Source organism: Streptomyces sp. NPDC037401 (assembly GCF_055602345.1).
In genome coordinates this window covers 1-80,892 of record NZ_JBVJWO010000002.1, presented here as the reverse complement: position 1 = coordinate 80,892, position 80,892 = coordinate 1, and the positions used below count along the sequence as shown (strand labels likewise).

General features: G+C 72.3%; 66 protein-coding genes and 2 pseudogenes. 43 read left to right on the top strand and 25 right to left on the bottom strand.

The window, feature by feature from the left end; all coding sequences use genetic code 11:
• Positions 1-49 precede the first annotated feature (49 nt).
• The 6 genes from ACZ7H1_RS01875 to ACZ7H1_RS01850 all read right to left on the bottom strand — a co-directional run bounded on the left by ACZ7H1_RS01875 (position 50) and on the right by ACZ7H1_RS01850 (position 6,158).
• Entirely contained in the window at positions 50-976 is a 927-nt protein-coding gene (locus ACZ7H1_RS01875; protein ID WP_470782863.1) for a DMT family protein, read from the bottom strand.
• Positions 977-1,078: 102 nt separating this feature from the next.
• Positions 1,079-2,179 carry an LOG family protein gene (locus ACZ7H1_RS01870; RefSeq protein ID WP_470782862.1) on the bottom strand — a complete coding sequence of 367 codons (1,101 nt, stop codon included), beginning with the start codon at positions 2,177-2,179 and terminating at the stop codon, positions 1,079-1,081.
• Between the two features lie 34 nt (positions 2,180-2,213).
• Positions 2,214-3,284 (bottom strand): hypothetical protein, encoded by a 1,071-nt coding sequence (locus ACZ7H1_RS01865; protein ID WP_470782861.1) that lies wholly within the window; start codon positions 3,282-3,284, stop codon positions 2,214-2,216.
• A complete protein-coding gene (locus ACZ7H1_RS01860) occupies positions 3,266-4,003 on the bottom strand; it encodes an ABC transporter ATP-binding protein (protein WP_470782859.1) in 738 nt (245 codons plus the stop codon). The genes ACZ7H1_RS01865 and ACZ7H1_RS01860 overlap by 19 nt, the downstream gene beginning before the upstream one ends.
• 287 nt (positions 4,004-4,290) lie before the next feature.
• Positions 4,291-5,670, bottom strand: a complete 1,380-nt coding sequence (locus ACZ7H1_RS01855) for an aspartate aminotransferase family protein (protein ID WP_470782857.1) — start codon at positions 5,668-5,670, stop codon at positions 4,291-4,293.
• A complete protein-coding gene (locus ACZ7H1_RS01850) occupies positions 5,655-6,158 on the bottom strand; it encodes an Lrp/AsnC family transcriptional regulator (protein WP_226739912.1) in 504 nt (167 codons plus the stop codon). The genes ACZ7H1_RS01855 and ACZ7H1_RS01850 overlap by 16 nt, the downstream gene beginning before the upstream one ends.
• A gap of 170 nt (positions 6,159-6,328) precedes the next feature.
• On the opposite strand from ACZ7H1_RS01850, the gene ACZ7H1_RS01845 reads away from it, so the two are divergent.
• The gene (locus tag ACZ7H1_RS01845) at positions 6,329-7,768 is read left to right on the top strand and encodes a gamma-aminobutyraldehyde dehydrogenase (protein ID WP_470782855.1); all 1,440 of its coding nucleotides are present in this window, start codon (positions 6,329-6,331) and stop codon (positions 7,766-7,768) included.
• A gap of 122 nt (positions 7,769-7,890) precedes the next feature.
• On the top strand, positions 7,891-9,054 hold the full coding sequence (locus ACZ7H1_RS01840; RefSeq protein WP_470783157.1) for an ABC transporter substrate-binding protein: 1,164 nt from the start codon (positions 7,891-7,893) through the stop codon (positions 9,052-9,054).
• A gap of 107 nt (positions 9,055-9,161) precedes the next feature.
• Here the strand turns inward: ACZ7H1_RS01840 and ACZ7H1_RS01835 are convergent, their stop codons facing one another.
• The 5 genes from ACZ7H1_RS01835 to ACZ7H1_RS01815 form a co-directional block, all read right to left on the bottom strand.
• On the bottom strand, positions 9,162-10,343 hold the full coding sequence (locus ACZ7H1_RS01835; protein WP_470782853.1) for a serine hydrolase domain-containing protein: 1,182 nt from the start codon (positions 10,341-10,343) through the stop codon (positions 9,162-9,164).
• Between the two features lie 153 nt (positions 10,344-10,496).
• A complete protein-coding gene (locus ACZ7H1_RS01830; protein ID WP_470782852.1) occupies positions 10,497-11,204 on the bottom strand; it encodes a response regulator transcription factor in 708 nt (235 codons plus the stop codon).
• Positions 11,201-12,394, bottom strand: coding sequence for an ATP-binding protein (locus ACZ7H1_RS01825; protein ID WP_470782850.1), 1,194 nt, complete (start codon positions 12,392-12,394; stop codon positions 11,201-11,203). Before ACZ7H1_RS01825 ends, ACZ7H1_RS01830 begins: the two co-directional genes overlap by 4 nt.
• A complete protein-coding gene (locus ACZ7H1_RS01820; protein ID WP_470782849.1) occupies positions 12,391-13,086 on the bottom strand; it encodes a glycerophosphodiester phosphodiesterase in 696 nt (231 codons plus the stop codon). The genes ACZ7H1_RS01825 and ACZ7H1_RS01820 overlap by 4 nt, the downstream gene beginning before the upstream one ends.
• A 20-nt stretch (positions 13,087-13,106) precedes the next feature.
• The gene (locus tag ACZ7H1_RS01815; protein WP_470782847.1) at positions 13,107-14,132 is read right to left on the bottom strand and encodes an adenosine deaminase; all 1,026 of its coding nucleotides are present in this window, start codon (positions 14,130-14,132) and stop codon (positions 13,107-13,109) included.
• Positions 14,133-14,226: 94 nt separating this feature from the next.
• Here ACZ7H1_RS01815 and ACZ7H1_RS01810 point away from each other — a divergent pair, with 94 nt between their 5' ends.
• Positions 14,227-14,976, top strand: a complete 750-nt coding sequence (locus ACZ7H1_RS01810; RefSeq protein ID WP_470782845.1) for a DUF4190 domain-containing protein — start codon at positions 14,227-14,229, stop codon at positions 14,974-14,976.
• A 24-nt stretch (positions 14,977-15,000) separates the two neighbouring features.
• Here the strand turns inward: ACZ7H1_RS01810 and ACZ7H1_RS01805 are convergent, their stop codons facing one another.
• Entirely contained in the window at positions 15,001-15,561 is a 561-nt protein-coding gene (locus ACZ7H1_RS01805) for an NADAR family protein (RefSeq protein WP_470782843.1), read from the bottom strand.
• A 174-nt stretch (positions 15,562-15,735) separates the two neighbouring features.
• Between ACZ7H1_RS01805 and ACZ7H1_RS01800 the strand changes: the two genes are divergently transcribed.
• From ACZ7H1_RS01800 to ACZ7H1_RS01760, 9 genes and pseudogenes are all read left to right on the top strand, one after another.
• Entirely contained in the window at positions 15,736-17,250 is a 1,515-nt protein-coding gene (locus ACZ7H1_RS01800; RefSeq protein ID WP_470782841.1) for a gamma-aminobutyraldehyde dehydrogenase, read from the top strand.
• Between the two features lie 49 nt (positions 17,251-17,299).
• Entirely contained in the window at positions 17,300-18,550 is a 1,251-nt protein-coding gene (locus ACZ7H1_RS01795) for a polyamine ABC transporter substrate-binding protein (RefSeq protein ID WP_470782839.1), read from the top strand.
• A gap of 47 nt (positions 18,551-18,597) precedes the next feature.
• Positions 18,598-19,755, top strand: a complete 1,158-nt coding sequence (locus tag ACZ7H1_RS01790) for an ABC transporter ATP-binding protein (protein ID WP_470782838.1) — start codon at positions 18,598-18,600, stop codon at positions 19,753-19,755.
• A gap of 91 nt (positions 19,756-19,846) precedes the next feature.
• Entirely contained in the window at positions 19,847-20,776 is a 930-nt protein-coding gene (locus ACZ7H1_RS01785) for an ABC transporter permease (protein ID WP_470782836.1), read from the top strand.
• The gene (locus ACZ7H1_RS01780; RefSeq protein ID WP_470782835.1) at positions 20,776-21,582 is read left to right on the top strand and encodes an ABC transporter permease; all 807 of its coding nucleotides are present in this window, start codon (positions 20,776-20,778) and stop codon (positions 21,580-21,582) included. Before ACZ7H1_RS01785 ends, ACZ7H1_RS01780 begins: the two co-directional genes overlap by 1 nt.
• A 43-nt stretch (positions 21,583-21,625) precedes the next feature.
• On the top strand, positions 21,626-23,041 hold the full coding sequence (locus tag ACZ7H1_RS01775) for an NAD(P)/FAD-dependent oxidoreductase (RefSeq protein ID WP_470782833.1): 1,416 nt from the start codon (positions 21,626-21,628) through the stop codon (positions 23,039-23,041).
• Positions 23,042-23,232: 191 nt separating this feature from the next.
• Positions 23,233-23,688, top strand: coding sequence for a bifunctional DNA primase/polymerase (locus tag ACZ7H1_RS01770; RefSeq protein ID WP_470782832.1), 456 nt, complete (start codon positions 23,233-23,235; stop codon positions 23,686-23,688).
• 331 nt (positions 23,689-24,019) lie between these two features.
• Positions 24,020-24,289: pseudogene (locus ACZ7H1_RS01765) on the top strand (chitinase); the annotation flags it as partial.
• Positions 24,289-24,513 (top strand): annotated as a pseudogene (locus ACZ7H1_RS01760) (chitinase); the annotation flags it as partial. The pseudogenes ACZ7H1_RS01765 and ACZ7H1_RS01760, both read left to right, overlap by 1 nt.
• Here ACZ7H1_RS01760 and ACZ7H1_RS01755 read toward each other — a convergent pair.
• Both ACZ7H1_RS01755 and gabT read right to left on the bottom strand, forming a co-directional pair.
• Positions 24,452-25,261 carry a phosphatase PAP2 family protein gene (locus tag ACZ7H1_RS01755; protein ID WP_470782830.1) on the bottom strand — a complete coding sequence of 270 codons (810 nt, stop codon included), beginning with the start codon at positions 25,259-25,261 and terminating at the stop codon, positions 24,452-24,454. The pseudogene ACZ7H1_RS01760 and the gene ACZ7H1_RS01755 sit on opposite strands and share 62 nt — an antisense overlap.
• A gap of 144 nt (positions 25,262-25,405) precedes the next feature.
• A complete protein-coding gene (gene gabT / locus ACZ7H1_RS01750) occupies positions 25,406-26,740 on the bottom strand; it encodes a 4-aminobutyrate--2-oxoglutarate transaminase (protein WP_470782828.1) in 1,335 nt (444 codons plus the stop codon).
• Between the two features lie 225 nt (positions 26,741-26,965).
• On the opposite strand from gabT, the gene ACZ7H1_RS01745 reads away from it, so the two are divergent.
• The 9 genes from ACZ7H1_RS01745 to ACZ7H1_RS01705 all read left to right on the top strand — a co-directional run bounded on the left by ACZ7H1_RS01745 (position 26,966) and on the right by ACZ7H1_RS01705 (position 40,567).
• Complete coding sequence (locus ACZ7H1_RS01745; RefSeq protein ID WP_470782827.1) at positions 26,966-29,329, top strand: ATP/GTP-binding protein; 2,364 nt, start codon at positions 26,966-26,968, stop codon at positions 29,327-29,329.
• Positions 29,330-29,417: 88 nt separating this feature from the next.
• Positions 29,418-30,980 carry a PucR family transcriptional regulator gene (locus ACZ7H1_RS01740; RefSeq protein WP_470782825.1) on the top strand — a complete coding sequence of 521 codons (1,563 nt, stop codon included), beginning with the start codon at positions 29,418-29,420 and terminating at the stop codon, positions 30,978-30,980.
• A 157-nt stretch (positions 30,981-31,137) separates the two neighbouring features.
• Entirely contained in the window at positions 31,138-32,583 is a 1,446-nt protein-coding gene (locus ACZ7H1_RS01735; protein WP_470782823.1) for an aldehyde dehydrogenase family protein, read from the top strand.
• Positions 32,584-32,796: 213 nt separating this feature from the next.
• Positions 32,797-34,746 (top strand): acyl-CoA dehydrogenase family protein, encoded by a 1,950-nt coding sequence (locus tag ACZ7H1_RS01730; RefSeq protein ID WP_470782821.1) that lies wholly within the window; start codon positions 32,797-32,799, stop codon positions 34,744-34,746.
• Between the two features lie 297 nt (positions 34,747-35,043).
• Positions 35,044-36,294: a 1-deoxy-D-xylulose-5-phosphate reductoisomerase gene (gene dxr / locus ACZ7H1_RS01725; protein WP_470782819.1), complete on the top strand. Its 1,251-nt coding sequence runs from the start codon at positions 35,044-35,046 to the stop codon at positions 36,292-36,294.
• Positions 36,291-37,592 (top strand): M50 family metallopeptidase, encoded by a 1,302-nt coding sequence (locus ACZ7H1_RS01720; RefSeq protein ID WP_470782817.1) that lies wholly within the window; start codon positions 36,291-36,293, stop codon positions 37,590-37,592. Before dxr ends, ACZ7H1_RS01720 begins: the two co-directional genes overlap by 4 nt.
• 176 nt (positions 37,593-37,768) lie before the next feature.
• A complete protein-coding gene (ispG, locus tag ACZ7H1_RS01715) occupies positions 37,769-38,926 on the top strand; it encodes a flavodoxin-dependent (E)-4-hydroxy-3-methylbut-2-enyl-diphosphate synthase (RefSeq protein ID WP_470782815.1) in 1,158 nt (385 codons plus the stop codon).
• Between the two features lie 144 nt (positions 38,927-39,070).
• The gene (locus ACZ7H1_RS01710; RefSeq protein WP_470782814.1) at positions 39,071-39,913 is read left to right on the top strand and encodes a GNAT family N-acetyltransferase; all 843 of its coding nucleotides are present in this window, start codon (positions 39,071-39,073) and stop codon (positions 39,911-39,913) included.
• An 81-nt stretch (positions 39,914-39,994) separates the two neighbouring features.
• Positions 39,995-40,567, top strand: a complete 573-nt coding sequence (locus ACZ7H1_RS01705; protein ID WP_470782813.1) for a GNAT family N-acetyltransferase — start codon at positions 39,995-39,997, stop codon at positions 40,565-40,567.
• Here the strand turns inward: ACZ7H1_RS01705 and ACZ7H1_RS01700 are convergent.
• From ACZ7H1_RS01700 to ACZ7H1_RS01685, 4 genes are read right to left on the bottom strand one after another with little or no spacing between them, the layout of a single operon-like run.
• On the bottom strand, positions 40,530-41,426 hold the full coding sequence (locus ACZ7H1_RS01700; RefSeq protein WP_470782812.1) for a slipin family protein: 897 nt from the start codon (positions 41,424-41,426) through the stop codon (positions 40,530-40,532). The two genes, ACZ7H1_RS01705 and ACZ7H1_RS01700, sit on opposite strands and share 38 nt — an antisense overlap.
• A 41-nt stretch (positions 41,427-41,467) precedes the next feature.
• Positions 41,468-42,379, bottom strand: coding sequence for an aminoglycoside phosphotransferase family protein (locus ACZ7H1_RS01695; protein WP_470782811.1), 912 nt, complete (start codon positions 42,377-42,379; stop codon positions 41,468-41,470).
• 16 nt (positions 42,380-42,395) lie between these two features.
• On the bottom strand, positions 42,396-42,854 hold the full coding sequence (locus ACZ7H1_RS01690; protein ID WP_470782810.1) for a ferritin-like domain-containing protein: 459 nt from the start codon (positions 42,852-42,854) through the stop codon (positions 42,396-42,398).
• Positions 42,851-43,375, bottom strand: coding sequence for a hypothetical protein (locus ACZ7H1_RS01685; RefSeq protein WP_470782808.1), 525 nt, complete (start codon positions 43,373-43,375; stop codon positions 42,851-42,853). The genes ACZ7H1_RS01690 and ACZ7H1_RS01685 overlap by 4 nt, the downstream gene beginning before the upstream one ends.
• 163 nt (positions 43,376-43,538) lie before the next feature.
• On the opposite strand from ACZ7H1_RS01685, the gene rimP reads away from it, so the two are divergent.
• The 9 genes from rimP to ACZ7H1_RS01640 all read left to right on the top strand — a co-directional run bounded on the left by rimP (position 43,539) and on the right by ACZ7H1_RS01640 (position 55,229).
• The gene (gene rimP, locus ACZ7H1_RS01680; protein ID WP_470782807.1) at positions 43,539-44,057 is read left to right on the top strand and encodes a ribosome maturation factor RimP; all 519 of its coding nucleotides are present in this window, start codon (positions 43,539-43,541) and stop codon (positions 44,055-44,057) included.
• Between the two features lie 2 nt (positions 44,058-44,059).
• Positions 44,060-45,046, top strand: a complete 987-nt coding sequence (nusA, locus tag ACZ7H1_RS01675) for a transcription termination factor NusA (protein WP_470782806.1) — start codon at positions 44,060-44,062, stop codon at positions 45,044-45,046.
• A 106-nt stretch (positions 45,047-45,152) separates the two neighbouring features.
• On the top strand, positions 45,153-45,428 hold the full coding sequence (locus tag ACZ7H1_RS01670; protein ID WP_470782805.1) for a YlxR family protein: 276 nt from the start codon (positions 45,153-45,155) through the stop codon (positions 45,426-45,428).
• Between the two features lie 149 nt (positions 45,429-45,577).
• A complete protein-coding gene (gene infB, locus ACZ7H1_RS01665) occupies positions 45,578-48,697 on the top strand; it encodes a translation initiation factor IF-2 (RefSeq protein ID WP_470782804.1) in 3,120 nt (1,039 codons plus the stop codon).
• A gap of 151 nt (positions 48,698-48,848) precedes the next feature.
• Positions 48,849-49,142, top strand: a complete 294-nt coding sequence (locus ACZ7H1_RS01660; RefSeq protein WP_030030358.1) for a DUF503 domain-containing protein — start codon at positions 48,849-48,851, stop codon at positions 49,140-49,142.
• A gap of 26 nt (positions 49,143-49,168) precedes the next feature.
• Positions 49,169-49,609: a 30S ribosome-binding factor RbfA gene (rbfA, locus tag ACZ7H1_RS01655; protein ID WP_470782802.1), complete on the top strand. Its 441-nt coding sequence runs from the start codon at positions 49,169-49,171 to the stop codon at positions 49,607-49,609.
• Positions 49,606-50,511, top strand: a complete 906-nt coding sequence (gene truB / locus ACZ7H1_RS01650; protein ID WP_470782801.1) for a tRNA pseudouridine(55) synthase TruB — start codon at positions 49,606-49,608, stop codon at positions 50,509-50,511. Before rbfA ends, truB begins: the two co-directional genes overlap by 4 nt.
• Before the next feature lie 299 nt (positions 50,512-50,810).
• Entirely contained in the window at positions 50,811-54,209 is a 3,399-nt protein-coding gene (locus ACZ7H1_RS01645) for a trypsin-like peptidase domain-containing protein (protein ID WP_470782799.1), read from the top strand.
• Positions 54,210-54,272: 63 nt separating this feature from the next.
• The gene (locus tag ACZ7H1_RS01640) at positions 54,273-55,229 is read left to right on the top strand and encodes a bifunctional riboflavin kinase/FAD synthetase (protein WP_470782798.1); all 957 of its coding nucleotides are present in this window, start codon (positions 54,273-54,275) and stop codon (positions 55,227-55,229) included.
• Between the two features lie 76 nt (positions 55,230-55,305).
• Here the strand turns inward: ACZ7H1_RS01640 and ACZ7H1_RS01635 are convergent, their stop codons facing one another.
• The 3 genes from ACZ7H1_RS01635 to eccE all read right to left on the bottom strand — a co-directional run bounded on the left by ACZ7H1_RS01635 (position 55,306) and on the right by eccE (position 60,070).
• Positions 55,306-57,963 carry an SCO5717 family growth-regulating ATPase gene (locus tag ACZ7H1_RS01635; protein WP_470782796.1) on the bottom strand — a complete coding sequence of 886 codons (2,658 nt, stop codon included), beginning with the start codon at positions 57,961-57,963 and terminating at the stop codon, positions 55,306-55,308.
• 125 nt (positions 57,964-58,088) lie between these two features.
• Positions 58,089-58,799 carry a hypothetical protein gene (locus tag ACZ7H1_RS01630; protein WP_470782795.1) on the bottom strand — a complete coding sequence of 237 codons (711 nt, stop codon included), beginning with the start codon at positions 58,797-58,799 and terminating at the stop codon, positions 58,089-58,091.
• The gene (gene eccE, locus ACZ7H1_RS01625; protein WP_470782793.1) at positions 58,799-60,070 is read right to left on the bottom strand and encodes a type VII secretion protein EccE; all 1,272 of its coding nucleotides are present in this window, start codon (positions 60,068-60,070) and stop codon (positions 58,799-58,801) included. The genes ACZ7H1_RS01630 and eccE overlap by 1 nt, the downstream gene beginning before the upstream one ends.
• A gap of 279 nt (positions 60,071-60,349) precedes the next feature.
• Here eccE and eccB point away from each other — a divergent pair, with 279 nt between their 5' ends.
• The 4 genes from eccB to ACZ7H1_RS01605 all read left to right on the top strand — a co-directional run bounded on the left by eccB (position 60,350) and on the right by ACZ7H1_RS01605 (position 63,956).
• On the top strand, positions 60,350-61,894 hold the full coding sequence (gene eccB / locus ACZ7H1_RS01620) for a type VII secretion protein EccB (RefSeq protein WP_470782792.1): 1,545 nt from the start codon (positions 60,350-60,352) through the stop codon (positions 61,892-61,894).
• 14 nt (positions 61,895-61,908) lie between these two features.
• On the top strand, positions 61,909-63,165 hold the full coding sequence (gene mycP, locus ACZ7H1_RS01615; protein ID WP_470782790.1) for a type VII secretion-associated serine protease mycosin: 1,257 nt from the start codon (positions 61,909-61,911) through the stop codon (positions 63,163-63,165).
• A gap of 92 nt (positions 63,166-63,257) precedes the next feature.
• Positions 63,258-63,623: a WXG100 family type VII secretion target gene (locus ACZ7H1_RS01610; RefSeq protein ID WP_470782788.1), complete on the top strand. Its 366-nt coding sequence runs from the start codon at positions 63,258-63,260 to the stop codon at positions 63,621-63,623.
• A 42-nt stretch (positions 63,624-63,665) separates the two neighbouring features.
• Entirely contained in the window at positions 63,666-63,956 is a 291-nt protein-coding gene (locus tag ACZ7H1_RS01605) for a WXG100 family type VII secretion target (RefSeq protein WP_470782787.1), read from the top strand.
• An 88-nt stretch (positions 63,957-64,044) separates the two neighbouring features.
• On the opposite strand, the gene ACZ7H1_RS01600 is transcribed toward ACZ7H1_RS01605, so the two are convergent.
• Together ACZ7H1_RS01600 and eccCa are read right to left on the bottom strand one after the other, a co-directional pair.
• A complete protein-coding gene (locus ACZ7H1_RS01600) occupies positions 64,045-64,278 on the bottom strand; it encodes a DUF397 domain-containing protein (protein ID WP_470782785.1) in 234 nt (77 codons plus the stop codon).
• Positions 64,279-64,355: 77 nt separating this feature from the next.
• Positions 64,356-68,342 carry a type VII secretion protein EccCa gene (gene eccCa / locus ACZ7H1_RS01595; RefSeq protein WP_470782783.1) on the bottom strand — a complete coding sequence of 1,329 codons (3,987 nt, stop codon included), beginning with the start codon at positions 68,340-68,342 and terminating at the stop codon, positions 64,356-64,358.
• A 179-nt stretch (positions 68,343-68,521) separates the two neighbouring features.
• On the opposite strand from eccCa, the gene eccD reads away from it, so the two are divergent.
• The 6 genes from eccD to ACZ7H1_RS01565 all read left to right on the top strand — a co-directional run bounded on the left by eccD (position 68,522) and on the right by ACZ7H1_RS01565 (position 75,623).
• The gene (gene eccD / locus ACZ7H1_RS01590; RefSeq protein ID WP_470782781.1) at positions 68,522-70,018 is read left to right on the top strand and encodes a type VII secretion integral membrane protein EccD; all 1,497 of its coding nucleotides are present in this window, start codon (positions 68,522-68,524) and stop codon (positions 70,016-70,018) included.
• Between the two features lie 177 nt (positions 70,019-70,195).
• Positions 70,196-70,483, top strand: a complete 288-nt coding sequence (gene rpsO, locus ACZ7H1_RS01585) for a 30S ribosomal protein S15 (protein ID WP_470782779.1) — start codon at positions 70,196-70,198, stop codon at positions 70,481-70,483.
• Between the two features lie 280 nt (positions 70,484-70,763).
• Positions 70,764-72,989, top strand: coding sequence for a polyribonucleotide nucleotidyltransferase (locus ACZ7H1_RS01580; protein WP_470783155.1), 2,226 nt, complete (start codon positions 70,764-70,766; stop codon positions 72,987-72,989).
• Positions 72,986-74,365, top strand: a complete 1,380-nt coding sequence (locus ACZ7H1_RS01575; protein ID WP_470782778.1) for a M16 family metallopeptidase — start codon at positions 72,986-72,988, stop codon at positions 74,363-74,365. Before ACZ7H1_RS01580 ends, ACZ7H1_RS01575 begins: the two co-directional genes overlap by 4 nt.
• Before the next feature lie 28 nt (positions 74,366-74,393).
• Complete coding sequence (gene dapB, locus ACZ7H1_RS01570; protein WP_470782776.1) at positions 74,394-75,146, top strand: 4-hydroxy-tetrahydrodipicolinate reductase; 753 nt, start codon at positions 74,394-74,396, stop codon at positions 75,144-75,146.
• Between the two features lie 18 nt (positions 75,147-75,164).
• Complete coding sequence (locus ACZ7H1_RS01565) at positions 75,165-75,623, top strand: hypothetical protein (protein ID WP_470782775.1); 459 nt, start codon at positions 75,165-75,167, stop codon at positions 75,621-75,623.
• Positions 75,624-75,682: 59 nt separating this feature from the next.
• Here ACZ7H1_RS01565 and ACZ7H1_RS01560 read toward each other — a convergent pair whose 3' ends face one another.
• Together ACZ7H1_RS01560 and ACZ7H1_RS01555 are read right to left on the bottom strand one after the other, a co-directional pair.
• Positions 75,683-76,243, bottom strand: a complete 561-nt coding sequence (locus tag ACZ7H1_RS01560) for a PH domain-containing protein (RefSeq protein WP_470782773.1) — start codon at positions 76,241-76,243, stop codon at positions 75,683-75,685.
• 96 nt (positions 76,244-76,339) lie between these two features.
• Positions 76,340-76,579, bottom strand: a complete 240-nt coding sequence (locus ACZ7H1_RS01555) for a hypothetical protein (RefSeq protein WP_470782771.1) — start codon at positions 76,577-76,579, stop codon at positions 76,340-76,342.
• A gap of 194 nt (positions 76,580-76,773) precedes the next feature.
• On the opposite strand from ACZ7H1_RS01555, the gene thyX reads away from it, so the two are divergent.
• The 3 genes from thyX to ACZ7H1_RS01540 all read left to right on the top strand — a co-directional run bounded on the left by thyX (position 76,774) and on the right by ACZ7H1_RS01540 (position 80,437).
• Positions 76,774-77,532: an FAD-dependent thymidylate synthase gene (thyX, locus tag ACZ7H1_RS01550; RefSeq protein ID WP_470782770.1), complete on the top strand. Its 759-nt coding sequence runs from the start codon at positions 76,774-76,776 to the stop codon at positions 77,530-77,532.
• 183 nt (positions 77,533-77,715) lie between these two features.
• Complete coding sequence (gene dapA, locus ACZ7H1_RS01545) at positions 77,716-78,615, top strand: 4-hydroxy-tetrahydrodipicolinate synthase (RefSeq protein WP_470782768.1); 900 nt, start codon at positions 77,716-77,718, stop codon at positions 78,613-78,615.
• Positions 78,616-78,751: 136 nt separating this feature from the next.
• On the top strand, positions 78,752-80,437 hold the full coding sequence (locus ACZ7H1_RS01540; RefSeq protein ID WP_470782767.1) for a ribonuclease J: 1,686 nt from the start codon (positions 78,752-78,754) through the stop codon (positions 80,435-80,437).
• Positions 80,438-80,892 lie beyond the last annotated feature (455 nt).

The window sequence follows — 80,892 nt, the reverse complement described above, 5'->3', positions numbered from 1 at the left end:
GGGCGCTGGATCACGGGCCCGTGATCCACCGCCCGCCCCGGCGGTCTCCCTAGACCGGGGCTCCGGCCGGTTCGGCGGACGGGGCGGGGGCCGTGCCGGCCGGGTCGGGGTCCGCCTCGTGCTTGCCGAACCACGCGACGGCCACCGCGCCCGCCACGGCCAGCACGAAGCCGAGGACGGCGAGCCAGGCGTAGCCGGGCCGGGAGGCGTCGCCCAGGGCCAGGACGCCGATGGCGCCGGGCAGGACCGTCTCGCCGACGACCAGCGCGGCCGTGGCGCCGTTCACCGAGCCGATCTGCAGGGCCACGGTGTGCAGGTACATGCCGCCGACGCCCGCCAGCACGATCGCGTACAGCGCCGGGTCGGTGAGCAGGGCGACCGGGTCGAAGGGGTCGATGCCGTTCAGGATCCGTACGCCCACGCCCAGCGCGCCGAAGCCGAGGCCCGAGAGCAGACCGGCGAGGATCGCGGCCCGGGAGCCGAGCAGCCGGACCGCGAGGGTGCCGCCCGCCATCAGCAGGACCGTGATGCCGAGCAGCCACCAGTGCGTGGCCATCGGGGCGTGGTTCTCGCCCTCGTGGCCGGCGGCCGTGGCGAGGAGGACCAGGGCCAGGCAGACCGTCGCGATGGAGGTCCACTCGCGGCGGGACAGCCGGATGCCGAGCATCTTCACGCTGAGCACGGCGGTGATGACGAGGTTGGCGCTGATCACCGTCTGGGAGAGGAACAGCGGCAGCATCCGGGCTGCCAGCGCGCCGAGACCGAAGCCCACGAAGTCGAGGATCGTGCCGACGATGAACTCCCAGGTCATCGCCGCCTTCGCGGTCGAGGACAGGCTGGGCCCCCCGTGCTGGGTCCGCTGGTCGGCGTTCGCGGCCTCGCGGCGGGCGGACTTGCGGGACCCGACGGCTTGCAGGACGGATCCCGTTCCGTAGCAGATCGATGCCGCGATGGCGGTCAGCAGGCCTATGAGCACCCGAGGGCTCCGTTCACGTCTGGCAGGTTTTGCGGTACCACTGCCAGACGTGAGAAGCGCGCCGGAAGTTGCCTCGGACGGCCGAAAACGCCGCGCCGGAGGTCAGGAAAGTGCGGCGAGCGCCGCCGGGACCTCGTCGACCGAGTCGACCAGCGCGATCCGGGACGCCATCGGGCGGCCGACGGCCAGGGCCTGGAGCAGCGGCCAGGCGGGCAGCTTCTCCGTCCAGTGGGCCCGGTTCACCAGCACCATCGGCGCGGGCTCGCCGCGGGACTCGTAGTAGTTCGGGGTGGCGTTGTCGAAGATCTCCTGCACGGTGCCCGCGGCGCCCGGCAGGAAGACGACACCGGCGTTGGAGCGGGCCAGCAGGCCGTCCTCGCGGGTCGCGTTGGCGAAGTACTTCGCGATGTGGCCGACGAAGGCGTTGGGCGGCTCGTGGCCGTAGAACCACGTCGGGATGCCCACCGAGTCCCCGCCGCCCGGCCACTGCTCCCGGACCGCGAACGCCGCCTCCGCCCAATCGGTGACCGACGGGGCGAAGGACGGCGCCTTGGCCAGCCGCTCCAGGGCCTCCGGCAGTGCCGCGTCCTCGAAGGGGGCGAGATACGCGCCGAGGTTCGCGGCCTCCATCGCGCCGGGGCCGCCGCCCGTGGCCACGGTGAGCCCCCCGCGAGCCAGCGCCCGGCCGAGCCGGGCCGCCCCCGCGTACTCGTCGCCGCCGCGGGCCATCGAGTGCCCGCCCATCACGCCCACGACCCGGACGCCGGCGAGCAGCTCGTCCAGGGCGTCCGAGATCGCGTCGTCGTGGATCGACCGCAGCATCGAGGAGAAGACGTCGCCGTCCGACGCCGTCTCCTGGAGCCATGCGTACGCGAGCGCGTCGGGGGTGGTCTCGTAACCGGCGGACAGCCCGTCGAACAGCTCCTCCGGCGTGTAGAGGAGGCCGCGATACGGGTTGAACGGCAGGTCCGGCACCGGCGGGAAGACCAGCGCCCCGTCCGCCCGCACCTTCTCGGCCGCGTCCGGCTGCATCGGGCAGCCGAGGAACACGGCTGCCGACGTGTCCGCCTGCAGCAGGGCGAAGGTCCGCTCCAGCAGGTTGACCGACTGGATGCGGTAGCCGCTCAGCGAGCCGCGTGCCACCACCTGGTCGAACTCGGCGAGGGTCTCGATCTCGATGTCTGCACTGTGTCGGTTGGCCACCCGGCCACCCTACGGCGGCCCGTTCCGCCGCCGCCTAGCGGGTGAGGGCCATGGCCGTGAGCCGGGCGACTGCCCAGGTCAGCGGGGCGCAGAGCAGCACCACGGCGGCGACCCGCACCGTCGCCGCCGTCCGCAGCACCGCGCCGGGGGTGCCCAGGTCGAGCAGGGCCCGGCGGGTGTCCGCGCGGGCCTGGCGGGCCTCCACGGCGGTGACGAGCACGGTGGCCGCCGCGCACACGGCGGCCAGTGCGGCGGCGGGCCAGGTCAGCGGGCCCAGCGGTACGTCGAGGCTGTCGCGCACCGCCGGGGCGGCGAGACCGGCCGCAGCGACGGCGCAGAGCACGCCCAGCGGCGGGCCGATCCGGGAGGCCTCCTCCTGGAGCGTCCGCCCGGCGAGCAGCCGGACCGCGCCCGGCCTTGCCAGCTGCACCAGGGCCCCGCAGCCGTACGCCACCGCGGGCCCGGCCAGTGCCAGCCCGACTGCCGAGAGCGCCCAGCCGGCCAGGGCGCCGCCCGTGCTGCTGCGGCCGGCGTACGCGAGGACCGCCAGTCCGGTGGCGAGCAGGGCCAGGCCCCACGGCAGCAGCTGCTGCGGGGCGCGGGCGGTGTGCGGTCGCAGGGTGAGGGCCGCCGCCGTGGCGCCGGCGAGCGGTGCCAGGGCCAGCAGCGTGAGCGCGGCCGGTACGGGGAAGGGCTGCTCGGCGTGCAGCAGCCGTGGCGCGGCCCCGTCGAACGGCAGCCCGCCGATGTCGCCGCGCAGGTGGAGGAAGACCAGCAGGGCAACGGCGCTGCCCAGGGCGCAGGCGACGGCCGTGGAGATCGCGGCGACGACGGAGAGCCGTACGGGCCCCAGGCCCATCGCGGAGAGCCCCTCGCGGGTCCGGGTGGCCGGGTCGGTGCGGGCGACGGCGGCCGCGAAGTGCACGGTCAGCGCCAGCGGCACCAGGCACCACAGCAGCCGGGGTGCGGAGCCCTCGGGCCGGGCCACGGCCCCGGCCAGGATGGAGAGCAGCAGGAATCCCGTGCCGGCGGAGGCGGCCGCCACGAACAGCCGGCGCAGCTGGACCAGCGGCCGGGAGCCGCGGGCTAGGCGGAGAGCGAGCACTCGGCGCGGCCCTCCGCGTCGGAGGGGAAGGCGGTACCGGCGGCCCCCGCGAGACGTCCGTCGATCAGTGCCACCCTGCGGTCGGCCTGGGCGGCGGTCTCCTCGTCGTGGGTGGCGAGGACGACGGTGATCTCGTGGGAGCGGGCCGCGGTGGTGAGGGTGCGCAGCAGCTGGGCGCGGTCGGCGCGGTGCAGCGGGGCGGCAGGTTCGTCGGCGAAGACCACGGCGGGCAGGGCCACCAGGGCCCGGGCGAGGGCGACGCGCTGGGCCTCCGCCCGGTTGAGGGCGGCCGGGCGGCGCCGGGCGAACGATCCGATGTCGAGGCGGTCCAGCCATTCGGTCGCGGCCCGTTTGGCACTGCGGTGTGGGGCACCGGACAGCAGCAGCGGCAGCGCGGCGTTCTCCCACACGTTGAGCTCGGGGATCAGCTGCGGTTCGGGGCCGATCCAGCCGAAGCGGTCGCGGCGCAGCCGCTCGCGGAGGAGGGCGCCCATGGTGTGCACGGGGACGCTGTTGAACCACACCTCGCCCTCGTCGGGCAGCACCTGTCCGGACAGACAGCGCAGCAGCGTGGTCTTGCCGCTGCCGCGGGGCCCGGTGACGGCGAGGATCTCGCCGGCGCGGACGCCGACGGACACCGCTGTCAGGGCGGGGGATCCGCTGTGGGAGTAGTGGAGGGAGCGTGCCCAGAGCACGTCGTTGTCCGGCGGGGCCACCATGGCGTACACCTCGGTTCACATCGACTGCGGACCGGACTCGCTGCCCGGCTCCCCCGTCCGGGGGAACGAAGCCGAAGCCGATCGGTCACTGGGCACCGTAAGGAGACGGAGGCACGGAGGGCGGACAGCACACGGCCCGGATGCGCCCGTTCTCACTCGAACGGGCGCATCCGGGCCGTGTGGCACGACGGCGGTGAGGGGGCCGTCATGGGCTCACCGGGACCCGCAACGTCCCGGGAGAGCCTGGCTCCTCGGGCCGGACAGAGGCCTGAGGAGTCGGGTGTGGGTCAGAGCTTGGTCCACGCCTCGGTGAGCACCGAGCGCAGGATGCCTTCGATCTCGTCGAAGGTGCCCTGGTCGGCGATCAGCGGCGGGGCCAGCTGGATGACCGGGTCGCCACGGTCGTCGGCGCGGCAGTACAGGCCGTTCTCGAAGAGAGCCTTGGAGAGGAAGCCGTAGAGCACGCGCTCGGTCTCCTCGTCCGTGAAGGACTCCTTCGTGGTCTTGTCCTTCACGAGCTCGATGCCGTAGAAGAAGCCGTTGCCGCGGACGTCGCCGACGATCGGAAGGTCGTGCAGCTTCTTCAGGGTGTCGAAGAAGTTGCCCTCCTGGTCCAGCACGTGCTGGTTCAGGCCTTCCTTGTCGAAGATGTCGAGGTTGGCGATGGCCACGGCGGAGGACACGGGGTGTCCGCCGAAGGTGTAGCCGTGCAGGAAGGTGTTGTCGCCCTTGTAGAACGGCTCGGCGATGCGGTCCGAGACGATGCAGGCACCGATCGGGGAGTAGCCCGAGGTCATGCCCTTGGCGCAGGTGATCATGTCGGGCACGTAGCCGAACTTGTCACAGGCGAACATCGTGCCGAGGCGGCCGAAGGCGCAGATCGTCTCGTCGGAGACGAGCAGCACGTCGTACTGGTCGCAGATCTCGCGGACGCGCTGGAAGTAGCCGGGCGGCGGCGGGAAGCAGCCGCCGGCGTTCTGCACCGGCTCCAGGAAGACGGCCGCGACGGTGTCGGGGCCCTCGAAGAGGATCTGCTGCTCGATCTGGTCGGCGGCCCAGCGGCCGAAGGCCTCGGGGTCGTCGCCGTGGATCGGGGCGCGGTAGATGTTGGTGTTCGGCACCTTGTGCGCGCCGGGGACCAGCGGCTCGAAGGGGGCCTTCAGCGCCGGCAGGCCGGTGATGGACAGCGCGCCCTGCGGGGTGCCGTGGTAGGCGACCGCACGCGAGATGACCTTGTACTTGGTGTGCTTGCCCTGCAGCTTGAAGTACTGCTTGGCGAGCTTCCACGCGGTCTCCACCGCCTCGCCGCCGCCGGTGGTGAAGAAGACCTTGTTCAGGTCGCCGGGGGCGTAGTGGGCCAGCCGCTCGGCCAGCTCGACGGCCTTCGGGTGGGCGTACGACCACACGGGGAAGAAGGCCAGCTCCTGCGCCTGCTTGTAGGCGACCTCGGCCAGCTCCTTGCGGCCGTGGCCGGCGTTGACCACGAACAGTCCGGCGAGACCGTCGAGGTAGCGCTTGCCCTTGTCGTCGTAGATGTAAGTGCCCTCGCCACGCACGATGGTGGGGACGGGGGAGTTCTCGTACGAGGACATGCGGGTGAAGTGCATCCACAGGTGGTCGTACGCGGTCTTGGACAGGTCCTGGGTCACGGCTATCGGGTTCCCCACATGTAGGTCTGCTTCTTCAGCTTCAGGTACACGAAGCTTTCGGTGGAACGCACGCCGGGGAGCGTGCGGATCCTTTTGTTGATGGTCTCCAGCAGGTGGTCGTCGTCCTCGCAGACGATCTCCACCATCAGGTCGAACGAGCCCGCGGTCATCACCACGTATTCGCACTCGGCCATGGCGGTCAGCGCATCGGCCACCGGGTCGAGGTCGCCCTCGACGTTGATGCCCACCATCGCCTGGCGCCGCAGCCCCACGGTGAGCGGGTCGGTGACGGCGACGATCTGCATGACGCCCTGGTCGAGCAGCTTCTGGACGCGCTGCCGTACCGCTGCCTCCGACAGGCCGACGGCCTTGCCGATTGCTGCGTACGGACGACGGCCGTCCTCCTGCAGTTGCTCGATGATCGCCAGGGACACAGCATCGACCGAAGGGGACGGTTGTCTGTTCCTGGCATCTGTGCTTCGACTGACCACGACCTCACTGTGCACGAGGACTCGACAGTTCCGCAACCCGGAATCGATGAAATCCGTTGCTCAAGGGATCGGATCCCACTGATTTCGTAGTTCATAGGGTCTGGCTCTGTCGAAAGCGTCACCTAAGGGACTAGGCTGGGGGAACTGTCTCAATCGTTGGACATCTGATCAGGAGAGTGGCTGTAGTGACCACCGAACTGCGTCGTCTGCGCAACTACATCGGCGGAGAGTTCAGGGATGCCGCCGACGGGCGGACCACCGAGGTGGTCAACCCCGCCACCGGCGAGGTCTTCGCGACCGCCCCGCTGTCGGGCCAGGCCGACGTCGACGCCGCCATGGCCGCCGCCGCTGCCGCCTTCCCGGGATGGCGCGACACCACGCCGGCCGAGCGCCAGAAGGCCCTGCTGAAGATCGCCGACGCGTTCGAGGCGCGCGCCGACGAGCTCGTCGCCGCCGAGTCCGAGAACACCGGCAAGCCCCTCGGCCTCACGGCCAGCGAGGAGCTGCCGCCGATGGTGGACCAGATCCGCTTCTTCGCGGGTGCCGCCCGCATGCTCGAGGGCCGCTCGGCCGGCGAGTACATGGAGGGCATGACCTCGATCATCCGCCGTGAGCCGGTCGGCGTCTGTGCCCAGGTCGCGCCGTGGAACTACCCGATGATGATGGCCGTGTGGAAGTTCGCCCCGGCGATCGCCGCGGGCAACACCGTGGTGCTCAAGCCCTCGGACACCACCCCGGCCTCCACCGTCCTGATGGCCGAGATCATCGACTCGGTCCTCCCCAAGGGCGTCTTCAACGTCATCTGCGGCGACCGTGAGACCGGCAAGGCCATGGTCGAGCACTCCGTACCGGCGATGGCCTCCATCACCGGCTCGGTGCGCGCCGGCATGCAGGTCGCCGAGAGCGCCTCCAAGGACGTCAAGCGCGTCCACCTGGAGCTCGGCGGCAAGGCCCCCGTCGTCGTCTTCGAGGACGCCGACATCCCGAAGGCCGTCGAGGACATCGCCGTCGCCGGCTACTTCAACGCCGGTCAGGACTGCACCGCCGCGACCCGCGTGCTCGTGCACCAGTCCATCCACGACGAGTTCGTCTCCGCCCTGGCGAAGGCCGCGGCCGACACCAAGACCGGCCAGCCGGACGACGAGGACGTGCTCTACGGCCCGCTGAACAACCCGAACCAGCTCAAGCAGGTCGCGGGCTTCATCGAGCGCCTCCCCGCCCACGCCAAGGTCGAGGCGGGTGGCCACCAGGTCGGCGAGAAGGGCTACTTCTACGCCCCGACCGTCGTCTCCGGCCTCAAGCAGGACGACGAGATCATCCAGAACGAGGTCTTCGGCCCGGTCATCACCGTCCAGTCCTTCACGGACGAGGCCCAGGCCCTGGAGTACGCGAACGGCGTCGAGTACGCCCTCGCCTCCTCCGTGTGGACCAAGGACCACGCCCGCGCGATGCGCATGTCCAAGAGCCTCGACTTCGGCTGCGTGTGGATCAACACCCACATCCCGCTGGTCGCCGAGATGCCCCACGGCGGCTACAAGAAGTCCGGCTACGGCAAGGACCTCTCCGCCTACGGCTTCGAGGACTACACGCGCATCAAGCACGTCATGACCTCGCTCGGCGGCTGACCGCGCGCCGCTTGATCAGAACCGATCCCTGAGGGGGCGGGCAGTAGACAGACTGTCTATTGTCCGCCCCTTCTCGTTGGACCGAGTCTTGGCCCATGCCCGAACGCATCGCTCCTCGTACGATCTCCCGCCGCGCGACGCTGCGCGGCCTCGGCGCGGCCGGACTGCTGACGGCCCTCACCGGCTGCGGGGTTCCCGCCGCCTACGTCGAGGAGGGCAGGCGCGGTGCGGACGACCGGTCCGCACGGGACAAGAGCGTGTCGTTCGCCAACTGGCCGCTGTACATCGACACCGACGACGAGGACGAGACCCGCCGCCCCACCCTGGAGGCCTTCTCCGAGCGCACCGGGGTCCGGGTCCGGTACACCGAGGAGATCAACGACAACGACGAGTTCTTCGGCAAGGTCAGCCCGTCGCTGATGAACCGCCAGGACACGGGCCGCGACCTGATCGTGGTGAGCGACTGGATGGCCGCCCGCTTCGTCCGCCTGGGCTGGGCGCAGAAGATGGACCGCGCCGCCCAGCCGAACGTCGCCAAGTACCTGGACCCGCAGCTGCGTTCGCCCGCCTTCGACGAGGGCCGGGCGCACAGCGTGCCCTGGCAGTGCGGCATCACCGGCATCGCGTACAACCGCCGGAAGCTGGGCCGCGAGCTGAAGTCCACGGCGGACCTGTGGCGTTCCGACCTGGCCGGCAAGGTCACCCTGCTGTCCGGCCTCGACGAATCCTTCTCCCTTCTGATGCAGGGCGACGGCGTCGACGTCACCCGGTGGACCGAGGCCGATTTCCACCGCGTGTGCGACCGGGTGGAGGATCTGGTCCGCCGCAAGCACATCCGCCGATTCACCGGCAACGACTACATCAAGGACCTCTCCACCGGCGACGTGCTGGCCTGCCAGGCCTACTCCGGCGACGTCGTCCAGCTCCAGGCCGACAACCCGGACATCGAGTTCGTGGTGCCGGAGGAGGGGGCCGAACTGTGGGCCGAGAGCCTCCTCGTGCCCAACCTCGCCCAGCACAAGACCAACGCGGAAGCGCTGATCGACCACTACTACGACCCTCAGGTCGCAGCCGAGCTGGCCGCCTGGGTCAACTACGTCTGTCCGGTCCCCGCCGCCCGCGACGTCCTCGCGGACTCCGACGACGAGGAGACGGCCGCCCTGGCCGAGGACCCGCTCATCTTCCCGGACGGCGAGATGCGCAAGCGCCTCGCCATCGCGCGGGACGTCTCCGCCTCCGAACGCCGGACGTTCGCCAAGCGGTGGAACGCGATCGTCGGCCTCTGACGCCCCACCGGACACCCCGCCGCGCGGGGACCGGAGCCTCGACCGGGGCCGATGACTCGTACCCCTTCCTGCTCCACGGCACCGACTGGAAGCGGTGGAGTCGGCTGCTACTGCCTGAACGCGGCCATCGCGATCGCCAGGGCGACCGGATTCGTGCCCTCGCCCTTCGCGTCCGTGGAGTTGACGGAGTACACGAGGGTCCGGGACAGGTCGCGGGTCGCGCCTATGCCGGTGTTGTAGCCGTGCCGCCCGCCCGTCTTGCCCCAGGCCACCGTGCCGCCGGGCAGCACGATACGGGCCAGCCCCGCCGTCAGCTGGGCGTCCTTGCCCGAGACGGAGTCCTTCACCCGCGGCACGGTGAACATCTCCTCCAGCTGCGGCGCCGGCACAACCCGCCCGCTGAACAGGGCCACGGTGAAGCGCTCCAGGTCGGCGGTGGTCGAGATGATGTCGCCGGCCGCCCAGCGGCTCGTGGACTCCCACACCGTCACATCCCGCAGCTCCGTGGAGCCGTCGGGCCGCAACACCGCCTGGTACCCGCGGTTGTGCGGACCGTGGATCCGTACGTCCGCGCCCGGGAAGGAGGTGTGGCGCAGCCCCAGCGGCCGCAGGATCCGGTCCTCCACCGCCTGCTCGTACGCCTTCCCCGTCAGCTTCTCGATCAGTACGCCCAGCACGGTGTAGTTGATGTTCAGATAGTGCTGCCTGGCGCCCGGCCGGAACTCCGGCCCCTTCGCGACGGCGGCCGCGATCTGCTCGCGCGGGTCCGTCACGTCGAACCGGTGCTCCCACTGCTCCTCGAAGGAATCCCCCGGTCCGTCGGCCGCCCGGATCCCGCTCGTGTGGTTCAGCAGCCGCCGGACCGGCACCGGCTCGAAGGTGTCCGGCAGCAGCCCCGGCAGGTACTGCTGCACCGGCCGGTCCAGATCGACTCGGCCCTCCGCTGCCAGCTGGAGCACGACCGCGGCCGTGAACGCCTTGGTCACCGATCCCGCCCGGAACCGGCCCTGCTCCAGCACCTTGCGCCCGCTGCGGACGTCCGCCACCCCGGCGCCGCCCTGCCAGCGGCCGCCCGTGCCCCCCACCCGGACCAGCGCAGCCGTGGCCTCCGCCGCCGGCAGGCCGGCGATCGCCGCCCGCAACGCCGCAGCATCCGGCGCCAGCGGCGCCGCAGCCGCGCTCACGGGCACCGGATGCACCGGATCCGCGACCGCCGAGGCGGCGGCAGGTCCCGCCGCGATGCCCAGGACCAGCGTGGCGGCGATCATCGTGCGCATACGTGCGTTCATGTCGTGCTCTCCCCCTGAGGTCTCCACCGGAAGCTCCGACGTCCCCCGGTGACCTCAATGCTGCTGGTCAGACCCCATGCAGCGGATCACCCGCGAGAGCCAATCCCACCGGTACGACAACTCACCGGCGCGGGGGACCCGACACGCCGCCCCTCACTCTCCGGAGGGAGCCCCGGGCCCGCCCGCCGCCCCCGCCGCTACCAGCCCGGACTCGTACGCGCAGATCACCGCCTGGATCCGGTCCCGCAGCCCCAGCTTCGCCAGCACATGGCCCACGTGCGTCTTGACCGTGTGCTCGCTCACCACCAGCGCCGCCGCGATCTCGGCGTTCGACAGCCCCCGCGCGAGGTGCAGCAGCGTCTCCCGCTCCCGGGCCGTCAGCACGTCCAGCCGCTCCGCCGAGAGCGCCGCCGCCGCAGCGCCCGCCGCCGGCCGCGCGGTCGCCGCCGTGTACTCCTCGATCAGCCGCCGCGCCACCGAAGGCGCGAGCAGCGACTCCCCGGCCGCCACCACCCGCACCGCGTGCACCAGGTCGTCCCGCCGCACGTCCTTGAGCAGGAACCCGCTTGCCCCCGCGTGCAGGGCCTCGTAGACGTACTCGTCCGAGTCGAACGTCGTCAGCATGACCGTCCGGCAGGCGCTCTCCGCGCAGATCGTGCGGCAGGCCTCGATCCCGTCGAGCCCCGGCATCCGGATGTCCAGCAGCGCCACGTCCGGCGCGTGCCGGCGCACCGCCTCGACCGCCGCCGCACCGTCCCCCGCCTCCGCGACCACCTCGATGTCCTCCTGGACGTCCAGGATCATCGCGAAGCCGCTGCGCACCAGTTCCTGGTCGTCGGCCACCACCACACGGATCGTCAACTCCCCACCTCCCGCGGGGAGACTACAAGCCGGACCAGCACCTCGAAGCCGCGTCCGCCGGGGCCCGGTCCGGCCGTCGCCGTCCCGCCGTGGGCGGCCGCCCGCTCGCGGATCCCGATCAGCCCGTGTCCGCCCGTTCCGCCCCCGCGGGGCCCCCGCCCGTCGTCCGTGACGCGGACGGTGAGGACCTCGGGGCCGTACTCGAGCAGCACGGCCGCCGAACCGGCCCGCGCGTGCTTGACGACGTTGGTCAGTGCCTCCTGCACCACCCGGTAGACCGTGGTGCCGGTGGCCGCGGGCAGTGCCCGCACCGCACCCGTCTCCCGGTACGACACCTCCGGCCCGCCCAGCCGTACGCGCTCCAGCAGGGCCGCCAGCGAGCCGATCCCGGGCTGCGGCGCCCGCGGGGCCGACGTCTCCTCCTCGCGCAGCACCCCCAGCATCCGGCGCAGCTGCACCATGGCGTCGCGGCCCGTCTCCGATATGGCCTCGAACGCCGCCTCGGCCCGCTCGGGCGCCCGCCGCACCGCGACCGGGCCCGCCTCCGCCTGCACGATCATGATGCTGACCGCGTGGGACAGGATGTCGTGCATCTCGCGGGCGATCCGGGCCCGTTCGCGGGCGGCGGCCTGTTCGGCCTCGATCCGGTTGGCCCGCTCCAGCTGCGCGGCCCTGTCCTCGATCGCCGCGAGATAGGCCTGCCGCGTGTGCTGGAGCCGGCCGAGGGTGTAGGCGGCGCCGAACACGAAGAGCGAGAAGAGCAGTTCCATGGCCGTACGCGAGTTGAGGGCGACGGACACCACGATCACGGCGGTCGCGATCGCGCACAGCGCGAAGCGCGCCCGCGCCGAGCACATCAGGGCGACGGTGTAGAATGCCACCAGGCCCGCGTACGGCAGCGGCTGCCCCGGCCCGTCGATCACGAAGCGGTAGAACCCGCTCGCCGCGATCACCCCGAACGACACCAGCACCGGGGCCCGGCGCCGCCAGACCAGGGGCACCGAGGACAGGGTCGTCAGCCCGTACGCCAGCCAGGTGGCCTTCGAGGCGTCCGGGTCGCGGGGCACCACGAACGGGATCGTGACGGCCACCTGCACCAGCAGCGCCAGCCCGATGTCCGCGACCCGCGGATCGGCGCGCCGCAGCCGTCCGGGCAGCTCCCGCAGGCTGCGTATCGCGGCCGGCGTCACCGCCCGCCCGCCGCCGCGGCCCGTACGGCCACCAGCGCGTCGACGCGGTTGGTGGTGACGGCGTCCACTCCGGCCGCGATCAGCCTGCGCATCGTGCGCTTCGTGTCGGCCGTCCACGCCGACACCAGCAGCCCGTCCGCGTGCAGGGCGGCGGTCAGCTCCCGGCTCACCAGCCCGAAACGGTAGTTGAGCCAGCGCGGGGCCACGGCGTCGACCAGCACCCGCCGCGGCGGGCAGAGCGTGGTCCAGGTCAGCGCGATCTCCGCCCCCGGATCCGCGGCCCGCACGGCCAGCATGGTGTCGGCGCCCGCGCAGTAGTAGGTGCGGTCGCGCGCACCGCACTCGCGGACCGTGCCGACGACCGTGCGCACGGCCTCCGCGCTCGCGCCGGGAAGGTCGATCATGACCCGCCCGGCCCCGGTCGCGATCAGCGCCTCGCGCAGGGTGGGCACCCCGCCGCCGGTCAGCTCCCGCAGCTGGGCCGCGGTCATCGCGTCCAGCCGCACGTCGTTGCCCCAGAGCCGCTGCAGGGTGTCGTCGTGGAGCAGCACGGGCACCCCGTCGCGGGTGAGCCGTACGTCGATCTCGACCGCGTCCGCGCCGCGCGCGAGCGCCGACCGCAGCGAGGCGAGGGTGTTCTCGCGGGCGACGTACGGATCTCCGCGGTGGCCTACGGCCGTCAGGGTGCGCATGCGCCCATTCTGGCCGTCCGTCAGCGGGCCAGCCAGGCGCCCGTGTACGTGTCGATCTCCGCGGCGAGCTTCGCCTTGCCGGCCGGGTCGAGGAAAGAGGCCTCGACGGCGTTCTTCGCGAGCTGCGCGAGCCCGAGCTCGTCGAGTTCGAGCAGCCGGGCGGCCACGGCGTACTCGTTGTTGAGGTCGGAGCCGAACATCGGCGGGTCGTCGCTGTTGATGGTGACGAGCACGCCGGCCCGCACCATCTCCTTGACCGGGTGGGCGTCGAGGTCGGTCACGGCGCGCGTGGCGATGTTCGAGGTCGGGCAGACCTCCAGCGCGATCCGGTGCTCGGCGAGGTGGGCGAGCAGTCCGGGGTCCTGGGTGGCGCTGGTCCCGTGGCCGATGCGCTCGGCGCCCAGCTCGTGGATGGCGTCCCAGATGGTCTGCGGACCGGTCGTCTCGCCGGAGTGCGGCACGCTGTGCAGGCCGGCCGCGCGGGCCCGGTCGAAGTACGGCTTGAACTGCGGGCGGGGCACGCCGATCTCGGGTCCGCCGAGTCCGAAGGAGACGAGGCCCTCAGGGCGCAGGTCCACGGCGAGGCGGGCGGTCTCGGCCGCGGCCTCCAGGCCGGCCTCGCCGGGGATGTCGAAGCACCAGCGCAGCACGACGCCGAGTTCGGCCTCGGCGGCCTTGCGGGCGTCCTCGATGGCCTCCATGAAGGCCTTCTCCTCGATGCCGCGGCGCGTCGACGAGAAGGGGGTGATGGTCAGTTCGGCGTACCGGATGTTCTGCCGGGCCATGTCGCGGGCGACCTCGAAGGTCAGCAGACGGACGTCCTCGGGGGTGCGGACCAGGTCGACGACGGACAGGTAGACGTCGATGAAGTGGGCGAAGTCGGTGAACGTGAAGTAGTCGGCGAGCGCCTCGGGGTCCGTCGGGACCTTGGAGTCCGGGTGGCGGGCGGCCAGTTCGGCGACGATGCGCGGGGAGGCCGAACCGACGTGGTGGACGTGGAGTTCCGCCTTGGGCAGCCCGGCGATGAAGGGGTGCAGGTCGGTCATGGAGGCCTCCGGGTGACGGGTAGGGGCTGGTCCGATCATCGTAGGCAGCCCGGGGCAGCCCGTAGCATGGCGGCACGAGAGGGGGCCTGAACACATGTCCGACCAGCAGCCGGGGCCCGCAGGGGGAGCGCCGCACGATCCGTGGGCGCCGCCGGAGCGGTCGAAGGTCCACCTGGGCAAGGAGCCGGGCGCTCCTGCCGCGCCGTCCCGCCCCGCGCCCGCGTACCCGGCCGCGCCGTCCGTGCACGACCAGCCGACGATGGCCGCCGTGCCGGAGGCGGCCCACGGCCTCCCCGCCCCGTCGCAGCACGTGCAGGCGGCGCCGCAGCCGTACGCGCCCCCGGCACCCCAGCCGTACGCGCCCCCGGCGCAGCCGCATCCCGCGTACGCCTACCCGCAGGCCGCTCCCGCGGCGCCCGGGCCGTACGGCTACACCGCCCAGCCGTCGTACACGGGCTACGTGGAGTACCCGGGCGGGCCCGGCCTGCCGGCCTACCCGCAGCCGGGCTGGGGCATGCCCGCGCCGGACAACGCACTGTGCACGGCGGCCCTGGTGCTCGGCATCCTGTCGGTGTGCGTCTTCTGCACCAGCATCTTCGCCGTGGTGATGGGCGTCGCGGCGGTCGTCTGCGGCGTGCTCGGCCGCCGCAAGGTCGCCCGCGGCCAGGCCACGGAGGGCGGCAAGGCACTGGCCGGGATCATCCTCGGCGCGCTCGGCGCCGTGCTGGGCGCCACGTTGTTCGTCTTCATGGTGGCCGTCTGGACGACCCAGCCGCAGGCGCCGGAGGACGGCTCACCGCGCACTCCCGCCCCCGCGACGGAGCAGGTCGTCCACCGCCCCTGACCGGGGGCCCGCCGCCCCGGACCGCTACTCCTGGACCGCTCCCGACCGAAGCCGGTCGCGGGCCTCCATCAGGGCGAAGCCCAGCAGGTTCAGCCCGCGCCACTCGGCGGGGTTCCCGGCGCGGGCGTCGTCCGCCGCGAGCCCGATGCCCCAGACGCGGTCCATCGGCGAGGCCTCGACCAGCACCCGGTCGGCCGTACCCAGCAGGTACGAGGTCAGCGCGGGCGACGAGGCGAATTTGTGGACGCTGCCCGCGACCACGATGCCGAAGCGCTCGCGCGTCCACACCGCGTCGTCGAAGCCGCGGACCAGGCGGCCCGCCTTCTTCGCCTCCGCCGGGCTGCGGGCCGCCAGCGCCGCGGCCTCCGCCGCCGGATCCCCGAACAGCCGGGCCTTCTCCGCCATCATCCAGTGCTCGGCCGTTGCATACGTGACGTCACCGACGGTGAACGGAGCCGGCCACCACTGGCTCAGACAGCTGGGGCCGAGCGAGCCGTCCGCACGCGGCCGGTGGCCCCAGAAGGGCAGGTACTTCACCCGCCCACCGCTGTTGACCTGCTCGATCAGTTTGTCGATCTTTTCCATGCACGCGAGTCTGGCAGTCGCCACTGACACTTCGTACGGGATTTTCGGTCCGACGCGACACATGGTCGACCGATTCCGTCGCGTAATCAAAAGGCAACAACGGAATCACTTGGCGGAGTGGAACAGCTCTGTCAGGATCGGCACTCAATTCGAGCTGGAGCTACGGAGAGCGTGATGGGCAACCGCTTCCAGGTTAAAGACCGCTTCGCAGACGGCGCACAGTACATCGGCGGGCGCCTGCGGCCCGGTACCTCTGGACAGTCACACACCGTCGTCAATCCGGCCACCGGTGAGGAAGTGCTCACCTACGAGCTCGCCTCCACCGCGGACGTGGACGCGGCCGTGGCCGCCGCCAAGGCCGCCTTCCCCTCATGGTCGGGCGCGACGCCCGGAGAGCGCTCGGACGCCCTCCACCGGCTCGCCGCCGTCCTCGCCGAGCAGGCCGCGGACTTCGCGTACGCAGAGTCGCTGCAGTGCGGCAAGCCGCTGAAGCTGAGCACGGAGTTCGACGTCCCCGGGACCATCGACAACACCGCGTTCTTCGCGGGCGCCGCCCGGCACCTCCAGGGGCAGGCCGCGGGCGAGTACTCCGGCGACCACACGTCGTACGTACGCCGGGAGGCCATCGGCGTCGTCGGCTCCATCGCGCCCTGGAACTACCCGCTCCAGATGGCCGCCTGGAAGATCCTCCCGGCGGTCGCGGCAGGCAACACCATCGTCCTCAAGCCCGCCGAGCTGACCCCGCTGACCTCCCTGATGTTCGCCCAGGCGGCCCAGGAGGCGGGGATCCCCGACGGCGTGATCAACATCGTCACCGGCGCGGGCCGGGAGGCAGGCGAGCACCTCGTCGGCCACCCCGACGTCGTCATGACCTCCTTCACCGGCTCCACCGCCGTCGGCAAGCGGGTCGCCGAGATCGCCACCGCCACCGTCAAGCGCCTCCACCTGGAGCTCGGCGGCAAGGCCCCCTTCGTCGTCTTCGACGACGCGGACGTCGAGGCCGCCGCCCACGGCGCGGTCGCCGGCTCCCTCATCAACACCGGCCAGGACTGCACGGCCGCCACCCGCGCCTACGTCCAGCGGCCGGTCTACGAGGCCTTCGTCGCCCGCGTCGCCGCCCTGATGGAGACCGTGCGGGTCGGCGACCCCTTCGCCCCCGGCACCGACCTCGGCCCGCTCGTCTCCCACGCCCAGCGCGACCGCGTCGCCGCCTTCGTGGCGCGCGCCCGCGGCTACGCCACCGTCGTCACCGGCGGCGAGGCGCCCGGGGACGAGCTCGCCGACGGCGCGTACTACCGGCCGACGCTGATCGCGGACGCCGCCCAGGACAGCGAGGTCGTCCAGTCCGAGATCTTCGGCCCGGTGCTGGTCGTGCTGCCCTTCGACACCGACGACGAGGGCATCGCGCTCGCCAACGACACGCCGTACGGCCTCGCCGCCTCCGCATGGACCCGCGACGTCTACCGCTCCGGCCGCGCCACCCGCGAGATCAAGGCCGGCTGCGTGTGGGTCAACGACCACATCCCGATCATCAGCGAGATGCCGCACGGCGGCTACAAGGCCAGCGGCTTCGGAAAGGACATGAGCCTCTACTCCTTCGAGGAGTACACGCAGGTCAAGCACGTGATGTTCGACAACACCGCGGTGGCGGCCAAGGACTGGCACCGCACGATCTTCGGGGACCGATAGCAGCCGCCGTCCGACCACACGGCACACCCACCCGAAAGGGCAACAGCGCATGGAGCAGTACGAGCCCGACCGCCTCTCGGCGGCGCAACTCGCCGCGATGCAGCGCAGCCTGACCAGCGGCCGCGGCGCCCTCACCCGCCGTTCGCTGCTGCGCGCCTCCGGAGTCGGAGCGCTCACGGTCGGCGGTCTGGCAGGCCTCACCGCCTGCGGGATCCCGCCCGCCAAGCGCGAGGGCGACGGAGCGGCGGCGTCCGACGACCACTCGGCCAAGGAGAAGACGATCAACTTCTCCAACTGGACCGAGTACATGGACATCAGCGAGGACGAGAAGAGCCGCCCGACGCTGGCGGAGTTCACCAAACGCACCGGGATCAAGGTCAAGTACACCGAGGACATCAACGACAACGTCGAGTTCTTCGGCAAGATCCGCCCCCAGCTCGCCGCTGGCCAGGACACCGGCCGCGACCTGATCGTGGTCACCGACTGGCTGGCCGCGCGCATGATCCGGCTCGGCTGGGCGCAGAAGCTCGACCCCTCTCACCTGCCGCACGCGTTCGCGAACCTGTCCCCGCAGTTCCGCAGCCCCGACTGGGACCCGGGCCGGGCCTACTCGTACCCGTGGACGGGCATCTCCACCGTCATCGCGTACAACTCCAAGGCCACCGGCGGCAAGAAGGTCGACTCGGTCACGCAGCTCCTCGACGACCCGTCCCTCAAGGGCCGGGTGGGCTTCCTGACCGAGATGCGCGACACCGTCGGCATGACCCTGCTCGACCAGGGCAAGGACCCCGCGAAGTTCACGGACGCCGACTACGACGCCGCCATCGGGCGCCTCCAGAAGGGCGTCGACAAGAAGCAGATCCGCCGCTTCACCGGCAACGACTACACCTCGGACCTCGACAAGGGCGACCTCGCCGCCTGTCTCGCCTGGGCCGGTGACGTCATCCAGCTCCAGGCCGACAACCCGAACATCAAGTTCGCGATCCCCGCCGCCGGCTACATCACCTCCAGCGACAACCTGCTGGTCCCGGCGAAGGCACGGCACAAGGCGAACGCCGAGAAGCTCATCGACTACTACTACGAGCTCCCGGTGGCCGCGCAGCTGGCCGCGTACATCAACTACGTCTGTCCCGTCGAAGGGGTCAAGGACGAACTCGCGAAGATCGACCCCGAGCTCGCGGCCAACACCCTGATCCTCCCGGACAAGGCCATGGCCGCGAAGTCACGCGCCTTCCGTTCCCTCAGCAGCGAGGAAGAGACGGCGTACGAAGAGAAGTTCGCCAAGCTCATCGGCGCCTGACCGGCGTACCCGCACCCCTTCCGACACCACCACCGGGACCGCGACCCATGACTGAAAAGACCGCGGGCGGCGACGTCCGCCTCACCGGGATCAGCAAGCACTACGGCTCCTTCACCGCCGTGCACCCGCTCGATCTCACCATCCCGCAGGGCTCCTTCTTCGCCCTCCTCGGCGCTTCCGGCTGCGGCAAGACCACCACGCTGCGCATGATCGCCGGCCTGGAGGAGCCCTCCACCGGCACCGTCCACCTCGGCGACCGCGAGGTCACGCACCTCCCGCCGTACAAGCGTCCGGTCAACACGGTGTTCCAGAGCTACGCGCTCTTCCCGCACATGGACATCTTCGAGAACATCGCGTTCGGCCTGCGCCGCCGCGGCGTCAAGTCGGTCAAGAAGCAGGTCGACGAGATGATCGACCTGGTCCAGCTCGGCGAGCACGCCCGCAAGAAGCCGCACCAGCTGTCCGGCGGGCAGCAGCAGCGCGTGGCGGTCGCCCGCGCGCTGATCAACCACCCCCAGGTGCTGCTCCTCGACGAGCCGCTCGGCGCCCTGGACCTCAAGCTGCGCCGCCAGATGCAGCTGGAGCTCAAGCGCATCCAGACCGAGGTCGGCATCACCTTCGTGCACGTCACGCACGACCAGGAGGAGGCCATGACGATGGCCGACTCGGTCGCGGTCATGAACGGCGGCCGGGTCGAGCAGCTCGGCGCCCCCGCCGAGCTCTACGAGAACCCGCGCACCACCTTCGTCGCCAACTTCCTCGGCACCTCGAACCTCATCGAGGCGTCCGTGGAGCAGGCCGGCGGCGCCTCCTCCGACGTCGTGGTCTCGGCTGCCGGAACGAAACTGCGGCTGCCCGCCGGGCGATGTTCGACCACCCCCCGCTCCGGCGGAAAGCTGCTGGTCGGCGTGCGCCCCGAGAAGATCTCCGTGGTCCACGCCGACGAGGAGCACACGATCGCGGACGGCCGCAACAAGGTCACCGGCCGGATATCCGCCTCCTCCTTCATCGGCGTATCCACGCAGTTCGTGATCGACAGCCCGGTCTGCCCCGGGCTGGAGGTGTACGTACAGAACGTCGAGCGGGACGCCCGCCTGACCCCCGGCACCGAGGTCGTCCTGCACTGGAACCCGGCGCACACCTTCGGGCTCGACGCCGCTCAGGACATCGACGCGGGTGTCGAGACGGTCGGGGACGCCCAGTGAGCGACGCACGCGAGGCCACCGGCCCGCACCCGGCAACGACAGCCGCACCGGCGCGCCGAGCAGGCGGAGAAGCGAACGAAGAAGGTGCCGCATGACCGTGACCGAGGCACCGCCCGCGGCCGCTCCCCAGGCGGAGCCGCCGGTCCACAAGCCCTCCGTGCGCAAGCGGCTGGTGCCGTACTGGCTGCTGCTGCCCGGCATCCTGTGGCTGCTGGTCTTCTTCGTCCTCCCGATGATCTACCAGGCCTCCACCTCGGTGCAGACCGGCTCCCTCGAAGAGGGCTTCGAGGTCACGTGGCACTTCCAGACCTACTGGGACGCCCTCACCGAGTACTACCCGCAGTTCCTGCGCTCCCTGCTGTACGCGGGCACCGCCACCGTGCTCTGCCTGCTGCTCGGGTACCCGCTCGCCTACCTGATCGCCTTCAAGGCGGGACGCTGGCGCAACCTGCTGCTGATCCTGGTGATCGCGCCCTTCTTCACCAGCTTCCTGATCCGCACGCTCGCCTGGAAGACGATCCTCGCGGACAGCGGCCCGGTCGTGGGCGTACTGAACAGCATCGGCTTCCTGGACGTCACCAGCTGGCTCGGCATGACCGAGGGCGAGCGCGTGCTGGCCACCCCGCTGGCGGTGGTCTGCGGTCTGACGTACAACTTCCTGCCGTTCATGATCCTGCCGCTCTACACCTCGCTGGAGCGGATCGACACCCGCCTCCACGAGGCCGCGGGCGACCTGTACGCCACCCCCGCCACCACCTTCCGCAAGGTGACCTTCCCGCTGTCCATGCCGGGCGTGGTCTCCGGGACGCTGCTGACCTTCATCCCGGCGAGCGGCGACTACGTCAACGCGGAGCTGCTCGGCTCCACGGACACCCGGATGATCGGCAACGTCATCCAGTCGCAGTACCTGCGGATCCTCGACTACCCGACGGCGGCCGCGCTGTCCTTCATCCTCATGGCCATCGTGCTGATCATGGTCACCGTCTACATCCGCCGAGCGGGAACGGAGGACCTGGTCTGATGCGCGCTCCCCTCACCTGGCTCCGGCGCAACCTCGTCGTCATCGCGGGCCTGTGCACGCTCGCGTACCTGATCCTGCCGAACGTCGTCGTGACGGTCTTCTCCTTCAACAACCCGGCCGGGCGGTTCAACTACGCCTGGCGGGAGTTCTCGCTGGAGGCCTGGAAGGACCCGTGCGGGGTCGCCGACATGTGCGGATCGCTCTCGCTCTCGCTGCAGATCGCCCTCTGGGCGACCATAGGCGCGACCGCGCTCGGCACCGCGATCGCCTTCGCGCTGGTCCGCTACCGCTTCCGGGCCCGCGGCGCGGTCAACTCGCTGATCTTCCTGCCGATGGCCATGCCGGAGATCGTGATGGCCGCCTCGCTGCTCGCGCTCTTCCTCAACATGGGCATCGAGCTGGGCTTCTGGACCATCCTGATCGCCCACGTGATGTTCTGCCTCAGCTTCGTCGTGGCCGCCGTCAAGGCGCGCGTGCTCTCGATGGACCCGAAGCTGGAGGAGGCGGCACGCGACCTCTACGCAGGACCGGTGCAGACGTTCCTGCGGGTGACCCTGCCGATCGCCGCCCCCGGCATCGCGGCCGGCGCGCTGCTGTCGTTCGCCCTGTCCTTCGACGACTTCATCATCACGAACTTCAACTCGGGCAACACCGTCACCTTCCCCATGTTCGTGTGGGGATCGGCCCAGCGCGGTACGCCCGTCCAGATCAACGTCATCGGCACGGCGATGTTCGTCATCGCGGTGCTGGTGGTACTCGTCGGCCAGACGGTCGGCAACCGCCGCAAGAAGGCACAAGCCAAGTAATACCTAAGCAATACCCAGGCAATACCGTAGGGAGTTGGAAGCCATGGCCCCAGTCGCCATGCGAAGTGTCACACGATCCCTTTCCGAAGCGCTGCCGGTCTCGTACTGGCTGGACGACCCCGGCAAGCCCGCCCCGCAGCCCGCGCTGACCAGCGACGAGCACTGCGACCTCCTGGTCATCGGCGGCGGCTACACCGGCCTGTGGACCGCGCTCCTCGCCAAGGAGCGCGACCCCTCGCGGGACGTCGTCCTCATCGAGAGCAAGGAGGCGGGCTGGGCCGCCTCCGGACGCAACGGCGGATTCTGCGCCGCCTCCCTCACCCACGGCTTCGCCAACGGGCTGGCCCGCTGGCCCGACGAGCTGGCCAGGCTGGAGGAGCTGGGCGCCCGCAACCTCGACGCCATCGAGGAGGCGGTCGCCCGCTACGGCATCGACTGCGACTTCGAGCGCACCGGCGAGATCGACGTGGCCACCGAGCCCCACCAGCTCGAGGAACTGCGCGAGATGCACGAGGAAGCCGAGCGCCTCGGATTCGGCGGCTCGGTCCTGCTCGACCAGGACGCCGTACGGGCCGAGGTCGACTCCCCGACCTTCCTCGGCGGGCTGTGGGACAAGGACGGGGTGGCCATGCTGAACCCCGCGAAGCTCGCCTGGGGCCTCAAGCAGGCCTGCCTGGGCCTGGGCGTGCGGATCTACGAGAACACGCGCGGCCTCAAGATCGCCTCGTCCGGCGCCGGGATGGCCGTGCAGACCCCCTACGGCCGGGTCTTCGCCCGCCGGGTCGCCCTGGGCACCAACATCTTCCCGTCCCTGGTCAAGCGCATCCGCCCGCTGACCGTCCCGGTCTACGACTACGCGCTGATGACCGAGCCGCTGACCGCGGACCAGCTCAAGGCCATCGGCTGGCACAACCGCCAGGGCCTGGGCGACAGCGCGAACCAGTTCCACTACTTCCGGATCACCCCCGACCACCGGATCCTGTGGGGCGGCTACGACGCCATCTACCCGTACCGCGGGAAGCTCGACTCGGAGTACGACCACCGCCCCGAGACCTACCTCAAGCTGGCGCAGCACTTCTTCACCTGCTTCCCGCAGCTGGAGGGCGTGCGCTTCAGCCACGCCTGGGGCGGGGCGATCGACACCTGCGCGCGGTTCTCGGCGTTCTTCGGCACGGCCCACTCGGGCAGGGTGGCCTACGCGGCCGGCTACACCGGGCTCGGAGTGGGGTCCACCCGCTTCGGCGCCGACGTGATGCTGGACCTGCTCAGCGGCGTGCGCACCGAGCGGACCGAGCTGAAGATGGTGAAGTCCAAGCCCATGCCGTTCCCGCCCGAGCCCTTCGCGTGGACCGGCATCGCGCTCACGAAGTGGTCGCTGGCACGGGCGGACACGCACGGCGGCCGCCGCAACATCTGGCTGAAGACCCTCGACCGTTTCGGACTGGGCTTCGACAGCTGATCCGCTGGCGGGCAGCTGATCGCATCGGCCTCCGATCAAGGGTTGTGCGCCCCCTGCGGCCGGGGCGCACAACCCTTGATCTCCGTGTGAGCCCTCTCACTACCACTCGGTAGCCGAACCCGCGTCATGCCCGTGCTCCGGCCCGCTCTCTCCCGTAGACGCAGGCGACGGAGAGCGAGGGAGACCGGACGATGAACAACGGCTCGGAGGCCAAGGCCGCAGTGGAGTGGCTGGTTTCGGTGGCACCGGATCCCGACGCCTGCCGCTGGGAGTGGGAGCGCAACCCGCTGGGGGTGGCCCTGCTGCCCGCCGGCCGCCGCTGGGACGTGCTCATCCTGCCGGGGCCGCTGGCCCGGCCCGCCTTCGAGGTGCTGGGCCGCATGGCGGGCCAGCCCGGCCCGGTGCTCGCCGACTTCGGCGACGAGCGGCTGGGGTTCTTCGTTCCGCCGGGCACCGCCGCCCGCTGGGTCGGCACGGGCGTACGGGGAGCCGGGCGCGGCACCTGGATCGTCGTGCCGTACCCGGGGCGGGTGACCGGCGGGGTGCGCTGGGTGGTCCCGCCCGACGGCTCCGGGCGCCTCACCGACCCGGTGCTGCTGGAGATCGCGATGCACGAGGCCGCGGCGCAGCTGGCGGGGGTGGATTGAGCGGCCAGCCGGGAAATCCACGCTGCACAGGCGTGGTTGACCCGTGGTGACGGACAGTCGTCAGGCAAGCGGGCAGCGTGTGAGTGCCCCGCAAGGGCCGGTTCGGGCTGGACAGCAGCTTTGGCTGGAAGCCCTTGCATCGGCAAAGGGCGGAGTCACGTTCCGGAGGCAGTTGTTGCGTGTGCCGCGACAAGATGTTCCTCCTCATCGCGGCCGCCGCGTGTTCGGACGGCCGACCTGCAAGCCGCCGAACCGTGGAGTCGGGCGGCCGTGCACATGAGGAATGGGCAGACCTGCAAGCCGGAGTCGATCCGGGGCGGCAGTTGGTGACGGCACCGGCACCACCGACGTGTCGGCCTGGACCCAGTCGGCGGGCGCCTGGCAGAAGCTCACCACGACCTTCCGCACCGGAGCCGCCGCCCGCTCCGTGACCGTCTTCACCCACGGCTGGTACGGCCAGTCGGCCTACCTCGCCGACGACCTCACCCTCCTCGGCCCCGACCCGGGCACCGGGCAGCCGCAGCCCCCGGCCGCCCCGGCCGGCCTGACGGCCGGATCCACGACCGCCTCCGGCGTCGCCCTGTCCTGGACCGCCTCCTCCGAGTCGCCATCGGCCTCCCGGCCACGACCCAGGCGGGCAACGGCCACACCCCGCCCGCGGAGGTGAACAAGGCCCTGGACTGCCTGACCAGGAAGGCGAACTGCGGCTCGTACCAGACGCACGGCACCTGACCCGCCCTGCGCGGCCTGACGACCTGGTCGGTCAACTGGGACCGGTTCGGCGGCTGGCGGTTCTCCCGGAACTTCGACGCGTACTTCGGCTGACGAGCAGCAGCGGCAGCAGCAGCACCCAGCTGAGCAGCGCACTGGCCAGCACGTCCAGCGGCCAGTGGAAGCCGCGCAGGACCAGACCGGTGCCCGTCGCCGTCGCGAGCGCGACGGCGACGGGCACCGCCCAGTTGCGCCGCAGGTGCGGGGAGACGAGCAGGGCGGCGCCGACGTACGCCACCGCGGCGGTGGCCGTGTGCCCGGAGGGGAAGTAGCCGGCGGCCCACGGCTCCAGCGGGCCGGGCCGGGCCGTCCACTCCTTGAGGGGCACGACCACGGCCGGGACCAGGGCCATCGCGAGGCCCGCGGCGGCCGGGGCGCGCCGGCTGCGGCCGCGGCGGACCGCGTACGCCATCGCCAGCAGGAGGACGGGGACGGCGACGGGCACGTTGCCGAGGTCCGAGAGGCGCTCGGTGACGGCATCGGGGACCGTGCGGACCAGGGCGCGGCTGAGGCGCTCGTCCGGGGTGAGCAGCGGTCCGCCCGCCAGGACCTGCCAGATGGCCAGGCAGAGCCCGGCCAGGCACAGGAAGAGGGAGACGAGAAGGAGGGTCGGCCGCCCCGGAACAGGGGGGATGGTTCCGGGGCGGCCGACCGGACCGGGCTGCCGCGCGCCCCGGGGGGTGTGGGGCGGGCGGCCATCCGATCGGTGAGGAGTGTGCGCGAACGCACGCCCGGCAGGGAGCTGGGGAAGCCCGGTGCCGGTTTCGTCCGCAGTGCCCTGCGGACGGGGTGTTTCACTCATCTGCAGAAACCGTACGGCAGCAAAAGGGGGACCGACAGCGGGAACGCGCTCCCGCCATCGGCCCCCCACACCATCTTCACAGTGCCCGCCGGTTACCGGTGGTACTGCTCGAACGGATATCGCAAGCCCGTTCCCGACGGTCGATCAGAGGGCCGCGAGGGCGGCCTCGATGACGTCCAGGCCCTCGTTCAGCAGGTCCTCGCCGATGACGATCGGGGGCAGGAAGCGCAGCACGTTGCCGTAGGTGCCGCAGGTGAGCACGAGGACGCCCTCCTGGTGGCAGAACTTGGCCAGCGCGGCGGCCGCCTCCGGGTTCGGGGTCTTCGAGGCCGGGTCCTTGACCAGCTCGATGGCGATCATGGCGCCGCGGCCGCGGATGTCGCCGATGATCTCGTGCTTCTCCTGCATGGCCGTCAGACGGGCCTTCATGATGGACTCGATCTTCTTCGCCTTGGCGTTGAGGTCGAGCTCCTTCATGGTCTCGATGGAGCCGAGCGCACCGGCGCAGGCCACCGGGTTGCCGCCGTAGGTGCCGCCGAGGCCGCCCGCGTGCGGGGCGTCCATGATCTCGGCGCGGCCGGTGACGGCGGCGAGCGGCAGGCCGCCCGCGATGCCCTTGGCGGTCGTGATCAGGTCCGGGACGATGCCCTCGTCCTCGCACGCGAACCACTGGCCGGTGCGGCAGAAGCCGGACTGGATCTCGTCCGCGACGAAGACGATGCCGTTGTCGTTGGCGAACTTCACGATCGCCGGGAGGAAGCCCTTGGCCGGCTCGATGAAGCCGCCCTCGCCGAGCACCGGCTCGATGATGATCGCGGCGACGTTCTCGGGGCCGATCTGCTTGGTGATCTGGTCGATCGCCTGGGCGGCGGCCTCGGGGCCGCAGTTCTCGGCACCGGTGGGCCAGCGGTAGCCGTAGGCGACCGGGACGCGGTAGACCTCGGGGGCGAACGGACCGAAGCCCTGCTTGTACGGCATGTTCTTCGCCGTCAGCGCCATGGTGAGGTTGGTGCGGCCGTGGTAGCCGTGGTCGAAGACGACGACGGCCTGGCGCTTGGTGTACGCGCGGGCGATCTTGACGGCGTTCTCGACGGCCTCGGCGCCCGAGTTGAACAGGGCCGACTTCTTGGCGTGGTCGCCCGGGGTCAGCTCGGCCAGCGCCTCGCAGACCTCGACGTAGCCCTCGTACGGCGTGACCATGAAACAGGTGTGGGTGAAGTCGGCGAGCTGCGCGGAGGCGCGGCGCACGACGGCCTCGGCGGAGGCGCCGACCGAGGTCACGGCGATGCCGGAACCGAAGTCGATCAGGCGGTTGCCGTCGATGTCCTCGATGATGCCGCCGTCCGCGCGGGCGGTGAAGACGGGCAGCACGGAGCCCACGCCGCCGGCCACCGTGTTCAGACGGCGGGCCTGCAGCTCCTGCGACTTCGGGCCGGGGATCGCGGTGACGATCTTGCGCTCCTGCGGAACAGCGCTCATGAGGGCTCCTGGGGGGTGTTTCGGACGCACTTGTGTCTTTGTCGGCAGGCTAGGCCCGCGCGGGGGGCCGAGGCATGCTCCATCAGGGAGTGATCTCCGCGTGTCCTTGTCCGCGGCGGCCATAGGGAGTGTCCCGCGGCGCGTGCCCGGTATCGGCGTCACGGCAGGCGGCGGGCACTAGATTGAGCGGCGCAGCACGGAATCACCGTCAGGGGGCAGGGGTTCATGGACACCGAAGGCACGTACGGCGCGGCCAGGCGCGCGGAGGTACCCCGGCCGGCCGGACCGCCGACGGTCCCTCCGGCCGTTCCCGCGGGCGGCGCAGCGGCAGCGGCGCCGTTCGTACCCCCGCCGCCCGTGCACGCCCCCAGCGCCGGACCCGCGCTCGCCGACTGGCTGCGCGTGCCGCGGCCCGCCGCCGAACCCGGCGTCTGGCGCCACGGCTACGAGCCCCGCCCGGCCGAGCAGCCCGACCGCACCCCCGACCGGTCCCTGGCCAGCGGCGCCGTCATCTCCTTCCTGGCCTGCGTGCTGTTGTGGTCCCTGCTGGAGAACGGCTACATCCCCTACTGGGACCTGCTGCTGAAGCTGTTCACGCCCCGCAGCTGGTGGGAGTTCGGGCGGCCCGCCGACCACCGCGCGGCCGCCGCCCTGGAGGCGTACCGGCTGGTCCTGACCGGTCTGCTGCTCTACGGCTTCGGCCGACTCGGCAGCTGGCGCGCCGCCTTCGACCGGCTCGTCGTCGCCCGCGGTCCCGGCGTCCGGGCGGCTGCGGCCGCCGCAGGCGCCCTCGTCGCGCTCGCGCTCGTCGAGACGAAGGCCCTGCCGGTCCACCCGCTCGCCTTCAGCCACCTGCCGTACGCCGAGATCGGCCGGACGGCCAACGCCGTGCTGACCCCGCTGCTGTACGCCCTGATCTACCTGCCCCTGCTGTGGTTCTTCGCCCGCCTCGGCGGATGGCGCGGCCGCCGTGCCCCGGCCGGGCCCGCGCCCGCGGCCGGCTCCGCTGCCGCCGCCCCCGCGGCCGATCCCGCGAGCTGGCCGCAGCTGCGGGCCGCCGGGCTCGCCGAGGCCGCCGACCGGCTCGCCGCCGAGACCGGCTCGGGCCGGATGAACGACGTCGACTGCGTCCGCATCCGCCGCGCCTGGCAGTCCGTACAGGCCGACCCCACCCGGTTGCGCGCCTTCACCGACGCCGTGCGCGAGCAGGGCGCCGCGGCCTGCCTGCACCCCTCCCGCGAGCGCGACCTGCCCGTCCGCGCCGCCCGCCACGACCTCGCCGTCCGGCAGGTCAGGCTCGGCGCCGTCACCTCCGGCGAGCGCAACCCGTACCCGAGGCGCGGTACCGGGCTCGCCCTCGACCCCGAGGTGCTCGGCACCTCGCTGCTGGCCGTCGGCCCCTCCGGTGCGGGCAAGACCCGGCAGCTGGTCCGGCCCGTCGTCGAGTCCCTCGCCCTCCAGGCCCTGGCCGGGCAGGCCGCCGTGATCGCGGTCGGCGCCGCCGGAGCCCCGCTCGGGCCCGACGCGGCCTACGACGTCGTCGTCAGGATCGCGGACCCGGGCTCGGTGTACGACCTCGACCTCTACGGCGGCACCGCCGACCCCGACGAGGCCGCGGCCCTGCTCGCCGAGGGCTTCGCCGGGGACGTGCCCGGCGACGGCACGCGGCGCGCGGCCACCGCGCTCGCCCAGCTCCTCGGCCCGTTCCGGACCGTGCACGGACGCTTCCCCGGCATCCCCGAACTGCGCGAGCTCCTGGACGGACCGCCCGCCGCCCGCGCCGGCCTGCGGGCCGCCCTGGAGGACGCCGGGCAGCACGTCATGCTGCGCGAGCTCGACGCCCGCGAGCGGCAGACGGGGGCGCCCGGCGACCCCGGACCGCTGCTCGCCGACCGCGTCGCCCTCCTCGACCGGCCCGCCTTCGCGGGCTTCTTCGACACCGGCGGCACCGGCCGGCCCTTCTCGCTGCGCTCGCTCGAACACCCGCTGCGCGTCCGGATCGACCTGCCGGAGCGCGGCCACGCCGAGGCGTCCCGGATGCTGGCCCGGCTGCTCCTGTCCCAGTTCACGGCGAGCGCCGCGGCCCGCGCCGACCGCTCCCTCTTCGCCTGCCTCGTCCTCGACGACGCCGCGCACACCCTGACCGCCGAGACCGTGCGCGGCGTACAGCGGCTGCGGTCGGCCAACGCCGGCGTGCTGATGTCGCTGCGGACGCTGGACGACGTACCGGAGCAGCTGCGGACCCCGCTGCTGGGGGCGGTCGGCTGCCGGATGGCGTTCTCCGGGGTCACCACCTGGGACGGCAAGCGGTTCGCGGAGGCCTGGGGCACCGAATGGGTCGAGGCGCGGGACGTCACCAGCCGGACCGTCTACGCCGACCAGCCGCTCACCCGCATGGTCAACTCCTTCCGCAAGCTCGTCACCGGCAAGGCGGTCACCACGGACGCGGTCACCGTGCGGCAGGTGGAGCGGGAGCGCTGGTCGGCCTCCGAGCTCGCGCACGCCGTGCCGCCCGGGCACGCGGTCGTCTCCCTGACGTCGGTACGGGGGGAACGGGCCGCTCCGCTGCTGGTCCAGCTCGACGGCTGATGTCCGGACCCTTACGAGGTGGCAGAATCGAGCTGTGTCGTTCATACGCCACGGCGAAATCCCCTGCTTCTGAAAGCGCACGGTAACGATGCCGCTCACGCTCGCCTCGCTCGTCCAGCACTCGGCGCTCAAACTCAGCGTGCGCGCGGGGGAGGGGCGGCTGGACACGCCCGTCCGCTGGGCCCACGTCAGCGAGCTCGCCGACCCCGTCCCCTACATGGAGGGCGGGGAACTGCTGCTCGTCACGGCCATGAAGCTGGACGCCGAGAACCCCGACGAGATGCGCCGCTACGTCCGCCGCCTCGCCGCGGCCGGGGTCGTCGGCCTCGGCTTCGCCGTCGGCGTGAACTACGAACAGATCCCGCAGGCGCTCGTCGACGCCGCCCGCGCCGAGGAGCTGCCGCTGCTGGAGGTGCCCCGGCGCACCCCCTTCCTCGCGATCAGCAAGGCCGTCTCCGCGGCCCTCGCCGCAGACCAGTACCGCGCCGTGACGGCCGGCTTCGAGGCCCAGCGCGAGCTGACCCGCGCCGCGCTCTCCGCCGACGGCCCGGGCGAGCTGCTGGCCCGCCTCGCCGCCCACGTCCACGGCTGGGCGGCGCTGTACGACGCCTCCGGCATGGTGGTCGCCGCCGCCCCGGACTGGGCCGCCCGGCGCGCCGCCCGCCTCACCGCCGACGTCGAGCGGCTGCGCGAGCGGCCCGCACCGGCCAGCGCCGTGGTCGGCGGCTCCGAGGACCGGGTCGAACTCCAGTCCCTCGGCACCGGGCGGCGGGCCCGCGGCGCCCTCGCCGTCGGCACGGGCGCCCCGCTGGGCACCGCCGAGCGTTACGCCGTGCACTCGGCGGTCGCGCTGCTGACCCTCACGACGGAACGCTCCCGCTCCCTCCACGACGCCGAGTCCCGGCTCGGCGCGGCGGTGCTGCGCATGCTCCTCGAAGGCGAGCCGGAGCACGCCCGCTCGGTCGCCGGAGCCCTGCACGGCACCCTCCTCGACGCGCCTTTCCGGCTGATCGTCGCCGAGTCCCCGACGCCCGAGCCGCTCGCCCTGCTCGCCGACGCCGTGGAATCGGCCGCCGCGCGGGCGGGGGAGCCGCTGCTCGTCGTACCCGAACCCGACACCGGGCGGCTGGTGGTGCTCGCCGCGGACGGCGGGGCGGCCGCACAGGCCTGCGCCGACCACGCCGAAACCCTGGAGGCACCGGATCCCGCCGGGCCGCCCGAGCCCGGCCTCGCCGTCGGGCTGTCGGCCCCGGCCCGCCCCGAGACCGCCGCCACCGCGTACAAACAGGCCGACCAGGCCCTGGCCGTGGCGCGCCGGCGCGGCCGGACCCTGGTGGAACACGAGGACCTCGCCTCCGGCTCGGTCCTGCCGCTCCTCGCCGACGACGCGGTCCGCGCCTTCTCCGAGGGCACCCTGCGGGCCCTGCGCGAGCACGACGCCACCGGCCGCGGCGACCTCGTCGCCTCCCTCCAGGCCTGGCTCTCCCGGCACGGCCAGTGGGACGCCGCCGCCGCCGACCTGGGCGTACACCGCCACACCCTGCGCTACCGGATGCGCCGCGTCGAGGAGATCCTCGGCCGCTCCCTCGACGACCCGGACGTGCGCATGGAGCTCTGGCTGGCCCTGAAGGCCACCGGAAGCCCCTCCTGACGCCGGCGCGAGAACGACGGCCGTCCCCGCGGACAGTGACAAACCGGAGCAGGGGCGCCGCAGGGTGCTACAGACCGGATAAGCAACGAAACACCCCGGCAGACCTACCTTGGGAGGGACAGCACCCACCGCACAGATCCGAAGGGCCGGGATTCGCATGACTTCCACCCACGCCTTCTGGCTCGCCGGCCGCCAGGCGACCGGCGATGACAGCTTCGACGTCCACTCCCCGTGGGACGGCCGGCTGGTCGGCACCGTCAGCGTGCCCACCGACGCCCAGGTCGAAGAGGCCGTGGCCGCGGCGTACGCCGTGACGGCGGAATTCTCCGCGACTCCCGCCCACGTACGCGCCGCCGCCCTGGACCACGTGTCCAAGCGGCTCACCGAGCGCACCGAGGAGATCGCCCAGCTGATCTCCGCCGAGAACGGCAAGCCGATCAAGTGGGCGCGCGGCGAGGTCGGCCGTGCCGTCTCCGTGTTCCGCTTCGCCGCCGAAGAGGCCCGCCGCTTCAACGGCGGGGACGCCCAGCGCCTCGACACCGACGCCGGCGGCGTCGGCCGCCTCGCGCTGACCCGCCGCTTCGTCAAGGGCCCGGTCCTCGGCATCGCGCCGTTCAACTTCCCGCTGAACCTGTGCGCCCACAAGGTGGCCCCCGCCATCGCCGTCGGCGCGCCGATCATCCTCAAGCCGGCCCCGGCCACCCCGCTCTCCGGCCTGATCCTCGGCGAGCTGCTGGCCGAGACCGACCTGCCGGCCGGCTCCTGGTCCGTGCTGCCCGTCGCCAACGACAAGATGCCGGCCCTGGTCAAGGACGAGCGCCTGCCCGTCATCTCCTTCACCGGTTCCGACAAGGTCGGCTACGCCATCCAGCAGTCGGTGCCCCACAAGCACTGCACCCTGGAGCTCGGCGGCAACGCCGCGGCCGTGGTCCTCGCCGACTGGTCCTCCGAGGCCGACCTCGACTGGGCCGCCACCCGCATCGCGACCTTCGCGAACTACCAGGCCGGCCAGTCCTGCATCTCCGTGCAGCGGGTCATCGCCGACGCCTCCGTCTACGACCGGCTCGTCGAGAAGGTCGTCGCCAACGTCCGCGCCCAGGTCACCGGCGACCCGAACGACGCCGCCACCGACGTCGGCCCGCTCGTCTCCGAGGACGCCGCCAAGCGCGTCGAGTCCTGGGTGGACGAGGCCGTCAACGCCGGCGCGAAGCTGCTCACCGGCGGCAAGCGCGAGGGCGCCTCGTACGAGCCCACCGTGCTCGCCGAGCTCCCCGCCGACGTCACCCTCGCCTGCGAGGAGGTCTTCGGACCGGTCCTGACCCTGCACCGGGTCGAGGGCACCGACGAGGCCTTCGCCGCCGTCAACGACTCGAAGTTCGGCCTCCAGACGGGCGTCTTCACCCGCGACATCCAGGTCGCCTTCCGCGCCCACCGCGAGCTCGAGGTCGGCGGCGTGATCGTCGGCGACGCGCCGTCCTACCGCGCCGACCAGATGCCGTACGGCGGCGTCAAGCAGTCCGGCGTGGGCCGCGAGGGCGTCCGCTACGCGATGGACGACTACACGTACGAGCGGGTCCTGGTCCTGACCGGCCTCGACATCTGATCTCGTACGGCCACTGAGCCGACGGCCGGAGCCTACTGTGCGGGGGCTCCGGCCGTCCCTTTTCCCGTTCCTCGCCCCCACCAGTTTCCGGGCCCGTGCCCCACCTGGCCCGTCCCGGCTTTTCCGGCGCGCCCCGAGCGGGTACGACTGACAGGTAGCACCGGCCGGTAGTCCCGGCGGTGAACCCGACTCGGCGGCGAGGTGAGCCCCCTCATGTCCGCACCACAGCCCGTACAGCCCGCTCAGCCCAAGGTCACGGAACGCGAGGCACGGCAGGTCGCGGAAGCAGCCCGGGAACAGGACTGGCGCAAGCCCAGCTTCGCCAAGGAACTGTTCCTCGGCAGGTTCCGTCTCGACCTGATCCACCCCCACCCGCTCCCCGCCGACGAGGACGTCCGGCGCGGCGAGGCCTTCCTGGCCCGCCTGCGGGAGTTCTGCGAGCGCGAGATCGACGGCGCACGCATCGAGCGCGAGGCGAAGATCCCGGACGAGACCGTCCGCGGCCTCAAGGAGCTCGGCGCGCTCGGCATGAAGATCGACACCAAGTACGGCGGCCTCGGCCTCACCCAGGTGTACTACAACAAGGCCCTCGCCCTGGTCGGCTCGGCCAGCCCCGCCATCGGCGCCCTGCTCTCGGCGCACCAGTCCATCGGGGTCCCCCAGCCGCTGAAGATCTTCGGCACCCAGGAGCAGAAGGACCTCTTCCTGCCCCGCTGCGCCACCACCGACATCACCGCCTTCCTGCTCACCGAGCCGGACGTGGGCTCCGACCCGGCCCGGCTGGCCACCACCGCGGTCCCCGACGGCGACTCCTACGTCCTCGACGGCGTGAAGCTGTGGACCACCAACGGCGTGGTCGCCGACCTGCTGGTGGTCATGGCCCGGGTGCCCCGGCACGAAGGCGGCAAGGGCGGCATCACCGCTTTCGTCGTCGAGGCCGACTCGCCCGGCATCACCGTCGAGCACCGCAACGCCTTCATGGGCCTGCGCGGCCTGGAGAACGGCGTCACCCGCTTCCACCAGGTCAGGGTCCCCGCCGCGCACCGAATCGGCCCCGAGGGCGCCGGCCTCAAGATCGCCCTGACCACCCTCAACACCGGCCGGCTCTCGCTTCCCGCCATGTGCGTCGGCGCCGGCAAGTGGTGCCTGAAGATCGCCCGCGAGTGGTCCGGGGTGCGGGAGCAGTGGGGCCGCCCGGTGGCCCGGCACGAGGCCGTCGGAGCCAAGATCTCCTTCATCGCCGCGACGACCTTCGCCCTCGAAGCCGTCGTCGACCTCTCCTCCCAGATGGCCGACGAGGACCGCAACGACATCCGCATCGAGGCCGCCCTCGCCAAGCTCTACGGCTCCGAGATGGCCTGCCTGATGGCCGACGAACTCGTCCAGATCCGCGGCGGCCGCGGCTTCGAGACCGCCGAGTCCCTGGCCGCCCGCGGCGAGCGCGCCGTCCCCGCCGAGCAGATGCTGCGCGACCTGCGCATCAACCGGATCTTCGAGGGCTCGACCGAGATCATGCACCTGCTGATCGCGCGCGAGGCCGTGGACGCCCACCTCTCGGTCGCCGGCGACCTCATCGACCCCGACAAGGACCTCGCCGACAAGGCGAAGGCGGGCGCCCGCGCGGCCGGCTTCTACGCCCGCTGGCTGCCGAAGCTCGCCACCGGCCCCGGACAGGTGCCCGGCACCTACCGGGAGTTCCACCCCGCCGGCCACCCCGACCTCGCCGCCCACCTGCGCTACGTGGAGCGCAGCGCCCGCAAGCTCGCCCGCTCCACCTTCTACGCCATGTCCCGCTGGCAGGGCCGCATGGAGACCAAGCAGGGCTTCCTCGGCCGGATCGTCGACATCGGCGCCGAGCTGTTCGCCATGAGCGCGGCCTGCGTGCGCGCCGAACACCTGCGGGCCTCCGGCGACCACGGACGCGAGGCCTACCAGCTCGCCGACGCCTTCTGCCGCCAGTCGCGGCTGCGCGTCGAAGAGCTCTTCGGCCGTCTGTGGTCCAACACCGACGACCTCGACCGCAAGGTCGTCGCCGGAGTGCTGTCCGGTACGTACACCTGGCTCGAAGAGGGCGTCATCGACCCCTCGGGCGAAGGCCCCTGGATCGCCGACGCCACCCCGGGCCCCTCCCAGCAGAAGAACGTGCACCGGCCCATCCGCTGACCTGCAATGACCGCTCGCCGGTTACGTGTACGTGTACGAGGACCGCGAGCAGGAACGACCGGCCCGGTGCGTGGCGCTGCTCCTGCGCCGCGCGCCGGACGCCGAGACGGCGGGTGTCCCGCCGCCGGCGCCACGGCCGAGGCCCCGGACGCGTGGTGGCGGGCCTCTCTGCTGCTCGCGGACTTCCCGGGCACCCCCGGCCGAACTGCCGGCCGAAGCCGCCCGGGACGCCACCCGGACGGAGGAATGGGGGAGGGCGTGTCCGGACACGGCGCGGATGCGGCAAGAATGGGGGGCATGAGCGTCCGTCCAGCCCCTCTCGCCGATCCGCACGTCCTCTTCGACACCGCGGCCGGCCGCCGGGACATCGTCGTCCTCGGCTCCACCGGATCCATCGGCACCCAGGCCGTCGACCTGGTCCTGCGCAACCCCGACCGCTTCCGGGTGACCGGGCTGTCCGCGGCCGGCGGCCGGGTCGCCCTGCTCGCCGAGCAGGCCCGCCTGCTGCGGGTCCGCACGGTTGCCGTGGCCCGCGAGGACGTCGTACCGGCCCTCCGGGAGGCGCTGCGCGCCCAGTACGGCGACGAGCCGCTGCCGGAGGTCCTCGCCGGGCCCGACGCCGCGACCCAGCTCGCCGCGTCCGACTGCCACACCGTCCTCAACGGCATCACCGGCTCCATCGGACTGGCGCCCACCCTCGCCGCCCTGGAGGCGGGCCGCACCCTCGCCCTGGCCAACAAGGAATCGCTGATCGTCGGCGGCCCCCTGGTCAAGGCCCTCGCCGAGCCGGGCCAGATCATCCCGGTGGACTCCGAGCACGCCGCGCTCTTCCAGGCCCTGGCCGGCGGCACCCGCGCCGACGTGCGCAAGCTCGTCGTGACGGCCTCCGGCGGCCCCTTCCGCGGCCGTACGCGCGACGAGCTGGCGTCCGTCACCGTCGAGGACGCCCTCGCCCACCCCACCTGGGCCATGGGCCCGGTCATCACCGTCAACAGCGCCACCCTGGTCAACAAGGGACTGGAGGTGATCGAGGCCCACCTGCTCTACGACATCCCGTTCGAGCGCATCGAGGTCGTCGTCCACCCCCAGTCGTACGTCCACTCGATGGTGGAATTCACGGACGGCTCCACGCTCGCCCAGGCCACCCCGCCGGACATGCGCGGGCCCATCGCGATCGGCATCGGCTGGCCCGAGCGGGTCCCGGACGCCGCCCCCGCCTTCGACTGGACCAAGGCCTCCACCTGGGAGTTCTTCCCCCTCGACACCGAGGCCTTCCCCTCGGTGGGCCTGGCGCGGCACGTCGGCACCCTCGGGGGCACGGCCCCCGCCGTGTTCAATGCGGCGAACGAGGAGTGTGTGGACGCGTTCCTCGCCGGTCGGCTGCCGTTCACGGCAATCATGGATACCGTCACCGCTGTGGTGGAAGACCACGGGACGCCGCGTGCGGGAACCTCGCTGACGCTCGCCGACGTCCTCGAAGCGGAGACCTGGGCCCGGGCCCGGGCCAGGGAGCTGGCGGCGAAGGCCGCCGTGGAGGCGCGCGCATGACCCTCTTCATGACGGTGCTGGGGATACTCGTCTTCCTGGTCGGCCTGCTCGTCTCCATCGCGTGGCACGAGCTGGGGCACCTCTCCACGGCCAAGATGTTCGGGATCCGCGTGCCGCAGTACATGGTCGGCTTCGGCCCGACCATCTGGTCGCGGCACAAGGGCGAGACCGAGTACGGGATCAAGGCCATCCCGATGGGCGGCTACATCCGCATGATCGGGATGTTCCCCCCCGGGGACGACGGCAAGGTCACCGTCCGCTCCACCTCGCCCTTCCGCACGATGATCGAGGACGCCCGCTCGGCCGCCTACGAGGAACTCCGGCCGGGCGACGAGAAGCGGCTCTTCTACACGCGCAAGCCGTGGAAGCGCGTCATCGTGATGTTCGCCGGACCGTTCATGAACCTGATCCTGGCCGTGGTGCTCTTCATCGGCGTGCTGATGACCTTCGGGCTCAACACCCAGACCACCACCGTCAGCTCGGTCTCCGCCTGCGTCATCCAGCAGAGCGAGAAGCGCGACAAGTGCACCGCCGCGGACCCGGAGGCCCCCGCCAAGGCCGCCGGACTCAAGGCCGGCGACAAGATCGTCGCCTTCAACGGCGAGAAGGTCGACGACTGGTCCTCCCTCCAGAAGGACATCCGCGGCACGATCGGCCCCGCCACCATCACCGTGGAGCGGGCCGGCAAGCAGGTCGACCTGCACGCCACCCTGATCGAGAACAGGGTCGCCAAGACCGACGGCAGCGGCCGCTACGTAAAGGACCAGTACGTCACCGCCGGCTTCCTCGGATTCGCCCCGGCCGTCGGTTACGTCGACCAGTCCTTCACCCAGGCCGTGGGCCAGATGGGCGAGATGTTCCAGGCCGGCGTCGACTCCCTGGTCGCCCTGCCCGCCAAGGTCCCCGACCTGTGGAACGCCGCCTTCAACGGCGCCGAGCGCGAGCAGGACTCCCCGATGGGCATCGTCGGCGCGGCCCGCGTCAGCGGCGAGATCTTCAACCTGGACATCCCGCCGCAGTACCAGCTGGAGTTCTTCCTGAAGCTCCTGGCCGGCTTCAACCTGTCCCTGTTCCTGTTCAACATGCTGCCGCTGCTGCCGCTGGACGGCGGCCACATCGCGGGCGCCCTGTGGGAGTCCGTACGCCGGCACACCGCGCGGATCTTCCGCCGGCCCGACCCGGGTCCGTTCGACGTGGCGAAGCTGATGCCCGTCGCGTACGTGGTCGCGGGCGTGTTCGTCTGCTTCACGGTCCTGGTGATGGTCGCGGACGTGGTGAACCCGATCAAGATCTCGTAGCGCCGACGGCGATATACACCGTAAGGAGGGAGCCGGGCACGCATTGTGCCCGGCTCCCCGCGTTCGGGTGGCGGGGGCGGGGCGCATGCACGGGGACCGCGCTGATTGGCGTAATCTCGAAGGCTGGAGCCCGCCGATATCGGGACCTTGATCCACACCTTGGGGTTGCACAGCAGATGACTGCGATTTCTCTCGGAATGCCGGCCGTACCGACGAAGCTCGCCGACCGTCGGGTCAGCCGCAAGATCCAGGTCGGTTCCGTGGCCGTCGGCGGCGACGCGCCCGTCTCGGTGCAGTCGATGACCACGACGCGGACCTCCGACATCGGCGCCACGCTCCAGCAGATCGCCGAGCTGACCGCCTCCGGCTGCCAGATCGTCCGCGTGGCCTGCCCGACCCAGGACGACGCCGACGCCCTCTCGGTGATCGCGAAGAAGTCGCAGATCCCCGTGATCGCCGACATCCACTTCCAGCCGAAGTATGTCTTCGCCGCCATCGACGCCGGCTGCGCCGCGGTCCGCGTCAACCCCGGCAACATCAAGCAGTTCGACGACAAGGTCAAGGAGATCGCGCGCGCCGCCAAGGACGCGGGCACGCCGATCCGAATCGGCGTCAACGCCGGCTCCCTCGACGCCCGCCTGCTGCGCAAGTACGGCAAGGCCACCCCCGAGGCGCTGGTCGAGTCCGCGCTGTGGGAGGCCTCCCTCTTCGAGGAGCACGACTTCCGCGACATCAAGATCTCGGTCAAGCACAACGACCCCGTCGTGATGGTCGAGGCCTACCGCCAGCTCGCCGCCCAGTGCGACTACCCGCTGCACCTCGGCGTCACCGAGGCCGGCCCCGCCTTCCAGGGCACCATCAAGTCCGCCGTCGCCTTCGGCGCCCTGCTCTCCCAGGGCATCGGCGACACCATCCGCGTCTCGCTCTCCGCGCCCCCGGCCGAGGAGATCAAGGTCGGCATCCAGATCCTGGAGTCGCTCAACCTCCGCCAGCGCCGCCTGGAGATCGTCTCCTGCCCCTCCTGCGGCCGCGCCCAGGTCGACGTGTACAAGCTCGCCGAGGAGGTCACGGCGGGCCTGGACGGCATGGAGGTCCCGCTGCGCGTCGCGGTCATGGGCTGCGTCGTCAACGGCCCCGGCGAGGCCCGCGAGGCCGACCTCGGCGTCGCCTCCGGCAACGGCAAGGGCCAGATCTTCGTGAAGGGCGAGGTCATCAAGACCGTTCCCGAGTCGAAGATCGTCGAGACCCTCATCGAAGAGGCGATGAAGCTCGCCGAGCAGATGGAGAAGGACGGCGTCATGAGCGGCGAGCCCACGGTCTCCGTCGCCGGCTGATCCACGGACCGCGCCCCGGCCCCCGTAACCGCAGCTCGCGGCGGGGGCCGGGGCCTTTTCGTGACCTCGACGGGGCGGCGTCCCGCAGGGACGCCGGGTACAGTGCGGAGATCAGCAGACTTGCATGGTGAGGCCCCGACAGTGTTGACGCAGACCACCACCCGGGTCCTCGAGCCCAGCGATCTCGACGCCGCGCTCGAGGTGCTGGACCGCGATCCGGTCACGAACGCCTTCGTCACCTCGCGGGTCCAGGTCGCCGGGCTGGACCCGTGGCGCCTGGGCGGCGAGATGTGGGGCTGGTACACCGGCGGCACGCTCCGCTCCCTGTGCTACTCGGGCGCCAACCTCGTCCCCGTCTGCGCCACCCCCGACGCCGTACGCGCCTTCGCCGACCGCGCCCGCCGCGCCGGCCGCCGCTGCTCCTCCATCGTCGGCCCCGCCGAGCCCACCGCACTGCTGTGGCAGCTCCTGGAGCCCTCCTGGGGCCCGGCCCGCGACATCCGTGCCCACCAGCCGCTGATGGTCACCGAACAGCCGTCCGCCGAGATCGCCCCCGACCCGCTGGTCCGCCGCATCCGCAAGAGCGAGATGGAGCTGATCATGCCCGCCTGCGTGGCCATGTTCACCGAGGAGGTCGGCGTCTCCCCGCTCGCGGGCGACGGCGGCCTGCTCTACCAGGCGCGCGTGGCCGAACTGGTCGCCGCCGGCCGCTCCTTCGCCCGGGTCGAGGACGGCAAGGTCGTCTTCAAGGCCGAGATCGGCGCGGCCACCTCCCGCGCCTGCCAGATCCAGGGCGTGTGGGTCGCCCCGGAATTCCGCGGCCGCGGGCACTCCGAGACCGGCATGGCGGCCGTCGTCGCGTACGCCCTGCGCGACGTCGCGCCCGTGGTGAGCCTCTACGTGAACGACTTCAACACCGCCGCCCGCGCCGCCTACCGCCGGGTCGGCTTCCGCGAGGTCGGCGCCTTCATGAGCGTGCTCTTCTGAGACCGGCTGCTTCCCGCTGCACGCCGCCGCTTCCTGTCCTTTCCCGTACTGCGCCGGGCGGCGGCCGAGTAAGGTCACCGCATGCCGCATGAACCCGGGCACCGGCCCCGCCTCCCCGCCGGAGTCGCCATCGGTCCGCTGGACCTGAGCGCGCACGTCGACGAGGCCCTCGAAGTCCAGGCCGTGGCCTTCGGCCTGACGGACGAAGAGGTCGGCATCAGGCGCCACATCGTGCTGCGCCACATGACCCACCGGGGCGCCCGAGCCCTCGGCGCCACGCTCGAGGACGGCACCCTGGTCGGCTTCGTCTACGGCATGCCCAACGACCGCGCCCACTGGTGGTCCACCGTCGTCGAGCCGTACCTGCGCGAGGGCGGGCACGAGGGCTGGCTCGACGGTTCCTTCGTCATCACCGAACTGCACGTCCACCCCGGCTACCAGGGCCGCGGCGTCGGCCGGAGCCTGATCACCGAGATCACCGACGGCTCCGGGCTCACGCGCTCGATCCTCTCCGCCGTGGACACCGAGAGCCCGGCCCGCGGCCTCTACCGCGCCCTCGGGTACCAGGACCTGGCGCGGCGGGTGCACTTCCCCAGCGCCGCGCAGCCGTACGCCGTCATGGGAGCTCCGCTGCCCCTGAACCGCCGTCCGTAGCCGGCGGGTCGGCAGCCTCCGCCGGCGCGGTGTCCGCCGGGGGAGCAGACGCCGGGGGAGAGGCCGAGGGGGGAGGGGGCGCGGCGGGCCGCGGCTGGGCCTCCGCCGCCCGCTCCAGGAACCGCAGCAGCTCCACCGGGAACGGCAGCACCAGCGTCGAGTTCTTCTCCGCCGCCACCGCGACCACGGTCTGGAGCAGCCGCAGCTGGAGGGCGGCCGGCTGCTCGCTCATCACCTCGGCGGCCTGCGCCAGCTTCTTCGAGGCCTGGAGCTCGGCGTCGGCGTTGATCACCCGGGCCCGCCGCTCGCGGTCGGCCTCGGCCTGCCGGGCCATCGACCGCTTCATCGTCTCCGGCAGCGACACGTCCTTGATCTCGACCCGGTCGATCTGCACGCCCCAGCCCATCGCGGGGCTGTCGATCATCAGCTCCAGGCCCTGGTTGAGCTTCTCGCGGTTGGAGAGCAGGTCGTCGAGGTCGCTCTTGCCGATGATCGACCGCAGCGAGGTCTGGGCCATCTGCGAGACCGCGAAGCGGTAGTCCTCGACCTCGATGATCGCGCTGGCCGCGTCGATCACCTTGAAGTACACGACGGCGTCCACCCGCACGGTGACGTTGTCCCGCGTGATGCCCTCCTGCGCAGGCACCGGCAGCGTCACGATCTGCATGTTCACCTTGCGCAGCCGGTCGACGACCGGGACGACCATGGTGAAGCCGGGAGGCCTGATGCCCTCCCGCAACCGCCCCAGACGGAAGACCACACCACGTTCGTACTGCTTGACGACCCGGGCGGCGATGGCGGCGTAGGCCACGACAGCGGTGCCCGCGACCGCGGCGGCGGTCAGGAGTTCTTCGACCATGACGGCCCCCTGGAGGGATACCTGCCTACCTACGGTATGCCCTACAGCCAGGCCGCGAACTCCAGCAGCATCTCGGCTTCCCGGCGGCGCCCCGCCGCCACGGCGCGCACGCCCGACTCCACGGCGCGGAAGAGCGTCCAGCCGCGCAGCCGGTCGGCGTCCACGTCGAGGGAGTCGGCCAGCCGGTTCATCCGCCGCCGGACCCCCGCCGCCCCCGTGGTCGAGGCGACCTGGTCGTCCAGCCGGTCCCTGACCAGCCGCGCCAGGTCGTACGCCCGCTCGCCGACCAGCGGGTCCGGACCCACCGCCAGCCACGGCGCCCGCTCGCCCGCCAGCACCTTGCCCTGCCGGAACGCCCCGTGCAGCAGGAGCTCCTCGCCGGCGGGCAGGGGCAGCGCCACCAGCTCATCGCGCGCCGCGACGGCCGCGTCCGCCAGCGGTCGCAGCGCCTCCGGCGCCCGGCCCAGCTCCTGTGCCTGCCGCCCGGTCCGCTCGGCGACGCTCTCGAAGGGATGCCCCGCGGCCGGGGCCACCCACAGCCGCCGGATCGTGCCCGCAGCCTCCAGCAGCGCCTTCGCCTCGGGGAGCGAGCGCAGCGACACCTCGGGCTGGAGCCGCTCCAGCAGCATCGCCCCGTCGTCGTGCCGGGTGTCCAGGACCCGTACGGCCCCGAAGCCGCCCCAGTGGGCGAGCGCGGCCAGCTCCCGGCCGGGAGCGGCGACCGGCGGCGCGAGTTTCAGGGTGGCCGGGGTGCCGTCGGGGTACCGGACCAGCACCACGAGGCTGCTGCGGCCGCCCGGGGCCTGCACCCGCTGGGCCGTGAGCCCGCGGCGGGCGACGGCCCCGGCGGTCAGTTCGGGCAGCTGCCCGAGCCACTGCGCGGTTCCGTCGTCGGGCGCCCCGGGCATCTCGCCGAGCGCCCGTACAAGCCGCTCCGGCGGTTCGAAAGCCATACGTGCAAGATCCCTTTCAGCTTTTCCCGGCTCGTTCCGATCGTTCCGCGAGCCCAGGGAAGGCTACGCCGACTCCGCGCCAGCGTGCCGCGCGCACGGCCGCCTCGCCGAGCGCGTCGGCCGCGGCCCGGCGCAGCGAGCCGCCGGAGGCCCGCACCAGATCGGAGTACGCACCGGCGGTCCGGTCCTCGATCACGGCGGCCAGCCGCTCGGCGTCGGCGGGCGTGCGGACCGGCTCGGGCAGGGCGTACGCGGCTTCCGAGGGCCGCGGGACGCCGCCCAGTTTCCGCACCGTACGGGTGAGTGCGTCACGCCGCGCGTGGTGCTCGGCGTACGCCTGCCGGGCCTCGGCGCGGCGGGCCTCGGCGACGCGCGCGCCGACGACGCCGTACCCGTACACGGCGGCGTGCTCGGCGGCCAGCGCGGCCTGAGCCGCCGTCAGGGAGGCGGCAGCGGCTTCGGACTTGTCGCTCATGCGGGCTTCTCCGACTTCAGGAGGTACGCGTGGACGGTGCCGCAGGCGGCGACGGACGCCAGCAGCCGGGCCAGTTCGCCGGGAGCCTGCCCGAGGGCCGCGGTGCGGGCCGCGGCGAGGCGGCGCTCCGCCCGGGCGAGCGCGGCGAGCGCGGCCTTCGGGGCGGTCGGCACCGGTTCGGGCGGGGGAGCCGCCGCGGCTGCCGGGGCGGAGGGCGGAGGGGAGGCCGGGGCGTCGGCGCCGCCCGGCGCCAGCGCCGCCGCGTGCGCGGCCACCGCGGCGCGCAGCGGGGCGAGGCGGCCGGCCAGGGCGGGGTGGACGGCGGCCGTGGCGTCGTAACGTTCCAGCAGCCCGGCGCTCTCGCGCACGGCCGCCTCCCTGATCCGCCGTTCGAGCGATACCGCCCGCTGCTCCTCACGGGTGGTGCTGTCGCCCCCGGAGCACGCGGTGAGCAGCGCGGCACCGGCCGCGCCGGCGGTGCCGGTGAGCAGGCTTCTTCGCGAAGGCAGGGTGAAGGACACGCGGAATCCTCGAATCCGGGGAGTGACGGGCGGGAGGCTGGTGATCACGGTACCCGGGGGCGCCGTGCACGGGGCGGACGGCAACACCCCTTGGGACCGGATACCCTTTGACCTGACACGCGACGGAAACCACAACAGCACACGCGGCCGAGGAGTCACCCGGATGAGCACGACCCAGAGCGACAGGCTGCGCGGACTGCTGGAACCGCTGGTCGCCGCGAAGGACCTGGACCTCGAGGACATCGAGGTGTCCCGGGCGGGCAAGCGCCGGATGCTCCGGATCGTCGTGGACTCCGATGAGGGCGTCGAGCTCGACGCCTGTGCCGAGCTGAGCCGTGAGATCTCCGAGAAGCTCGACGAGACCGACGTGATGGGCGAGGACGAGTACGTCCTCGAAGTGAGCTCGCCGGGCGCGGACCGCCCGCTGTCCGAGCACCGCCACTACGTCCGCGCCACCGGCCGCCTCGTGAAGTTCCAGCTCACCGCCGAGAGCGAGAAGGGTGCCGGCGAGCTGATCGCCCGCATCCTGGGCGTGGACGACGAGGGCCTGGACCTCGAAGTGCCCGGCCTCAAGGGCCGCAAGCCCACCGCCCGCCGCATCGCCTTCACGGACATCGCCAAGGCGCGTGTCGAGATCGAGTTCAACCGCAAGAGCGGTATTGAGAAAGAAGAGGAGGCGTAGCCGTGGACATCGACATGAGTGCCCTGCGGGGTCTGGTCCGGGAGAAGGAGATCTCCTTCGACCTGCTGGTCGAGGCGATCGAGTCGGCCCTCCTCATCGCGTACCACCGCACCGAGGGAAGCCGCCGGCGCGCACGCGTCGAGCTGGACCGCACCAACGGCCACGTGACCGTGTGGGCGAAGGAAGACCCGCAGGACCTGGAGGAGGGGCAGGAGGCCAAGGAGTTCGACGACACCCCGTCGGGCTTCGGCCGGATCGCCGCCACCACCGCCAAGCAGGTCATCCTGCAGCGCCTGCGCGACGCCGAGGACGACCTGACGTTCGGCGAGTTCGCCGGGCGTGAGGGCGACGTCATCACGGGCGTCGTCCAGCAGGGCAAGGACCCGAAGAACGTGTTGGTCGACATCGGCAAGCTCGAGGCCATCCTGCCCGTGCAGGAGCAGGTCCCGGGCGAGGAGTACACCCACGGCCTGCGCCTGCGCACGTACGTCGTCCGGGTGGCGAAGGGTGTCCGCGGTCCGTCCGTGACCCTGTCGCGCACCCACCCGAACCTCGTGAAGAAGCTCTTCGCGCTGGAGGTTCCGGAGATCGCCGACGGCAGCGTCGAGATCGCGGCGATCGCCCGCGAGGCCGGCCACCGCACCAAGATCGCGGTGCGTTCCACCCGTTCGGGCCTCAACCCGAAGGGCGCCTGCATCGGCCCGATGGGCGGCCGGGTGCGCAACGTGATGGCCGAGCTGCACGGCGAGAAGATCGACATCGTCGACTGGTCGGACGACCCGGCGGAGATGGTGGCCAACGCCCTGTCCCCCGCCCGGGTGAGCAAGGTCGAGGTCGTCGACTGGGACTCCCGCTCCGCGCGGGTGACCGTCCCCGACTACCAGCTGTCGCTCGCCATCGGCAAGGAAGGCCAGAACGCCCGCCTCGCCGCGCGGCTGACCGGCTGGCGCATCGACATCCGTCCTGACACCGAGCAGGCCGGGGAATAAAACCGCTACCGGCCGGGTTGACCGGCCGGTAGACAGGTACCACAACGACAGCCGTGCGATTTCTCGCCTGAACGGGTGAGGTCGGCGCGGGGAGGTAGACTGAAGCGTGTCTGGCCGGACGCATGCCCGCGCATGCCCTGAGCGCACCTGCGTGGGGTGCCGGGAGCGAGCGGCCAAGAGCGGCCTGCTGCGCATCGTGGCGATCGAGGACGAATGCGTCCCGGATCCCCGCGGTACGCTGCCCGGCCGGGGTGCGTACGTGCACCCCGCCCTGGTCTGCCTCGACCTGGCGGTCCGCCGCCGGGCGTTCCCCCGGGCCCTTCGGAGCCAGGGAGCGCTCGACACCGCGGAACTGCGCAGGGTCGTCGAGGCGACACAGTAAGAAGAAGTACGGCACGGGAGAAACCGTGCGGTCAGGTACCTCGCGAGTTGGAAGTAGGTCGAGATTGCGATGAGCACTCGATGAGTACGCGATGAGTACGCCCATGAAGTAGCGACGGTCCGGCGTAACCCGGACCTAAAAGGAGCGAAGTGGCTAAGGTCCGGGTATACGAACTCGCCAAGGAGTTCGGGGTAGAGAGCAAGGTCGTCATGGCCAAGCTCCAAGAACTCGGTGAATTCGTCCGTTCGGCGTCCTCGACGATCGAGGCGCCGGTTGTACGCAAGTTGACTGATGCACTGCAGGGGCCCGGCGGCAGCGCCGGCAAGCCCGCTGCAAAGCCCGGCGCGCCCCGCAAGGCCGCGCCGGCCAAGCCCGCGGCGCCGTCTCCGGCCGCCGCGGCACGTCCCGCTGCGCCGAAGCCCGGCGCCCCGGCGCCGAAGCCGGCCGCAGCCGAGGCTCCGGCCGTGAGCGCCCCGGTGACCCCGGCCGCCTCCGGCCCGCGTCCCGGCCCCAAGGCTCCGGCCCCGAAGCCCGCTCCGGCGGCTCCGGCTCCGGTCGCCGCCGAGTTCCAGGCGCCCCCGGCGGCTCCGGCCGCCCCGTCGCGGCCCGCCGCGGCGACCCCCGGCCCGCGTCCCGCGGCCCAGCGTCCGGCCGGTCCGGCCCAGGGCGGTGCCCGTCCCGGCGCCCCGCGTCCGGCGGCCGCTCCCGGCTCCCCGGCGCAGCGTCCCGGCCAGGGCGGCGCCCAGGCTCCCCGTCCGGGTGGTGCCCGTCCCGCGGGTCCGCGTCCGGGCAACAACCCCTTCACCTCTGGTGGCTCCACCGGCATGGCGCGCCCGCAGGCGCCCCGTCCGGGCGGCGCGCCGCGTCCCGGTGCCCCCGGCGCCGGCCAGGGCGGCCCGCGTCCGCAGGGCGCCGGCCAGGGTGGTCCCCGTCCGCAGGGTCCCGGCCAGGGCGGTCAGCCCGGTGGGCGGCCCTCGCCGGCCGGCATGCCGCGTCCGCAGGGCGGTGCCCCGCGTCCCGGTGGCGCCCCCGGCGGTAACCGTCCGAACCCGGGCATGATGCCGCAGCGTCCCGCTGCCGGCCCGCGCCCCGGTCCCGGCGGCGGCGGTCGCGGCCCCGGTGCCGGCGGCCGTGGTCCGGGCACCGGCGGTGCCGGTCGTCCCAGCGGCGGCTTCGCAGGTCGTCCGGCCGGTCCGGGCGGCGGCGGTCGTCCCGGTGGCGGCGGCGGCTTCGGCGGCCCGCGTCCCGGTGGTGGCGGCGGCTTCGGCGGCGCTCCCGGTGCGGGTGGCGGCGGTCGTCCCGGCTTCGGTGGCCGTCCCGGCGGTCCCGGTGCCCGTGGTGGCACGCAGGGTGCCTTCGGCCGTCCCGGCGGTCCGGCCCGTCGTGGCCGCAAGTCGAAGCGTCAGAGGCGCCAGGAGTACGAGGCCATGCAGGCCCCGTCCGTGGGCGGCGTGATGCTGCCCCGCGGCAACGGCGAGACCGTTCGCCTGTCGCGCGGTGCGTCGCTGACCGACTTCGCGGAGAAGATCAACGCCAACCCGGCGTCGCTGGTCGCGGTCATGATGAACCTCGGCGAGATGGTCACTGCCACGCAGTCCGTCTCCGACGCCACCCTCCAGCTCCTCGCCGACGAGATGAACTACACCGTTCAGATCGTCAGCCCGGAGGAGGAGGACCGCGAGCTCCTCGAGACCTTCGACATCGAGTTCGGCGAGGACGAGGGCGGCGAGGAATTCCTCATGCCGCGTCCGCCGGTCGTGACCGTCATGGGTCACGTCGACCACGGTAAGACCCGACTGCTCGACGCCATCCGCAAGACGAACGTCATTGCGGGCGAGGCCGGCGGCATCACGCAGCACATCGGTGCGTACCAGGTCTCGACCGAGGTCAACGAGGAAGAGCGCCGGATCACCTTCATCGACACCCCGGGTCACGAGGCGTTCACCGCCATGCGTGCCCGTGGTGCGAAGTCGACCGACATCGCGATCCTCGTGGTGGCGGCCAACGACGGTGTCATGCCGCAGACGATCGAGGCGCTGAACCACGCCAAGGCGGCCAACGTGCCGATCGTGGTCGCGGTCAACAAGATCGACGTCGAGGGTGCCGACCCGGTCAAGGTGCGCGGTCAGCTGACCGAGTACGGCCTGGTGGCCGAGGAGTACGGCGGCGACACCATGTTCGTCGACATCTCCGCGAAGCAGGGTCTGCACATCGACTCCCTGCTGGAGGCCGTCGTCCTCACCGCCGACGCCTCGCTCGACCTGCGGGCCAACCCGGAGCAGGACGCTCAGGGTATTGCGATCGAGTCCCACCTCGACCGCGGCCGCGGTGCCGTCTCCACCGTCCTGGTGCAGCGCGGTACCCTCCGCATCGGCGACACCATGGTCGTCGGCGACGCGTACGGCCGAGTCCGCGCGATGCTCGACGACAAGGGCAACAACGTCGAGGAAGCGGGTCCGTCGACCCCCGTCCTGGTCCTGGGTCTCACCAACGTCCCCGGCGCCGGCGACAACTTCCTCGTCGTGGACGAGGACCGCACGGCCCGCCAGATCGCCGAGAAGCGTGCTGCGCGTGAGCGCAACGCCAACTTCGCCAAGCGCACCCGCCGGGTGTCCCTCGAGGACCTCGACTCCGTGCTCAAGGCCGGTCTGGTCCAGGAACTCAACCTCATCATCAAGGGCGACGCGTCCGGTGCGGTCGAGGCTCTCGAGTCCTCGCTGCTCCAGCTCGACGTCGGTGAAGAGGTCGACATCCGGGTCCTGCACCGCGGTGTGGGTGCGGTCACCGAGTCCGACATCGACCTGGCGATGGGCTCCGACGCCATCGTCATCGGCTACAACGTCCGTGCGGCCGGCCGTGCCGCGCAGATGGCGGAGCGCGAGGGCGTCGACGTCCGCTACTACTCGGTGATCTACCAGGCCATCGAGGAGATCGAGGCGGCCCTCAAGGGCATGCTCAAGCCGGAGTACGAAGAGGTCGAGCTCGGTACGGCGGAGATCCGCGAGGTCTTCCGCTCGTCCAAGCTGGGCAACATCGCCGGTGTCCTGGTCCGCTCCGGAGAGGTCAAGCGCAACACCAAGGCGCGCCTGCTCCGCGACGGCAAGGTCATCGCCGAGAGCCTCACCATCTCCGGTCTGCGCCGCTTCAAGGACGACGTCACCGAGATCCGCGAAGGCTTCGAGGGCGGTATCAACCTCGGAAACTTCAACGACATCAAGATCGACGACGTCATCGCGACGTACGAGATGCGCGAGAAGCCGCGCGGCTGACGCCCGGCTGTTCGTACCGTGTCGTGACCGGGGCCGGTCGGCGGAATTTCCGTCGATCGGCCCCGGCCGTTGCGTGTACGGTTCTTGTGTCCCTGCCAAGCGACGGCCTGGCAGGCCACCGAACCCGAACCGGCGGGACATCCGGAACTGCATGTACGTGGGGACTCTGTCCTTCGATCTGCTCCTCGGCGACGTTCACTCGCTGAAGGAGAAACGCTCCGTCGTCCGGCCCATCGTCGCCGAGCTCCAGCGCAAGTTCTCTGTGAGCGCGGCCGAGGTGGGCGACCAGGACCTCCACCGCAGGGCCCGGATAGGGGTCGCCTTGGTGTCCGGGGACGCGGGGTTCCTGTCGGACGTGCTCGACCGCTGCGAGCGGCTGGTCGCGGCGCGTCCGGAGGTGGAGCTGCTGTCGGTGCGACGGCGCTTCCACGGTGATGAAGACTGAATGCAAGGAAAGAAGGAGACGGACCAGTGGCCGACAACGCGCGGGCGAAGAAGCTGGCGGACCTCATCCGGGAGGTGGTCGCCCAGAAGCTGCAGCGCGGTATCAAGGACCCGCGCCTCGGTACGCACGTGACGATCACCGACACCCGGGTCACCGGTGACCTGCGGGAGGCCACGGTCTTCTACACGGTCTACGGCGACGACGAGGAGCGGGAGGCCGCGGCCAAGGGGCTGGAGAGCGCCAAGGGCATCCTGCGCTCCGCGGTCGGCCAGGCGGCGGGCATCAAGTTCACGCCGACCCTGACCTTCGTGGCGGACGCCCTCCCGGAGACCGCGAAGACCATCGAGGACCTCCTCGACCAGGCACGTGCCTCCGACGCCGAGGTGCGGCAGGCCTCGTCGGGTGCGACGTACGCCGGCGACGCCGACCCGTACAAGAAGCCGGGCGAGGACGAAGCCGCCGAATGAGCAACGTACAGCGGACGCCGGACGGCCTTGTCATCGTCGACAAGCCGTCCGGCTTCACCTCGCACGACGTCGTGGCCAAGATGCGCGGGATCGCCAGGACCCGCCGCGTCGGGCACGCGGGCACCCTCGACCCCATGGCCACGGGCGTGCTCGTGCTCGGGGTCGAGAAGGCCACCAAGCTCCTCGGCCACCTGGCGCTGACCGAGAAGGAGTACCTCGGTACGATCCGCCTCGGCCAGACCACGCTGACGGACGACGCCGAAGGCGACATCACGTCCTCCGCCGACGCCTCCGGGGTCACCCGCGAGGCCGTCGACGCCGGCATCGCCAAGCTGACCGGCGAGATCATGCAGGTCCCGTCCAAGGTCAGCGCCATCAAGATCGACGGCGTCCGTTCCTACAAGCGGGCCCGTGACGGCGAGGACTTCGAGATCCCGGCCCGGCCGGTCACGATCTCCTCGTTCCAGGTGTACGACATGCGCGACGCGGAGGCCGAGGACGGCACGAAGGTCGTCGACCTCGTCGTCTCCGTGGTCTGCTCCAGCGGTACGTACATCCGCGCCATCGCCCGCGACCTCGGTGCGGACCTCGGTGTGGGCGGCCACCTGACCGCGCTGCGGCGCACCCGGGTCGGCCCGTACAAGCTCGACAAGGCCCGCACGCTCGACCAGCTCCAGGAGGAGCTGACGGTCATGCCGATCGCCGAGGCGGCCGGCGCGGCCTACCCGCGCTGGGACCTCGACGAGAAGCGGGCCCGGCTGCTGGGCAACGGCGTACGGCTGGAGATGCCGGACGTGTACGCCGCGGGCAGCACCGTCGCGGTCTTCGCGCCGGACGGACGCCTGCTGGCCCTCGTCGAGAACAAGGGCGGCAAGGCGAAGTCCCTCGCGGTCTTCGTCTGACCCGACCTGACCTGACCTGACCCGACCTGACTCGATCAGGTCGGCCCGGCCCGGCCCGGCCGCGGGTCCCGGACAGCCGTGGAGCGGTGAGCGCACCCCCCTGTGACGCTCACCGCTCCACGATCCCCCTCGCACCCCCGTCACGGTGTCTATCCATCCGGCACCCGTTATTCACCCGACCGAGCAGGCGCTCGGAGTGAATGGAGGGAGCGCAAGGGGGCGCTTTTGTCTCCGGTGCTTTCCGCTGATCTTTGCCGAGCAGCCTTCTGCCCTACGTGGTACGGCGGAGAGGTTCGGCGATGGAGACGCTGGTCAGGATCTGTGATCTCGCCGGGAGGGCGCGCGGCAGCGGATTCGTCGCCGACGACCGCGGGACCGTGGTCACCAGCCACGAGGCCGTGGACGGGCTCGTCCGCCTGGTGCTGCACGGCCGCGGCGAGCGCACCTGGCTGGCCGAGGCGGAGGCGATCGTCCCGCTGCCGGAGTCGGGCCTCGCACTGGTCCGCACCGACGGGCTGGGACTGCGGCCGCTGCCGGTCAGCCCGCGCGAGCGCATCCAGCCCGGCACGTACGTGCGCCTGGCCGCCCGCGGCTGGCGGCAGGCCCGGGTCCTGGGCGAGTCGGCGGTCACCTACACCGCGACCGACCGCTACCACCTGCTCGGCACGGCCCTGGAGCTGGCCATCGGCACCGACGGCAGCGACGCCCTGCGGCTGGGCGGCGAGGCCTGCGGGGGACCCGTGCTCGACGCCGGGACCGGAGCGGTGATCGCGGTCCTGGGCACCGCCCTGCACACGGAACACCGCTCGGCCGGGTTCGCCGTACCGCTGCGGGCCGCCGCGGCCGCCGACCCCGAAGGGCCGCTCGCCCTGCTGCTGGACCGCAACGCCGCCACCGTGCCCGGATACGGCGACGATCTCAACCTCGCCGGGGCCCTGCAGCTCACCGCGACCTCCGTCGGATCCGTCGGCAGCCCGCGGGCCTGGCGCGAACCGGTCGAACGCCCCGACGTCGTCAGGGAGTTCACGGCCTTCGAAACCGGAGCCGCCCACGTCTTCGGGCTCGCCGGGGATCCCGGAACCGGCCGGACCACCGAGCTGGCCGCCCTCGCCGGCCGGCGCGCCAGCGGCGCCGAACCGGCCCCCACCCTGTGGCTGCGCGGCGCCGATCTGCGCGGCACGGACGGCTCGGCCGCCGACGCCGTGGCCCGCGCCCTCGCCGAGGCGGGCCGGATCCTCGCCGCCTCCGGAGCCGAGGGCGACATGGCCGCCGCCACCCCCGCCCGGATCGCCGCACTCGCGCGGGCCGCCGGACGGCCCCTGCTCGTCCTGCTCGACGGCCCCGAGGAGATGCCCCCGGTCCTGGCCCACCGGCTTCCGCAGTGGACGGCCGGCACGGTCGAGTGGCTGCGGGGCACCGGCGTGCGCCTGGTCGTGGCCTGCCGGCCCGAGCACTGGGAGCGGGCCGGTGCCCTCTACCCCGCCGACGCCCTGCACCGCCCGGCGCGGCCCGCCCGCCGGCTGCCGCCTGCGCTGCGGCTCGGGGACCTGACCCCGCCCCAGGCCGCCCGGGCCCGCGCCCGCTTCGGCATCCCCGACGGAGCCCTGTCCGGCGCGGACGCCGCCCACCCGCTCACGCTGAGGCTGCTGGCAGAGATCAGGGCCGCCGGGGTCACCGACGGCCGGCCGGACCGCGACGGGATCTTCACGGCCCACCTCGACCTGATGTGCCTGCGGATCGCGGTCCGCCTGGCCTCGGGGGAGTCCCCGCCGCTGCGCGGCTCCGCCGTGCGCAGACTCGCCGCCCGGGTGTCCGGGCACGTCCACGAGGCCGCCCGCCGCTGCCTGGGCCCCGGCCAGGGCGAACTGGACCGCGAAGCCTTCGAGGACCTCTTCCCCTGGCGGTCGGGCTGGGCCCCGGCCGTGCTCACCGAAGGGCTGCTGGTCCCGGCAGGGCCGGGCTACCGATTCGCCCACGAGGAGCTCGGCGACTGGCTCCAGGGCGGCCACCTGGACGTGCCGACGGCCCTCGGTGCACTGGTCCACGGGGCGGGCGGCGGCGCGGGCGGCTCGCTGCCGGTGCCCCGGCACCGGATCGGCCCGGTCCTGGAGGCCCTGCGCCAGTGCGCCGCCGGGACCCTGGCCCCGCACCTGACCGGCCTGGTCGGGGCCCTGGGCGGCGACCCCGGCGAGGACGCCGCGTGGTGGGCGTCGCGGCTGCTCCAGGAGGTGCTGCTGCGCTGCGCCGACGCCGAACCGTACCTGCCGGTGCTCCACGCGCTGGCCGAGTACGTCGCGCACTGCGGCCCCGGCGAGTTCGGCGGCTGGTTCTGGAACCGCCTCCCCGTCGCGGAGCCCGTACGCCTGGACCTGCTGCGCCGGCTCCTGCCCTCGGACCCGCTGCCGGAGCCGCCCGGCGCCCCCGAAGCACCGGACCGGTTCATCGACGCCGCCGGGCGTCGCCTCGCACGCGACCCGCGTACCGTGCAGCCGCTGCTGTGCCGGTGGTTCGACGACGAGCGCACGCTCCGCGGCCGCCCCGGCGCGACCGTCGCCACCGCCGCCCAGGCCCTCCTGCACACCCACCGCCGGCTCGCCGTCGACGACCTCGCCGAAACCCTCGTCGACTGCGCCCACCCGCGCGCCGACGAACTCCTCGCCGCCCTCGCCGAGGAGGAGCCCTCCGCACTGTGCCGGGCGGTGGACCGCTGGTCCCGCGACCCCCGCCCCGAGCGCCGCGTCGCCGCCGCCGCGTACGGCCTGGCGACCGCCCCGCACGTCGTCACCGGAGCCGACCGCGAGCTGCTTCGCCACGCCGCGCTCGCCCTGCTGGGCCGCCCCGACGACGCCACCCTGCACGGAGCCGCGCTCGCCGTGCTCGTCCGCGACCCCGACACCCGCTCCGACCACCTCCCGGGAGCCCTGGAGCGGTTCGCGGCCGGCGACCGCACGCTGCCCGCCGACGCGCTCGTCGCGGCCCTGCCCACCCACCCCGAGCCCGTGTTCACCGCCTTCCGCGACCGGCTGCGCGCACCGGGCGGGGCGGCCGGGCAGGTGGTCCGGGCGCTGGCCGAGGTGACCGACCCGGGCCCGGCCCGGCGCGCCGCGGCCCTCGTACGGGAGTACCTGGACCTGCGCCCCGAGGGCGCTGCGCACACCGCCGCCTTCGTCGACCGGCGGCTGGAGCACGGACCGGCCGCCCGCCCCGAGCTCTTCCCCCTGGTCGTCGGCCTGCTGCGCAGGCGGGCAGCCGTGCGCCGCGCCCTGGCGCCGGTCCTCGCGGCGCCGGGCACCGAGGCCTCCCGGCCGCTGCGCGACGAACTGCTCGGCCTGCTGCTGGAGGGCGAGGAGCAGCAGGAGGTCCTGGACGCCGTGCTGTGCGCGGCGGCGCGGGGCGCGGGGGCCCGGAGCCCGGACGCGACCCGGGAGCTGGTCCGCCGTACCGGCAGGCTGCTCGTACGGACGCCCGAAGGGGCCGCCGTGCTGGACCGCAGGCTCGTGGACCTGGCCCGGGAGGTACCCGGCTTCGCCGGGCTGCTGGCCCAGTGGCTGGCCGCGCAGCCGCAGGAATGGGCCGCGATGCTCGGCCCGAGCGCCCGGCGGATGGTGGAGACCCTGGCGGGAGCGGACGGCGGCGAGCTCGGGCCGATGCCGATGAGGGCCGAGGACCATGGGCATGGCAGTCTTAGTCCTGCGTAATCGCGCCATGCGCGAGTGCGGAAATCAGGATTCACTACAGGGTTCGGGCGAGGAGCGGTCACAGTGCAGCGCTGGCGTGGCTTGGAGGACATCCCCCAGGACTGGGGACGCAGCGTCGTCACCATCGGCTCGTACGACGGCGTGCACCGGGGCCACCAGCTGATCATCGGGCGGGCCGTGGCCCGCGCGCGCGAGCTCGGCGTGCCGTCCGTCGTCGTCACCTTCGACCCGCACCCCAGCGAGGTCGTCCGGCCGGGCAGCCACCCGCCGCTGCTCGCGCCGCACCACCGCCGGGCCGAGCTGATGGCGGGCCTGGGCGTGGACGCGCTGCTGATCCTGCCGTTCACGGCGGAGTTCTCGCAGCTGTCCCCGGCCGACTTCATCGTGAAGGTGCTCGTCGAGGCCCTGCACGCGAGGGTCGTCATCGAGGGCCCGAACTTCCGCTTCGGCCACAAGGCGGCGGGCAACACCGCGTACCTGGCCGAGCTGGGCGCGACGTACGACTACGAGGTCGAGGTCGTGGACCTGTTCGTGCGCGGCGAGGCGGGCGGCGGCGTGCCGTTCTCGTCCACGCTGACCCGCCGGCTGGTCGCCGAGGGCGACATGGACGGCGCGGCCGAGATCCTCGGGCGGCCGCACCGCGTCGAGGGCGTCGTGGTGCGCGGCGCGCAGCGCGGTCGCGAGCTGGGCTACCCGACGGCGAACGTCGAGACCCTGCCGCACACGGCGATCCCGGCGGACGGCGTGTACGCGGGGTGGCTGACGGCGGACGGCGAGCGGATGCCCGCGGCGATCTCGGTGGGCACGAACCCGCAGTTCGACGGGACCGAGCGGACCGTGGAGGCGTACGCCATCGACCGGGTCGGGCTGGACCTGTACGGGCTGCACGTGACCGTGGACTTCCTCGCGTACGTGCGCGGGATGGCCAAGTTCGAGTCGCTGGAAGGCCTGCTCGAGGCGATCGCGGACGACGTGAAGCGGGCACGGACCCTGACGGACGCGTACGACGCGCGGAGCTGACCCGCAGGGCAGAGGCGTCGGGCAGAGGGCCCGTACCGTCCATCCGGACGGTACGGGCCCTCTGCCGTTGCACTGCTCACTGCTGCGCGGGCGGCGGCTGCTGGGGCCAGCCGTAGCCCTGCGGGGGCGGGCCGTACGGGCTGTGTGGCTGGGGCTGTGTCTGCGGCTGCTGGGCCGGGGGCTGTGAGGTGTACGGCTGCGGCGGGTACGGATGGGCGGGGCCGCCCTGCTGAGCCGGCACGCCGGGGTGGGGCCGTCCCTGCTGCGGATGCCCTTGTGGAGCGTGCCCCTGCCGGGGCAGCCCTTGCTGCGGATGCCCCCACATCCCCTGGCCGTTGGCCTGCTGCGCCCGTACGAAGTCCTCGGCCACCAGCGTGGCGAGGTGGAAGTACGCCTCGCGCGTCTTGGGCCGCATCATGTCGAGGTCGACCTCCGCGCCCGCGGCGAGGTGTTCGTCGAACGGCACGACGACGACCCCGCGGCAGCGGGTCTCGAAGTGCTGCACGATGTCGTCGACCTTGATCATCTTGCCGGTCTCGCGCACACCGGAGATGACCGTGAGCGAGCGGGAGACCAGGTCGGCGTACCCGTGGGCGGAGAGCCAGTCGAGCGTGGTGCTGGCGCTGCTGGCGCCGTCCACGGAGGGCGTGGAGATGATGATCAGCTGATCGGCGAGGTCGAGCACTCCGCGCATGGCGGAGTAGAGGAGCCCGGTGCCCGAGTCGGTGAGGATGATCGGGTACTGCTTGCCGAGGGTGTCGATCGCGCGGCGGTAGTCCTCGTCGTTGAAGGTCGTCGAGACGGCCGGGTCGACGTCGTTGGCGATGATCTCCAGGCCGGAGGGGGCCTGGGAGGTGAACCGCCTGATGTCCATGTACGAGTTCAGGTACGGGATCGCCTGGACCAGGTCGCGGATGGTGGCGCCGGTCTCGCGGCGCACCCGGCGACCGAGGGTGCCGGCGTCCGGGTTCGCGTCGATCGCGAGGATCTTGTCCTGGCGTTCGGTGGCGAGCGTGGCGCCCAGTGCGGTGGTGGTCGTGGTCTTGCCGACGCCGCCCTTGAGGCTGATGACGGCGATCCGGTAGCAGGACATGACGGGGGTGCGGATCAGCTCCAGCTTGCGCTGGCGCTCGGCCTCCGCCGCCTTGCCGCCGAACCGGAACAGGCCTGCGCCGCCGCGGGTGCTCTTGGGCTTCTGCTTGTTGCGCAGCAGCCGGTCCGAGGACAGCTCGACCGCCGCGGTGTAGCCGAGCGGCGTTCCCGGGCCGGACCGCTGCCGGGCGTCGGGCGCGACGGGGCCGGGTGCGACGGGGCCGGGCGCGGAGGAGTGGGGCCACTGGGCGCCGGTCCGCGGGTCGGTGCTGCGCGGGTCGACGCCGGGCGGGACCGGTCCCGGAGCGTGCGGGGCGCCCTGCTGGGGCCAGGGGGTTCCGGCAACCGGCGCTTCGGGCGCCGGCGGGAACCCGTAGCCCGCGGGCGCCGCCGGGGCCGAGGGGTGGACGGGCGGGGGCGGGGGGAGTTCACCCGTACCGGTGTCACCGGCGGCGGCGCGTTCACCCGTGGCGGTCACCGGAGGGATCCGCATGGTCGGCGGAGAGGCCGGATCCCCCGTGTCGCCGCGCCCGGACTCGGACGCGGGCGCCGCCGGGTACGGAGTCGGTACGGGCTCGGGACCCGGCGCGTACGGAGCTGCTGCGGGCGCCACGTGCTCGACCGGCGCGGGAACGGGCTCGGCGTCCGGCGCGTGCGGCGCCGATGCGGCAACGGCAGGTGCAGGCGCAGGTACGGGCTCGAGGCCGGGACCGGGTGCGTACGGCGAGGGCGCCGGCTCCGGTGCGGCAGCAGCGGCCGGTCCCGGGTCGGGCGCCGGAGCGGCCTTGGCCACGGACAGCGGCGCTGCGGGCGCCTCAGGCACCTCCGGGCGGACCGGCGACGCGACGGGCGTGCCGGGCGCCTCCGGCGCCGGGTAGGCCGCGGGCGGGACGGGTGCGCCAGGGTTCTCCAACCGATCCGGGTACGCCATCGGCGTGTTCGGCACGTCCGGCGTCTCCGCATGGGCCGGGTAAGCCGCAGGCGGGAAGGGTGCGCCAGACGTCTCCGCCCGATCGGGGTACGCCACCGGCGTGTTCGGCGCCTCCGGCGTGTCCATGTGGGCCGGGTAGGCCGCAGGCGGGAGGGGTGCCTCGGGCGTCTGTGCGCCGGCCGGGTGTGCCACGGGCGCGTGCGGCGCCTCCGGCGCTGCCACCCGGTCCGGGTACCCCGCGGGTGCCTGCGGTGCGCCGGGCGTCTCCGGGCGGGCCGGGTAGGCCGCAGGCGCGACGGGGGTTTCCGGCGTCTCCACCCGGTCCGGATACGCCACCGGCGTGTTCGGCGTGTCCGGCGTGTCCGGCGTGTCCATGTGGGCCGGGTACGCCACGGGCGTGCCGGGCGCCTCCGGCGTGTCCACACGGGCCGGTTGCGCCGTGGGCGCCTCCGCGCGGGTCGGGTACGGCGGCGGGCCCGGGGTCTGGGAGCCCGGGGGAGGCGTGGTCCAGTGCTCGAAGCCGCTGCCCGGCGGGAGGCCGGGAACCGCCGACGACGGCGCCGGCGGCACCGCCGGGGCACCCTGCGTGTACCAGGCCGGCGGCGTGTAGTCGATGGTGAACTCGCCCGTCAGCTCGGGCTCCGCGTCGGACTGATCGTCCGTCGGGACGTCCCACGCCCCGCCGCGGCTCTCGTTCCGATCGCCGTCCACTGCTCCTCCTGGTCTCTTCGCGTACCGGCGCCCCGCACCCGGGCGGCGCGCCCACGGTCAGCCTAATCGGGCCCCCGGTCGCGCCGGTCCCGCTCGGCCTGGCCGAGGACCCCGGGGCGCGTCCGCTAGTCGATCCGCCGGGCCGCTCCCAGCAGGCCCGTCTCGGCCTCCGTCCCCTGCGTCATCACGAACTGCCGGTCCCGCGCCGTGCACCACAGGGTGACCCCGTCGCCCAGGGTCGGCAGTGAATCCACCGCCCCCCTCGGGAGGTTCATCAGGCGGCCGACCTGTTCCGCCTCGTCCGGCGACACCCGCTGCACGCCCACCAGCGCCGACTGCTCCAGCAGCCTCGGTGCCGCCGGGCTCAGGAAGGGCAGCAGGGTCACGACCGACTGCCAGGGCCCGGCCACCACCCGGCCGCGCGGCGGCCGCATCCCGCAGTCCCGGACCACCAGCACCGGACTGCCCGCCGACGCGCCCTGCGGCGGGACCCGGCCCACGTCGTGCAGGGTCACGCACTGCTGCCCGCCGCCCGCCGCCTGCGCCAGCGCGTTCCACACCTGGGCGCGGCCCGTCTCCACCGCCACCCGGGCGCCCGTCGCGGCCGCCCGCAGCGCGAGCACCTGCGCCGTCCAGAGCCCGCCGACGAGCGTGACGTCGTACGGCGTCGGGCGGTTGATGCCGAGCACCGCGGGGCGGCCCTCCGCGTCCACGCCGATCACCACGCCGTCGTCGCCCACGGGCAGTGCCAGCGCGTCCAGTTCAGCAGCGCCCACCGCGTGCCGGTCCCGGCGCGGGCCGACCAGGCCGTACCCCACGCTCCGTCGTACGGCCATCAGCGCGCACCTCCCAGCGGCAGCGAGGCCAGTACGCCCGGCAGCTGTTCGCGGTCCAGCCGGACCAGACCCGTCTTCACGCCCCGCGCCGTCCGTTCCAGTTCGCGCCGGGCCGCGACGAGCTCCTCGTCACTGCGCCCGGTGATCCGCACGTGTCCCGTCACCGTCACCTCCTGCCGCTCGCCCGCCGCCAGCGTCAGGCTGAAGTTCGTCGCCAGCGCCGGGATCGACGTCAGCAGCGCGACGAACTGCGGCAGCGGGGCGGCCGCCCCGCCCAACTGGGGCCAGCGGGCCACCCAGTACGTCGTGTGCCGGCGGTCGTCGCACCGCCACGTGCGCGCCGTCTCGTCCGTGCGCCGCCCCGGCGTGCCCGAGCGGCCCGCCTGCGTGATCGCCATCGGGTTCGCGCACGAGGACGTCGCCAGCGCCGCCGTCAGCTCCTGCTCGGTCAGCACGGTCGCCCGGAACCCGGCCCCCGCCAGCCGGCTCGCCAGCTGGTCCGCCGCCCGCACCACACACCGCTGCGCGCCCGCCAGCCCGCCGCCGCGCGCGGCCACGGCCTCCGGGCACAGCTCCGGGTCGAGCTTCAGCGCGATCCACGTCAGCCGCACCGCGGGCGTGCCCGTACTGGCCTGCAGCGGGGCGTAGTTGCGGGCGGCCATCGCCTGCTGGGGCAGGTGCGGGGCCGGCGCCGGCTGCGTGTGCTGCACGAGCTGCGCGGACTCCAGGCGGATCCCGTCCGTCTCCAGCACCTCGCGCACCAGCGCCAGCGGCAGCGGCCGCGCCGCACGGTCCGGCCGCAGTGCGGTCGCGTCGGTGTCGACCTGGAGCAGCACCGTCAGGAAGGTGCCGTCGCCGATCATCCCGACCGGCCGCCGCTCCCGGTCGCTGAAGGTGTACGTACGCAGCGCCGGGTCGCACTCCACCACGGGCGCCAGCCCCGGTTCGGTGCCCGCGGGCACGGAGAAGGCGGCCGCCCGGCGGCGGCGCGCCCGCAACGCCAGGGCGGAGCCGATCCATTCGGGCAGCGACCGCTGGTGCCGGCGCACGACGGCGAGCAGCAGCAGTACGGCGGCCAGCACGCCCGCCGGCACGAGGAGCAGCGGGTCGACCGCGGCGGCCGTCAGCAGCAGCGCGGCGGCCAGTTCGAGCAGCACGACCTGTTGCAATCGGAACGGCCCGAACCGGCCGGGAGCCGACTTCGGATGCGGCGACACCCCGTCACGCGGCGGTGCGGTCCCGACGGACCGCGGCTCTGTCGCGGTGGCCATCACCCGCGCACCTCCCCTTCCCCGGACGGGACACGGGAGAACGTCGGCGACGGCGCGGCTGCCCGTACGGGCCCCGCGCATCCCCGGAATCTCCCCATTCCGCCCCAATGAACCCTGAGAACCCTGAATACCCCGGTACGGGAGGCACTGGGCCGCGCCCTCACCCTACCCGCCCCACCGGCACCGTCGGTCAACGGGCATAGTAGGTCCCCGGTCTGGAAATCGAGGCCCGGGGACCGTACCCACCGACCGGGCCGTGCGGGGGAGAAGCAGGCGGTCATGGCATCACGGCGCGACGAGCTCAACGCGTACACCTTTGCGAAGAAGCGGACGGTGGCCGCGTTCCTCCAGCCCTCCGCCACCGGCACCGAGGAAGGCGCTCCGCGGCCGCTGCGCGCGGTCGTCCCCGGCCTGGTCGTGGCGGCCCTCGTGCTCGCGGGCTTCGGCGCCTGGGGCATGTTCAGCCCCAAGGCCCCCAAGGGCTGGGACGAGGCGGGGGCCAAGGTCATCGTGGGCAAGGAGTCCACCACCCGCTACGTCGTCCTGGAGACGGACGGGAAGCGCCGGCTGCACCCGGTGCTCAACCTGTCCTCGGCCCGACTCGTCCTGGATCCGAGCAAGTTCGACGTCATCCAGGTCAGCGACGAAGTCCTCGACGCGGGCAAGCCCCCGCGCGGCCCGATCCTCGGCATCCCGTACGCCCCCGACCGGCTGCCGTCCGAGAGCGACGCCGGCACCGCCAAGCGCTGGGCCGTGTGCCAGCAGCCCGGCGGCAACGGCAGGGGCGTGCAGAGCGCGACGTTCGTCCTCGCCAGCCGCGAGGCCGCGCTGACCGACGACGCCCGCCGCCTCGGCGACGCCGAAGTGCTGTACGTCCAGGGGCCGGACAAGGTCCGCTACCTCGTCGACGCGGCCGGGAGCAAGTACCCCGTCGCGGGGGCGAAGGAGGACCGCAGGACCCTCATCCGCGCCCTCGTCGGCGACGTGCCCCCGCAGCCCGTCACGGCCGAATGGCTCGACACCCTGCACGCGGGCACCCCGCTCGCCTTCCCCGAACTGCCCGACGCCCCCGGATCGGACGCCCGCGTCCCCGGGCTCGCCACCGCCAACAACCGCGTGGGCATGGTGCTCCGCGCCACCACCGGCTCCGGCCCCCAGCACTACGTGGTCCTGCCCGGCAAGGTCCGCCCGGTCTCCGAGTTCACCGCCTGGCTGCTCATCCACTCCCCGGCGACCGACCGGCTCGACATGAACGGCCAGGCCCGCGACGTCGACCTGCAGTCCCTCGACCCGGCCCGCGCCGCCTTCGCCGGCAACGCCCGCTGGCCGCAGCGCAAGGCCGAGCAGGTCAACCGGTCCGCGGCCGCCGGGACCGGAGCCGCGGACCCCGCGGCCCGCGACACCGTCTGCACCGTGCTGCGCCAGGTCGACGGCCGCGGCCGCGCCACCCTCAGCACCTGGGCGGGCACCGGATTCCCCGTCGACATCACCGCCAGCGGAAGCAGCACGTACGTCACGCCCGGCACCGGCCTGCTGTACACCCAGGTCCAGGGCACCAGCCCGGACGGCTCGCTGTTCCTGCTGACCGACACCGGACTGCGGTACGCCGTCCAGGCCAACGGCGACAGCGACGCGGACCGTTCGAAGATCGGCGCCGACGCCCCCGGCACCGGTGACGACCCGCGCCCGGAGGCCAGCCAGGCGCAGATCCGGCTCGGCTACGGCAAGGTCGTCCCCGTCCCCGTGCCCATCGCCTGGTCGGAGTTCCTCTCGAAGGGCCCCCGCCTGGACACCAACAGCGCGCGCCAGCCGCAGGGCTCGTGAGGACCGCCGCCGCCATGCCCACTGCGATGCCCCGTCCGGCGCCCCAGCGCACGCCCGGGCCCCTGGCCCGGCCCGCAGCCGCCCTGCTCGCCGCCCTGCTCGCCGCCGCGTCCGCCGCCCCCGCCGCCGCGTCCGCCGCCCCCGCCGCAGCGGACGGCGGGCCGCTCGCCCTCGACGGCTCCGGCGCCTGCACCTTCCCGATGAAGAAGCAGATCGCCGGCCGCCCCTGGGCGCTCCAGCGGGTCCTGCTCGACGAACTCTGGCAGGACACCAAGGGCAAGGGCGTCCGCGTCGCCGTCATCGACACCGGTGTCGACCGGGTCAACCCGCAGCTGCGCGACGCCGTGGACGCCTCCGCCGGCCGCGACTTCCTGGAGCCGGCCAAGGACGGTACGGAGGACCGGGTCGGCCACGGCACCAAGGTCGCCGGCGTGATCGCCGCCCGTCCCCGCGCGGGCACCGGATTCGTGGGCCTCGCCCCCGAGGCCACCGTCATCCCGATCCGCCAGAACGACGAGCGCAACAGCGGGAACGCGAAGACGATGGCCGACGCCATCGACCACGCGGTCGCCAAGAAGGCCCACGTCATCAACATCTCGCAGGACACCGCCAAGCCGCTCTCGCCCAGTGGCCCGCTCGCCGAGGCCGTCCGGCGCGCCATCGGCCAGGGCATCGTGATCGTCGCCTCGGCCGGCAACGACGGCCTCGACGGCGAGCAGAAGAAGACCTACCCGGCCGCCTTCGACGGCGTGCTGGCCGTGGCCTCCTCGGACCGCAACAACGAACGCGCCGAGTTCTCCCAGTCCGGCGGCTTCGTCGGCGTGGCCGCCCCGGGCGTCGACATCGTCTCCACCGTCCCCGGCAACGGCCAGTGCGTCGACAACGGCACCAGCTTCTCCGCGCCGTACGTAGCCGGAGTCGCCGCCCTCCTGAGGGCCAAGCACCCGGACTGGACGCCGCGCCAGATCGTCACGCAGATCCAGCAGACCGCCGAGCGCTCGGTCAACGGTCACGACCGCTTCGTCGGCTGGGGCATCGTGGACCCCGTACGGGCCCTCACCGAGGACCAGACGCCCAAGGAGGCCCCGACGGCGGACCCCGGCCCGCCCGCGGCCGCCGCCCCGGAGCCCGCAGCGCTGGCCATGGCCGAAACCGCACAGGAGCGGGACGAGCGCTACGCCACCTACGCACTGGGCATCGGGGCCGTGCTGATCGCCGTCATCGCCGGGACGGCGACCGTCGTGCGCGACGCCCGACGCAGGCGCCGCTGAGCTTTGCAGTCGTTGAAGGCCGCGCCTACCCGGGGTACTTGTTGGGCCTGTCGTATGAAGTGGCTAAAGTGTCGGGGGACTTCACAAGTGTGATGACGGGAGAGATACCGACCATGGCGATGAACCTCCAAGTCGACGATGTCAGGAAGCAAAAGCTCGCGGGGGAGATCAACGCGTACCACACGGAGCTCTCGACGCGGATCAATTCGCTGAACGACGTGGTCGACCGGATCCAGGCGGGCTGGAAGGGCGCTGCGAGCCAGGAGTACGACCAGCTGCAGCGCGGCGTGAACGAACACCTCGCGAAGATCAAGGGCAAGCTCATCGAGCTCGAAGAGGCCATGCGCCAGAGCGTCAAGGGCTTCAACGCCGAGGAGCAGGACCGCATCGCCGAGATCCGCAAGGTCAGTGCCGGCGGTGAGGGCGGCGGCAACAGCAGCGCCATCCTCAACATGTGACCACGCCCCCCTCAGCCGCTCGAACAACGGGAGAAGACCGACATGTCACTCGCAGTCAACTACGACACCGTGGCAACCGCGGCCGGCGACGTGCGCCGCACCGCCCAGAAGCTCACGCAGGAGCTCGACCAGCTGATGGCGCAGGTCAAGGAGGTCGCCGAGTCCTGGGAGGGTGAGGCGAAGACCGCCTACCTCGACATCCAGCAGACGGTCTCCACGGAGATGGCCGGCATGAACACCAAGCTCGGCAACATCGCCAACCTGCTCGACAGCTCCCTGGTGGGCTACCAGGACACGGACAAGGGCAACGCCGCCCGCTTCCGCATGGTCTGAGCACGGCCGCCCGTACGGGCACGGCAGAGGGGCCCGGCACACGCACCGTGTGCCGGGCCCCTCCGTCTTCTCCGTCTTCCGCCGCGGGCTACGTGAGGTCGAACTCCCCGTCCCGCGCGCCGAGCACGAACGCCGTCCACTCCGCCTCCGTGTAGCGCAGCACGGTGTCCGGGTCCAGCGAGGACCGCATGGCCACGGCCCCGCCCGGCAGGTGGGCGATCTCGACCCGCTCCTCGTGGTCCTCCGTGCCGGGCGCGCTGAGCCACTCGACCCCGGAGATGTCGAGGGCGTACAGCTCGTCCTTCTCGCGTGCGTCAGCCATCAGCGCGTTTCCCTTCGGCGGTGCGGGCAGTACGAACAGCCTTGTCCGGCATCGTACTTCCCCGCCCGCCGCGCCACCTACCGGTCCGGGAGCCAGCCCAGCTGGACCAGCGGCGTACCCCGCTTGCGCGAGACGAACGTGCCGCGGCCCGGCGGCATCGGACGGGCCCGGACACTGCCCAGGATGTCGCCCTCGTTGCGGTCGCCGGAGAGCACCACGCCCTGCGCGCCCAGCTCCTTGAGCCGCTGCATGAACGGCTCGTACGCGGCCCGCGAGGCTCCCGCCGAACTGCGCGCGATGATGAAGCGGATGCCCACGTCCCGCGCGAACGGCAGCTGCTCCACCAGCGCGGCCAGCGGATTGCCGGCACCGGCCGCGACCAGTTCGTAGTCGTCGACGATCACGAACAGCTGCGGGCCCGTCCACCAGCTGCGGTCGCGCAGCTGCTGCGGGGTGACGTCCGCCTTCGGCGCCCGCCGCCCCATGACCGTGCCCACCGCCTCCATGTGCATCTCCATGGCCGAGGCCATCGGCGCGTACTCCAGCAGGTGCGAGGGCGCCACCGCCTCCAGCATGGTCCGTCGGTAGTCGCCCACCACGATCCGCGCCTGGTCCGGGGTGTACCGCTCGGTCAGCTGCTTGGCGATCAGCCGCAGCAGCGCCGTCTTGCCCGACTCGCTCTCGCCGAAGACGAGGAAGAACGGATCCGTCTCGAAGTCGACGAACACCGGCTCCAGGTTCGTCTCGTCGATGCCGATCGCGATGCCGTACTGCGGGTACTCGAAGCCCTTCGGCAGCTGGTCGGCCGGCAGCTTGCGCGGCAGCAGCCGCACCGCGGGCGCGCCCGGACCGGCCCAGTTCGCCCGTACGGACTCCACGAACGCCGCCGTGGCCTGGGACAGGTCCTCCGCGCCCGGGCGGGCGTCCACCCGCGGCAGCGCCGCCATGAAGTGCAGCTTCTCCGGCACCTGACCGCGGCCCGGTGCGCCCTGCGGGACGTTCGCCGCCACCTTGCGGTCGAACTCGCTGTCCATGACGTCGCCGAGCCGCAGCTCCAGCCGCCCCAGGATCTGGTCCTTCAGGGCCGCCCGGACCTCCATGTAGCGGGAGGCGGTCAGCACCACGTGGATGCCGTAGCCGAGCCCGCGCGCCGCGATGTCCGCGACGACCGGCTCCAGGTGGTCGTAGTCGGTCCGGAACGCCCCCCAGCCGTCGACCAGCAGGAAGACGTCGCCGAATACCTCTCCCGGAAGCTCGCCGGAAGCTCGCCGCCGCCGGTACGTCGCCATCGAGTCGATGCCGTGCGCGCGGAAGAACTCCTCGCGCCGGTTGAGCACCCCGGCGACCTCCGCGACCGTACGGCGCACCCGCTCCGGATCCAGCCGCGAGGCCACCCCGCCCACGTGCGGCAGGTCCTGCACGGCCGCCAGCCCGCCACCGCCGAAGTCCAGGCCGTAGAACTGAACCTCGCGCGGGGTGTGCGTGAGCGCGAACGCCGACACCAGCGTCCGCAGCAGCGTGGACTTGCCGGACTGCGGGCCGCCCACCACCAGCAGATGGCCCGCCGCCCCGGAGAAGTCCCGGTACAGCACCTCCCGGCGCTGTTCGAACGGTTTGTCGATGAGCCCCAGCGGCACGACCAGGCCGCCGGGCCGGGTGTACCCGTCCGCGTGCAGCCCGCGCTCCGCCGACGGCGCCAGCGCAGGCAGCAGCTGGTCCAGCGGCGGCGCCTCGTCCAGCGGCGGCAGCCACACCTGGTGCGCGGGCACGCCCTGCCCCTCCAGCCGCTGCACGATCACGTCGAGCACCGTGTCGGCCAGCGCGTCGTCCTCGCGCACCGACTGCGCCGCCAGGTACGCCGGGTCGGGAGCCGCGTACACCACCGGCACCGGGGCCGCCGTGAACAGCGCGGGCCGCCGCTCCACCGGGAACTGCCCCACCGACAGGTCGGGCCCGCCCGAGCGGTACGCACCCGAGACGTACGCCGCCTTGAAGCGGGTCATCTCGTCCGTGCCGAACTTGAGATAGCCCGAACCCGGCACCGACGGCAGGTGGTAGGCGTCCGGCACCCCGATCGCCGTGCGCGACTCCGCCGCCGAGAAGGTCCGCAGACCGATCCGGTACGACAGGTACGTGTCCAGGCCGCGGAGCTTGCCCTCCTCCAGGCGCTGCGACGCCAGCAACAGGTGCACGCCCAGCGAACGGCCGATCCGGCCGATCTGGATGAACATGTCGATGAAGTCGGGCTTCGCCGTCAGCAGCTCGCTGAACTCGTCGATGACCAGCACCAGCGAAGCCAGCGGCTCCAGCGGCGCACCGGCCGCCCGGGCCTTCTCGTAGTCGTGGATGTTGGCGTAGTTGCCCGCCGACCGCAGCAGCTCCTGACGGCGCTGGAGCTCGCCGCGGATCGAGTCGCCCATGCGGTCCACGAGCGTCAGGTCGTCGGCCAGGTTCGTGATGACCGCGGCCACGTGCGGCATCTGCGACATCCCCGTGAACGTCGCACCGCCCTTGAAGTCCGCGAGGACGAAGTTCAGCGTCTCCGACGTGTGCGTGACCGCGAGACCCAGGACCAGCGTGCGCAGCAGCTCCGACTTGCCGGAACCCGTCGCACCCACGCACAGCCCGTGCGGCCCCATGCCCTCCTGCGCCGCCTCCTTGAGGTCCAGCATCACCGGCGCGCCGTCCTCGCCCACGCCGATCGGCACCCGCAGCCGCTCGCCGGCCGACCGCGGCCGCCAGGTGCGCGCCACGTCCACCGAAGCCGCGTCGCCGAGGTTCAGCAGATCCGTGAAGTCCAGGTTCGCCAGCAGCGGTTCCTCCTCGTCGCCGCCGCCCGTGCGCAGCGGCGCCAGCTGCCGGGCCAGCGCCTCCGCCGCCGGCAGCGACAGGAAGTCCGGCCGTCCCTCGTACGCGACACCGCCGCCCGACGCCAGCAGCAGCCGGCCGGGCCGCACCACGACCGACAGCCCGCCGCGCCCCGGCAGCTCGCCGGTGTGGCGCTGGGCGTCCTCCGGCTCGCCCGGCACCACCTCGACGATCGTCACGCCCTGCAGCCCCTCGGCCGCGGCGAACACCGAATCCGGCGGCACGCTCCCGCCGTCGAGGACCACCACCACGTGCGGCTGGTCCAGCACCGGCTGCACGTCCCGGCTGAACCGCGGCCGGCCGTCCAGGCGTCCGCCGAGCAGCGCCTCAAGCTCCCCGAGGTCGTCGCCGAACAGCCGCCTGGAGCCCGCCCCGTCGACCTGTCCCGGCACCTGCGCGTGGGGCAGCCACTTCGTCCAGTCCCAGGAGGGGGCCGCACCCGGCGCGGCCACCACGGCCACCACCAGGTCCTCGGGGGAGTGCAGCGTCACCAGCTGCGCCACCAGCGCCCGCGCCGTCCCCCGCGCGGCCTCCGCATCACGGCCGTCGCCCGCCACCATCACGTGGTAGAACGCCCGCATCGACACCGCCACCGGCAGGCCGTCGAGGTACGAGTGCACCGCCAGGAACCGCTGCATCGCCCCCGCGGTCAGCGGCTCCAGCTCGTCGACCGGCGCCGTGTCCGGCGCCACCAGCGGCGTGGCCAGCCGCTGCGCGCCCAGCCCCAGCCGGGCCTGCCCGAAGTCGGCGTCGCCGACCCGCCGCTCCCACACCCGCGAACCCTCGGCGACCACCGACCACAACTGCTCAGGTGCCGGGTGCAGATACAGCTGCGCGTCCCGCTGCGCCCGCGCCGTCCGCCGCACCTGACGCCGCGTCTGCGCCAGGTACTTGAGGTAGTCCCGCCGCACATCGGCCATTTGCCCCTGCGTACCGCGGCGGAAGCGCATGATCTGCGCGATCACCATCGCCACCGTGGAGAGCAGCATGATCGCGCCCATGATGCGCATGAACGGCGCCGGCGAGATGAAGAAGAAGACGACCGACGACCCCATGCCCAGCATGGGCAGGAGCTGGAGGAGCATCCCCTCCTGCTGCCCGCGCGGAAGCTCTGGCGGAGCCTCAAGTCTCAGGTCGTCCGAAGGTACTTCGGGCGGCAGCGACCGCGGCGGGCGCTTGACGACGATCTGGCTCACCGGAGCATCAATCCCTCGAAAACGGACGGGACGACCGGGCCGGCGCCCCCGCGGTGGCGGTCTCCCCTCCGCGCGCTGGAGATCCTACTTGCCGACCGTCGTACGGCCGCCCGGTAGGGTGGCGCGCGCACCAACCGCGCACGCACCATGCGCAACCGCGAACGAGGGGGTCACCAAAGGTGAGTACGGCCGCAGCCACCGGTTTCTGCAGAGTCACCGTCGTGGCTCCGGACAGCCGCATCGACGTCGCCCTCCCCGAGGACATCGCCGTGGCCGACGTCCACCCCGAACTCCTGCGCCTCACCGGCCAGACCCAGCCCGTCGGCGCACCGACCGGCTACCACCTGGTCCGCCGCGACGGCCGCGTCCTCGACGGCGCCCGCACCCTCGCCGCCCAGCAGGTCCTCGACGGCGAGGTGCTCAGCCTGCGCCCCTTCGCCGAATCGCTGCCGCCCGCGGTCTTCGACGACGTCTCCGACGCCGTCGCCTCCGCAGTCGTCCGCGACCGGCACCGCTGGAGCGACGAGATGCTCCGCGGCGCCGGCCTCAGCGGAGCCGTCCTGCTGCTCGTCCTGATGGGCTTCGTCCTCTGGTACGCCGACCCCGTGCACCACGACATGCACGGGCTGCCCGGCGTCATCGCCGGAGCCGCCGGCCTCCTGCTCACCGCCTGGGCCGGAGTCCGCGCCCGCGTCTACAAGGACCGTGCCTCCGCCGTGGCCCTCGGCCTCGGCGCCCTCCCGCACCTGCTGATCGCCGGCTCCGGGATCGTCGCCGCGGGCGCCGGGGAGGGACCCGGCCGCCTGCAGTTCCTCCTCGGCTGCGTCTGCGTGCTGACGGCGTCCGTCGCCCTGACCGCCCTCACGCCCAGCGGCGACGCCCCCTTCGTCGCGGCGACCTTCCTCTCCGCCGTCGGCGCCCTCGCCACGTTCCTGGCGATCGTCACCGAGGCCTCCGCCACCGCGGCCGCCGCGGTCTGCGCCCCCGCCGCCATCGGGCTCGTCGCCTTCCTCCCCGGCCTCTCCGTCCGCTTCGCCCGGCTGCCCATCGGCTACGCCGCCCCGCACAGCGCCGCCGAGGTCTACGACACCGCCGAGCCCGAGCCCTACGGCGAGCAGCGCACCGGGCACGCAGAGGCAGCGGCCGCCCCCGTCGACTCGGAGCTGATCGCCGCCCAGGCCCGACGCGGCCACGAGATGCTCCTCGGCCTCGTCGGCGGCAGCTGCGCCGTCGTCGTCGGCTCCGCCGCCGTCCTCGGCTTCTCCGACAACACCTGGGGCAAGCTCCTCGCCCTCGCCGCCGGCCTGGCCATGCTGCTGCGCGCCCGGCTCTTCCGGTACACCTCCCAGGTCGCCTGCGCCCTGACCGCGGGCCTCGCCTCGGTGGGCCTGCTGATCCTCGGCCTCTCCCTGAACCCGCCCGCCGACCTGCTGCGGGACCTCCTGCTCCACGGCGACCGGGCCGGCCTGGACATCCGTACGATCTGGCTCACCGCCGCCGTCGCCCTCGGTGCGGCCCTGCTCACCACCATCGGGCTGGTCATCCCCCGCAAGGGTCTGTCACCCTTCTGGGGCCGCCTGCTCGACCTCACCGAGGCCGCCGTGCTGCTCAGCCTGGTCCCCCTGTGCCTGGCCGTGCTCGACGTCTATTCCGCGGCCCGCTCGCTCACCGGCTGAGAAACCGGCGGCGGGCCCGTCCCGGGGGCTGGTACGCTGTGTGACGGCCGTTTGTGTACGCGTTCCCGGATTCCCCGGGAGCTGCGCCCAGCGGACCCGCCTCCCGAGTAACAGAAGCTCCTCAGAGACGTAGACCTGAGGCACTCGGTGGCCACGAATACCTCACGAGGAGTGCACGTGCCGCTTGACACCGCCACGAAGAAGCAGATCATCGCCGAGTTCGGTACCAAGGAGGGCGACACCGGCTCCCCCGAGGTCCAGGTCGCGATGCTCTCCCGCCGGATCTCGGACCTCACCGAGCACCTCAAGGCCCACAAGCACGACCACCACTCCCGTCGTGGTCTGCTGATCCTGGTCGGTCAGCGTCGCCGCCTGCTCCAGTACCTGGCCAAGAAGGACATCGCGCGCTTCCGCATCCTGGTCGAGCGCCTGGGCATCCGCCGCGGTGCTGCCGGCGCCAAGTAAGACGCTGTGAAGGGAGCGGTTCCCACATCCAGGGGGCCGCTCCCTTTGCTGTACGTGCGGGACGTACCGGACGCTTTGTAGTCTGGTCTCACGTGCACAACTGAAGAGGAGGAGCGCCCTCCGTTACGCCGCCGGTCCTCGGTAGTGGCACCCGGAGAGCCCGTTCCGGGCCCCGCACCGGGTGCTTCGATCGAAGACCGGCCAGCACGCGGCGCTTCTCCGAAACCGTCCCCCGCCACACGGGTGGAGGACGGAGACGACGAAAATGGAGAAAACGCTAGTGGAGAACGAGACCCACTACGCCGAGGCCGTCATTGACAACGGCTCCTTCGGCACCCGCACCATCCGCTTCGAGACGGGCCGTCTGGCCCGCCAGGCCGCCGGCTCCGCCGTTGCCTACCTGGACGACGACACGATGGTGCTGTCCGCCACCACCGCGTCGAAGAAGCCCAAGGACCAGCTCGACTTCTTCCCCCTCACGGTGGACGTCGAGGAGCGGCAGTACGCAGCCGGCAAGATCCCCGGCTCCTTCTTCCGTCGCGAAGGCCGCCCCTCCGAGGACGCGATCCTCACCTGCCGCCTGATCGACCGCCCGCTGCGCCCGTCCTTCAAGAAGGGCCTGCGCAACGAGATCCAGGTCGTCGCGACGATCATGGCCCTCAACCCCGACCACCTGTACGACGTCGTCGCGATCAACGCCGCGTCCGCGTCCACCCAGCTGGCCGGCCTGCCCTTCTCCGGCCCGATCGGCGGCGTCCGCGTCGCGCTGATCCGCGGCCAGTGGGTCGCCTTCCCGACGCACACCGAGCTCGAGGACGCCGTCTTCGACATGGTGGTCGCGGGCCGCGTCCTGGAGGACGGCGACGTCGCGATCATGATGGTCGAGGCCGAGGCCACCGAGAAGACCATCGCCCTCGTCAAGGGCGGCGCCGAGGCGCCGACCGAGGAGATCGTCGCCGCGGGCCTCGACGCCGCGAAGCCGTTCATCAAGGTCCTCTGCAAGGCCCAGGCCGACCTGGCCGCCAAGGCCGCCAAGCCCGAGGGCGAGTTCCCGGTCTTCCTGGACTACCAGGACGACGTGTACGAGGCCCTCGCGGCCGCCGTCAAGGGCGAGCTGTCCCAGGCGCTGACCGTCCCGGGCAAGCAGGACCGCGAGGCCGAGCTCGACCGCGTCAAGGAGCTCGCCGCCGAGAAGCTCCTCCCGGCCTTCGAAGGCCGGGAGAAGGAGATCTCCGCCGCCTACCGCAGCCTGACCAAGGCCCTGGTGCGCGAGCGCGTCATCAAGGACAAGGTCCGCATCGACGGCCGCGGGCTCACGGACATCCGTACCCTCGCCGCCGAGGTCGAGGCCATCCCGCGCGTGCACGGCTCGGCGCTGTTCGAGCGTGGCGAGACCCAGATCCTGGGCGTCACCACCCTCAACATGCTCCGCATGGAGCAGCAGCTGGACACCCTCTCGCCGGTGACCCGCAAGCGCTACATGCACAACTACAACTTCCCGCCGTACTCCGTCGGCGAGACCGGCCGCGTCGGCTCCCCGAAGCGCCGCGAGATCGGCCACGGCGCGCTCGCCGAGCGCGCGATCGTGCCGGTCCTGCCGACGCGCGAGGAGTTCCCCTACGCGATCCGCCAGGTGTCCGAGGCCCTCGGCTCCAACGGCTCGACGTCCATGGGTTCGGTCTGCGCCTCGACCATGTCGCTGCTGAACGCCGGTGTGCCCCTCAAGGCCCCCGTCGCCGGCATCGCCATGGGCCTGATCTCCCAGGAGATCGACGGCAAGACCCACTACGTCGCCCTCACCGACATCCTCGGTGCGGAGGACGCCTTCGGCGACATGGACTTCAAGGTCGCCGGCACCAAGGAGTTCGTGACCGCCCTCCAGCTCGACACCAAGCTGGACGGCATCCCGGCCTCCGTGCTGGCCGCGGCCCTCACCCAGGCCCGCGACGCCCGCCTCCACATCCTCGACGTGATGATGGAAGCGATCGACACGCCGGACGAGATGTCCCCGAACGCCCCGCGGATCATCACCGTCAAGATCCCCGTGGACAAGATCGGCGAGGTCATCGGCCCCAAGGGCAAGATGATCAACCAGATCCAGGAGGACACCGGCGCCGAGATCACGATCGAGGACGACGGCACCATCTACATCGGTGCCGCCGACGGCCCGGCCGCCGAGGCCGCCCGCGCCACGATCAACGGCATCGCCAACCCGACCATGCCGGAGGTCGGCGAGCGCTACCTGGGCACGGTCGTCAAGACCACCACCTTCGGTGCCTTCGTCTCCCTGCTCCCGGGCAAGGACGGCCTGCTGCACATCTCGCAGATCCGCAAGCTCGCCGGTGGCAAGCGCGTGGAGAACGTCGAAGACGTGCTCGCGGTCGGCTCCAAGGTCCAGGTCGAGATCGCCGAGATCGACCAGCGCGGCAAGCTCTCCCTGATCCCCGTGGTCGAGGGCGAGACCGACGCCGACGCCGACGAGAACAAGGACGACTCCGACAAGTGACGTCGCGTAGTTCCCGTGTGACGGCCCGCCCCTCTTCGGAGGGGCGGGCCGTCGCCCGTACCCAAACCCTCCTCCAGGGCCGTGACGGCATCGGCACGGTCCGCCGTACGACCCTCCCCGGCGGCCTGCGCATCGTCACCGAGACGCTGCCCTCCGTCCGGTCCGCGACCTTCGGCATCTGGGCCCACGTCGGGTCCCGCGACGAGACCCCGACGCTCAACGGCGCCACGCACTACCTGGAGCACCTCCTCTTCAAGGGCACGAAGAAGCGCAGCGCCCTCGACATCTCGTCCGCGATCGACGCGGTCGGCGGCGAGATGAACGCCTTCACGGCGAAGGAGTACACGTGCTACTACGCGCGGGTCCTCGACACCGACCTGCCGCTGGCCATCGACGTCGTCTGTGACATGCTCACCGGCTCGCTGATCCTCGAATCCGACGTCGACGCCGAGCGCGGCGTCATCCTCGAAGAGATCGCGATGACCGAGGACGACCCGGGCGACTGCGTGCACGACCTGTTCGCGCACACGATGCTCGGCGACACCCCCCTGGGCCGCCCGGTCCTCGGCACGGTCGACACGATCAACGCGCTCAGCCGCGACCAGATCGCGCGCTTCTACAAGAAGCACTACGACCCGACCCACCTGGTCGTCGCCGCCGCAGGCAACGTCGACCACGCCAAGGTCGTCCGCCAGGTCCGCGCCGCCTTCGAGAAGGCCGGCGCCCTGACCCGCACGGACGCCGTCCCCGTCGAGCCGCGCACCGGCACCCGCACCCTGCGCACCGCCGGCCGCGTCGAGATGCTGGGCCGCAAGACCGAGCAGGCCCACGTGGTCCTCGGCATGCCCGGCCTCGCCCGCACCGACGAGCGCCGCTGGGCCCTGGGGGTGCTGAACACCGCCCTCGGCGGCGGCATGTCCTCCCGCCTCTTCCAGGAGGTCCGGGAGAAGCGCGGCCTCGCCTACAGCGTGTACTCGTACACCTCGGGCTTCGCCGACTGCGGCCTCTTCGGCGTGTACGCGGGCTGCCGCCCGAACCAGGTGCACGACGTCCTGAAGATCTGCCGCGACGAGCTCGACAAGGTCGCCTCGGACGGTCTGACCGACGAGGAGATCAGCCGCGCCATCGGCCAGCTCTCCGGCTCCACCGTCCTCGGCCTCGAGGACACCGGCGCCCTGATGAACCGCATCGGCAAGAGCGAGCTGTGCTGGGGCACCCAGATGTCCGTCGACGACATGCTGACCAGCATCGCGGCGGTGACCCCGGACGACGTCCGCGCCGTCGCACAGGATGTACTGGCCCAGCGTCCCTCGCTCTCGGTCATCGGCCCGCTCAAGGAGAAGCAGGTCGCCCGCCTGGACGAAGCGGTCGCCTAGTTCCGTACGCACCTAAGGAAGCGAAGACATGAGCAAGCTGCGCGTGGCCGTCCTCGGCGCCCAGGGCCGGATCGGCTCCGAGGCCGTCAAGGCCGTCGAGGCCGCCGAGGACATGGAACTGGTCGCGGCTCTCGGCCGCGGCGACCGCCTGGAGGCGCTGGTCGAGACCGGCGCCCAGGTCGCGGTCGAGCTGACCACCCCCGCCTCCGTGATGGGGAACCTCGACTTCTGCGTCCGCCACGGCATCCACGCCGTCGTCGGCACCACCGGCTGGACCGAGGACCGCCTCGCGCAGCTGAACACCTGGCTCGCGGGCTCGCCCGCGACCGGTGTGCTCATCGCTCCGAACTTCTCCATCGGCGCCGTGCTCACGATGAAGTTCGCGGCCCAGGCCGCGCGCTACTTCGAGTCCGTCGAGGTCGTCGAGCTGCACCACCCCCACAAGGTCGACGCCCCGTCCGGCACGGCCACCCGCACCGCCCAGCTGATCGCCGAGGCCCGGTCGAAGGCAGGCTGCGCCCCGCAGCCCGACGCCACGGCCACCGCCCTCGACGGCGCGCGCGGCGCGGACGTGGACGGCGTGCGCGTGCACGCCATCCGCCTGGCGGGCCTGCTGGCCCACCAGGAGGTGCTGCTCGGCGGCGAGGGGGAGACCCTGACCATCCGTCACGACTCCCTGCACCACCGCAGCTTCATGCCGGGCGTCCTGCTCGGTGCGCGCCGCGTGGTGCAGACCCCGGGCCTCACCTTCGGCCTGGAACACTTCCTCGACCTCGGCTGAGCAGGCAGTAACACCCCCATGCGCGCGAAGATCACGTACTTCCTCACGGCCGCCGTCCTGGTCGTCTACTTCGTCCTGGCCGGCAGCCGGGGCCTGCTGCTGATCCGCCAGGGCACCTGGCTCACCGTCACCTTCGGTGTGGCCGTGCTGATCCTGCCGGTCGTCGGCATCTGGTTCCTGTGGCAGAACACCCGCTTCGTCACCCGGGCCAACCAGCTCGCGACCGAGCTGGAGGCCGAGGGCGGACTGCCCGTCGACGAGCTCGCCCGCGACGAGTACGGACGCATCGTCCGCGACTCCGCCGACGAGGTCTTCGCGCGCCGCAAGGCCGAGACCGAGGACGCGCCGAACGACTGGCGCACCTGGTTCCGGCTCGCCGTCGCCTACCACGACGCCCGGGACACCCCCCGGGCCCGCAAGGCCATGCAGCGCGCCATCGCCCTTCATGCGCACGCGCAGAAGCCCGTACGGATCTGATCCGTACGGGCTTCCGGAGGCGCTCAGGGGCTCTGCGGGGGCTCGGCGCGCCCCGGGGGTCAGCCGACGTGTGCCGGACCGCGCTCGGCGGCCCAGGCAGCCAGCACGTCGGCGGCCCGGTCGAAGGCCTCGGTCCGGGACAGGAAGTCCGCGTTGTGGTCGGTGAGCAGCGGCTCCCGCTGCTCACGACCGCGCGCGGTCATCGTCAGGGCCTGGCCCTGCACCGTCCGCGGCAGGCCCAGCCAGCGCACCGGCTGCTGGACCGTACGCACCTCGGCGACCTCGCCCCAGGCGTACGTCCGCGTCCTGAAGAAGGCGACCCGGCGCAGCCCCCGGGGGCTCACCCAGACGCCCATCCGCAGCAGCCGCAGCGCGCCGCCGACCACGAGGGCGGACGCGGCCAGGCAGAGTCCGGCGCCGAGGATCTCCCCGGCGAACGCGATGATCATGACGGCCAGCAGCATGAACGACGCCAGGAGCAGCAGCAGCGCGCTCGCGGCGACCCGCCAGGGGCCGGGCCGGTAGGGGCGCCGCCAGCGCTCGTGGTCGTGGTACGGCAGCGCGGAGTCGTCGTCTTGCGCGTCGAATGCGCTGTCCGCCGTCAGAAAGGGCAGGGGCACGGCTGATCCTCACTCACATGCACATTCGGTCGGGCTGTGTGCCACGTGAGGCTATCCAGCCCGGTGACGGCCTTCCACCCCAGGGGCCCGGACGGGTCAGCGACCGTCCGTCGCCTCGGACTGCTGGGCCTTCCCGGCCGCCTGGTGCGGCTGGAGGGCGGGCATCCCGAAGAGCAAGGCGCCGACGAGGCCGGACACCACTGTGAGCCCGACCAGACTACGGGCGGCGATCTGAGTCTTGCTCAGACGCTCGCGCGGCGGGGGAGTGACGTTACTGCGGAAACGGTCGGCCTCGGCGACGAAGGCGAACGGGACAGGCTCGCGCCGGCGGAACATGAAGGGAACCCTCCTCATGACTGCGCCCCCGGAGGGGACGGGTGCGGATGTGCATCGCGTTGCTACTGGGTCAGACGCACGGAAGGCCCAATCGGTGCCGGATTTCGGCAGATTAGCCAAAGTTCGTGCCTTGAGTCTGCTGTGCGGCGATGTCATGGGGGCGACGTAGAGTGAGCGCCGCACGTGCGACGCGAATGGAAGGACCCCCGCCGGTGAGCGAGACCCCCGCACCCGACCTGAAACCCAGCTTCCGCAGCGATGTCACCGTCGAGCTGGTGAAGCACTCGGCCGCCGACTCGGACGTGCTGTGGGCGGCCCGTGTGTCGACGGCCGGCGAGCAGTCCCTGGAGGAGCTCCAGAAGGACCCCGAGCGCTCCAAGGGCCTCATCAACTACCTGATGCGGGACCGCCACGGCAGCCCCTTCGAGCACAACTCGATGACGTTCTTCATCAGCGCCCCGATCTTCGTGTTCCGCGAGTTCATGCGGCACCGCGTGGGCTGGTCCTACAACGAGGAATCCGGTCGCTACCGCGAGCTGGAGCCGGTGTTCTACGTTCCGGACGCCGAGCGAAAGCTCGTCCAGGAGGGCCGCCCGGGCAAGTACGTCTTCGTCGAGGGCACCCAGGCGCAGCAGGAGCTGACCGGCCGCGTCATGGAGGACTCGTACCGCCAGGCGTACGACGCCTACCAGGAGATGCTGGCGGCGGGCGTGGCCCGCGAGGTCGCCCGTTCGGTGCTCCCCGTCGGCCTGTTCTCCTCGATGTACGCCACCTGCAACGCCCGCTCGCTGATGCATTTCCTCGGCCTGCGCACCCAGCACGAGCTGGCGAAGGTGCCGTCGTTCCCACAGCGGGAGATCGAAATGGTGGGCGAGAAGATGGAGCAGCACTGGGCCGGCTTGATGCCGCTCACGTACGCCGCGTACAACGCGAACGGCCGCGTCGCGCCGTAGCGCACGCGTGTACGGCGACATCAGCCGAAGTGTCCGTATTGCGGCGTTTCGTAAAGTTCATCTAGGCTGATCAAACGGACCCGGCACTGCTTGAACCCCCGAGCAGGCAGTGCCGGGCTCCAACACCGTCTTCACATCCCCCGAGGGGACACCGCGAGCAGAGCAGCGAGTAGCGTGTTACCCATGGCTCCGATCTCCACTCCGCAGACCCCCTTCGGGCGGGTCCTCACCGCCATGATCACGCCTTTCACGGCGGACGGCGCACTCGACCTTGACGGCGCGCAGCGACTCGCTGCCCATCTGGTGGACGCAGGCAACGACGGCCTGATCGTCAACGGGACCACCGGCGAGTCCCCCACCACCAGCGACGCGGAGAAAAACGACCTCGTACGAGCCGTACTCGAAGCGGTCGGAGACCGCGCCCACGTCGTCGCCGGCATCGGCACCAACGACACCCGCCACACGCTCGAGCTCGCCCGCGAGGCCGAGCGGACCGGCGCGCACGGCCTCCTGGCCGTGACGCCCTACTACAGCAAGCCCCCGCAGGAAGCCCTGTACCGCCACTTCACCGCCGTCGCCGACGCGACCGGCCTGCCGGTCATGCTCTACGACATCCCCGGCCGCACCGGCGTCCCGATCGAGACCGAGACGCTCGTCCGCCTCGCCGAGCACCCGCGGATCGTCGCCAACAAGGACGCCAAGGGCGACCTCGGCCGTGCCAGCTGGGCCATCGCCCGCAGCGGTCTCGCCTGGTACTCCGGCGACGACATGCTGAACCTCCCGCTGCTCTCCGTCGGAGCCGTCGGCTTCGTCTCGGTCGTCGGCCACCTGGTCAGCGGCGACCTCCGCAGCATGCTGGACGCCCACCTCAGCGGTGACGTCCAGAAGGCCACCGAGATCCACCAGAAGCTGCTCCCGGTCTTCACCGGCATGTTCCGCACCCAGGGCGTGATGACCACCAAGGCCGCCCTGAGCCTCCAGGGGCTGCCCGCCGGACCGCTGCGGCTGCCCCTCATCGGCCTGAGCGACGAGGAAACCGCGCAGCTCAAGATGGACCTCGCCGCCGGCGGGGTACAGCTCTGACACCAGACTTCACAACTGAACAAGCACCACCGAAGCACGACAAAAGAACAGCTCGATCCAGACAACAGCAAGTGCACGAATGTCATGCGCGCCACGTGCCTCCTGAGGTACGTGGCGCGTGTGGTGAGGAGAGACTTTGAGCCATCCGCATCCGGAACTCGGCCCGCCGCCGAAGCTGCCCAAGGGCGGCCTGCGCGTCACCCCCCTGGGTGGCCTCGGTGAAATCGGCCGCAACATGACCGTCTTCGAGTTCGACGGCAGGCTTCTGATCGTCGACTGCGGCGTCCTCTTCCCGGAAGAGGAGCAGCCGGGCATCGACCTGATCCTGCCGGACTTCTCGTCCATCAGGGACCGGCTCGACGACATCGAGGGCATCGTGCTCACGCACGGCCACGAGGACCACATCGGCGCCGTTCCGTACCTCCTGCGGGAGAAGCCGGACATCCCGCTGATCGGGTCCAAGCTGACCCTCGCGCTGATCGAGGCGAAGCTCCAGGAGCACCGCATCCGCCCCTACACCCTCGAGGTGAAGGAGGGGGAGCGCGAGAACCTCGGCCCCTTCGACTGCGAGTTCATCGCGGTCAACCACTCCATCCCGGACGCCCTGGCCGTCGCCATCCGCACCCCCGCGGGCCTGGTGGTCGCCACCGGCGACTTCAAGATGGACCAGCTCCCGATGGACAACCGCCTGACCGACCTGCACGCCTTCGCGCGTCTGAGCGAGGAGGGCATCGACCTCCTCCTCTCGGACTCGACGAACGCCGAGGTCCCGGGCTTCGTCCCGCCGGAGCGCGACATCTCCAACGTCATCCGCGGTGTTTTCGCGGGTGCGCAGAAGCGGATCATCGTGGCGAGCTTCGCCAGCCACGTCCACCGCATCCAGCAGGTGCTCGACGCCGCCCACGAGTACGGCCGCAGGGTCGCCTTCGTCGGCCGCTCGATGGTCCGCAACATGGGCATCGCCCGTGACCTGGGCTACCTGCGCGTCCCGGCCGGGCTCGTCGTCGACGTGAAGACCCTCGACGACCTCCCGGACCACGAGGTCGTGCTCGTCTGTACGGGCTCGCAGGGCGAGCCGATGGCCGCGCTGTCCCGCATGGCCAACCGCGACCACCAGATCCGGATCGTCCCCGGCGACACCGTGATCCTGGCGTCGTCCCTGATCCCGGGCAACGAGAACGCCGTCTACCGCGTGATCAACGGCCTGACCCGCTGGGGCGCCAACGTCGTCCACAAGGGCAACGCCAAGGTCCACGTCTCGGGCCACGCCTCCGCCGGCGAGCTGCTGTACTTCTACAACATCTGCAAGCCGCGGAACCTCATGCCGGTCCACGGCGAGTGGCGCCACCTGCGCGCCAATGCAGAGCTCGGTGTGATGACGGGCGTCCCCGCGGACCGCATCGTGATCGCCGAGGACGGCGTGGTCGTCGACCTGGTCGACGGCAAGGCCCGGATCACCGGCAAGGTCCAGGCCGGCTACGTGTACGTGGACGGCCTCTCCGTCGGCGATGTCACCGAGGTCCACCTCAAGGACCGCCGCATCCTCGGCGACGAGGGCATCATCTCGGTCTTCGTCGTGGTGGACAGCACCACCGGCAAGGTCGTGGGCGGCCCGAACATCAACGCGCGGGGCTCCGGCATCGAGGACTCCGCGTTCGCCGCGGTCGTCCCGAAGATCGAGGAGGCCATCGCCAAGGCCGCCGCGGACGGCGTCGCCGAGCCCCACCAGCTGCAGCAGCTCATCCGCCGCACGCTGGGCAAGTGGGTCTCCGACGGCTACCGCCGCCGCCCGATGATCCTCCCGGTCGTGGTCGAGGTCTGACCTCGCCCGTAGCGCCCGTACCGGAGCGGGGCAACCGGATTTGCATCCGGGGGCCCCGCTCCAGTACGTTTACGGCTCCGCCTCGGAGGGACCCCGAGCACACCTGTGTGCTTGGACAGCCCCGAGAGCGGGTGGACAAACAGACCGGGGAAACCTGATAAAGTCTGATCCGCCCGAAAGGGAAAGGCCCCCAACGGCCGCCGGAATTCGAATTCCAAGTCGGAAACGACACGGAAAAGGATCTGGTAAGGTTGGAACCGCCGGAAAGGGAAACGCGAAAGCGAGAACCTGGAAAGCGCCGAGGAAGTCGGGTCGGAAAGATCTGATAGAGTCGGAAACGCAAGAACGAAGGAAGCGCCCGGAGGAAAGCCCGCGAGGGTAAGTACAAAGGAAGCGTCCGCACCTTGAGAACTCAACAGCGTGCCAAAAATCAACGCCAGAAGTTGATACCCCGT

Excerpts from the sequence above, each read along its gene's own strand:
- ACZ7H1_RS01555 (WP_470782771.1), bottom strand. The coding sequence starts at position 76,579 with ATGTTCCGCCGGCGCGAGCCTGTCCCGTTCGCCTTCGTCGCCGAGGCC.
- ispG (WP_470782815.1), top strand. The coding sequence starts at position 37,769 with ATGACTGCGATTTCTCTCGGAATGCCGGCCGTACCGACGAAGCTCGCC.
- ACZ7H1_RS01835 (WP_470782853.1), bottom strand. The coding sequence starts at position 10,343 with ATGAACGCACGTATGCGCACGATGATCGCCGCCACGCTGGTCCTGGGC.
- ACZ7H1_RS01695 (WP_470782811.1), bottom strand. The coding sequence starts at position 42,379 with ATGGCTTTCGAACCGCCGGAGCGGCTTGTACGGGCGCTCGGCGAGATG.
- ACZ7H1_RS01605 (WP_470782787.1), top strand. The coding sequence starts at position 63,666 with ATGTCACTCGCAGTCAACTACGACACCGTGGCAACCGCGGCCGGCGAC.
- truB (WP_470782801.1), top strand. The coding sequence starts at position 49,606 with ATGAGCAACGTACAGCGGACGCCGGACGGCCTTGTCATCGTCGACAAG.
- ACZ7H1_RS01860 (WP_470782859.1), bottom strand. The coding sequence starts at position 4,003 with ATGGTGGCCCCGCCGGACAACGACGTGCTCTGGGCACGCTCCCTCCAC.
- gabT (WP_470782828.1), bottom strand. The coding sequence starts at position 26,740 with ATGAGCGCTGTTCCGCAGGAGCGCAAGATCGTCACCGCGATCCCCGGC.
- rimP (WP_470782807.1), top strand. The coding sequence starts at position 43,539 with ATGAGCACGACCCAGAGCGACAGGCTGCGCGGACTGCTGGAACCGCTG.
- ACZ7H1_RS01815 (WP_470782847.1), bottom strand. The coding sequence starts at position 14,132 with ATGACCGACCTGCACCCCTTCATCGCCGGGCTGCCCAAGGCGGAACTC.
- ACZ7H1_RS01745 (WP_470782827.1), top strand. The coding sequence starts at position 26,966 with ATGGACACCGAAGGCACGTACGGCGCGGCCAGGCGCGCGGAGGTACCC.
- ACZ7H1_RS01800 (WP_470782841.1), top strand. The coding sequence starts at position 15,736 with ATGGGCAACCGCTTCCAGGTTAAAGACCGCTTCGCAGACGGCGCACAG.
- ACZ7H1_RS01810 (WP_470782845.1), top strand. The coding sequence starts at position 14,227 with ATGTCCGACCAGCAGCCGGGGCCCGCAGGGGGAGCGCCGCACGATCCG.
- ACZ7H1_RS01795 (WP_470782839.1), top strand. The coding sequence starts at position 17,300 with ATGGAGCAGTACGAGCCCGACCGCCTCTCGGCGGCGCAACTCGCCGCG.
- ACZ7H1_RS01785 (WP_470782836.1), top strand. The coding sequence starts at position 19,847 with ATGACCGTGACCGAGGCACCGCCCGCGGCCGCTCCCCAGGCGGAGCCG.
- ACZ7H1_RS01775 (WP_470782833.1), top strand. The coding sequence starts at position 21,626 with ATGGCCCCAGTCGCCATGCGAAGTGTCACACGATCCCTTTCCGAAGCG.
- ACZ7H1_RS01735 (WP_470782823.1), top strand. The coding sequence starts at position 31,138 with ATGACTTCCACCCACGCCTTCTGGCTCGCCGGCCGCCAGGCGACCGGC.
- ACZ7H1_RS01720 (WP_470782817.1), top strand. The coding sequence starts at position 36,291 with ATGACCCTCTTCATGACGGTGCTGGGGATACTCGTCTTCCTGGTCGGC.
- eccE (WP_470782793.1), bottom strand. The coding sequence starts at position 60,070 with ATGGCCACCGCGACAGAGCCGCGGTCCGTCGGGACCGCACCGCCGCGT.
- mycP (WP_470782790.1), top strand. The coding sequence starts at position 61,909 with ATGCCCACTGCGATGCCCCGTCCGGCGCCCCAGCGCACGCCCGGGCCC.
- dapB (WP_470782776.1), top strand. The coding sequence starts at position 74,394 with ATGAGCAAGCTGCGCGTGGCCGTCCTCGGCGCCCAGGGCCGGATCGGC.
- ACZ7H1_RS01780 (WP_470782835.1), top strand. The coding sequence starts at position 20,776 with ATGCGCGCTCCCCTCACCTGGCTCCGGCGCAACCTCGTCGTCATCGCG.
- ACZ7H1_RS01805 (WP_470782843.1), bottom strand. The coding sequence starts at position 15,561 with ATGGAAAAGATCGACAAACTGATCGAGCAGGTCAACAGCGGTGGGCGG.
- ACZ7H1_RS01705 (WP_470782813.1), top strand. The coding sequence starts at position 39,995 with ATGCCGCATGAACCCGGGCACCGGCCCCGCCTCCCCGCCGGAGTCGCC.
- ACZ7H1_RS01660 (WP_030030358.1), top strand. The coding sequence starts at position 48,849 with ATGTACGTGGGGACTCTGTCCTTCGATCTGCTCCTCGGCGACGTTCAC.
- ACZ7H1_RS01770 (WP_470782832.1), top strand. The coding sequence starts at position 23,233 with ATGAACAACGGCTCGGAGGCCAAGGCCGCAGTGGAGTGGCTGGTTTCG.
- dxr (WP_470782819.1), top strand. The coding sequence starts at position 35,044 with ATGAGCGTCCGTCCAGCCCCTCTCGCCGATCCGCACGTCCTCTTCGAC.
- ACZ7H1_RS01600 (WP_470782785.1), bottom strand. The coding sequence starts at position 64,278 with ATGGCTGACGCACGCGAGAAGGACGAGCTGTACGCCCTCGACATCTCC.
- ACZ7H1_RS01645 (WP_470782799.1), top strand. The coding sequence starts at position 50,811 with ATGGAGACGCTGGTCAGGATCTGTGATCTCGCCGGGAGGGCGCGCGGC.
- ACZ7H1_RS01755 (WP_470782830.1), bottom strand. The coding sequence starts at position 25,261 with ATGAGTGAAACACCCCGTCCGCAGGGCACTGCGGACGAAACCGGCACC.
- ACZ7H1_RS01610 (WP_470782788.1), top strand. The coding sequence starts at position 63,258 with ATGACGGGAGAGATACCGACCATGGCGATGAACCTCCAAGTCGACGAT.
- ACZ7H1_RS01630 (WP_470782795.1), bottom strand. The coding sequence starts at position 58,799 with ATGGCCGTACGACGGAGCGTGGGGTACGGCCTGGTCGGCCCGCGCCGG.
- ACZ7H1_RS01690 (WP_470782810.1), bottom strand. The coding sequence starts at position 42,854 with ATGAGCGACAAGTCCGAAGCCGCTGCCGCCTCCCTGACGGCGGCTCAG.
- ACZ7H1_RS01820 (WP_470782849.1), bottom strand. The coding sequence starts at position 13,086 with ATGCGCACCCTGACGGCCGTAGGCCACCGCGGAGATCCGTACGTCGCC.
- eccB (WP_470782792.1), top strand. The coding sequence starts at position 60,350 with ATGGCATCACGGCGCGACGAGCTCAACGCGTACACCTTTGCGAAGAAG.
- thyX (WP_470782770.1), top strand. The coding sequence starts at position 76,774 with ATGGAAGGACCCCCGCCGGTGAGCGAGACCCCCGCACCCGACCTGAAA.
- ACZ7H1_RS01740 (WP_470782825.1), top strand. The coding sequence starts at position 29,418 with ATGCCGCTCACGCTCGCCTCGCTCGTCCAGCACTCGGCGCTCAAACTC.
- ACZ7H1_RS01790 (WP_470782838.1), top strand. The coding sequence starts at position 18,598 with ATGACTGAAAAGACCGCGGGCGGCGACGTCCGCCTCACCGGGATCAGC.
- ACZ7H1_RS01730 (WP_470782821.1), top strand. The coding sequence starts at position 32,797 with ATGTCCGCACCACAGCCCGTACAGCCCGCTCAGCCCAAGGTCACGGAA.
- ACZ7H1_RS01565 (WP_470782775.1), top strand. The coding sequence starts at position 75,165 with ATGCGCGCGAAGATCACGTACTTCCTCACGGCCGCCGTCCTGGTCGTC.
- ACZ7H1_RS01700 (WP_470782812.1), bottom strand. The coding sequence starts at position 41,426 with ATGGTCGAAGAACTCCTGACCGCCGCCGCGGTCGCGGGCACCGCTGTC.
- dapA (WP_470782768.1), top strand. The coding sequence starts at position 77,716 with ATGGCTCCGATCTCCACTCCGCAGACCCCCTTCGGGCGGGTCCTCACC.